We start from the raw sequence: 112,327 nt of genomic DNA, 5'->3' as shown, positions 1-112,327 counted from the left end.
CTCGACCTTCGCGACCGTCCACTCCCTCGCCCTGCAGCAGACCCTGTGGCAGATGGGCAAGGCCGCGATCGAGCAGTTCCCCGAGATCGCGGAGGTGCGCTTCGCGATGCCGAACAAGCACCATTTCCTCGTCGATCTCTCCCCGTTCGACCTCGACAACCCCGGCGAGGTGTTCTTCGCCGCCGACCGCCCCTACGGCCTCATCGAGGGAACCGTCATCCGAGACGGCGTCGCACCGGCGCCCGAGGCCTGGGCAGACACGCCCGGGTTCATCTAGGGTCCTGCCGGCCAGCGAGCCGGCGTTCTCCGCACACCCTCAGCTCAGCGCTCCGCCCAGCTCCCGCGTGGCAGCGCTGCTTGACGACCCCAAGAGAGGTCAGCTCATGTCTCCCGATTCCCGCAGAAGCCAAGCGCCCTCGACTCCTCCGGCAGCATCCGCATCACCGTCACCGGATGCTCGCCCGGAGGACGAACGGCTCAGCCCGGGCAAGACCGTCGGCTACGGCGTCCAGCACATCCTCGCGATGTTCGGCGGCGTCATCGCCGTTCCCCTCATCGTGGGTGGCGCCGCCGGCCTCGACGTCGGCCAGAAGGCGCTGCTCGTCGCCTGCGCGCTCTTCGTCAGCGGCGCGGCGACCGTGCTGCAGACCATCGGGGTGCCCTACTTCGGCTCGAGGCTCCCCCTCGTGCAGGGGATCTCGTTCGCGGCCGTCTCGACCATGCTCGCCATCATCGGCAGCAACGGGGAGACCGGACTCCAGACCGTGTTCGGCGCCGTCATCGTCGCGAGCGCCATCGGCCTCATCGTGGCCCCGTTCTTCGCCAGGATCGTGCGGTTCTTCCCTCCCGTCGTGACCGGATCGATCATCACCGTCATCGGCCTCTCCCTGATGCCGGTCGCGGGACGCTGGGTGACGGGCTCCGACCCGACCGCCGAGGGATTCGCATCCGCCGACAAGATCGGCCTCGCCCTGCTCACGTTCGCGGTGGTGCTCATCCTGAGCAAGATCCGCGCCCTCTCCCGGCTCGCCGTGCTGCTGGGCCTCGCCATCGGCACGGTCTTCGCGCTCATCCTCGGCCAGGCCGACTTCGACGCCGTCGGGTCCGCGTCGATCTTCGCGTTCCCGCAGCCCTTCGCCTTCGGCATGCCGATCTTCGAGACCGGCGCCATCGTCTCCATGACGATCGTGATCCTCGTCATCATGGTCGAGACGACGGCAGATGTGCTGGCCGTCGGAGAGGTCGTCGGAACGAAGGTCGACTCGCGCCGCGTCGGCGACGGGCTGCGCGCCGACATGCTGTCCTCGCTCATCGCCCCCGTGTTCAACTCGTTCCCCGCGACCGCCTTCGCGCAGAACGTCGGGCTCGTCGCCCTGACCGGCATCAAGAGCCGCTTCGCCGTCGCGGCCGGAGGCGGGCTGTTGGTCCTCCTCGGCCTCTCCCCCATGGCCGCCGCCGTCTTCAGTGTCATCCCGAGCCCCGTGCTGGGCGGCGCGGGCATCGTGCTCTTCGGCAGCGTCGCGGCCAGCGGCGTGCGCACCCTCTCGAAGGTCGACTACACCGGCAACAACAACATGATCATCGTTGCCTCGTCGCTGGCCTTCGGGCTCATCCCGGTCGTCTCGACGCAGTTCTGGCACGCGTTCCCCGACTGGTTCGTGACGATCTTCGACTCGGGCATCAGCGCGGCGGCGATCGTCTCGGTGGCCCTGAACCTCTTCTTCAACGTGTGGCTCCCCGGCACCCCGGAGCAGCCGTCGAACCTGGCGGCCGCGCCCGCACTCCGGGTGCAGACCGAGGAGCTGCGGGTGCTGAAGTCCGGTGGCTCACTCCACGAGCACTCCTACGAGCACAACCCGACGCCCGTCGAGCAGGGCACCCGCGCCCGTCCGTCGGGGCCGGACGAAAGCTGAGGATCCGGTCGGCGGGTGCGACCGCCCGGAATGACTCCGACCCCGCCTCGGTTGCACCCCAGTGTCCAGTTCGACACAGCGGAAGGCGACAACATGAAGGTGTTCCTGACCGGAGCGACCGGCTACATCGGCTCGGCAGTCCTGCGCGCGCTCCTCGCGAACGGCCACGCCGTGACCGCCGCGGTGCGCAGCGAGGAGAAGGCGGCGCGCGTTCGAGAGACCGGCGCAAAGGCGGTTGTCGTCGACCTCACCGACCGGGCGGCGCTCGCCCCGCTGCTCCGCCAGGCGGAGGGCGTCATCCACACCGCATCGGCGCAAGACGTCGACCCCAGCTTCGTGCCCAACGTGCTCAACGAGCTGGTGCACTCCCCGACGCAGTTCGTGCACACGAGCGGCATCTGGCTGTTCGGCGACAACTCGTCCATCACGGAGGAGTCCGAAGCCGACGCACCCGAGATCGTGTCGTGGCGCGTCCCCATCGACCGCCAGGTCATCAACAGCAACGTCAACACCGCGATCATCGCACCCGCGGTGGTCTACGGCGGGCAGGGCGGCGTCACCCAGCTCCTCGCTGGTGACGGGTCCGCCCCCGTGTCCCTCGTCGGCGACGGCAGGCAGCGGTGGACACTCGTCCACGTCGACGACCTCGCCGAGCTGTACGTCCGGGTCCTCGAGAAGGGTGCCGCCGTCGGCTACGTGATCGCGGCCAGCGGAGAGAACCCCACGGTTCGCGAGATCGCCTCGTCGGGGCACGGCACGGTCGAGCTCGTCGAGGAGACACCGGATGCGAGCCGCGAGCGGCTCGGCGCCCCCTTCGCCGACGCGCTCCTGCAGGACCAGGCCGCGACCGGGCAGTACGCGCGGGACGCCTACGGGTGGACGCCGACGTCCGGTGACTGGCTGAAGGCCGAGCACAGCTGAACGACGACCGCCGTGCGGGCGGCATCCGCTCGGCTCCGTAGGCTGGTGCCATGAGCACGTTCGGCGCTCCGGAGGTCGACCGGAGGAGCCTGCCCCTCTACGAGGCAGGCTCCATCGACGTGCCGTATGTCATCGACGGCATGAACGAGGCGATCGAGCGGAACACGTTCTGGGAGGAGCACTCCCACCCCACGCACGAGCTCATCTGGAACACGCGCGGCGCGTCCTCGCTGACCGTCGGCCCACGCACGTGGACGATCACGCCGGCCGTCGGCCTCTGGATCCCCGCCGGGGTCAGGCACACGGCGTGGACGCCGGCCGGCACCTGGTACCGGACGGCGATGTTCAGCGTGCAGACGACGGCCCCCATCGCCGACGAACCCGTCGCTGTCGACGTCACCGACCTGCTGCGCCTGCTGCTCGACCGTCTCGCGGAGCCCGGACTCGACGACGCGTCCCGGGCGACGACCGAGGCGATGGTGCTCGACGTGCTCGCCCCCTCCCCGCATGAACTGCTGCTGCGCATCCCCGACTCGCCCCTGCTCGCTCCCATCGTCGACGCGGTCAGGGCGGATGTCCGCGACGCTGGCACACTCGAGGAGTGGTCGGTCGAGCTGGGTGTGAGCGCCCGCACGATCACACGGCAGTTCCAGTCGGAGACCGGCCTGGGCTTCAGCCGCTGGGTCGCAACGGCTCGCATCCAGCGCGCCATCGTGCTCCTCACTGACGGAGAGAGCATCGACGACGTTGCGGTCGCCACGGGGTTCCGGTCGGCGAGCGCCTTCGGCACCGCGTTCCGGCGGGTCACGGGGATGAGTCCGGGGCGGTTCCGGGCTCAGTAGCCCTGGCGGGCTGAAGCAGCCGCCGATCGCGACCACACGCACCACACGGTGTCCGTTTCGCAAAGAAATGTGTCGGTTCGCCTCGATTGCAAACGCGACGCGCGTCGCTTAGCTTTGGTAAGGCACTCCTAACAGGGCAAGCTCTCGGCCCTGCACGGCTGCCGCTGACTTCGACACCGCACCCCGCCTCTCCGCCGCCAGACGGCGTTCATCGGCGTGCGCAAAAGGCTCAGCTCCCCCCTCGAAAGGACACCATGCCCCGCGCTTCCAAGCTCGTCGCCCTCGCCGCGACAGCGCTGCTCACGGCAGGCCTCGCCGCCTGCTCGACCACCCCCTCCGCCGGCACGAACGCGGAGCCGGGCGCAGCGAACGGCGACTTCACGCCGATCACCATCGAGCACGCCCTCGGCACGACGGAGATCACCGAGAAGCCCGAGCGCATCGCCACGGTCAACTGGGCCAACCAGGAAGTGCCCCTCGCCCTCGGTGTCGTGCCCGTCGGCATGGCCAGGGCCGACTTCGGCGACGACAACGGCGACGGCATCCTCCCCTGGGTGAGCGAGAAGCTCGAAGAGCTCGGTGGCGAGACCCCGGTGCTCTTCGACGAGACCGACGGCGTCGACTTCGAGGCCGTCGCGGACACGAACCCCGACGTCATCCTCGCCGCCTACTCGGGCCTGACGCAGGAGGACTACGACACCCTCTCCGAGATCGCACCGGTCGTCGCCTACCCGGAGACGGCCTGGGCGACCTCGTGGCGCGACATGATCCGCCTCAACAGCCAGGGCATGGGCCTCGAGGCCGAAGGCGACGCACTCATCACCGAGCTCGAGGGTGAGATCGAGGCGACGGCGGCCAAGTACCCGGCCATTCAGGGCAAGAAGACCATGTTCCTCACCCACGTCGACGAGACCGACCTCAGCCAGGTCAGCTTTTACACGACGCACGACACCCGCAGTGCCTTCTTCGAGGACCTCGGCATGACGTTCCCGCAGAGCCTCGTCGACGCGTCGGCATCGACCGACCAGTTCTCGCAGACCATCAGCGCCGAGCAGAGCGACACGCTCGCCGACGTCGAGATCATCGTCACCTACGGTGGCGAGGAGCTCGTCCAGACCCTCCAGGGCGACCCCGTGCTCTCGCAGATCCCCGCCGTCGCCAACGGCTCGATCGTCAACCTGCCAGGCACGGAGCCACTCGGCACGGCCGCGAACCCCACGCCGCTGTCCATCTCGTGGATCCTCGACGACTACGTCGCGCTCCTCTCGCAGGCAGCAGAACAGGTCAAGTGACCCAGACCGCTCCTCCCGTAGCCGCCGGGGGTGTCGCCATCGTGCGACGCCCCCGGCGGCTGCGGGCGTTGTGGTTCCTCCTCGCGATCTCCTCGCTCGGCGCGCTCATCGTCGTGTCCGTCATGATCGGATCGCGCGACGTGAGCTGGGCGGATGCGGTGGCAGCCCTCGGCGGATCGACGAACGGCTTCGACGAGGCGGCCGTCGCGAAGCGCATCCCCCGCACCTTCCTCGCCGTCGCCGTCGGGGCCGCCCTCGGCGTCTCGGGCGCCGTCATGCAGGGCGTCACCAGGAACCCGCTCGCAGACCCGGGCATCCTCGGCGTCAACATGGGCGCATCCCTCGCCGTCGTGACGGGAATCGCCTACTTCGGCCTGGCTTCCGCGTCGAGCTTCATCTGGGTCGCCATCTCCGGCGCGGCCCTCGCGGCCGTCTTCGTGTACGTCGTCGGCTCGCTCGGGCGGGGCGGCGCGACGCCCCTCAAGCTCGCCCTCGCCGGTGCGGCGACGTCGGCCGCGCTCGCATCGTTCGTGACCGCCATCATCCTGCCCCGGGGCGACATCAGCCAGAGCGCCAGGTCGTGGCAGATCGGCGGCGTCGGCGGAGGCACCTGGGACAGCATCTCGCAGGTCCTGCCGTTCCTCATCGTCGGCTTCCTCGTCAGCCTCGCCTCCGCGAAGGGCCTCAACTCGCTTGCCCTCGGCGACGATCTCGCCGCTGGGCTCGGCGAACGCGTCGCGCTGACGCGCGGCGCGGCGGCCCTCGGCGCCGTCGTGCTCTGCGGCGCCGCCACCGCCGTCACGGGCCCCATCGCGTTCGTCGGCCTCGTCGTGCCTCACGCCTGCCGCCTCATGTTCGGCGTCGACCACCGCTGGGTGCTGCCCTTCTCCGCCGTCGTCGGCGCCTCCCTGCTGACGGGGGCGGATGTGCTCGGCCGCATCCTCACCCGCCCGTCCGAGATCGACGTGGGCATCATCACGGCCATCATCGGAGCCCCCATCTTCATCTGGATCGTCCGCCGCTCGAAAGTGCGCGCCCTATGACCGCGACCCGCCCTAGGGGCTCTGCCGCGCCAGCCTCCTCGCCGACCTCGCTCGCCCCGGCCTCCCCGAACTCCGTCATCGAGGCGACAGCCCGCGCCGTCGCGCGCAGCCGCGGCCGACGCAACGCGCGACGCCGACTGCTGATGCTGGTACTCGTCGCCCTCATCCTCGTCGTCTTCGTCGTCTCGCTCATGGTCGGACAGACCTTCTACGGCCTCGACCAGGTCATCGCCGTCGTCCTCGGCCAGGACGTGCAGGGCGCGACCTTCACGGTCGGGCGGCTCCGGCTCCCGCGTGCCGTACTCGCGATCCTCGCCGGCCTCGCGTTCGGCCTCGCCGGCGTCACCTTCCAGACGATGCTGCGCAACCCGCTCGCGAGCCCCGACATCATCGGCATCTCCTCCGGCGCCAGCGCGGCCGCGGCCTTCGGCATCGTCACGCTCTCGCTTGGCGCGAGCGAGGTGTCCTTCTTCGCGATCTTCGTCGGCCTCGGCGTCGCCATCCTCATCTACGTCCTGTCGTTCAAGGGCGGCGTCACGGGAACGCGCCTCATCCTGATCGGCATCGGCATCGCCGCCATGCTCGACAGCATCACCAACTACGTGCTCTCGCAGGCCGCCCAGTGGGACCTCCAGGAAGCGCTGCGCTGGCTCAATGGCAGCCTCAACGGCGCATCCTGGAACGCCATCCTCCCGGTCGCGATCTCGATCGTCGCGCTCGTCCCGATCCTCCTCGCCCAGAGCCGCAGCCTCTCGGCAACGCAGCTCGGCGACGACACCGCAGCGGCCCTCGGGGTGCGCGTCAACCGCACGAGGCTCATCGTCATCGTCACCGCCGTCGGCGTGCTCTCCTTCGCGACAGCCGCCGCAGGCCCCATCGCCTTCGTCGCGTTCCTCGCCGGACCCATCGCCGCCCGGCTCTTCGGCGGAGGCGGATCACTCCTCATCCCCGCCGGCCTCGTCGGAGCCCTCCTCGTGCTCGTCGCCGACCTCGTCGGCCAGTTCCTCCTCGGCACCCGCTACCCCGTCGGCGTCGTGACCGGCGTGCTCGGTGCGCCGTTCCTCATCTACCTGATCATCCGCACGAACCGCGCGGGAGGCTCGCTATGACCGCAGACCACACCCTCATCGTCGAGCAGCTCAGCCTGGGCTACGGCGACCGAGTCGTCATCGACGAGCTTGACCTCCTCGTGCCGCCAGGCAAGGTCACGGCGATCGTCGGTGCGAACGCGTGCGGCAAGTCCACGCTGCTGCGCTCCATGTCGCGGCTCCTCACGCCTCGCGACGGGCACGTCCTCCTCGACGGCAAGGAAGTGCACAGGACACCCGCGAAGCAGCTCGCGCGCATCCTCGGGCTCCTCCCCCAGTCCCCCATCGCCCCCGAGGGCATCACGGTCGCCGACCTCGTCGGCCGCGGTCGCCACCCGCACCAGAGCATCCTCTCCAGGTGGAGCCACGACGACGACCTCGCCGTCGCCGCCGCCCTCGAAGCGACCGAGACGACGGCTCTCGCCGACCGCCACGTCGACGAACTCTCCGGCGGGCAGCGGCAGCGAGTGTGGATCGCGATGGCCCTCGCCCAGCAGACCGACCTGCTGCTGCTCGACGAGCCGACGACCTTCCTCGACGTCAGCCACCAGATCGAGGTGCTCGACCTCCTCACCGACCTCAACCAGTCCCGCGGCACGACCATCGTCATGGTGCTCCACGACCTCAACCTCGCAGCGCGCTACGCCGACCACCTCATCGCGCTCGCCGACGGCGGACTGCACGCAGCGGGCGAGCCCGGCGACGTCCTCACGGTCGACACGGTGCGCGCCGTCTTCGGACTCGAGAGCCTTGTGGTGCAGGACCCCGTCTCCGGCCGGCCGCTCATGGTGCCCATCGGTCGCCACCACTCGGCGGATGCACCCGTCACGCATCCCGAAGGTTCATCCGCGACAATTGGGGCTCGAACACACGCGTGATCGAGCGGGACCACACCCCGCTCTCTCCGCCGAGACGAAGGACAGGGTGCCGACCGTGAGCGATGCAGGCGTCGAGATCCTCGCTCCCCTCGGGCACCCGGAAGAGGTCGAATCCGGCAGTACGCCCAATGCGCAGCTCCCGGAACGCGCGGACGAAGCAGTCCCAGCCGGCTTCCCCTCACCCGCCCAGGGCTACTACTCCGGCCCCGTCGACCTCAACCGGCACCTCATCAACGACCCCGCCGCGACCTTCATCGTCCGCGTCAGCGGCGACAGCATGATCGGGGCCGGCATCTTCGACGGCGACGAGATCATCGTCGACCGCTCCCTCGAACCGCACGACGGCAACGTCGTCATCGCCGTCGTCGACGGCGAGCTCACCGTCAAGCGCCTGCGCTTCGAGCACGGCCGCGTGCGCCTCGCGCCCGAGAACCCCGCGTACGCCGACATCGTGCTCGAAGAGCTCAGCGAGCTCACCGTGTGGGGCGTCGTCACGAGATGCCTCCACCGTGTCTGAGATGACGGACACGACGCGCGACTCGACCCAGGCCTCGCCGCTGCCGCTCCGGCAGCCCGCGATCGCCATCGTCGACGCCAACAACTTCTACGCATCCTGCGAGCGCATCTTCGACCCCAGCCTCGAAGGCAAGCCCATCGTCGTGCTCTCCAACAACGACGGATGCGTCATCGCGCGCTCCGAGGAGGCGAAAGCCGTCGGCATCCCGATGGGCGCCCCCTGGCAGGCCATCGCCCCGGAAGCCGCGATGAAGGGCGTCGTCGCCCGCTCCAGCAACTACGAGCTCTACGGCGACATCAACGCCCGTACCATCGAGCTCCTCGGCCGCTACACGCCATCGCAGGAGGTGTACTCGATCGACGAGAGCTTCATCCGGCTGCCAGGCGACCGCCGGGAGGCCCTCGCCGTCGCCCGCGAGATCAGGGTGGCGATGCGGAAGCTCATCGGCATCCCCGTCAGCATCGGGATCGCCCCGAGCAAGACGCTCGCCAAGCTCGCCAACCGCGGCTCCAAATCCGAACCATCGCTCGGCGGCGTCTGCCATCTCGGCGCCTACGGGCGCGAGCAGCTCAGCGGGATCCTCAGCACCATCGACATCGGCGACGTCTGGGGCGTCGGGCGCAAGATGGCCGCGAAATACGTGGGCCTCGGCATCCGCACCGCCCTCGACCTCCGCGAGTCCTCGCCCACCGCCATCCGCCGCCGCTACGGCGTCGTCCAGGAGCGCGTCGTCCAGGAGCTGCGCGGCATCGACTGCCTCCCCATCGACGAGGTCCCGTCGGAGCGCGAGCAGATCCAGTTCTCCCGCTCCTTCGCAGTGCCCATCTCGACGGTGCAGGAGCTCGAGGAGGTGCTCTCCGTGTACACGCAGCGCGCCTCCGCCCGGCTCCGCGCGCAAGGCTCGCTCACGCGGGCCATGAGCTGCTACGCGGCGACCTCCCCCTTCCGCGAAGGGCACGAGTCGCACGCCGTGTCCGTCGCCTTCCCGGAACCCACCGACGACCCGGTCGTGCTCTTCCGCGCAGCCGCCACCGCCCTCGGCCCGCAGCTGCGAGCCGAGCTGAAGTACGTGCGCGTCGGCGTCTCGCTCTTCGAGTTCGTCGCGCGAGACTCGTACGCGGCGCTCGACATCTTCGACGAGCGCGGCGAAGACAGGCGCGTGGGCGAGGCCCTCGACGCCGTCGCCGCGAAGTTCGGCCAGGACTCGCTTGGGCTCGGCATCGCCGGCCTCCGTAGCGGGCGGAGCTGGACCATGCGCCGCGACATGGTCTCACCCCGCGCAACCACCCACTGGGACGAGCTGGCGGTCGTCAAGGCGGAGTGAGTGTCGCAGTTCTCGGTTAACGTGAATTCTGGTTTTCATCCGCATCGGATAGAACACACGTACCAATAACTGCCGAATGAAGTGCACGTCATGTCTGTGGACAGACTCACTGAACCGCAAGCCGTACCCCAAGTGCTCCAAGAAAGTTATCCACCACCCTCTCGAATGTCGGTGGTTGTTCGTAGACTTTGGGCATGCAGCAGCGCGACAGACACGAGGGGTTGGGCTCAGGGCCGACCCCGGTTCCGGATCCGGGGTTTGACCCTTCGGACCCGGCTTCTGTCGCGGCTCGCCGCTCGGAGATCCTCGCGATGGAGGAAGCAGCCGCGGCGATGCTCGCGGCCGGCGCCGCCCTGCAGCTGCGAGCCCACGCCGCCGCGTACGACTTCGGGCACGCCCTCGATGTCGCCGAGGGGTGCGCGGAATCGGCCATGCACGTGCGATCGATCGCGAACGAGGTCGGCCTGCTCGTGAAGCTCGCCGCCGGCACCGCCCAGGGACACCTCGCGACAGCATCGGTGACGCTGCGCGAGTTCCCGGCCCTCGCCCTCGCGCTCGAGAGCAATGCTGCGACCCCCGCGCAGGTGCACAAGCTCGTCGAGACCGGCCTGAAGATCAACCACGACGACCCGGCCGAGCAGACCCACCGGCGCGGCGAGTTCGTCCAGGTCATGCTGGAGCGCGTGCGCCGGGAGCCGCTCCCGCCGGCAGCGCTGCAGAACGCGGCCGAGCGCGTCGCGGAAGAGCTCACCGGGGAGTCCATCGATCAACGCCACGAACGCGCGAAGCAACGGCGCCGCGTGAGCGTCGAGGACCTCGGCGACGGCATGAGCATCCTGCGCGTACTCACGAGCTCCTTCCTCGCGCACGCCATCCGCGACCGCGCGCGCAAGCAGAGCAAAGCCATCATCAAAGCCCGCCCCAAACCAGCCACCAACACCCCCAAGGGCAGCACGGCCGGCGAGACCGGCCAGACGGGCGAGCTGGCAGACGCGGCAGCGCTCGACGAGCGCACCCTCGACCAGGTCATGTCCGACGTCATCGCCGACCTGCTCCTCACGAGCGACCCCACCGTCTCGAGCGCCGCGAAAGGCATTCAAGCCACCGTTCAGCTCAGCATCCCCATCACGACACTCTTCCCCGACCCCACCCGGCCGGGTCGGGCCCCGGCGCTGCTCGAGGGCATGTCCCCCATGCCCATCGAAGACGCGAAACACCTCGCCGCGACCGCACCCGCCTTCATCCGCCTCCTCACCCACCCCATCACCGGAGCACTCCAAACCGTCGACTCCTACACCCCCACCGCGGCCATGCGCGCCTTCCTGAAAGCCCGCGACATCCACTGCCGCTTCATCGGCTGCCGCCAACCCGCCACCAACTGCGAACTCGACCACACCATCGACCACCAATACGGCGGCACAACCGCCACCTGGAACCTCAGCGACTTCTGCAAAAACCACCACATCATCAAGCACCACACCGCCTGGACCGTCACCCAACACGACGGCGGCACCCTCGAATGGACCACCCCAAGCGGAAAAACCTACACAGACCACCCCGAACCCCACGGCCCCACCTTCACACCCACCGACGACCTGCCCTGGCGGCGAGGCAGCAAACCGCCCCGCGAACGAGACGAGGATCCCCCGCCCGCGGCACCCAGTGCCCCTGCGGAGCCACCGTTCTGACTCGACTCCACTCGAGGGTTGAGGAAGGGGTCCGGCGGCGTGCCGTCTGGGCCGTCGGCCCGCCGGCTTCGCCTGGGAATAGGCGAGAAAGGGGCCCTGTTGCATTGCGTGTGACGACAGCAGCGCAGAACACATCTCAGGCCGCATCAACCCAGGCTCCGATCCGCATCGACATCTGGTCGGACATCGCCTGCCCCTGGTGCTACATCGGCAAGCGGAAACTGGAGAGCGGCATCGAGCAGTTCTCCGCGTCGGGTGACGCCCCGACCGTGGAGATCGAATACCACAGCTACGAGCTGTCCCCCGATACGCCCATCGACTTCCACGGCTCGACCACCGAGTACCTCGCCGAGCGCAAGGGACTCCCCGTCGTGCAGGTCGAGCAGATGCTCGACCGCGTCACCGGCATCGCGAAGGACGTCGGCCTCGACTACGACTTCGACTCCGTCCAGCACGTCAACACCGTGCGCGCGCACGAGCTCATCCACTTCGCGAAGGCCAACGGCCGCCAGCTCGACGCGAAGGAGCGCCTCCTCAAGGCCTACTTCGTCGAAGGACGCGACCTCAGCGACATCGAAGTGCTCGCCGACCTCGCCGAAGAGCTTGGCCTCGACCGCGCCGCTGCCGTGCACGCGCTCGAAGAGCGAGTCCACCACGACGATGTCCTCGCCGACCAGCAGCAGGCGCAGGCGTACGGCATCCAAGGCGTCCCGTTCTTCGTCATCGACGGCAAGTACGGCGTCTCCGGGGCCCAGGAAGCGGCGACCTTCGCGGATGTCCTGAACAAGGTCACCACCGACCGCGACAACACGACCGCGTGACCGACCACTTGACCGACGGCGTGAACGAGTCCGCCACCGCCACGACCGACGCCCCCACCACTGCTGCGGCCGCGACTGCAGACACGGAAACTTCGGGTGTGAGCCCAGGTGCCCTTGACGCAAACTCGGACGCCGCTCCGGGCTCCGTTCAGGCAGGCGGCTTCACGATGCTGGGGGACGCAGGCATCGCCTGCGAGGGCGACGCCTGCCTGATCTGAGCAGAGCAGGGCAGAGCAGAGCAGGGCTGCGTCCCGCACAGCAGCTCGGCTCTGAACTCCCCCCCCCGCCGCCGAGGCAGCAGGAAGAGCGCGAGTTGGCTCCGGCGCGCGTCTCCGCTCCTGAGCGGCGCGGGCGCTCCGGTGTGATGGACTCTCCCCATGGGATTCACGAGTTTCGTCGCCGTTGGTGACAGTTTCACCGAGGGCGTGGGCGATGAGCTGCCGGATGGCCGGGTGCGCGGCTGGGCTGACCTCGTCGCGCAGGGTCTCGCCGTCTCGTCGCCGGAGCCGGTCACCTACGCGAACCTCGCCATCCGGGGGCGACTTCTCGACGCGATCCTCGAAGAGCAGCTCCCCGCCGCCATTGCCCTCAAGCCGCAGCTCATGAGCCTCAACGGCGGCGGCAACGACATCCTCCGCCCCCGCGTCTCCATCGATGACGTCGCCCAGCGGCTCGTCGACGGCGCCAAGCAGGCACTCGACGCCGGCATCCACGTCATCCTCCTCTCGGGCGCGAACCCCTCGGACCACCTCCCCATGGGTAAGCGCATCGCCGCGCGCGGAGACGCGCTCGCCGCCGCGGTGCACGCCAAGATGCCGCCGCAACCCGGCATCACCTTCGTCGACAACTGGGCGGACCCTGAGCTGCGCCACCTCGACTACTGGTCGCGCGACCGCCTCCACATGGGTGTGAGCGGCCACCGGAGGGTCGCCGCGAACGTCCTCACCGCCCTCGACGTGCCAGCACCTGACTTCGGGCCCCAGACCCCCAGCATCCAGCGACCCCGCAACTCCGAGTACTGGCGTGAGTACGTGCTTCCCTGGATCGGCCGTCGGCTCACCGGCAAGTCGTCAGGTGACTCGCGCACGCCGAAGTACCCGACGCTCGACCCGGTCGCCACCGACTAGCAGCGCCGTCAGCGAAAGAGGCGGCCCGCAGACGCTGCCGTCGATGTCATCGCTCATGAGAAAACCTTCTCATTCAGGCTTCGTGCCGTATAGTGGTTGAGTCGACGCATGGTCACCCCGCTTCTCGCGGACATTCCAGATCCTGCCTGTCGCCATCCGCGCCACCGGATCCGTGGCCACCAGGACCCAAGTCCGAGACGCCCACCCTGCTCACGAGCACGAGTCGGCTGACCAGCAGGCGCCCACAGCGGCGCACACATGCTTGAAAGAACGCGCCCCGCCAACGCTGGCGGGTTGCGCCGCAACGAAACGAAGAATCGCATCACACTCGCAATACCATTCACCCTGCCCGCACCTCGAGTCTCTTGGCGACAAGCCGACGACGACGTGTACGCGGCAACCATCAGCGACGAGTTCGCTGGCTTCATCACGATCGCAGACACCGGACTGCACACCCTCCAGGGCCCCCAGGGCCAGAGCATCGGCGACTACGGGACGCTCGACGAAGCCCAAGAGGCTCTCTCCGAGGCCCTCTTCCCCGTCGAGCACGACCAGTCGGACGTCGCGGCGGCACGTCCCCGGCGCCGCCGGACCGGACGCCGCGCTCCCGCCAACACCCGCACAGCCGGGTAGCGGACCCAGCCAGATCGCCTGACCAGCTGCAGAGCGGGCCCATCTGCACAGTGGGTGCATCCGGACAGCGGGTGCATCTGCACAGCGGTGCGTCCGGATGGCGGACCCAGCTGCAAGCGGCCGCATCAGGATTTCAGGTGCGTCCGGCTAGCGGCCCAGCCGCAAAACCGGCGCACCCAGCTGGGCTGCCCCGTGCGGCTGCGTCATACCGAGCGCTCCAGTCCAGGGCTGCCCCGCTCAGCGTCGTGCCGGACGCGATCTCGGACACGTCTCCTCCTGCGCGACCTCGAGTCCCGCTGTGAGCGAGCGGCCCTGAGCTAGCGGGCCTGTTCGTCCGCGCCGGTCGGCACCGGGGCGGGCGGCGTCACCCCATCGGGTGCGGCCCCTGCTGACGGCGCCGAGTTCGGCACCACGGGGTCGGGACGCCAGCCGTGCGCGTGGAAGTGCGTGCTCTCACCGGAGCCGCCTTCGTCTCGCCACCGCTCCTCGCCCTCGGGAACTCCCTCGTCGATGTTGGTGACTCCCATGATCTTCGCCGCCTCACTGCGCTCGGATCTTCGCGGGCTACTGACTGCGGCCCGACTGATCCCAGGGAAGCACTCGAGGCTCCGAACGACGTGCACGCGAGACGTGGACTCGCCCCGGATCCGCGCAACCGGCCAGGTGCCACGACAGCACCGGCGGGCCCATCAGACGGGGCCGGTCAATCCGCCCGGCGAGTCAGTCAACACCGCTCGAAACCCCGCCACCCACCCGGGGACGCCACCATCTGGGCGTGCCGCCCCCTGATGGCCGCTACTCGAGCACCTCGATCTCGGTGATCTTCGCGGACCACGGGCAGTACACGTCGCTGTGGGTTGCGTCGAACATCCGCTCACGGCGACAGCAAGCCCGATTGTCGCGGCGAACGCAAGACCGACGGATGCGGGGCGTGGGAACTCGAGCATCAGGGACCTCCGTTGGTGGGCACGTGCCACTCGAGCCAGCGCTCGAGCTCGGGGAGCGCCTCGTAGGCGATAGTTCCGTGGCTCGCTCCGGGCACGGTCACGGCGTGAACTTCGATCCCGATCGATTCCTCGTGGGCGACGAACGCAGCCGTGTCGGCCGGGAGCACAAGCTCGTCGGCGCTTCCCTGCGCGACGAAGAGAGGCGCATCGATTCCCTTGCTCCCGGCCGAGTTGTCGCGCAGGAGAGTTGCCCACGGCTCCGCCGTAGTGGGGTCGCTCAGCGTGAACTCGCCGACGAGCGGCTGCCCGATGTCGTGCAGCTCGGTGAGGCTGCTCATCAGGCACAGCGAGTTCATCTGCGGAGCCCTGTCGATCGCGGCCGGGGTGAGGATGCTCGACAGCTCCGCGCCCGGCACACTCGCGTACACCTCGGCGAACGCCGGGAACGCGTACGAGCCGATCGTGACCCCGGAGATGTCGTCCAGGTGCGACCCCATGAGCCTCGTGAGGTCAGCGGCGGGTGCCGCGACGGCCACCGCGGCGATCGTGAGCTCCGGCGCATAGCTCGGCGCCTCCTGCGCCGCGAAGAGCGCAGCCTGACCGCCCTGCGAGTGCCCCCAGAGCACGACGTCGTCGCCTGCCTGCACTGGGTCGATCTGTTGAGCGGCTCGCACCGAGTCGAGCATGCTGCGCGCCGCCGTCTCCCCCACGAGGTAGGAGTCCTGCCCCGCCTGCGCTCCGTCCGCAGTGGTGACCCCCATGCCGAGGTAGTCGGTAGCGACGACCGCGTAGCCCCGGTCGAGCATGAGGCGCATCCCCTCGATGCCGATGAACGGATCGAAGGCCCGAGACGGCGCACACGATGGATCCGTGCCGGTCGTCGGATGACCCCACGCGAGTACCGTCCGCCCGTCTGCGGGGGCTTCGCCGTCCGGGACGACGACAACCCCGGACAGGAGCACCGGAGCCCCGTGGAGGTCGGTCGACGAGTACAGGATGCGCCACGCCTGCGAGCCGATCGGAGTCCCGAACAGCTGCTCGCTGCGCACCAGCGTCCCTGGCTCTGTGGGGATGTCCCCGTCCGGCTGCACGTAGAACGCAGCGAGGTCCCCCTGCTCGATGGTGTCGCCGCTCACCCGCAGCACCTCCGCACCGAGGAGAACCGCGGCGACCGCGAGCGCCCCCGTCACGACGAACGCGACGATTCGCTTCGGTGAGCCTGAAGCTGCACGGCCCAGGGTATGAGGCGGCTTCGGTGGCCCTCCAAGCGGAGGCTCCTGCGGCGGGTTCGACGGCGTCTCTGCCACTGGCTGTCCTCTCCCGAACCTTCTTCCGCGGCCCACGAGCCGGAAGCATCCGGAGACGAGCGGCAACGCAGCCAGCGAAGGTATGTCGGCTGCGAGTTCAGTGTCGACCCGGCCCCGCACCCGGTCAAGTGGTCGCCGCCGAATGCCGCAGAGGTGCGCGAGCCCGCGAGCCGTCTGCACGGGCTCCCAGAGTGCGCGAACATAGAGCAATGACCGCAACCCTCGTCGCCAAGGATCTCGCGGGTGGCCACGACCACCGCACGCTCTTCTCGTCCCTCGACCTCGTCGTCGCCCCCGGCGACGTGGTCGGCGTCGTGGGCGCGAACGGCGCGGGCAAGTCGACGCTGCTGCGACTCCTCGCCGGCATCGACGAGCCCATGGAGGGCAGCGTGTCGCTGGCCCCGGCGGACGCCTTCATCGGCTGGCTCCCCCAGGAGCACGAGCGCGTCGCGGGAGAGACCGTGGCCCAGTACGTCGGCCGCCGCACCGGCACCACCGAAGCCACCGCGGAGATGGATGCGGCGGCCGAGGCCCTCGCCGAGGAGGCGAAGCCAGGTGCCCCGGACCCCGGCGACGTGTACGCCGTCGCCCTCGAGCGCTGGCTCGCGAGCGGAGCGGCAGACCTCGAAGAGCGCCTCCCGGTCGTCCTCGCCGAGCTCGGACTCGAGCTGAGCGCCGACGCCCTCATGACCTCCCTCTCCGGCGGCCAGGCCGCGAGAGTCGGCCTCGCCGCCCTCCTGCTCTCCCGTTTCGACATCGTGCTCCTCGACGAGCCGACCAACGACCTCGACCTCGATGGGCTCGAACGGCTCGAGGCGTTCATCCAGGGCCTCCGCGGTGGCGTCGTCCTCGTGAGCCACGACCGCGAGTTCCTCGCCAGGAGCGTCACCCGCGTGCTGGAACTCGACCTCGCCCAGCACAGCAACCACGTGTACGGCGGCGGGTACGAGGCCTTCCTCGAGGAGCGGGCAACAGCGAAGCGCCACGCGCGCGAGGAGTACGAGGAGTTCGCCGACAAGAAGGCGGACCTCGTCGGGCGGGCCAGGACGCAGCGCGAATGGTCGAGCCAGGGCGTGCGCAACGCCATGCGCAAAGCACCGGACAACGACAAGATCCGGCGGAAAGCGGCCACGGAGTCGAGCGAGAAGCAGGCGCAGAAGGTGCGCCAGATGGAGAGCCGGATCGCGCGCCTCGACGAGGTCGAGGAGCCGCGCAAAGAATGGCAGCTGCAGTTCACGATCGGCACGGCTCCCCGTTCCAGCTCCGTGGTCTCGACGCTCTCCCGCGCCGAGCTGCACCTCGGGAGCTTCACGTTCGGGCCCGTCTCCGTGCAGGTCGACGCCGGTGACCGCATCGGCATCACCGGCCCGAACGGCGCAGGAAAATCGACGCTCCTGCGCCTGCTGCTCGGGCACATCCAGCCGAACTCGGGAACCGCGAGCCTCGGCTCCAGCGTCGCCCTCGGTGAGATCGACCAGGCACGGGCCGCCCTCACCGGGCCAGCACCGCTCGCGGAGCAGTTCGAAGCCCAGGTGCCCGACTGGCCAACCGCCGAGGTGCGCACCCTGCTCGCCAAATTCGGCCTCAAGGCGGACCACGTGGGACGCCGCGCCGACGAGCTCTCCCCCGGCGAACGAACCCGGGCAGGGCTCGCGCTCCTCCAAGCCCGGGGCGTCAACCTGCTGGTGCTCGACGAGCCGACCAACCACCTCGACCTCGTCGCCATCGAGCAGCTCGAGCAGGCCCTCGAGAGCTACGAGGGCACTCTCCTCCTCGTCACGCACGACCGGCGGATGCTCGAGACCGTGCAGCTGAACCGCGCCTGGCACGTCGAGGGCGGTCAGCTCACGGAACGGTGACCGTCGCGGCCGCGCCCCGGGAGCCTCCGAACGCAGGAGCCTCCCGACAGCAGAGCCTCCCGACGACAGAGCCTCCCGACGCGCACGGCTCGGACCTGGACGCCCGCCCGGCTCCCGCCGCCGCGCACGTCCTAGGCTGTGCCGCATGGCCACCGTCATCCTCGTCCGACACGGACGCACCACTGCGAACGCGAGCGGGCTGCTCGCGGGACGCACCCCCGGAGTCCTCCTCGACGAGACCGGCCGCGCGCAGGCCGCAGCGACCGGGGCTCGCCTCGCTGCGGTGCCCCTGGCGCGGCTCGTCACGAGCCCCCTCGAGCGCTGCCTCGAGACAGCTGCAGCCATTCGCGCCCAGCAGCCGACGGCACCATTCACGAATGCGCACCTGGAGCCGGCCCTCGACCTCGTCGACGACGACCTCACCGAGTGCGGCTACGGGGCCTGGCAGAACCGGAAGCTCGCCGACCTCGCCAAGGAGGAGCTGTGGGCGAGCGTGCAGACGCAGCCCTCCGCCGTCACCTTCCCCGACGGGGAGTCGATGGCGACCATGCAGTCCCGGGCAGTCGCCGCCGTTCGCCGCCACGACGCGGAGGTCGAGCGCGAGTTCGGACCCGGCGCCGTGTGGGTCGCCGTGAGCCACGGCGACATCATCAAGTCGATCCTCGCCGACGCCCTCGGCATGCACCTCGACCTGTTCCAGCGCCTCGCAGTCGGCCCCGCCTCCACCTCGATCATCAGCTACGGCAAGGCGCGCCCGAGCGTCCCCATCATCAACTCCGATGCTGGCGACCTCGACTGGCTCGTCCCGGCCCAGACTTCCCCGGATGGCGCGTCCCACTCGGGCGACGCGACCGTCGGCGGCGGCGCGGGCAGAGCGTCCTGAGCATAGGCTTGAGACCATGACGACCCTCGTGCACGAATTCGACTGGCCGGACCGATTCATCGTCGGCACGCTCGGCAAGCCCGGCGAGCGCACCTTCTACCTGCAAGCCCGCGACGGCGCCCGCGTCATCAGCGTCATCCTCGAGAAGGAGCAGTCGGCCCTGCTCGCCGAGAAGGTCGACGAGATCCTCGACCAGCTGATGCTCGAGGACGGGAACCGCTACAGCGTGCCCAGCTCGACCCCCATCGAGCTCATCGACGAGGAACCGCTCGACACGCCCGTCGACGGGCGCTTCCGCGTGGGAACCATCGGCCTCGGCTGGGAGCCGGCGACCGCGCAGGTCATCCTCGAGGTGATCCCCGTGGTCGAAGTCGAACTCGAGATCGACGCGGATGCGGACACCGAGGCCCTCGAGGCCGAGCTCGCCCGCATGGCGGGCCTCGACGAGCTCGTCGAAGCCGTCGAGCCGGAAGAGCTGCTGCGCGTCCGCATCCCCGTCGGCTCGGCCCGAGCTTTCGCGAAGCGCACCCTCGAGATCGTGGGCGCCGGCCGATCGCTCTGCCCGCGCTGCGGCCTCCCCAAGGACCCCGAAGGCCACGACTGCCCGGCCGACGACGGCCTGTGACCGACCCAGCACCGAACACAGAACCGAACGCTGACGTGGCGCACGATGACACACCCGACGACGGGACCTCGTCCGTCGAGCCGACGCCGAACGGGCCGACCCTCGAGCTCACCGCGAGGCTGATGGGCGCCTCCAACGCCTCCTTCGTCGGGAACTACACGGTGCCCGGTGAGGAACCCGTCGAAGTCGTCTACAAGCCCTCACAGGGCGAACGCCCGCTGTGGGACTTCCCGAACAACGACCTCGCCAAGCGAGAGGTCGCCGCCTACCTCGTCTCCGAGTGCCTCGGCTGGAACATCGTGCCCCGCACCTGGCTCGGCGACGGCCAATTCGGGCCAGGCATGCTGCAGCTGTGGCAGGACATCGACGAATCTCAGGATGCCGTCGACCTCGTCGACGCCTCCGAGGTGCCCGACACCGGATGGCGGACCGTGCTCACGGGCGAGGACGAGACCGGTCGCGAGGTCGTCCTCGTGCACGAGGACTCCCAGACCATGCGCCACATGGCGATCTTCGACGCCATCGTCAACAACGCCGACCGCAAGGGCGGACACGTCCTCGCCATGGCCGACGGCCACCGCTACGGCGTCGACCACGGCCTCTCCTTCCACGCCGAACCGAAACTGCGCACCGTGCTCTGGGGCTGGGTCGGCGAGGGGTTCACGGGCGAGGAGCTGGCAAGCGTCCGGAAGCTCCGGGCGGCACTCGACGACAAACGCGACTCCGGGCTCGGGGCGCGGTTGTCCGAGCTGCTGTCCGACGTCGAGCTCCACGAGCTCGCAGCGCGCGTCGACCGACTGGTTCAGGACGGTGAGTTCCCCGCCCCTGAAGGCGACATGCCCGCCGCCCCCTGGCCGCTCTTCTGATCGCACCCTGCAGCCGCTCCGACCGGCCCGGACGACCTGGCCGACCCGGGCACTCCGGATGCTCCGGATGCTCCGGATGCTCCGGATGCTCCGGATGCTCCGAGGCGACTCCAAACCGTGGCACCTAGCCTGCTGCCAGCTCGGCTCGCACGCTGACGAAACTGCAGCTGCCCTCGAGTCGACAGAGGCAGAGGAGAGACGCCATGACCAGTCCGGAAGCCGTCGCCCAACCCGAATTCACCCTGCACCGCAGCGTCGGGGCTCCCCGCGAGCGGGTCTGGCGTGCGTGGACCGACCCAGACGAGCTCACCCTCTGGCATCACCCGGCCGGGGTCTCGACGCCGCGGGACTCCATCGCCGTCGACGTGCGCGAGGGCGGCACCTACCGGTACACGATGGTGAACGACGAGGATGGTGAGGAGTATCCGACGGCGGGCACCTACCTCCTCGTCTCGGAACCCGACCGGCTCGTCTTCACGTGGGGCTCCCCCGACGACGACCCCGCGGAGTCCCCTGTCGTGACCGTCGACGTCACCGCGAGCGGCGACGAGACCGAGGTCGCGCTGCACGTGCGAGGCATCGCGGGCGAGCCGGGTGATGACAACATCTACGACGGCTGGACCCAGGCTCTCGAGAACCTCGCCAGGCACGTCGCTCGCTGACAGGTCAAGCGCTGCAGCGCGCGAGGGAGATCTTCCGCGTGCCGACCAGGCGCCCGCATGGGACGCCTGGTCGGCCCTGCGAGACGCGCAACGGCTGGCAGCCCATGATCTCTGCCAGCCCATGATCTGCCAGCCCGTCATCCGCCAGCCGTGGTGCATCAGCCTCGGTGCATCAGCCGACGTGCATCAGCCGCACGGGTTCAGCCGTCGCGCGTTCAGCCGTCGCGCGTCAGCCTCGGGGCTTCAGGACGACCTTGATGCACCCATCCGTCTTCTTCTGGAACACCTCGTACATGCGGGGCGCATCCTCGAGCGGCATACGGTGCGTGACGAGGTCCTCGGTGCCGAGCGGATCGCTGCGGTCCTCGACGAGCGGAAGCAGCTCGGGGATCCACCGCTGCACGTTGCACTGGCCCATGCGCAGCGTCAGCTGCTTGTCGAACATCGTCATGAGCGGCATCGGGTCGGCCGTTCCCGCGTACACGCCGCTGAGCGAGACCGTCCCGCCGCGGCGCACCGCGTCGATGGCCAGCATGACGGCGGAGAGACGGTCGACGCCGACCGTCTCGATGACCTTCTTGGCGAGCGCATCCGGGAGCAGCCCGGCGCCCTTCTGCGCGATCTCTGCGATCCCGCTGCCGTCACCGGCACCGTGCGCCTCGAGCCCGACCGCATCCACCACCGAGTCTGGGCCTCGCCCCTCGGTCGCGGCGCGGAGGGCCTCAGCGGTCTGCGAGTCGTAGTCGAAGACCTCGACCCCGTAGCGCTCCGCGAGCGCGCGACGCTCGGGCACCGGGTCGACCCCCAGCACTCGGTAGCCGAGGTGCTTCCCGATGCGTGCCGCGAACTGGCCAACCGGTCCGAGCCCGAGGACCGCGAGGGTTCCGCCCGCCGGGACGTTCGCGTACTGGACGCCCTGCCAGGCCGTGGGGAGGATGTCGCTGAGGAACAAGTACCGCTCGTCGGACAGCTCGTGGCCGACCTTGATGGCGTTGTTGTCGGCGAGGCGCACGCGCAGGTACTCCGCCTGCCCGCCTGGCACCGATCCGTACAGCTCCGTGTAGCCGTACAGCTCGGCACCGGTGCCCTGATCGGTGTTCTGCGTCACCTCGCACTGGGTGGAGAGGCCGGAATGACAGGCGACGCAGTCGCCGCAGGCGATCACGAACGGCACGACCACGCGGTCGCCGACGCTGAGCTTCGTCACGCCGTCGCCGACTTCCTCGACGATGCCCATCGTCTCGTGGCCGAGGATGTCGCCCTTCGCGAGGAACGGTCCGAAGACGCTGTACAGGTGGAGGTCGGAGCCGCAGATCGCGGCCGAGGTGACGCGGATGATCGCATCCCCCGTCTCTTGGATCAGGGGCTTCGGGACCGTCTCGACGGTGACCTTGCCGGTCGACTGCCAGGTGAGTGCGCGCATGAGGATTCCTCTCTTCGCGGGAGAACGGGCGCCTGCCTCGAGCGGGCCCCCGGAGATCCCTGGGGTTCGCCCCGAGGCTACGGACCGGCGCCCCTGCGCCGCGCGGGGTTGACTTCCCAGCCGCATCTGCGGCTCGCCGGGAGCTCGCCGAGGCGGTAGCGTCGTGCACGTGAGTCGATCAGGAGCACCCTGGAGCGTCGTGCACGCGGAGCGCGAGGCGCTCATCGCGGACCTCGAGCGGCTCGACGACACCGCATGGGTGACTCCCTCCCTCTGCACGGGGTGGACGGTGCACGACGTGCTCGCGCACCTGGTGAACGACGCGAAGACCACGCCGTTCAGCTTCGTCGCGCAGCTCGCGTCGGCGCGCTTCGACTTCGACGCCCTCAACCAGCGCGGAATGGAAGCCGAGCGGCAGGAGCATCCGCGCGACACGCTCGAGCGCTTCCGAGCCGCCGCCGGACGCACCTCGAGCGCACCGACGCCCGCGGCAACGCGCTACGTGGAAGCGTTCGTGCACGGCGAGGACATCCGCAGGCCCCTCGGCATCACCCACACGTACCCGCGCGCCGCGGTGCTCGAGGCGATCGCCCACCAGCGCAAGACGCCCGTCGCCATGGGCGGCGGCCGGGAGCTCGCCGCCGACCGCACCCTCGTCGCGATCGACGCGGGTGCCTCACCAGACCGATCTCTGACGCTCGGCCACGGGCCGGCCGTCCGGGGAACAGCCATCGACCTGCTCATGTGGCTGAGCGGTCGCGATGTCGCACCGGAGGCGATCTCATGAACCAGCGGGAACCATCCACCGACAGCACAGCGTCCAGTTCCGAACGCCACGACAGGTCCGAGCGCCACGACTCCGCGGGTCACCTCACGATCACCCACCTCGCGAGCTCACTCGTGCTCGGTGAAGCCCTCGTCGACCTCCTGCCGGGAGACGCCGGCTCCCCGGAGGGGCGCGCCCTGCCGGGCGGCTCCCCCATGAACGTCGCCGTGGGACTCGCGCGTCTCGGCCATCCCTCCCAGCTCGCCGCGCGCCTCGCCGACGACCAGCTCGGGCGCCTCGTGCTCACGCACCTCAAGGAGTCCGGCGTCGCGCTCGTCGAAGGAGCACTCGACGGCGAGCGCACCTCGACGGCGAAGGCCACCCTCGACGCGCAGGGCAGCGCCAGCTACGAGTTCGACCTCGACTTCTCGCTGCCGACGCCGCACCTCGATGGCGTCGACGTGCTCCACACCGGGTCGATCGGCGCGGTCGTCGACCCCGGCGGCGCCGTCGTCCGTGCGTCCTTCGCCGAGGCCAGGGCGCGCGGCGGCATCCTCACGAGCTACGACCCCAACGTGCGCGCGGCGATCATGGGCGACCGCGATTCGGTGCGCGAGCGCGTCGAAGCCCTCGCCTCGCTCAGCCACGTCGTGAAGCTGAGCGACGAAGACGCCGAGTGGCTCTACCCGGGCGTCTCCCCCTCCGAGGTGCTGCGGCGCTTCACGACGCTCGGAGCGCGCCTCGCCGTCATGACCCGCGGCAGCGAGGGCGCACTCGCACGCACGTCACGGCGTGAGCTCACCGCAGAGGCTCCGCCGGTCCGCGTCGTCGACACCGTCGGCGCCGGCGACGCCTTCATGTCCGGACTCCTGCACGCCGTCTCCGCCGCGAGCACCCGCCACGCGCTCGTCGAAGGCCTCGATGAAGATGCGTGGGCGGATGCGGCCCTCGCGACCGCCGCACGCAGCGCGGCCGTCACCGTGGCGCGTGCGGGCGCCAACCCACCCTGGCCGCGGGAGCTCGCCGGCGAGGAGCCAGCGCCCCGACTCGACTAGGGCGCCCCGGGGTCTGAGCCTCGGGGGGGGTGGAGTCTGGTGCTCGGGCCCTGGCGCTCGGCGACAAGCGCGGGGTAACAGGCGCGCGGCAGCGGGCGCAGGCGCAGAGACACCGACCGACGGGCACCGAGCACTCCGTTGTCGTCACGACAGGACAAAACCGAGTTCGGGCCTAGACTTTTCTGATGCTCGAGCTGCTCCCCCAACTCCCCACGTTCGCCTGGGTGCTGCTCGCCGTCGCCGCGTTCGCCGTCGGCGTCTCGAAGACCGCACTGCCGGGGGTCACGACGCTCTCCGTCGCGACCTTCGCCGCGGTCCTCCCCGCCAAGCAGTCGACCGGGGCGCTGCTCGTGCTCCTCATCGTCGGCGACATGTTCGCCCTGTGGACGTACCGACGCCACGCCGACTGGCCGACCCTCGTCAAGCTGATCCCGGCCGTCGCCGTCGGCCTCCTCGCCGGCGCCGCGTTCCTCGCCTTCGCCGACGACAGCTGGGTTCGCCGTGTCATCGGCATCATCCTGCTCATCCTCGTCACGATCACCGTGTGGCGCCGCTACCGCACCCCGGAGACGCCGAGCGATCGGGCGGCGAAGGTCGCTCGCGCTGGCTACGGCTCGCTCGGCGGGTTCACGACCATGGTCGCCAACGCCGGCGGCCCGGTCATGGCGATGTACTTCCTCGCCGCGAAGTTCCCCGTGAAGGCCTTCCTGGGGACGGCCGCCTGGTTCTTCGCGATCGTCAACATCGCCAAGCTGCCGTTCTCGGTCGGCCTCGGGCTCATCACTCCGGGCACCCTCGTGCTCGACCTGCTCCTCGTGCCGCTCCTCATCGGCGGGGCCTTCCTCGGGCGCTGGCTCGCACCCCGCCTGAGCCAGAAGGTCTTCGACCGCATCGTGCTCGTACTCACGGTCGCCGGCGCCGTCTACCTGCTCGTCTGAGGTCCGAGAACGCTCCTCGGCTGAGCCCTGCGCTCGGTTGAGATCGCCACTCGCCTGGGGCGGGTGCTCGCCGGGGATCGCTGCCTGCCCGAGATCGCTCCTCGCCTCCGGCCGCCAGCCCGCACCTGCTAGGGCGAGCGCCGGAAGAGCGCCTTCAGGCGTGACACGTGGCGGTCGGTGAACTCGTTCGAGAGCTTCATGGTCTCGGCGGTCAGGTTGCCGCCCGACATGATCGACCGGAGCGTCGCCTCGGCGCGTTCCTGCTGGGTGAGCGCTGGCGGCTCAGTCTCGTCGGCGAGTTCGGATGGGACCTGGTCAGCATCAGCCATGACGGCAAGGCTACACAGCAGCCCGACGCCACCGCCGTGAGCGCGAGCGCTGGCTGACCTGACCGGCGGCCAGCAGCCAGCAGAGCAGTTAGGCAGCCCCTGCGGCCTCGCCATCGCAGGCTCCGCCGAACTCCCGCAGCCAGCGGATGCCCACCTCGCGCGTGCGACTGACGCCCTTGTACTCGGCCATGTCCTCCGGGAGCTCCTCGAGCACATCCGCCGTCCGCACCGCCCACTCCGGCACCGTCGCGAGCGCCGCGAACGGCAGCAGGTAGCTGCGGATCAGGAACATGATGGCGTTCGACTCTGGCAGGCGGATGAGGTGCTGCACCTCGGTTCGAAGGTGGAGTCGCGTGCCGACGTCCGCGAGCGGCCCGTCGACGAGCGAGGTCCTGTCCGGCCCCCACTCGGGGTACGTCTCCGTCGACGTGTCCAGCTTCCCATCCACGGTCAGGGTCCAGTTCGTGCGCCGGTAGCTCTGACCAGGCTCGAGCCGCAGGAGAAACGCCTGGGCCCGAGGGATGACCCCCTCGTCGTGCACGCGAGGCACCGGCCCGTGGATCTCGAGGAACGACATGCCCACGTCGAAGCCGAACGACCAGTCCGCGGCGAACGTCACGAGCCCGGCGTCGGCCCAGAGCTCGTCGTCGCGCTGGTCGAGGAGCACGACGTCCTCCTGCATCTGCTGGCCGATGAACCCGAGGGGCCCCTCCGGCATCGAGGAGGACTCACCGACCGCGAAGCAGCGGTCGATGCCGAGGAGTCCGTTGTGCCAGTGCCAGCCCCCGCCCTCACGCGTGAGGCTCATGTGCTCGGGGTAGGCCTCGGAGAGCCGCTCCATGAGCACGAACATCGCATCCCACGCGGCGGGCACCATGTGCGGCAGGCACTGCAGCCGCGAGGGGTCGGCGCTGAGAATGCGGGCCCGCTCAGCGAGCTCACCGCGGTAGGCATGGTCGATGTCGACCGGATGCTCGCCCCAGGAGCCGACCGGCGTCGCGCGGGGCACCGAGGCGGGCTCCACGTTCGTGCTGTACCGGTAGGTCTCCTTGGGGAACGGGAAGGGGAATCCGGCGACGGCGACCGAATGGTCGACCTCGCGGGCGGCGAATGCGGTCACAGTTCAAGCTCCAGGATCTCGCCTCTCGGGCGGGAGACGCACGGCATGAGGCAGTCGCCGCGGCCCTTCTCCTCTTCGGTGAGGAAGCTGTCGCGGTGCTCGATGCCGGCCATCTCCGCGCCGCGCGCCGGTCGGACGCCGACGCGACACTCCCCGCAGACGCCCTGCCTGCAGAGGTTCGGCACCGGAACGTTCTCGGCGAGCAGGGCGTCGAGGAGCGTCGTGCCCGACTCGACGCGGATCGTCCGACCGAGGCCCAGGAGCCGCGCGTCGAACGCCTCGCCTGGCTCGAGCTCTGGAGCCGTGAAGGCCTCAGCGTGGATGCGCGCAGCGGGCCACCCGGCGGCGAGCGCCGCCCTGCGGACGGCGTCGATCATGGCCACCGGCCCGCACACGTAGAGGTGGGCGCCAAGGGGCTGGTCGAGGAGCGCCTGGTCGAGGTGCTCGCTCAACGCGGTCCTGCTGCCGCACACGGTGAGACGCCCGCCGCTGAGGCGCTCGAGCTCCTCACGGTGCGCACCCCCGCCGTCGCCGAACGCGTAGACCACTTCGAACGAGCGACCCCACTCGGCCGCCGCCCTCGCGTGGGACAGGATCGGCGTGACGCCGATGCCGCCGGCGACGAGCAGGTGATGGCGGGCGGACAGCACGGGCGGGAACGCACTCGAGGGCACGCTGACCGTGACGGGGTCGCCGATCCTGCGGTCGTGCATCCACCGCGACCCGCCCCGCCCGCGGTCGTCGAGGCGCACAGAGACGGAGTAGTGGCCGGGGCGGCGACCGGGGCCGGTCAGCGAGTAGGAGTTGCGCGACCCGTCGCCGAGCTGCACCGCGATGCTGCTCCCCGGGGCGAACGACGGCAGCACGCGGCCCGCCGGGTCCCGCAGCTCGATAGCGCGGACGCCGATGCAGAGCTCGCTGACACCGGCGACGACCAGGTCGAGGACGGCGCCGCTCACGCGAGCGCCAGTTCTGAGCGCTCACGAGTGACGGGGCGCCGACCCGCCGAGGGGTGCTCGGCGGGGTCCCGATCGGCAGGCTCCTGATCGGCACTGCCCTGCTCTGCACCGGCGAAGTACCCCAGGTAGGCGCCCTGGCGACGCGAATAGTGGTAGTACACGGTGAGCGCGATGCCGCATCCCCCGCAGGCCACCAGCTCGGCCAGCTCAGCCGGCGCGGCCTGCTGCGCCGAATCCGCCGGACTGCTCGTCTGCGCCGCCGTCGTGCGCGTCTTCGCGTGGCAGTGGCCGCAGTAGACCGTGACCTGCGCGTCGGTCTGCCCGGGAGTCGCCAGCACGAACTCGATCTCCTCGTCGAGGACACCGGCCTCGTGCAGGATCGCCCGCAGCGCGCCGAGAGCGGCCTCGTCGCCGCCGACGCGGAATCGCCACCCGGTCCGGGCTCGCGCGAGCGCGGCGTCGATCCGTGCTCGGGATGCGGGCGAGGCCACGTCCCCGAGCTCGACGACGATACCGGCGCCGGTATCGGCGACATCCGCCGTGTCGACGAGGAACGTGATGCAGCGGGCGCGAGCATCCTCACCCAGGTCGGGATGCGTGTCCCGGCTGCTCCCCGCGGCCAGCAGCCGCCGCCAGCGGGACGAGCTCGTCGCGGCCGGGCTCACACCCGGGGCGACTTCGGCCTCGACCGCCTCAGCGCCTGCCACCGGTTCCACGGCTGTCGCCTCCATCATGGTCAGGGCGCGACGGAGCGGTGGCCGACGTAGAACGCGAGCGCCGAATCCTCGGTGCTGAAGAGGATGCGCGATCCCTTCGGGAAGAAGATCGCGTCCCGCGGGCCCGCGAACGAGACCTGCCCCGTGTCGACGTTCTCGAGGCGGAACGTGCCGGAGAGCACGACCTTCATCTCGTCGTAGTCGTAGAAGTAGTCGAGCGGCGCATCGGTGTGGTTCAACGCGAAGTAGCCCGCCGACATGGCGGAGCCGTCGGGGTTCGAGTAGACGTCCGCGATGTAGCCGTCGGTGCCCGGATACTGCTCGAGCGGCATCCGGGGCAGCTCGGACCAGAAGTCCGGGGTCACCCGGAACGGCGGTACGGCGGTGGTCACGGCGTCGACGCTCAGGAATTCAGTGCTCATGAACCAAGTATCGAGTGAACACAGTTTCCCACGTGTAAACAGTGGTGGTCGATCGTGTGGCGGTCGAGTCCTCAGGTGCCCGACTCGTCGAGGGCATCGAGATCCGTGAGCGCCTCCCGGGCGCGCTGCAGACGTGCCTCCTCCGGCTCCTCCCACCAGCGCGGGCCGCGCTCCCCGAGCCCGTGCTTGGCAAGGCCGACCCTCGTCCGGGCTTCCGCCACCGCGGCATCGTCACCTCGGCACTTCGCAGCACCGACCCCGGAACGGCCGCGCCCGAGATGCGACTTCAGGCGCTCCACCATGTCCACAGGCAGCGCCGGGTCGGTGCGCCGCCAGCGTCGACCCTTGACGACCAGCCACCGCTCGTCGTCCTGCGCAGCGTCCCCGGCCTGCCCAGCGTTGCCCTCCTGCGCAGCCTCGGTACCCTTGGCACCGGCATCATGCTGCTCAGCGGCACGGCCTCCGCGGCCCTCGTCTCCGTCGTCGCCCATGGGCGCCGAGCCTACGCGGCGTGCGAGCTCCCGTGCCCGGGGATGGCGTCGATGAGCTTGCGGGTGTACGGCTCCTGCGGCTTCATGAGGATGTCCCCGGTCTTCCCGAGCTCGACGAGCACCCCGTTCTTCATGACCGCGACCCGGTCGGAGATCTGCGCGACGACCGCGAGGTCGTGCGTGATGAACAGGTAGGTGAGGTCGTTCTCCTGCTGGAGCTCGGTGAGCAGGTCGAGGATCTGCGCCTGCACCGAGACGTCGAGCGCCGAGACGGCCTCGTCGAGGACGATGAACTCCGGCTCGAGGGCGAGCGCCCGCGCGATCGCCACGCGCTGGCGCTGACCGCCGGAGAGCTCGTCGGGCCCGCGGTTGAGGAAGAGCTGCGGCAGCGCGACCTGGTCGAGGAGCTCTCGCACCCGCTTCGCGCGCGACTTCGAGTCGCCGAGCTTGAACGAGACGAGCGGTTCCGCGATGAGCTGCTCGATCGAGAAGCGCGGGTTCAGCGATGCGTACGGGCTCTGATAGACCATCTGGAACCTGCGACGCAGCGCCCGCAGGCGCTCCCCCTCGAGGTCGGTGATGTCCTGGTCGTCGAAGACGATTCGGCCGGAGGTGGGCTTCTCGAGGCGCAGCACGAGCCGCGCGGTCGTGCTCTTGCCCGACCCGGACTCCCCGACCACCGCGAGCGTCTCGCCGCGGTGCAGGTCGAAGCTCATGTTGTCGACGGCCGTCAGGGTCCTCTTGCCGCCGCGCCCACCGGGCAGGGCGAACTCCTTCGTGAGGTTCTCGACCCGCAGGAGCGGCGAGCTGATGTCGGGAGCGCCGGCACGCGCATCCGCGGCCTGCCCGCTCTTCGCCCCCGCGGCCGCTCCCGTCACGGCGCCTGCGGCCCTGCCCGTCGCCTTGTCCGTCACGAGCACGGTGCGCGCCTCGTGGCTGTGGAGGCTGGGCGCCGCACGCAGGAGCTTCTTCGTGTAGTCGTGCTGCGGTCGGAGCATGACGTCGTCGGCGGTGCCCGTCTCGACGATCTCCCCCTTGCGCATGACGATGATGCGGTCGGCGCGGTCGGCGGCGACCCCGAGGTCGTGCGTGATCATGAGCACCGCGGTGCCCAGCTCCTGCACAAGAGAGTCGATGTGGTCGAGGATCTGCTTCTGCACCGTCACGTCGAGCGCGCTCGTCGGCTCATCGGCGATGACCATCTCGGGCTGACCAGCGAGCGCCGTCGCGATGAGCGCGCGCTGCTTCATGCCGCCGGAGAACTCGTGCGGGTACTGCTGCGCGCGGGCGGCGGGCTCGGTGAGCCCGGCCATGTCGAGCAGGCGCACCGCCTCGGCGTGGGCGTCCTTCCGGCTCGCGAGCCCGTGGATGAGCAGCGGCTCCGCGACCTGCGCGCCGACCTTCGTCGTCGGGTTGAGCGACAAGGCCGGGTCCTGCGGGACGAGCCCGATGCGGCGACCGCGGATGCCTCGCCACTGCGCGTCGCTGAACCCCTGGATGGGCTCACCGTCGAACTTGATCTCACCCGAGGTCACCGTCGCGTTGGGCGCGAGCAGGTTGATGAGCGCGTGCGCGACGGTGCTCTTGCCGGAGCCCGACTCCCCCACGACCGCGAGGACCTCCCCCGCGTAGAGCTCGAAGGAAACACCCCGCACCGCGTCGACGACTCGGCCGCCGATGCCGTAGGAGATGCAGAGGTCGCGCACGGAGAGGAGCATGGGCCTCCCGGCCTTGTCGTCGTTCGCCACCAGATCGGGCTGGGGAGCCTCGGCTCGCCCCGCCGCCTCGGCCAGTTCTTCGGCCTGGAGCTGCTGCTGCGTCATTCGCTGGTCCATTCTCACACCTCGTCGTGTTGGATTGGTTGCTCTGGGTGCTCGTGCGTCGCCCGCTAGGCGCGGACGAGCGCCGGCCGCTTCGGGTGGAATGCCCACTCGGGCATGAAGGTCTTCATCGCGAACGCGTCGTCGCGCGCCGAGTTCTCGAGACCCAGGTAGAGCTCGTGCGCGCGGCGGACGGCGTCGTCGTCGAGCGTGACCCCGAGGCCGGGGGCCGTCGGCACGCGGATGACGCCGTCCTCGATCTTCGGGGCGGCCGTCGTGAGCTCCTCCCCGTCCTGCCAGATCCAATGCGTGTCGATGGCCGTCGGCGTTCCCGGCGCGGCGGCCGCGACGTGCGTGAACATGGCGAGGCTCACGTCGAAGTGGTTGTTGGAGTGGGAGCCCCAGGTGAGGCCGAGCTCGTCGCAGAGCTGCGCGACGCGCACGGAGCCGCTCATGGTCCAGAAATGCGGGTCGGCGAGCGGGATGTCGACGGCCTGCGAGCGGATGGCGTGGCCGAGCTCGCGCCAGTCGGTCGCGATCATGTTCGTGGCCGTCCGCATGCCCGTCGCACGGCGGAACTCGGCCATGACCTCACGGCCCGAGTAGCCGCTCTCGGCGCCGACCGGGTCCTCGGCGTAGGCGAGGACTCGCTTGAGGTCCGGGCCGAGGCGCAGGGCTTCCGCGAGCGGCCAGGAGCCGTTCGGGTCGAGCGTGATGCGGGCATCCGGGAACGCGGCGGCGAGGTCGGTGACGACCCCAGCCTCGACGGATGGCTCCAGCACGCCGCCCTTCAGCTTGAAGTCGCGGAACCCGTAGCGCTCCTGCGCCGCCGTCGCGAGCCGGACGACCCCGTCGCTGTCGAGCGCCGTCTCGCGCCGCACCCGACCCCACGCGTCGCTGTCGTCGTCGCCGCGCAGGTAATCGAGGCCAGTGGCGTCGGGGTCGCCGACGAAGAAGAGGTAGCCGAGCACGTCGACCGTCTCGCGCTGCCTGCCCTCGCCCAGGAGGGACGAGATGGGGAGGCCGAGCTGCTGGCCGAGGAGGTCGAGCAGCGCGCACTCCCAGGCGGTGACGACGTGCACGGTGGTGCGGAGGTCGAACGTCTGCGCGCCGCGTCCCGCGCTGTCCTGCCAGGCGAATTCCTCGTTGATGCTGCGGAGGATCGCCCGGTAGTCGGCGACCGGCCTGCCGACGATGAGCTCCGCGGAGGCCACGAGCGTGGAGCGGATGCTCTCACCGCCCGGCACCTCGCCGATGCCGACGCGCCCGTCGCTGTCCGTGAGCTTCACGAGGTTGCGTGTGAAGAGGGGCGCGTGGGCTCCGCTGAGATTCAGCAGCATGCTGTCGTGGCCCGCCACGGGAATCACGTCCCACTTCTCGACCGTCACCTGGTTCATAGCTCCGCCTCCATCGCCGCGCTGACTGGTCACGCGTGGCGTTGGCCACGGTGCCGTATTGCCACTCTAAAGAGCAGCATCCATTCGATCGAGGGCGAATTCGGCATGATCGGATGCGCCTTCGGCATTGATCGCAAAAGCCCGACCCTGGCCCCGGCGGCTCACGCGTGGCGCTGCATGAGCTCGACGACCGCCTTCACGAGGGGGTTCTCGGAATCCTCGCGCCACGCGATATCGAGATGCACGCGGTTGTAGGGCTCGGAGCGGTCGCCGTCGGCGACCGGCCGGCAGATGACCCCATCCGGGGCGAGCTGCGTCGCCGACTCCGGGATGAGGGCCACGCCGATGCCGGCGTTCACGAGGGCGAGCAGCGCGGGAACCTGGCCCGCGTACTGCACGATGCGCGGGTGACTCGAGGAGGCGACGAACATGCTGAGCAGCAGGTCGTGGAAGTAGCGCGCACCGCCCGGCGAGTACATGAGCAGCGCCTCGTCGTTGAGGTCGCTCAGGAAGATCGGTCCACTGAACTCCGCGAGCCTCGAGCCCTTCGGGAGGGCGAGGACCAGACGCTCCGTCAGCACCGTCGTCGACTGCACGCCAGGCCGGTCGCGCATGGGACGCAGCAGGCCGATGTCGACCGTCCCGCGCTCGAGCTCATCCATCTGGTCGACGGTCACCGACTCCTGCAGGATGAGCTGGAGGCCCGGCAGCTCCTCGGCCGCCGCCCGAAGCAGCTTGGGGAGCACGCTGTGCGCGGCGACCGCCGTGTAGCCCACCGTGAGCGTACCCGTCGCGCCCTCGCCGACCGCGCGGACGTCGGCGGCCGCCTTCGCTGAGAGGTCGATGAGCTTGCGAGCACTCGGCAGCAGCGTGCGCCCCGCCTCCGTGAGCGCGACCCGGCGGCTCGTGCGCACGAACAGCTGCGTGTCGAGCTCGCGCTCGAGCTGCTGGATCTGACGACTGATGGGCGGCTGCGTCATCCGGAGCCGCTCGGCGGCCGCCCCGAAGTGCAGCTCCTCGGCGACGGCGACGAAGCACTCAAGCTGGACCAGGGTAAACATCAATTCACTCCCAACATTGATTCATCCACACTTTAGTTTGTTTGCGCATCCATAAGACCATAGCGTCGCAGATAGCCGGGCAAACAACTCGGAACAGCCGCACCGTGCAACGACGCACCGCGGAGACACGCAACTAAGGAGATCGACGTGCTCGACAGAATCCTCTTCTTCCCGGTCACCCCCTTCACGGCTGACGATGCCGTCGATGTCGCAGCCCTCGCGCAGCACCTCGAGCAGGGCCTCGCCCACGAGCCCGGCGGCATCTTCATCGCCTGCGGCACCGGCGAATTCCACGCCCTGAGCCTCGACGAGTACACGACCGTCGTCGACACCGCCGTGAAGACCACCAAGAAGGCGACCCCCGTCTTCGCGGGAGCCGGCGGCACGGTCGCCGACGCCAAGGCGCAGGTGCGCAGTGCGGAAGCCGTCGGCGCCGACGGCATCCTCCTCCTCCCGCCCTACCTCGTCGCAGGCCCGAGCGAGGGGCTCGTCGCCTACGTCGAGGAGGTCGCCGGAGCCACGACGCTCCCCGTCATCGTCTACCACCGCAGCACGGCCCGCTTCGACGAGCACAGCGCCGTCACCGTCTCGCGCATCTCGAACGTCATCGGCCTCAAGGACGGCGTCGGCGACATCGACCTCATGTCGCGCATCGTGCGCTCCGTCACCGACGACGCCCAGTCGCGCGGCGAGGACTTCCTCTTCTTCAACGGCCTCCCCACGGCCGAGATCGCGCAGGAGGCCTACAAGGCCATCGGCGTGCCCCTGTACTCCTCCGCGTCCTTCGCGTTCGCCCCCGACATCGCCCTCGCGTTCTACGACGCGGTCGAGTCGGGCGACAAGGAACGCCTCGCCGAGCTCAACCGCAGCTTCTACCACCCGCTCGTCCGCCTCCGGAACTCGGTTCCCGGGTACGCCGTCTCGCTCGTCAAGGAAGCCACCAAGCTGTCGGGCATCGACGCCGGCCACGTGCGCGCCCCCCTCATCGACGCCAAGCCGGAGCACGTCACCGAGCTGAAGCGACTCATCGACGACACGAGGGCACTCCTCGCGAAGCGCGCCGACTCCCCCACGGAGCAGGACCGCGTCGCAGCCACCGTCGCCTGACGCTGAGCTGAGGGCACCCGATTGTGCCCGTCAGGCACAATCGGGTGCGCCCATCTGACCACCGACCGCGACGTTCAACGACGAACCGAGGGAGACGACATGACCGCGTCGAGCACGACCACGCAGACCGCAGCCGCTTCAGCAGCAGAGACCGGGCGTCCACAGCCCTTCGACCGGAACCCGGGAAACGAGATCGCGAGCGTCACGATCACGCCGGTCGCCTTCAAGGACCCGCCGCTGCTCAACACGGTCGGCGTCCACGAGCCGTACGCGCTGCGCGCGATCGTGCAGGTCCGGACACGAGCCGGGCTCATGGGGCTCGGCGAGACCTACGGGGATGCACCCCACCTGCACCGCCTCTCCCTCGCCGCGGATGCCGTCGTGGGCGTGAACGTGTTCGACACCAACCGGCTGCGCTTCCAGGTGGCGGCGGCCCTCGTCGCCGACACCTCGCAGGGCGGGCACGGCATGAGCGGCATGGTCACCGGGTCGAGCACCGCCGACCGCGTCCTCTCCCCCTTCGACGTCGCCGCCCTCGACCTCCAGGGCAAGATCCTCGGAGTGCCCGTCAGTTCGCTCCTCGGGGGCGCTCTCCGGCCGGAGGTCGCCTTCAGCGGCTACTTGTTTTACAAGTGGGCCGGCCATCCCCCTGCTCCGAGTGGGTCCTACAAGTGGGCCGGCCATCCCGGCGCTGGCGACGACGAGTTCGGCGAAGCCCTCACCCCCGAGGGCATCGTCGAGCAGGCACGCCAGCTGGTGGACGGCTACGGTTTCACGGCCCTCAAGCTCAAGGGCGGCGTCTTCGAACCCGACCAGGAGATCGCCGCGATCCTCGCCCTTGCCGATGCCTTTCCCGATCTCGGGCTCCGACTCGACCCGAACGCCGCTTGGAGCGTCGACACATCGCTGCGTGTCGCCAAGGCCCTCGAGTCATCGCTCGAGTACCTCGAGGACCCGACCCCCGGCCTCGCCGGCATGGCCGAGGTGCGCCGCGGCACGACGCTGCCGCTCGCCACCAACATGTGCGTCGTGAGCTTCGCCGACGTGAAGCCCGCCGTCGAGCAGGGCTCGATCGACATCGTGCTCTCCGACCATCACTTCTGGGGTGGGCTCACCCGCTCGCGCACCCTCGGCGGGCTCGCCGAGTCGCTCGACTGGGGCCTGTCCATGCACTCCAACTCGCACCTGGGCATCAGCCTCGCCGCCATGGTGCACCTTGCCTCCGCGACCCCGTCGCTCAGCTACGCGTGCGACACCCACTGGCCGTGGAAGCAGGCAGACGAGGATGTCGTCACGCACGACCTCTCGTTCGTGAACGGCGCCGTCCGGGTGCCCACCGGTCCCGGCCTCGGCGTCGAGCTCGACGAGGACGGCCTCGCGAAGCTGCACGAGCAGTTCCTGGCGAGCGGCATCACGCAGCGCGACGACACCGGCTACATGCAGCGCTTCCAGCCCGACTACACCGTCGCCAGCCCACGCTGGTAGCCGCGAGCCCCGCCGCCCCTTCGAGAGAGCCGGAAAACGCCATGCGCATCCTCGTGACCGACCCGATCATCGCCCGCTTCGCGGAGCTCCTCGCCCGCACCGAGCGGGAGCACGAATGGAGCTTCGCGGCCGAGCTCGGCCCCGCGGAGCTGGAGGACTCGCTCCGCGGGGCCGACATCGTCATCGCCTCCGTGCTCACCGCCCAGCAGGCGTCGTCGCTTCGACCAGACGCGCTCCTCCACGTCACCGGCGCGGGGGCCGACCGAGTGAGCGTCGACGCCCTGCCACCGGGGGTGACGATCTGCAACACCGGCCATCACGGCGCGGCCATCGCCGAGCACGTCGTCATGACGGCGCTCATGCTGCGCAGGCGAGCCCTGCAGGCGGATGCGCAGATGCGCGCGGGCGAGTGGCGCACCATCGGCAACGATGCGAGCATCCCCTTCCACCCGATGCTGCGCGGCACCACCCTCGGGCTCCTCGGAGTCGGCGAGATCGGCACCGAGGTGGGTCGCCTCGCGCAGGCCCTCGGCATGCGCCTCATCGCGCTCCGGCAGCGGCCGGATGCTCCCCGTCCCGACGGGCTCGACCTCGCAGAGGTCTTCGGGCCAGACCGACTGCTCGACTTCGTCGCGGCGTCCGACGTGCTCGTCGTCTCCATCCCCCTCTCGGAGCGCACGCGCGGCACGATCGGCGCCGCCGAGCTCGCCGCCGCCAAGCCCGAGCTGGTGGTCATCAACGTCGCGCGCGGCGGGGTCGTCGACGAAGACGCCCTCTTCGACGCGCTCGCCGAGGGACGCATCGCCGGCGCCGGCATCGACGTGTGGTGGGGAGCCCCGGATGCGGACGGCCACGCTCCCGCGTCGGTCGAGCGCTTCTCGCCCCTCGCCAACACCGTGCTCACGCCTCACCACTCGGGCCACGCCCGCCAGGTCTTCGAGCTGCGGGCCGCCGACATCGCCCGCAACATCGACCTGCGCGCGGCCGGCCTGCCCCTGGAGCGCGTCATCCGCTAGCCCCATTCCCTGACCCCTGCCACTGCCCCTCCCCTGCCGCAGGCTCACGGGGAGATGCTGTCGCGGATGCTGCGGTGCGTGCGCGTCCGCCCGGTCGCCCAGACCTGTGGATTCAGCATCCACGCGCAGCGCAACGCGTGCGCAACCCCCAGGTCTGCACAGCACGCCCCGCGTCCCCACAAACCTGGAACTTCAGCACCCACGCGCAGCCCAACACGTCCGCAACCCCCAGGTCTGCATAGCGCGCCCGGCCCAACGCGTGCGCAACCCCACGGTCTGCGCAGCACGCCCCCGCGCCCCGGCAGACCTGGGACGTCAGCACCCACGCCCGGCCCAGCAGGTGCGCAACCCCAGAGTCTGCACAGCATGCCCGGCACCACTCCAGACCTGGGGGGTTCGACGTCAACGGCTGCCCGGCGGGATGCGCGAACCCTAGGTCTGCGCCGCAAGGGAGCGGACACAGAAGCAGACACCGGCACAGGCGCCGGCGCGAGCGCTCAGGCGAGCAACTGCACGAGCTGCGTCGCCACGAGGAGCACGCAGCCGAGGAGGGACGCGCCGAGCGCGAGCCGCTTCGTGCGCGTCTTGTCGAGATGCGGGGTGATGAACCTGCTCGCGACGAAGCCGAGCAGCACGACGGGGATCATCCACACGACGACGAGCCACGTCTGCGGGGCGACCGCGCCGAAGGCGAGCAGCAGGCCGAACGAGATGATCGACCCGACGAGCAGGAACGCCGACAGCGTGCCGCGCAGACGAGCCGAGTCCGAGCCCTGCCAGATGATCGCCATGGGAGCCCCGCCGATGGAGGTGGTGGTGCCCATGACGCCGGATGCGGCACCCGCCACGATCTGCGACCACCTGGTGACCTTCGGGGCCCACCCGCGCAGCGAGAACACGACGCCGGTGACGACGGTCGCGACCACGACCCACGAGAGCACGGCGGGTGCCATGACCGTGACGAGCAGCGCCCCCGCGACACTGCCGGGAACGCGGCCGACGAGGGCCCAGCCCGCGCCCCGCAGGTCGAGCGAGTCCTTCTCGGCGACCGTCACGATCGAGGTGAGGAGGATCGACATGATGATGACGGTCGCCGGCAGGAGGGCCGGGTCGATGAGCGCGATGAACGGGGCCGCGAGCATCCCCATGCCGAAGCCGATGCCGGCCTGCAGGCAGGAGGCGGCGAGGAAGATGACGACGAGCGCAACCCACTCGGCCGGAGTCATCGTGCGACTCCGGCCGAGTGGGTGACTGCGGCGCTAACCGCAGGCTCAGACTGCAGATCCTGGATGAGGTTCACACCTCGCCGGCGGGCTCGCGCGTGGGGAGCGCCGGGCGGAGCTTCACCTTGGTGGCCTTCTGCATGAGGCGCCACTTCTGGTTCGGGTCGGTCGCGATGCGCAGCCAGGAGGCCAGCACGTTCGCGGCGACGGCCGTGATGACGATCGCGAGGCCGGGAAGCACCGAGAGCCACCACGCCTGCTGCAGGTACTGGCGTCCCTGCGCCACCATGAGGCCCCAGCTGACGTCTGGCGACTGCACGCCGATGCCGAGGAAGCTCAGCGACGACTCCGCGAGCATGACGTAGCAGAACTCGAGCGTCGCGAGCGTGACGAGGGTCGGCACGACGTTCGGCACGATGTGGCGGAAGATGATGCTCCGCGGCTTGGTCCCGAAGTTGGTCGCCGCATCCACGAACATGCGCGAACGCAGCTCAGCGGCCTCGGCCCGCGCGGTACGCAGGTAGATCGGGATGCGGGTCAGCGCGAGCACCGCCACGATGTTCGCGAGGCTCGGGTTGAAGACGTACAGGATGACGACGGCGAGCAGCAGCGACGGGAAGCTCATGATGATGTCGGCGATGCGCATCGACACCGACTCGCGCCAGCCCCGGAAGTAGCCGGCCCAGACACCCCAGATGGAGCCGATGATGAGTGCCACGAGCACGGCGGGCACCGCGACGCCGAGCGTCGTCCCCGTCGCGATGACGAGGCGCGCCAGCATGCTGCGGCCGAGCGAGTCGCTGCCGAGGATGAACGCCCAGCCGTTGTCGAGGCTGAACGGGGCCAGGTTGATCGCCGTGAGGTCCTGCTTCGACGCGAGCTCGCCCACCATGAGCGGGCCGAAGACCGCCACGACGGCCACGACGGCGAGGACGGCGGCCGCGACCGTCGCGACCTTGTCCTTGAGCAGCAGCGTGAACATGGAGGGCCGCTCGGCGACGTTCCGCTCGCGCTTCTCCTTCTGCAGGAGCACGTTCGTCGTCGCGGGGGGCTGCTGCGGGGCGGCTCCCGTGCTCGGGCCGCCCGAGATCGGTGGGTTCTGGGGGTCAGACATGCGCCTTGCCCTTCTCTGCGTTGCTGCCGGAGGTGCGAGCGGCAGCTCCGGCCGCGTCCCGCTTGTCGTCCTTGTTCGTCGGGCGGATGCGCGACTGCTTCGCGGCAGGCCTGACCCGCGGGTCGAGGAGCGCGTAGCCGAGGTCGATGAGGATGTTGAGGATGAAGATCGACAGGGCAGTGATCAGCACGGCGGCCTGCAGCACGGCGAAGTCGCGTTGCAGGATCGAGTCGATCATGAGCTTCCCGATGCCGGGCCAGCCGAAGATCGTCTCGACGACGACCGCGCCGTTGATGAGGCCGACCGTGAGGTCACCCGCCACCGTCAGAGCTGGGGCCGCCGCGTTGCGCAGCGCGTGCTTGAACACGACCCGGAGCTGGCCTGCGCCCTTGCTGCGGGCCACCTTGATGAACGGCTGCCCGAGCACGCTCACCATGGAGCCGCGGACGATCTGCGTGAGCACACCGACGGGCCTCAGCATGAGCGTCGCTATGGGGAGGATCCAGGAGAGCCCGCCGCTGTCGACACCCGAGGTGGGCAGCCAGCCGAGCGTGATCGCGAAGATCCAGATGCCCATGATGGCCAGCCAGAAGTCCGGAACGCTGGCTGCGGCCATCGAGAAGAAGCTCGCGATGCGGTCGGCGACGCCGTTGGGCTTGAGCGCCGCCCAGCTGCCGATGATGACGGCGAGGACCACGGTGAGGAGCATCGTGACGCCGGCTAGCTGCAGCGTGGCCGGGAAGGCCCGCAGCACCATGGCTGCTGCGGGCTCTCCCGTTCGGAGGGACTCGCCGAAGTCGAAGCGCAGCACCCCGGAGAAGTAGTTGACGATCTGCATCCACAGCGGCTGGTCGAGCCCGTTGCGGACCGCGAAGTCCTCTTTCATCTGCTCCGTCGCGTTGAGCGGCAGGTACAGGCTCGCCGGGTTTCCGGTGAGGCGAGCCAGGATGAACACGCCGAGGACGACGGCCACGAGCGGCAGCAGGCTGGAGACGATTCTGGTTCTGAGATAGGTCCACATGAGCGGCTGCTTTCTCCGGGGTGGCGGGCGGCCGTCAGGCCGCTGGCTTCACCTCGGCGATGCGCAGCTCGTCGCCGCTCGCCGAGTTCGGCTCGTAGGTGATGCCAGACGCGATGCCGAGCAGGCCCGTCTGGTGCGCGATGTGCGCGAACTGCACGATCTCCTCGTTCTGGTCGGCGAAGATCTGCTCGTACGCCGTCTGTCGCTCGTCGCCGGAGGTCTTCGCCGCAGCGTCGAGCTTCTGGTCGAACTCGGGGGTGCCGAACGTCGACTGGGCTCCCGTGGAGCTCATGTACTGGTCGACCGTGAACTGGGCGTCACCGGCCTGGTTGCCGTGCTGCACGAGCAGCGCGATGGGGCCCTCGTTCGTGACGAACGGGCGCAGCTGGTACTGCAGGTGCTGCGTCGTGTCGACCATGCGGAGCTCGACGTTCAGGCCCGCCTGGGTGAGCTGCTCCTGCAGGACCTGCGAGAGCTCGTTGACCTTCGGGAACTGCGCCGTCCGCGTCACGAGGGTGATCTTCGTGTCCACGGGCACGCCGTCGGCCTTGGCCTCGGCAACGAGCGCCTTCGCCTTGTCGAGGTCGAACGCCCACGGCTCGAGCGAGTCGTTGTGTCCGACGACGCCCTCGGGGATCAGCTGCGAGGCGACGACGTCGCCGTTCGGGTAGAGGGAGGAGATGATGCCCTCCTTGTCGACGGCGAAGTTGATCGCCTGACGGACGCGGATGTCATCCAGCGGCGCGATGTCGCCCGAGAAGCGGAGCGCGATCGTCTCGTTGTTCGGGTAGCTGACGCCGTTCTCGCCGATGCCGTCATCCGGGCTGAGGCCCATCGCGATGTCGGCCTCGCCGCCCGTGATCATGGCGGCACGGACCGTGCCCTCGCCGCGCCACTGGTAGTCGACCTGCGGGTAGGCGGGGGCGTCGCCCCAGTAGCCGTCGTAGGCGTTCAGCGTGAGCTTCGTTCCCACGTCCCACTGCCCGATCTGGTAGGGGCCGGTGCCGATGGGCTCGCGCACCTTGTCGGTGGTGCTCGTCGTGGTCGGGACGATCTCGATGAAGGACAGCTTCAGAGGGAGGATGGGGTCGGCCTCGGGCGTCGTGACGGTGAGCGTCGTCGCGTCGACCGCGTTCACCTCGAGGTCGGTCTCGCCGAAGACGTAGCCCTCGACGTTGCAGCCGAGGTCGCTGTTCACGGCACGGTCGATCGAGAAGGCCGCAGCCTCGGCGTCGAAGGGGGTGCCGTCCTGGAACGTGACGTCGTCACGCAGCGTGAAGGTCCACTCGGTGTCGCTCGTCTGCTCCCATTCGGTCGCGAGCAGCGGGTCGAGGTCGCCCGTCGTGGGGTTGCGCTCGATGAGCGGCTCCGTGATGTTCGAGCGCACGACGACGCCCGTCGAGGTGAGGTTCGCCTCGCAGGGCTCGAGCGTCGGCGGCTCCTGCTGGAGGACGACCCGGAGCGCACCGGCCGCTCCGCCGCCGGTGCCGCCCGCGGCGCCGTCCGAGTTGGCGACGGCGCAGCTCGTGAGCAGCAGCGCGGCGGCCCCGACGGCGACGGCCTTGGTGACGGATGCGATGGGACGGCGTGCGCGTGACGGGCGGTGAGCTGGGGATCGCCCGATGGTCGGGGACGGTTCGTGTGAAGAAGACATCGTTGTTCCTCCGGTGTTGTGAACTCGAGAGCCTTGCCCTGAGTCAGTGGTTCTCCTCGTTGAGACGCCTTCAGCTTGTGTCCGCCGATTCGGCGGCGTCAACAGAGCTGAGCGAGGGAGCCGCGGGGGACGGCGGGAGGCGCGGGGCCGGACTCAACACTAGCGACCCGCGTTCCCTTGCGATTACTGGCAACACACGCATCAATGCTCCGAGGGAATCAATCTATGCAAAGTGCATCTTGGACCAGCATCGGTCGTGCGTCCTACGATCCAGACATGGAAACCCCTCTCGCGTCGACCCCAGCCACCGCTCCCAACGGCTCGCCGGACACCACGCCCGTGTCCCCCTCGCCCGGCACTGCGGCCACCGTGCTGCGCGTCGGACCGCTCATGCCGCAGCTGGAGAAGGAGCTCATCGCCGAGTTCGACGCTCCACGCATCTCGGCCGTCGCCGACGAGCTGACACCGGAGCGCGAGCAGGAGCTCACGCAGGTGCGCGTCGTCGTCACCGGCGGACGCTTCGGCGTGTCCGCAGCGCTCATGGACCGCCTCCCCGCCCTCGAGGCGATCGTGAACTTCGGGGTCGGCTACGACACGACCGACACCGTCGCAGCCCGCGAGCGCGGCATCGCGCTCAGCAACACCCCCGACGTCCTGAACGACTGCGTCGCCGACACCGCCCTCTCGCTCCTGCTCGACGTGTACCGGGGCATCAGCGCCTCCGACCGCTACGTGCGAGCCGGCTCCTGGGCCTCGTGCAACTTCCCGCTCACGACCAGATTCACGGGAACCAGAGTCGGCATCGTCGGCCTCGGGCGGATCGGCTCCGCCATCGCGCAGCGTCTGCAGGGCTTCGACTGCCGCATCAGCTACCACAACCGCCGCGAGATCCCGGGCTCCCCGTTCCCGTACGTCGACTCGCTCGTCGAGCTCGCACGCCGCAGCGACGCCTTGGTCGTGGCCGCGGCGGGAGGGCCGGACTCGCAGAAGCTCATCTCCGCAGAGGTCCTCGAGGCGCTCGGCCCGGACGGGGTGCTCGTGAACATCTCCCGTGGCTCCGTCGTCGACGAGGACGCGCTCGTGGCCGCCCTGACAGCCGGCACGATCCGCGGAGCCGGCCTCGACGTGTTCGCGGACGAGCCGAACGTGCCAGAGGAGCTCCTCGACCTCGACAACGTCGTCCTGCTCCCCCACCTCGGCAGCGGGACCGTCGAGACCCGAGCGGACATGCGGCGGCTCGTCCTCGACAACCTCTCGTCCTGGCTCGAGAACGGCACCCTGCTCACCCCCGTGAAGCTCTGAGCACCCCAGTGAAGCTCTGAGCAGGCCAGCGCAGCGCTGAGCGCGCCGGTTGACTGCTCAGCGCACCTGACCACACGAGGAAGACCTCACCCCCCGGTTCGGGTGAGGTCTTCCTCGTTTCACAAGGCGTTCAACAGTGTCAGAGTCGGTGTCGTTTCAGCACGACTGGCGGTGGCTCAGTACTGGGCGGGCAGCTGGATGCGCCCCTCGACCAGGCGAGGAACGCCCCACTCGTTGGCGTCGCGCAGCGCCTCAGGCAGGAGGGCGTCCGGCACGTCCTGGTAGGCGACGGGGCGCAGGAACCGTTCGATGGCGAGCGCCCCGACCGACGTCGAGCGCGCATCCGAGGTCGCCGGGTACGGCCCGCCGTGCACCATCGAGTAGCCGACCTCGACGCCGGTGGGCCAGCCGTTGAAGAGGATGCGCCCGACCTTGCGCTCGAGCACGGGCAGGAGGGCTCGGGCCTCGTCGGCGTCGGCGTCGGCCGCGAGGACCGTCGCCGTCAGCTGCCCCTCGAGCTGCTCCGCGAACTCGCGCAGCTGCTCGGTGCCGTCGTAGCGAAGGACAAGCCCGGCGGCGCCGAAGATCTCGCCCTCGAGCGCTTCGCCGAAGGCCTCGACGGCATCGCTGAACACGATCGGCGCCGGCGCGTTCGCCGCCGTGTCGGCCTGACCACGCGCGACGACCGTCGCGCCGGAGGCCTCGCGTTCGGCGACCCCTTCGCGGTAGGCGTCGCCGATGCCGGACGTGAGCATGGTCTGGCCGTTCGCCGCGGCGATGCGAGTGCCCACCTCGGCGAGGAAGGCGTCTCCCGACTCACCGCTCGGCACGAGGACGACCCCGGGGTTGGTGCAGAACTGGCCGGAGCCCAGCGTGAGCGAGCCGACGTAGTCGGCTGCGACCTTCGCGGGGTCGGCGGCGAGCGCCGCCGACAGGACGAACACGGGGTTGACGCTGCTCATCTCGGCGTAGACCGGAATCGGCTCCGCCCGCTGCTGGGCGATGCTCACGAGGGCGAGCCCGCCGGAACGTGAGCCGGTGAAGCCCACCGCCTTGATGCGCGGGTCGGCCACGAGGCCCTGCCCGATGACCCGCCCGGAGCCGTACAGCTGCGAGAAGACGCCGCTCGGCAGGCCGGAGGCCTCGACGGCGCGCGCGATCGCGTGGCCGACGAGCGCCGCCGTGCCCAGGTGGCCGCTGTGCGCCTTCACCACGACGGGACTGCCCGACGCGAGCGCGGAGGCCGTGTCGCCGCCCGCCGTCGAGAACGCGAGCGGGAAGTTGCTCGCGCCGAAGACGGCGACGGGGCCGAGCGGGATCTTCCGCTGGCGGATGTCGGCGCGCGGGAGGGGCGCCCTGTCCGGCAGCGCCTCGTCGACGCGGGCCCCATGCCAGCTGCCCTCTGCCACGACCTTGGCGAAGAGGCGCAGCTGCCCGGTCGTGCGCCCGACCTCGCCGGTCAGCCGCGCGACCGGGAGCCCGGTCTCCTCGTGGGCGCGGGCGATGATCTCGTCCTTGTCGGCCTCGATCTCCGCCGCGATCCGCTCCAGGAAGGCCGCCCGATCAGCCGGTGACGTCGAGCGGTACTCGTCGAACGCCTCGTGCGCCGCCTGAACGGCGGCCTCGAGCTCCTCGCTCGTGTTGCTGCGGAAGGTCGGCGCGAGCACCGCCCCGTCCGCGGCGCGACGAGCAACGAGCTCGTCGCCGCCCCCGAGTTCGCTGCTTCCGGCGATGAGCGAATGTGGTGCCAGCGTCATTGCGTGCCTTTCTTCGTGCGTTGGAGCGAGCCTCGCGCGTTGGAGCGAGGCCCGTGCGTTGGAGTGAGCCTCATGCGGTGGAGTGAGCCTCGCGCTGTGGTGAGTCCTCCTTCGAGGCTATGGCCGACCACCGACAGTGGCGCTTCAGAATCTGCATGACCCGATGCCGATTCGACATGCACGCAGCACGTGCCTCCCTCCTGGCGCGGGGCGGGTTCGGTCGTGAACCGCTCAGCGGCCGCCCTCGTCCTCGTCCTCGTTCCCGACTTCCCCCGCCGAGCCGGCCTCGTACTCCCCCAGGTCGCCCGCGTCCCGGTCCCACGCGTCGAGCACGGGACCCACGATGCGCCAGAGCTCCTCGGCGACATCCCCACGCACGGAGAGCAGCGTGCTGCCGCCGAGCATGCCCGCTATCACCCTCGCGTAGGGGTCAGCGCTGTTGTCGTCGGCGGGGGCGTCGAGCGGGATGCGCGTCGGCTCCGCTCCCGGATCCGCGGGCGTCAGGACGATCTCCTGCCTCGCAGCCCCGATGGCCTTCCCGGAGCGCAGGAGGAACGGGATGCCCCGCCACCTCGGCGTCTCGACCCGCAGCGTGATCTCCGCGAGCGTCTCGGTGCCGCGCTCGGGTTCCACGTCCTCTTCGTCGACGTACGCCGGGAGCTGCTTGCCGCCGACCTCACCCGCCGTGTAGCGCGCCCGGCGTGCAGAGACCGGCTCGTCGTCCCACACGCTCACGTTGCGGAGCACGTCGATCATGGCGTCGTCGAGCGTGCCGGCCGGCTCGCCGTCGTGCGCCGCATCGCGCGCGCTCTCCTGGTCGCCCGGCCGTTCCATGGCCGTGAGCGCGAGCATGAGCATGAGGTGGCTCTGCAGCATGTCGCGCAGCGCTCCGGTCTGGTCGTAGAAGGCGCCGCGTCCCTCGATGCCGAGCTCCTCCTCGAAGACGATCTCGACCCGCCCGAGGGTGCCGCCCTCGCTCGCCTCGACGAGTGGGACGCCGCTCGCGTCGACGACCTCGCGTGAGCGCATCAGCTCGACGGCGGCCGGCGTGCCCAGGAAGTGGTCGATGCGCCACAGTCGCTCGTCGGGCACGACCTTGGCGAGGGCCTCGTTGAGTTCCCGCGCATCGGCCTCGCTTTCACCGAAGGGCTTCTCGATCGCGATCCGCAGCTCTCCCGGCAGCTCGAGCTCGGCAAGCGCCGCAGCGACCTTCTTGCCCATGGCGGGCGGCAGGGCGATGTAGAGCAGCGGCGCGGTCGGGCACGCATCGAGCAGCTCCCGCAGCTCCTCGGGCGACGATGCGTCGGTCGCCACGAACTCGGACCTCGCCACGAGCCCATCGATGGTCGCGGCGGACACGCTGGCGGCCTCGAGGCTGCGGCGGACGACGCCCCGCCACTCGTCGCGGGACTGCGGCGTGCGGGCCGCCCCGATGAGGTGCACCTCGACCTCAGGGCTCGCGTCGACGACCTTCGCGATGCCGGGCAGCAGCAGGCGCTCCGTCAGGTCGCCGCCCGCGCCGAGGATGGCGATCGTGCGTCTGACCGGGCCGCCGATGGCGATCTCCGGAATCTCGGGCGTCTCGGTGCTCGTGTCCATGCGGCCTCGCAATGCTGGTCTCGGGATGCAGGTCTCGGGATGCCGGTCCCTGTGGGGCTCGTTCCGGCGCGAGACTACGCGCTCGTGCCCGGGAATCCTCCGGAGTCGCCCGACCTCGACGGCTGCTCCGGTTTCGGCAACGGCTCCGGTTTCGGCAACGGCTCCGGCCCTGTCTCCGGGACCGACACCGACATCGGCAGCGGCACCGACCCCGGGGCGAGCACCGGCACGATGCCGTACTCGAACTCGCCGAGGTAGCGGAACACGTCCCCGAGCAGCGGCGCCCGCAGGCGCACGTCGACGCACTGGCGCCCGTCGCCGTCCGGATGCGCGCGCTCGTCGAGCGTCATGGTCACGATGCGCGGCAGCGGGATGCGCAGGTGCCGGATGGGTGACGCGGCGTCCGCCCCGGGCACTCCGCGCACCCCGTGAACCCGGCGCACCCCGCGCACCCCGCTCGTCGGCAGGTGCGGCACGCGGAGCCGGAGCGCGAGCCTCGTCGATCGCATCCGCAGACCGCCCTCTTCGACGGACAGCTCGAGGTCGACCTCGAGCCCGCGACGCCTGCCGAGCCGGTCGACGAGGCGCGGCCGCGCTCCCGGGCTGCGGATGACGCTCATGGTGTCCTCCATCACGCGGGTCACGTGGGAGAACTCGAACTCCCGTCGCGCGGAGAGCGCCTCGGGCCCATCCGGCCGGTTGACGACGGTGAACGGCACGTCGCGGCCGCGCTCGGGGAAGAGGACGTGACGCCACGCGAGCCAGGCAAGCACCGGGCGCAGCAGCCGGTAGCGGGAACCGGCCCAGGCGTAGACGCCTCGCCCGCGGCCCTCATGCCCGGCCGGGATCGGCCCGAAGTAGCGCTGAAGCTGGGCGTCAAGGCGCGCGAAGTCGTCACCGAGCACCGCCTCGGAGACGGACAGCGGCCCCACAGACCGCGACCCCACAGACCGCGGCTCGTCGCCAAGCCCGACGCCAAGCCCGTCGCCGGCCCCGACGCCGGGCTCGGGCTCGGGCTCGGGCTCGGGCTCGGGCTCGGGCTCGGGCTCGGGCTCGGGCTCGACCCTGGGTACGCCAGCGCAGTCCATCTCGCACTTCATCCCACGCTCCACCGCGCCCTCTCCCCCGGCCATCAGGCCCTCACGTCGGAGGCCAGCGCGAGGAGCTCGCGCAGCGGGGCCCGCACGACGGGGATCCGCGTGAGCGGCAGCGTCATCCGCAGCAGGTTGAGCGCGCGGTCCAGGATGCGGCTCGTGCGCTCGCGCCCGGGCGAGGAGTCGTAGACCCAGAGCAGCGCGAGCAGCAGGTGGCTCAGCACAAGCGCCTGCGGCAGGCCAGCCCTGAACTCGTCGGGAAGCGGCGACTTCGCCCCCTCGACGGCGCTCTCGAAGAGCCCCCGGATCACCGCGAGCGCCGGCGCGGATTCCTCGGAGAGCGGGTTGATGGGCGAGCGCGGCGACACCGAGGCCGCGAGGAACTCCGGGGCGTGCGGGTGGTAGGGCTCGAGCTGCTCGAGTCCGGTGCGGTAGACGACGGCGAGGCGATCGACGAGGTCGCGCACCCCGTCGAGCTGTGGTTCGGCTGCGGCAGCGTGCCCGAGCTGGACGTCGAGGTACAGCTCCTGCACGAGGTGGTTCTTGGTGGCGAAGTGGTAGTTGGTGGTGCCGACCGACACCCCGGCCTCGTCGGCGATGCGCCGCACCGTCGTGGCGTCGTACCCGCGCTCGCGGAAGGACCGGAGTGCGATGTCGCGAATGAGGGCGCGGGTCCGCTCGCGCTTCGTGGGTGCCGCTCCCGGTTCGATCATCTCGCCGCTCTTAGAACTGAACATGTTCAGAAAGTACTACACTCGGCCACATGGAACCGAAGAACCACGCCGAGCAGTCCCCCGCCACCAGCCGACGCCGCGTCGTCATCGCCGGGGCAAGCGGGTTCGTGGGCCGAGCCCTCGCCGCCGATTTCGAGCGCGACGGCTGGGAGATCACGCGCATCGGCAGACACGAGTCGGTGCGCTGGGGCGACCCCGCGGCGATCCAGCGGGCCATCGACGGCGCCGAGGTGCTCATCAACCTCGCCGGCAAGTCCGTGAACTGCCGCTACACCGATGCCAACAGGAACGAGATCCTGCGCTCGCGGGTCGAGACGACGAGCGCACTGCGGTCCGCCGTCGAGACCGCGACCGCCCCTCCGCGCGTCTGGTTCAACGCGTCGACGGCCACCATCTACCGTCATGCCACCGACCGGCCGAACACGGAGTCGACCGGCGAGCTGGGGCAGGGCTTCTCCGTCGACGTCGCCCGCAGCTGGGAGCACGCGTTCTTCGAGGGCGAGCTGCCCGGCACTCGTCGGGTCGCGCTCCGCATGGCGATCGTGCTCGGCGACGGCCCCGCCGCGAGCAAGCTCTTCACGCTTGCCCGCATCGGCCTCGGCGGGCCCAACATCGACGGCTGGGCGCCGAACCACCGTCGCTACCGGGGCATCGGCAGCGCGCCGAGCGGTGACGGACGCGCCCCGCAGTACCGCACGAGAGGCCGCCAGAAGTTCAGCTGGGTGCACGTCGACGATGTCGTCGGGGCCGTCCGCTTCCTCCTCGACCGAGCGGAGCTCGACGGCGTCGTGAACGTGTCCAGCCCGAACCCGAGCGACAACCGCACCCTCATGGCCGGCATCCGCCGCGCCGTGCGGGCCCCCTTCGGCATGCCGTCCTGGCGGTGGATGCTCGAGCCCGCGATGGCCGTGCTGCGCACCGAGCCCGAGCTCATCCTGAAGAGCCGGTGGGTGCTGCCGGAGCGCCTCACGGAGGCCGGTTACCACTTTGTGCACCCCGAACTCAACCCCACGCTGCGGCAGGTCGCCCGGGAGCTAGGCTGAGCCGCACCCCCCACCCCCACCCACCTCGGCAGGTTCGGAGAACGCTCCCCTCGATGACGCACGCCACCGCACGCCTCGCGCACCTCGCAGAGTTCTTCGCACCCGAGAACGGCCCCGTTTCCGAGGACGACCGCCCCGTGGGGCTCGCCATCGGCAACTGCCAGGCAGAATCGCTCCGTCTCGCGCTCGGCGACGACGTCCGCTTCGTGCGCACTCCGCCGGTGCACGAGCTCGAGGCCACCGACCTCCCGTACCTCGAGGCCTGGCTCGGCCGCGCGAGCTTCCTCGTCTCCCAGCCCGTGCGCGACGACTACCGCGGGCTGCCCGTCGGCACGCGGCAGCTCGCAGCACAGCTGCCGAGCGACGCGCGCGTGGCCCTGTTCCCCGTCATCCGGTTCGCTGGCCTCTACCCCTTCCAGGCGATCATCCGCCCACCGTCCGACACCTCGCTGGTGCCACCCCTCGTGCCGTACCACGACCTCCGCATCCTGGCCGAGGCGGCGGGGGTGGATGCGCTCCCCGTGTCCGCCTCGCGGAACGCGGTCGCGGCCGTCGCCGCCGAGTCGATCGCCCAGCTGCGCACCCGCGAGGAGCACCACGGCACCGTGACGGTCTCCGAGCTCTTCCGGCACCCCACGTTCGCGCAGGCGCGCACGATCAACCACCCCGGCAACCCCATCTGGCTCGAGACCGCGAGCCGCGTGCGCGATCGCCTCGGCCTCCCGGAGGTGGCCATCACCCTCGACCGCGAGATCCTGAACTCCATCCACGCACCCCGCGAGCAGTCCGTCATCGACGCGTGGGGGCTCGAGGACGTCGCGACCGAGTCGTGGACCGTCGAAGGCAAGGCCATCCCGGCCGACCGCATTCGCGACGCCCACCTCGCCTGGTACCGGGAGCACCCGGACGCCGTCGCGGCGGGGCTCGCCAGGCACGGGGCGACGATGGAAGCGCTGAGGGCCGCGTGAGCACCACGCCCCTGCTCCTGCACCGCGACGACGAGACCCACGGCGTCGACCAATACGCGCGCGCCGTCGCGACAGCCGTCGCGAAGCTCGACTCCGCCGTCACGTACCGCAGTGCGCACGGGCTCGACTCCTCGCAGCTCGCGCACGTCCACTTCACCGACCGCCTCTGGGGCAGCACCCCCGAACGCGCCGCCGAGCGGTTCGAGCGCCTCGCCGCGCGCGGACCCGTGAGCGTCACCCTCCACGACGTCCCACAGCCCTCCGACGGCGAACGCGGCTTCCCCCGTCGCACCGACTGCTACCGCAGGGTCGTGGCGGCCGCGGCCGGCACCGTCTGCAACAGCGCCCACGAGCAGCGACTCCTCGAGCTCGCCCTCGGCCGCCGCGTGGAGGTGCACGTCGTGCCGCTCCCGGCGCAGCCACCGCAGCCCCGCCCCGCCGACTGGCAGCCGAGCGACGAGATCGCCGTGCTCGGCTTCTACTACCCGGGCAAGGGGCACCTCGAGGTCGTCGAGGCCGTCGCCACCATCCCGGCCTCCGATCGTCCGCGCGTCGTGGCCCTCGGATGCGCGTCCGCCGGGCACGAGCAGGAGCTCGTCGACCTCGGCAGGTACGCGGCCGAGCTGGGCGTCGAGTTCACGAGCACCGGGTTCCTCTCCCCCGAGGATCGCCTCGCGCGCAGCCGGGCCGTCGCCGTGCCGATCATCGCGCACCAGCACGTGTCGGCCTCCGGCTCCCTCACCGACTGGCTGTCCGCAGGCCGCAGGCCGCTCACGGTCGACTCCGACTACTTCCGCGAGATGGACACCATCCGCCCGAAGACCATGCTGCTCGTCCGGGATGGCCAGCTCGCCGAGGCGCTGCGAGGTGCGCTCCGCGAGCCCGAGTCGACGTGGCTCGACGAGACCACGTCGACCTCCCCGAGCATCGAGGAGATCGCCCGCGCCTACCTCAGCTGGTGGGCGGCGCTGTGAGCGCAAGCGCATCCGAGCTGCCCCCGTTTGGCCGCTCGGTGCCCGGCAACCGCTGGGACCTCGCCCTCGCTGACGCTGGCTCCAGCAATGACGGTGGCGGTGGCGCTGGCGCTGGCGCTGGCGCTGATGCACGTGCCGGGAACCCCGAACCGCGAAGCGTCTCGGTCATCGTCGTGCACTTCGAGCAGCAGTCGGAGCTCGACCGCACCCTCGCCGCCCTCGCGCGGCAGACGCATCCGGCCGAGCTGCTCGAGGTCATCGTCGTCGATGACGGGTCGCGAGCGGCGCCACGTGTGCCACCGGGGGTGCGCCTCCTCGTCCAAGAAGACCTCGGCTTCCGGGCCGGTGCCGCGAGGAACCTCGGCGCGCGCGCCGCGACGGGCGACGTGCTGTGCTTCCTCGACGCCGACACCGCACCGGAGCCCGAGTACGTGTCGCGGATGGCGGCGCTCCCGTCCCTCCTCCCGGAGGCTGTCGTCGCGGGGCACCGCAAGCACGCGGACTTCGCCGGCATCGACACAGACGCTGCGATCGAGGCCGCCGGGCCCGAGCACGAACTCGAGGAACCCGCCTGGCTCGCCGACGCCTACCGTGATTCGCGCAGGCTGCTCGATGCCGACGACCGCTCCTACCGGTTCGTCATCGGCGCCGTCTTCTCCTGCACCCGCTGGTTCTTCGACCAGACGGGTGGCTTCGACGAGGACTTCCTCGGCTACGGCGGCGAAGACTGGGAGTGGGCCCACCGAGCCTGGCTCGCCGGGGCGGTGCTCGCCTACGAGCCGGCCGCCGTGGCGTGGCACGACGGCCCGGACTGGGCGGGAAGGACCGCCGCCGACGCAGATAGCCAGGTGCACAAGAACGACGAGACCCTGCTGCTCTCACGGAAGATCGGCGTCGACGGCTCTCGACCCCGCGCACTCCGCACGGCGGCCCCCGACGTCATCGCCGTACTGGCCGCTGCGCCGAGCGCGGGCGCCGCCTTCGTCTGCGTGGACAGCCTCCTCGAGCATCTCCCCCACGCGAGCGTCGTCGTCCCGGACGAGCACCACCGGGTCTTCGGTTCGGACACGAGGGTGGTCCCAGCCTCGCGCGCCCTCCCTCGCGGGCGAGTCCGCATCGAGATCGACGCCGCCGTGCGCTTCGATCGACCCGAGGCAGGTACCCTGCAGCGCGCCGTGTCCGAGGTCGGCATCTCCGACCTCGGGGCGGTCCGCCTCGGCGAGCACGTCGTCGTGAGGTCGGAGCGCGCGCTCCGTCGCACCGAGCGCTGGGGTGCGGCCGCCGCGTGGCGCACCGAGCAGCGGCCCGACGCCACGGTCCGGGCCCTGCCCGGCGACGTCAGCGTCGCCGCCCATCTCGGCGGATGGCTCTCCCTCGACTGAACGCCCCGCACGTGGATGCCGCACCGGTGAATGCCGCGCACATGAATGCCGCACACGAGAATGCCGCACACGAGCGACATGGGCGCGGAATTCTCGAAACTAGGGAAAAATAGCAAGGTCGTCCTAACCTGAGGCGTCTCGCGGCTCAATTCCCGCACATCCGAAGCACGTCGACCGCACCAAGCAGGAGGCCACCGCGTGGCAGCAGCGCAGACGACCGGGCCGAGGCGCCTCATCGTGCAGACCGCGATGAGTGTCAAGCGCTGGCTCGCCCCGGCGACGGCCCTCTTCGTGTCGCACCAGCTCTGCGAGGTGGCGGTGCCGGTCGTGGTGGGCCTCGTCATCGACCGAGGCATCGTCGACCGGGACGTACCCCAGCTCGCGGTGTGGGTCGCGGTGCTCGTCGCCGTCTTCGTGCTGCTGGCCTGGTCGTACCGGACCGGCGTCTACTTCCTCGTGAACGGCATCCAGCGAGCACACCACGAGCTGCGGATGCGGGTGAGCGAGCGGAGCCTCGACCCCCGAGGGTTCGGCGACCGGCAACGCCCCACGGGCGAGCTGCTCGGCGTCGGCGGTTCCGACGTGCAGCGGGTCGCGTTCGGGGGTCTCCTCTTCGTGCACCCCGTCGCCGAGCTCGCCGCCGTCATCGCCGCCGGCGTGGTGCTCATCAGCATCGCCTGGCCGCTCGGGGTCGCCGTGATCGTCGGCGGCCCCCTCTTCCTCCTGCTGCTCGATCGCTTCGGCAGGCACCTGCGCGCGCGGGCCGAAGACCAGCAGCGGCTCACCGCCGACTCCGCGTCGCTCGCCGCCAACGCCATCGCAGGGTTCCGCACCCTCACAGCGCTCGGGGCAACGGGCCGCGCCGCCCGTAGCTACGCGGAGGCGAGCCAGCGGGCGCGCGTCGCGGCGATCGCCACGAGGCGAGCCGAGGCGTGGTTCGTGGGCGTCTCGAGCACCGCGACGGGGATCTTCGTCGTCGCGATCGGCCTCATCGCCGCGGCCCTCGCCGCCCAGGGCAGCATCACGGTCGGGCAGCTCATCACCGTCGTCGGCGTCGTCCAGGTCGTCATGGGCCCCATGGAAGCGCTCGCCGTCAACGTGGGCGCCGTGTGGGCGCGAGCCGGCGCCTCCGCGAAGCGCGTGCTCTCCCTGCTCCAGGCCCCCTATGCGCGGGAGCCGCGCGAAGGCGACGGACCAGCCGTCGACCCGAGTGCGGAGACCTCAGGCGGCGCGTCGGCCCGCGAACGCCCGACCGCAGCGCGCCCGGTCCCTGTGGGCCTGACCCCGGCACTCGCGGTCTCCGGCCTCACCGGCGCGCACCTCCGCGAGGTGAGCTTCACGGTCGAGCGGGGCGAGATCATCGGCGTCGTCGCCGACGCCCACGACGCCGCCGAGCTCGTCGGACTGCTCGGCGGGCGCATCCACCCGCCCCTCGGCACCATCACGGTCGACGGGCTCCCGCTCGCGGAAGTCGACGCCGAACGCCTCCACGAGCTCGTGACCGCGGCGCCCCACGCCGCCCACACCGTTCCGGGCACCGTCGCGGCGAACGTCGTCGGCGTGACCGGGGTCGCCGGCGCGCGACGATCGCCCGACGACGCGCTCGCGGCCGCCGCCTTCGAGGACGTGCTCGAGCAGCTGCCGAACGGCATCCGCACCCCACTCGGCGGTGCGGGGCGCACCCTCTCCGGCGGCCAGCGCCAGCGGCTCGCCCTCGCCAGGGCCCTCGCCGCCCCGGCCCCCGTCCTCGTGCTGCACGAGCCGACCGGATCCATCGACGCCGTCACCGAGCAGCACATCGGCGAGCGGATGCGCACGGCCACGGCCCAGCGCGCGACCGTCGTGGTCTGCTCCAACCCGCAGCTCCTCGTCAGGGCCGACCGCGTGCTCGTCCTCCGCGACGGCAGCATCGCGGCAGAGGGAACCCACGACGAGCTGATGTCGACGGACCCCCGCTACGCGGAGGCGGTCGCATGACGGGCGTGCACTCGTCGGCCAAGCCCACGACGCTGCCGATCGCGAGCGGCAAGCGCGCAGCCAGGCTCGCCTGGCATCTGCTCACCCTTCGCCCGTGGATGCTCGTGCTCTCGATCGCCCTGCTCGGGGCCGCCGCGGGCGCAGCGCTGCTCGTGCCCACGGGGCTGGGGCGTCTCGTCGACGCCGTCACGGGCGTCGACCACAGCCTCCTCGACGTCGCGCTCCTGCTCATCGCCGGGATCGCGGGCAGCGCGGCCCTCGGCGCCCTCGGCTCGATGGCGCTCGCCGCGGCCCTGGAGACGGCGCTCGCCCGCCTCCGCGAGGACTTCGTCTCCGCCGCGCTCTCCCTGCCGCCCGTCCTCGTCGACGAGATCGCCGACGGCGAGCTCGTCTCCCGGGCCACCGACGACGTCGACACCGTCGGCGAGGTGACCACGGGCGCCGTGCCTGCCGTCGTCTCGGCGGGCCTCGCGGTCATCGCGACGGGCATCGGCCTCGCCGTCCTCAACCCCCTGTTCCTGCTCGCCATGCTCACCGTCGTGCCCGTGCACGCCTTCGCCTTGTGGCGCTACCTGCGGAAGGCGCCACGCCTCTACGCCGCCGAGCGGGTCGCCGTCGCGGCGCGCTCCCGCGAGATGGTCTCCGCCATCCAGGCCCTCCCCACCGTGCACGCCTTCGGGTGGGGCAAGGCCATCACCGAGCGCATCCGCACGCGCTCCTGGAACGTGCTGCGCTGGTCGCTGCGCACCCGCATCGTGCAGAGCCGCTTCGGGTTCCGCATGAACATGGCCGAGGCCGTCGGCCTGGCATCGGTCCTCCTCGTCGGCGCCTGGCTCGCCTTCAGCGGTTCGGCGACGATCGGCGAGGTCACGACCGCGGCGCTCCTCTTCCAAGCCCTCTTCGGGCCCTTCATCGCGCTGCTCATGCTCGTCGACGACCTGCAGTCGGCGGGCGCCTCGCTCGCCCGCGTCGCTGGCGTCATCCAGCTCGCTCCGGCACGGGCCGGGCTCTCCGCGCCCGCCTCCGCGGCAGGGGCCGCGATCGCCGCCGCCGTCGCCGGGGAGCCAGCCACCCCCGACGCGGAGCTGCGCGGTGTCGTCGCCGCATACCCGGGCCGCCCGGCGGTCCTCTGGATCGACGAGCTGCGCATCCCGGCAGGCCAGCGCGTCGCGATCGTCGGCTCGTCCGGCGCAGGCAAGAGCACCCTCGCGCGCGTGCTGATGGGGCTCCTCGACGTGCGCGAAGGGCGCGTCGACGTCGCCGGTCTCGACCCGGCGCTCATGGAGGAGAACGAGCGGGCGCGACGGGTCGTGATGGTGAGCCAGGACGTGCACGTCTTCTCGGGAACCCTCCGCCACAACCTCCTCATGGCGCGCGAGAACGCAAGTGACGCGGAGCTGCACGAAGCCCTCGAATCGGTCGCGGGGCCACGATGGCGGCACACGTTCGCCGACGGCCTCGAGACGCTCATCGGCGAGGGCAACGCCGAGCTCACGGCCACGGATGCGCACCGTCTCGCCCTCGCTCGTGCGCTCGTGACCCGCGCCCCCATCGTCATCCTCGACGAGGCGACGGCCGACGCCGACACGACCGACGCACGCGCCCTCGAGGACGCGGCACGGCGAGCCCTCGCGGGGCGGACGGTCGTCACCGTCGCCCACCACCTGACGCAGGCGAGCAGCGCCGAACGGGTGCTCGTCATGGAGCACGGCCGCATCGTGGAGGACGGAACGCACGACGAGCTGCTCGATTCCGAGGGCCCCTACCGTGAGCTGTGGGCCGCCTGGTCGTCGCACCGATCCCGCGCGCCCCGCGAGCAGCGGCAGCGGCAGCGGGCCGAGCCCAGCGGCACGACCGACACCGAGAGGCACCGCGACTGACGCACTACAGGGGCCCGAGCACGGCAGAGGGATCGGCGTCGAACGCCAGCGTCTCGAGCACCTCGAGCAACTGCCGCTCTTCGTAGCGGAAGTGCGACTCCATGATCGCCGCGATGCCCTCGAGGTGGCGGTCGAGCACACGGGGCGACGCACCCGCGTCCACGGACGACTGCAGCCCCGAGAGGAGGTGCGCGATCATCGAATGGTCCTGCTGCAGGTACCGCAGCGTGTCACGCAGCTCGGGATGCGCCGCCGCGATCGCCGGGAACAGCTCGCGGTCCTCGCCACGATGGTGCCCATCGAGCGCCGAGCAGAAACCGTGGCAGTACAGCAGCAGGTCCCGCGCCGCCGGCTCTGCCGGATCACCGTTCTCGACCGCTTCCCTGGTGACTCGCAGGGCGGCGCGCAGACGCGCGTGCACGTCCCTCAGCTCGCTGCTCCAGGCAATGAGCCTGGCTTTCTCGTTCGCACTCATCAGGTTCGCCCTCAGTCACACGAGGGCGAAGGGGGTGACGACATCATCGCCGTTCTCCTTCGATTCGGCGCCTCCATGCCTGACACAAACTGCCAGCGGCACGCGACGCTGCGAACAGGATAGCGAAGACGAAGACGACCCGCGCCTGCCCGAGGCTCCTACCCCACGTCTGCCCGATCCCCTCTGCTCAGCCCCATGGGCCCGGCCCGCTACGCTCGAGGGCATGAGCGCCGCCGACCGCAAGACCCTCCGCGAAAGATGGACCTCCGCGGAGCTCTCGTCGCTGCGCACCCAGCTCTCGCGCCTCTCGAGCGTCGTGCCGGGCCCGCATCGGCTCACCCCCAGCTGGCACGACGCATCCGCCGGCACCACGGATCTCCGCGAGCTGCAGGCCGGCAGCCTCGGCATCGCCGTCGCGCACCTCGAGCTCTCGAACGTCGACGCCAGCGGACTCGTCGGCGGACTCAGCATCAGCAACAGCACCCTCACGCGCTGCCACTTCGACGGCGCCAAGCTGACGGCGCACACCCGTCTCGAGGGGTCACTGCGAGCCTGTACCTTCACGGGCGCGAGCATCCCGCAGGCCTCCATCGGGCCGGAGGTCTCCGACTGCACGTTCCGCGACGCGAAGCTGCGACGCCTCCGCGCAGTCCCCGGCACGGTCTTCTCGAACTGCGCCTTCGATGGCGCCGAGCTCTCCGGCGCCGAGTTCACGAACACGCGGTTCATCGACTGCAGCTTCACCGGAGCCAAGTTCAACGCAGCCACGACGTTTCGCGGATGCACGTTCGTCGGCGAGGCACCGAAGTTCGGCAAAGCGACCGAGAGCGGCACGACGATCGAGCCGCTCGCAGGCTGACCCCAGCGACCACGCCGGACAGGCACGCCCGGCCAGGGCTCGGAAGCTCTGAGTCATAGCAAAGTCATACAGACGGGTTCGGGCTGAAGAGCCGTTCACCCTCCCGACTTTCCACCAGGCAGGCCCCCGCGGGCCTGGCAAAAGCGTCGGTGAAGCTCGCCTCGCGGACGGTCCGGAACACCCGGGGCGCACCCGGACAGCTCGGCGTCGCCCCCGACCAGCGCTTCTCAGGTTCCCGCTTGCCTCGCTTCCTAGCGTCGACCGCATGTCAACCTCAGCGAATGCCGCTCTGCTCATCCTCCGTATCGCGCTCGGCGCGACCATGCTGCTCCACGGAGTCCAGAAGCTCACGACCACGGGAATCGCCGGCGTCCAGGAGATGCTCGCGGGCCTCGGCGTCCCGCTCGCGGACGTGGCCGGAATCGCCCTCCCCTTCGTGGAGATCGGTGCGGGGGCGCTGCTCATCGCGGGCCTCTTCACTCGCGTCGCCGCAGCCCTGCTCGCGATCGTCTCGCTCGGCGCCATGTTCACGGTGCACTTCACGGCCGGCTTCTTCGCGCAGGACGGCGGCTACGAGTTCGTGCTCGTCCTGGCGCTCCTCGGCATCGCTCTTGTCCTCACGGGAGGCGGACGGTGGGCCGTTGACGCCCTCCTGCGTCGACCGCGCAGCGCTCGCACCGCCAGCGCTGAGCGCCACGCAGTCACCCAGACGGCGTAATAGCTAACCTAGCTAGCAAAAATCTGGCGGGTCGATAGCTCCCGAAGCCGAAGACACGATACGGTCCAATCCACCGGCTTCCCCTGCTCCGAATCCTTCGTACACGGGCGAGACAGCCCGGCGCGCGAAAGGCGGCTGCAGTGCTGGAATCCTCGACTCCCCTCCTCGTGGGCCCCGACGTCATCGGAGCCCCCGGCGGGTACCGCAACGTCACCGATCTGCTCGCCCGACGTGCCGAGATCGCCCCGGACCACGCGGCGTTCGAGGTGCCGAGCGACCCCACCGATCCGAGTGCTCCGTGGCGCAACGTATCGACGAGCGAGTTCACGGAGACCGTGCGAGCCGTCGCCAAGGGGCTGCTCGCCATCGGCGTGCGCCCCGGCGACGCGATCGCCATCATGGCGCCCACCCGCTACGAGTGGGCCGTCGCGGACCTCGCGGTGTGGTTCGCCGGCGGCGTCGTCGTGCCGATCTACGAGACCTCGGCACCCACCCAGGTCTCGGCGATCATCCACGACGCCAAGGTGGTGCTCGCGGTCGGCGGCAGCGCCCACCACGTGGGACTGCTCACGACGCCACTCGATGCGCGCGGATCCGACGCGCTCGGCGTCTGGTCGATGGATGCGGCCGACGGCCCCGGCGAGCATCGCGACCTCGAGCGCCTCGCCGCCCTCGGGCTCGGCGTCGCCGACGAGGCCCTCGAGGAGCGCCGCCTGCTCGCGACCCCCGACTCCCCCGCGACGATCGTCTACACCTCCGGCACCACGGGAGAGCCCAAGGGGGCCGTGCTCACACACGAGAACTTCCTCGGCCAGGTCCTCAACATCGCAGCCGCCTACGGCGAGGTCGTGCATCCCGCGGGCAACACCATCATCTTCCTGCCCCTCGCCCACGTGCTCGCCCGCGGACTGCAGCTCATCTGCCTCGCGAGCGGCATGCGCATCGCCCACCTCGCCGACCCGGCCGCCGTCGTCGGCACCCTCGGGCAGCTGAAGCCGACGTTCCTCGTCGTCGTGCCCCGCGTCCTGCAGAAGATCCAGGCCGCAGCCGGTGCCAAGGCCGCCGCGAGCGGGCTCAGCAAGGTCTGGGCGTCGGCGCAGAGCACCGCCGTCCAGTGGGGTGAGTTCCGCGAGACGAGAGCTCCGGCCGCACGCGCCCCGCTTGGCCTGCGCATCCGGCACCGCCTCTTCGACTCGGTCTTCTACCGCCGACTGCGGCAGGTCATGGGCGGCCGCGTCACCCACATCCTCTCCGGAGGCGCCACCCTCGACGCCGAGCTCTCCCTCTTCTTCGGCGGCATCGGCGTGCCCGTCATCGAGGGCTACGGCCTCACCGAGACGACGGCGCCCCTGACCGGCAACCTCCCGAGCGACATCCGCTCGGGAACGGTGGGTCGGCCGCTGCCCGGCTCCACGGTCCGCATCAGCGACGACGGGGAGATCCTGGCCCGCGGTATCGGCGTCTTCAGCGGCTACCGCAACCCCGAGCACAACCAGGACGCGTTCGTCGACGGCTTCTTCCGCACCGGCGACCTCGGCCGCCTCGACGAGCAGGGCCGGGTTGTCCTCGAGGGCCGTCTGAAGGACGTCATCGTCACCTCCAACGGCAAGACCATCGTCCCCATGCGGTGGGAGTCCTCCGTCGAGTCTGACTCCCTCGTCTCGCACGCCGTCATGATCGGCGAGGGCCGCAACTACCTCTCGGCGCTCGTCATCCTCGACCCAGTGGCCCTCGCCGAGTTCTCCGCCGAGGTCGCAGCGAGCGCCCACCCGAGGCCAGAGCAGCACGAGCTCCTGACGGTCGTGGATGCGAAGGCGCGCGAGCACGTCCAGCGCGCCGTCGACCGCGCCAACGAGCTCGTCGCCCGCAGCGAGCAGGTGCGACGCTTCACGCTCATCGCGACGGACCTCGACGATCCGACCTTCGTGACGCCGACGCTCAAGCTCAAGCGCGCAGCGGTGCTGCAGCGCAGCACGGACGTCGTCGACGCCCTCTACTCTTCCTGATCACCACTCTTCCTGATCACCCCATTCCCCCTGGCGCACAGCGCCTCGAGAGGCAGCAGCATGACGAGCGACATCACCCCAGGCGGCACGAGCACCGCGGGAAGCAAGAACCGGGCGACGATCATCACGATCGCCATCGCCGTGCTGATCGGCGCGCTCGTCGCGCTCGCCGGCAGCCAGGGCGGGGCGGAGCTGGCCGGGTTCCCGCTCTACGCGTGGGCCGTCGCGGCCGCGTTCCTCATCCAGGTACTCGTCTACCTGCCCTCGGCGGCGGCGAAGACCGAGCGGTTCTTCGACCTCACGGGAAGCGCGACGTTCATCGTCGTCACCATCGGCCTGCTCATCGCGGCACCGGCACCGGATGCTCGCTCCTGGATCCTCGGAGCCATGGTGATCCTGTGGGCATTGCGGCTCGGCTCGTTCCTCTTCGCGCGCATCCACCGCTCGGGCTCCGACGATCGCTTCGACGACATCAAGGGCGACAAGCTGCGGTTCCTGCGGGTCTGGATCATGCAGGGCCTCTGGGTGAGCCTCACGGCCGCCGCGGCGTGGATTGCGATCGCCGGGGGCACCGCGGAGCGCGAGCCCATCGGCTGGCTCGGCATCGTCGGCATCGTCATCTGGGTGGCCGGGTTCGTCATCGAGGTCGTCGCCGACCTGCAGAAGAACGCGTTCAAGGCCGACCCGGCGAACAAGGGTCGGTTCATCCGCACGGGCCTCTGGTCGCGTTCGCGCCACCCCAACTACTTCGGCGAGATCCTGCTCTGGGTCGGCGTCGCCATCGTCGCCATCCCCGTTCTGGTCGGCTGGCAGTGGATCGCGCTCATCTCGCCGGTCTTCGTCGTGCTGCTGCTCTCGAAGGTCAGCGGAGTGCCGCTGCTCGAGGCCAAAGCCGACAAGAAGTGGGGCGGCGACGCCGACTACGAGGAGTACAAGGCGAAGACGCCCGTGCTCCTGCTGAAGCTCACGCGCCCCTGACCTCGGCCGGGGCGCGTGAGCCCCGAGCTACTGGAAGGCGGGTACGACGTGCTCGATGAACAGCTCGAGCGAGCGCTTCTTCTGCTCGTGGGAGAGGGAGTTGTCGCTCCAGAAGCTGAACTCGTCGACCCCGAGCGACTCGTACTCGCGCAGGCGGGCGATGACCTCGTCCGGCGTGCCGATCATGGCGGTCTTGTGCAGTGACTCGGGCGTGAACTCGGGCCGCTCCGAGAACTTCGCCTCCGGGCTCGGCTCGAGGAACCCGTCGACGGGGTCGGTCGTGTTGCCGAACCAGGCGTCGAAGGTGCGGTAGAACTTGTTGACCCCCTCGGCGGCCGGTCGCCAGCCGTCTGGGTCGCTCTCCTCGTGCACGTAGGTGTGGCGCAGCACCATGATCTCGGGGCGTGCGACCTCGGGATGGTTCGACACCGCCGTCTCGAACTTGGTCACGAGGTCGGCGACCTCCTCGTCGCCCTTCATGAGCGGCGTCACCATGACGTTGCAGCCGTTGGCGACCGCGAAGTCGTGCGTGTCGGGGTCGCGGGCCGCGACCCACATCGGCGGAGTCGGCTGCTGCACGGGCTTCGGGACGCTCGTGGAGACGGGGAACTGCCAGACCTCGCCGTCGTGGGCGTAGTCGCCCTGCCAGAGCTCGCGCACGGCGGGGATCAGCTCGCGCAGGTGCTTGCCGCCCTCCTTGCCTGGCATGCCGCCCGCGAGGCGGTCGAACTCGAACTGGTACGCGCCGCGCGCCAGTCCGACCTCGGCGCGCCCGCCGCTGATGACGTCGAGCAGGGCCGTCTCTCCGGCCACCCGGAGCGGGTTCCAGAAGGGGGCGATGATCGTGCCTGCGCCGAGGCGGATCTTCGTGGTGACCGCGGCGAGGTACGCGAGCTGCGGCATGGGGCTCGGGGAGATCGTGTACTCCATCGAGTGGTGCTCGCCGATCCACACCGTGCTGAAGCCGGCCTTCTCGGCCAGGAGCGTGAGCTCGACGAGCTCGGCGAAGAGCTGCTCGGTGCTGACGGAGTCGTCCCAGCGCTCCATGTGGATGAACAGAGAGAAACGCATTGTCGTGTCCTTTCGAGAGTGGAGGTGCTGCTGCCGTCAGCGGCGGGCGGCGCGTTCCGCGATGGTGGTGTTCCCGCGAGACCAGTGCTCGTGCTCGATCTCGCGGATGACGACCGTGATGTTCTCGGGTGCGGCGCCCACGGTCTCCTCGGCGACGCGGTGCACGCCGTCGATGAGGGCCCTGAGCTGCTCCGGGGTGCGCCCCTTGGCGATGGAGATGTCGATGAGTGGCATGCGGCCCTACCCCCGCATCACGAACGGGTCGGCGACGGGCGATTCGTCGGTGTTGATCCACACGCTCTTGAGGCGGGTGTACTCGTGCATGGACTCGATGCCGTGCTCGATGCCGACGCCGGAGTTCTTGAAGCCCTGCCTCGGCGACATGGGCGACATGGCGCGGTAGGTGTTGACCCAGATGGTGCCGGCGTCGAGGCGACGCGAGAGGCGATGGGCGCGGGCGAGGTTCTGCGTCCACACGCCGGCCGCGAGGCCGAACTCGGTGTCGTTGGCCAGCCCGACGACCTCGTCCTCCGTGTCGAAGGGCATGATGGCGGCGACGGGCCCGAAGATCTCCTCGCGGACGACGCGCATGCTGTTGGTGACGTCGGTCAGCACGGTGGGCTCGAAGTAGTAGCCGGGGAGCTGCACGTCGGGGCGGCCGCCTCCGGCATAGAGGGTCGCGCCCTCGTCGACGCCGATGCCGACATACGATCTGACCTTCTCGAGCTGGTCGCTGAAGGCGAGCGGGCCGAGCTCGGTCGCATCGTCGAGGGGGTCGCCGATGACGATGGACTTCGCGCGAGCGGAGACGCGCTCGAGCAGCTCGTCGTAGACGGAGCGATGCGCGAAGACGCGGCTCCCGGCGATGCAGGTCTGGCCCGCCGCGGCGTAGATCCCCGCGATGACCCCCATCGCCGCGTTCTCGATGTTCGCGTCGTCGAACACGATGTTCGGGCTCTTCCCGCCCAATTCGAGCGTGCATCCGATGAACCGCGCCGCCGCGCTCGCCGCGATGGCCGAGCCCGTGCGCGTCGACCCCGTGAAGGAGATCTTCGCGATGAGGGGACTCTCGACGAGCGCCGCGCCTGCCTCTGCGCCGAGGCCCGTGACGACGTTGACGACGCCGTCGGGGAACCCGGCCTCGCTCGCGAGCTGGGCGAAGCGGAGCACCGTGCGCGAGGTGTACTCGCTCGGCTTGATGACGACGGTGTTGCCGGCTGCCAGCGCAGGCGCGAGCTTCGAGGTCGTGAGCGTCAGCGGGGAGTTCCACGGCGTGATCGCGCCGACCACGCCAAGCGGCTCGTGCTGCGTGTAGTTGAGGATCTGCAGGTTGCTGGTGGGGATCTGCGAGCCCTGGATCTTGTCGGCGAGCCCGCCGTAGTAGTAGAGGTACTCGGGCAGCGACGCGAGCTGGCCGCGCATCTCGCGCAGGAGCTTGCCGTTGTCGAGGCTCTCCAGGCGGGCGAGCTCGTCGGCGTTCTCGGCCACCAGGTCGCCGAGGCGGCGCAACAGCTTGCCCCGCTGCGTCGCCGTGAGGCCACTCCAGCTCGGCGCCTCGAACGCCCGGCTGGCCGCGGAGACCGCCAGCTCGACGTCGGCGGCGTCGCCCCTCGCCGCCTCGTACAGCACCTCGAGGGTCGCGGGGTTGATGCTCTCGAAGTAGGCGCCGCCGGCGGGATCGCGCCAGCCCCCGTCGATGAAATGTCCGTAGCGGTCAGTCATGGTGTGCTCCTTCGTGGTGCCTGGAGTTGGCGAGTTCCGTGTCTTCGATGTGCTTCGCGAGCTCCGCGGCGAAGGCCTCGGGCGCTTCGACGGGAAGCATGTGCCGCACGCCGGCGACGATGCGCGACCGGGCATCCGGGATGGCGGCGGCGAGCCTGCGGCTCATGTCGGGCGTCGAGCCGGGGTCGAGCTCGCCCGTGATGGCGAGGGTCGGGACGGAGATGGAGGCCAGATCAGCTTCGATCTGCCGGTCACCCGTCGCGAAGATCTCGTAGGCGTGCCCGAACGACTCGACGTCGTTGGCTTCGAGCACCCGCCTCGTCGCGTCGACCGTCTCGGGAGCCACGTCGCTTCCCGAGTACCAGCGTTCGAGCGAGCGCTCGACGGTCGCGCCGAAGTCGGTCCGCGCCGAGGCGAGCCGGGCGAGCACGGCGTCGCGCTCCTGTGGGGTCCGCTGGCAGACGGAGCTGACGCAGACGAGCGACCGGACTCGGTCGTTCGAGTGGCTCGCGATTCGCTGGGCGACGAGCGCCCCGAGCGAGAAGCCCACGAGGTGGACCGGCCCGCTCGGAAGCCGCTCGGCGACATCGGCCGCGAACTCGGCGAGCGACATCGCCCCGCGCAGCCGCGGCTGGGCTCCATGACCCGGCAGGTCGAGGGCGATCGTCGGCCGGTCGAGCAGCTCCTCGACGCGGCCCCACATGGTCCGATCGAGCCCCACCCCGTGCAGCAGCACGATGGGCGTGCGTGTCGGCGTCGAGCTCACGTCGGCGCCCCGCTACAGCTCGGTCGAGAGCGCCGCGAGTCGCTGCTGCGGGCGCCCCTGGGCAGCCCCGGCCAGGGCGACGAGGATCTCGTCCGGGTGCGGCGCATCCGCGATCCGCACCTCGAACGACTGATGGTGCGAGCGGATCGTCGCGTCGGTGAAGTGCTTGAGCGGGATGTCGAACGCGACGCCGGCCGGCCCGCGCTTCTCGACTGCGGGCAGCAGGGTGCTCGCGTTCGCCGCCTTCCGGAAGTGGTCGCCGAACTTGAGCGTGTGAATGAGCGCCGAGCCGTGCTCGACCTCGCCGTTCAGCCCGATGATCGCGGCCTTGCCGTATGCCTCGAGCGGTGCTCCGAGCGCCTCCATGACGCGGGGGGCGAGCAGCGCTCCGAGCTCGGATGCGACGGCGTCGATGCCGGCGCTCAGGTCCTCGACGAAGCCCTGGCCAGCCCACGGGTTCTCGATGATGGCGGCGACGACCGCGGTCCTCGCCGCGGGCGAGACCGTGCGGCCGCCCTCGATGAGCGTCTCGTCGACGATGGTGATGACTCTGCGAACCTTCATGCTGCGATTCCTTTCAGGATGTCGGAGGTGACCTTCACGTCGGTCGTGCGGTCTCCGATCCGGGGGTGAGGGCGGGGGCCGGACGACGCGACCGCGATGACCGCGATCTCGTCGCGGTGCGGCGCATCCGCGAGGTGCACGTCGAGCGACTGGTAGTGGCTGCGCGTTGCCGCGGCGGTCTTGTGCCAGAGCGGCACTCGCAGGTCGCCCCCGGCCTCGGCTCTCGTGTCCGAGAAGCAGATGATCGAGGTGCCCTCGAGGAACTCGCGGAGCAGGTTGCCGAAGTACGGGGTGTGGATGAGCGCGCCGGCGTGCTCGATCTCGCCGTCGACGCCGACGACGGCGGCCTTCCCGAACGCTTCGACGTTCGCGGCCCCGCCGAGCGCCTCCAGGAGGCGGTCGCTGAGGAGCTTGGCGACGATGGGCGCGATCTCGGACGTGGCCTCCGTGAGGTCGGCGATGGGTCCGGCCCCGACCCACGGGTTGCGGACGACGGCGACGGCGCTCGCCTGCCGGATCGCGGTCGGGGCGTCGACGCCGCCGTCCGAGATGATGTCCTCGTAGGCAGTCGAGATCTTGCGCACGCCGAGGGCGACGGCGCGCTCGCGCAGCGTCTCGCCGCGACGCTCGGTCGCTGTGGCGGTGGTGGTCATGGTGGCTCCTGGTCTCCTCGAACGTCTGGTGTGCCCGGATGGGCGTCGGCGACTCAGGCGGTGATCGACTCGCTGTCGGCCGGGTTGCCGTGATCGGCCGGCGCGAGGGCTGCGCGGCTCGACGCCTCGACGTGCGTTCGCATGGCGAACTCGGCGCCGATCGCATCCTTCTCCACGATCGAGCGCACAACCGCGCGGTGCTCGTGGTTGGAGGCGAGCAGACGGCCGGGGCGCTCGATCGTGCGCAGCACGATGCGGTGGTAGGCGAGCTGGTTCATGAGGCGCTCGTAGTGCTCCGCGAGTTTGGCGTTGTCGGCGCCGAGCACGATGGTCCAGTGGAACTCGTGCACGAGGCGGGCGTACTCCGCCGTGTCGCCGGCCTTGGCGGCGGCGTCGCTCTCGTCGAGGTTGCGCGAGAGGGCGGCGACCTCCGAGGTGGGGCCGCGGCGGGCGAGCAGGTTCGCGGCGAGCCCTTCCAGCGATTCCTTGAGCTGGAACAGCTCGACGATCTCCCGCCGGGTGGGTGTTCGCACGAACGTCCCGACGCGGGGACGGATCTCGACGAGGCCCTCGTTCTCCAGCTGCTTGAGCGCCTCGCGGATAGGCGTGCGGCTCACGCCGAACTCCTGCGCGAGCACGAGCTCCGGCATCGGGTCGCCGGGTGGGTACGTGCCGCTCGTCACGAGACGGCGAAGTCGCTCGAGGAGAGGGAGGTCTGCGTACGCCTCATCGCTGAGACCCAACGGCGTGATCTGTTGCATACAAGAACGCTAGCTGGCATGCCACAGAATTGTCAACGACTCCGATTTTTCTCAGGAAACACAACGTTTACAACCAAGCGTTGACGCATGCATGAACCCAGGGTTACGCTCCGTTGCATGCAAGCAAACATCAAAGATGCTGTCGCAGCTGCATGGTCCGACGTCTGGGATCGGGGTGACTTCGGTGCGTTCGAAGCCCTCGTGACCACGGATTATCGGCGCGAGAGCACAAGATCGGGTCGGGTGTCCGCACTCGACGAGTTCAAGCAGGAGGTCACCGAGGTGCGCGCCGCGTTCCCGGACCTCGTCACGCGCATCGACCAGGTCCTGGTCGAGGACGACGCGCTCGCCGTCTTCTGGACCTCCGACGGCACGTTCAGCCAGCCGCTCGGCACTGTCCCCCCGACAGGCAAGCGCGTCGTCACGAACGGATCCAACTACGGCACCCTGCGGGACGGACGCGTCTCTTCCGAGCGCGTGACCTGGGACTCCGGCGAGCTGCTCACCCACCTCGGCCTCCCCTCCCTGCACTCGGCGTTCGAGGATGCCGACGCCGACTACGCCGACGAGTCCGCGGCTCCCCCGCGCGAGATGCTCAAGGCGTTCAACAAGCAGTTCATCTCCGGCGTCACCGTCGTCACGACGAAGGACGAGGAGGGCCGCCCCCGCGGCCTCGCCGTCAGCGCCTACTCCTCGGTGTCCCTCGACCCGCCCCTCGTGCTCGTGTGCGTGCAGAAGTCGTCGTCCACGTACCCCTCGCTCTTCCGGTCGACGAACCTCGGCATCAACATCCTCTCGAGCGAGCAGCAGCACGTGCTCGCGACCTTCGCCTCCAAGTCCCCGGACAAGTTCGCCGACATCACCTGGCACGAAGGACCAGAGGGCAGCCCGCTCATCGACGGCTCCTCCGCCTCCATCGAGGTCGAGATCAAAGAGCGCTTCCAGGCGCTCACGCACACCATCTTCATCGGCCGCGTGCACCACGCAACCACCACCGACGACGCGCCCATTCTGTACAAGGCCGGCAAGTTCTTCGATGGACGAGGGCTCTCAGAGCTCTGACCAGGTCATCACAACCGCGATGACCGTTCCGCCCTCCCGGGCCTGCCTCCTCCGAAGTGGAGCAACACCATGACTCTTCACCATCCTCCGAAGCCCGAGCTGCATGATGACGACGCACTCGATGGTCACGGGCTCGAGCCGACGTCCGGCCCGAGTCGAGCTCAGGCGGCCGCCGACGCACTCCGGCACCGTCCCGGCGTCGTCTTCTGGGTATCGATCGGCCTGATCCTGGCGTTCGTCTCGTGGGCGGCGATCTCGCCGGACACGCTCAACGGATCCATGACGGCCGCGATCAACTGGGCCTCGGCGACCGTGGGCTGGTCGTACCTCCTCGTGACGATCGGCTGCATCGGCCTGCTCGTGTACCTCGCCTGCAGCCGGTTCGGGCGCATCCGCCTCGGTGCTGACAGCGACCGGCCCGAGTTCAGCACGTGGGCCTGGCTCGCCATGATCCTCTCGGCCGTCATGGGCGTCGGCCTCATCAGCTACGGCGTCGCCGAGCCGATCTCCCACTTCGTCACGCCCCCGCACGGACTCGCCGAGTCCGGCACCGTCGAGGCCGCCGTCGTCGCCATGCAGTTCTCCTACTTCGACTGGGGCCCCCACGCCTGGGCCGTCTTCGGCGTCTTCGGCGTCGCGATCGCCTACTCCACGCACCGCAAGGGCAACACGGGGCTCGTCTCCCCCATGCTGCGCCCCATCTTCGGCGACCGCGTCGACGGGTGGCTCGGCAACGTCATCGACATCTTCGCGATCATCGCGACCCTGTTCGGCACCACGACGTCCCTCGGGCTGGGCGCCTCGCAGATCACGGAGGGCCTCAACCGCGTCATGGGGCTGCCGACGGAGACCTTCATCCAGATCCTCGTGATCGCCGTCATCACGGTCATCTTCACGCTCTCCGCGCTGTCTGGCGTGAACCGCGGCATCAAGTACATCTCGCAGATCACGATGCTCGCCTCGGTGGCCCTCGGCATCTTCGTCTTCTTCGTGGGGCCGACGAACTTCATCACGAACCTCTTCGTGCGCTCGACCGGCGCCTACGTGAGCAACTTCTTCGAGATGAGCCTCACGACCCCGCTCACGGCCGACGACGGTCAGTGGATGCAGTGGTGGACGTACTTCATGATGGCCTGGTGGCTCAGCTGGGGCGCGTTCGTCGGCGTCTTCCTCGCGAAGATCTCGCGCGGCCGCACCATCCGCCAGTTCGTCCTCGGCGTCATGGTCGTGCCGAGCCTCGTGTTCTTCGGCTGGTTCACGATCTTCGGCGGCTCGGCCATCAAGTTCGACCTCGACGGCGACGGCAGCATCGGCACCGCGGCCACGGCCGACGTGAACTCGGCGTTCTTCGAGATGCTCTCGAACCTGCCGCTCGTGGAGATCACGTCGATCGTCGCGATCGTCCTCGTCGTGCTGTTCTTCATCTCGGGCGCCGACGCGAACACGTTCGTGCTGAGCATGCTCTCCTCCAGGGGCGCACTCGAACCGGCCAAGCCGGTCCTCGCGATCTGGGGCCTCCTCACCGGCCTGTGCGCATCCCTGCTGCTGCTCACCGGTGGACTCGCGGCGCTCCAGCAGGCGGCGATGCTCTCGGCGCTGCCGTTCACGATCATCGTCGCACTGCTGGGCATCTCCCTCATCCTGCAGCTGCGTGAGGACCCGCACTTCGACTACACGAGGGACGTGCGCCGCGAGGACCTCCGGACGGGCGTGCTGCGCCTGCCGGAGCACGGCCCGAAGCGCAAGCCGAATCCCGAGTCGCCGCGCCCCTGACCCCCGCGCCCCGAGACACCTGAGCCGGGAGCTGAGTTGTGGTCGTCAACATACCGTTGAAGCGACCACAACTCAGCTCCCGGTTCGGGCTATCGCGGCGTGGGCGGAGGAGAGGGGCGAGTGGACTCGTGATGTCTGCTCCAGCCCTGGAGAGCTATTCGACGAGCTTGCCCTCCACGGAGACCTCGCCGATGAGCTCGGCGATCTCGGCGGGGACGGGTGGGATCTCCTCCCGAGTGATGCCGCCGCCCGGCGACCACACGAGGTTGACCTGCATGGCGGGGTCGAGCTCGGGGAAGTCGCTGCGGTTGTGGCAGCCGCGCGTCTCACGACGCTCCAGGGCGGCCTCCAGGGTCGCCCTCGCGGCGAGCGCCGAGGACTTGAGGTCGAAGGCGTGCGCGAGGTCCTGGAACCCGGCGATATCGGGGTGGATGCCGACGTCCTCCATCCGAGCCTCGATGACGTCGAGCGCCGCGATGCCGGCCTTGAGCCCCTCCTCGTCACGCACGACGCCCGCATACTCGGTCATCGTGTCGCGGATGGCGCGCTGCAGGGCGCGCACGTTCTCACGACCGTCCGCGCTGAGCAGCTCGTCGATCTCACCGCGCGCCTGCGCGACGGCTGCCGGAGACCGGAGCTGCGCATCCAGCCCCTCGGAGTGGGCGACGGCCGCCCGGCCGACGATGCGGCCGAAGACGAGCAGCTCGATGAGCGAGTTGCCGCCGAGGCGGTTCGCGCCGTGAAGGCCGCTCGACGCCTCGCCGATCGCGTAGAGCCCGTCGACGTCGGTGCCGTGGTCGTCGGGGCGAACCCACACGCCACCCATCGAGTAGTGGGCGGTTGGCGCGATCTCGATCGGGCTCACGGTGATGTCGAGCATCTGCAGGTCGAGCATCTGCTGGTAGATGCGCGGCAGGCGGTTCATGATCGTCTCGCGGGGCAGGTGCGAGACGTCGAGCCAGACGCCGCCGTTCGCGGTGCCGCGGCCCTCCTTGATCTCGGTGTACGCGGCGAGCGCGACCCGGTCACGTGTCGAGAGCTCCATGCGCTCGGGGTCGTAGCGCTCCATGAAGCGCTCCCCCAGGCCGTTCGTGAGGATGCCGCCTTCGCCGCGGGCGGCTTCCGAGACGAGCGTGCCCGCCGCGTTCTCGGGCTCGATGATGCCGGAGGGGTGGAACTGCACGAGCTCGGGGTCGCGCAGGCGCCCGCCGGCTTCGACGGCGAGGCGGAACGAGTCGCCCGTGTTCTCGTCGCGTCGCGAGGAGGTGCGGCGCCAGATGCGGTTGTGCCCGCCGGCGGCGAGGATCACCGAGTCGGCGTGGATGAGGTACCTCGTGCCGTCGTTGATGTCGAACCCGTAGGCACCGAAGACGACGTTGTCGCGCACGAGGATGCGGGTGATGTAGACGGTGTCGAGGATGGGGATGTTCAGCTGCTCCGTGCGGGCGACGAGGGAGCGCTGGATCTCGAGGCCCGTGTAGTCGCCGGCGAAGGCGGTGCGGCGGAACTTGTGGGCGCCGAAGAAGCGCTGCGAGATGCGGCCGTCGCCTTCGCGCTGGAAGCCCATGCCGTAGCGCTCGAGGTCGCGGATACCCTGCTCGGCGCCCCGGGTCACGATCTCGACGGTGTGCGGGTTGGCGAGCCAGTAGCTCTCCTTGATGGTGTCGGCGGCGTGCTGCTGCCAGCTGTCGTCCGCGTCCATCGTGCCGAGGGCCGCGTTGATGCCGCCGGCGGCGAGCGAGGTGTGGGCGTCGTGCTTGGGGCGCTTGCCGACGGCGAGCACGTCGACACCCTGCTCGGCGACTTCGATGGCGGCGCGCAGGCCGGAACCTCCGGTTCCGATGACGAGCACGGTGGTGGAGATCTGGCGTTCGATGGACTTGGTCGCGGTCATGTCAGCAACGTTAGAGAGCACCCGATGATTACTCCAATGCATAGTCCTGTTCGTCCTGATGCGCGTAGGCTATCAGCATGAACCTGGACCAGTTGCGGAGTTTCGTGGAGGTCGCCTCGCAGGGGCACTTCACACGGGCGGCGGAGGTGCTGCACCTCGCGCAGCCCTCGCTGAGCCGCCAGATCTCGACCCTCGAGCAGGACCTCGGCGCGCCGCTCTTCAACCGCACGCCAGGGCGAGTCGCGCTCACCGATGCCGGCGAGTCCCTGCTCCCGCTCGCGCGGCGAATGCTCGCCGACGCCGACTCGGTGCGGCGCGAGATGGCGGAGCTCACCGACCTCAAGCGGGGCACGGTGCGGCTCGGCGCCACGCCGTCGCTGTGCGTGAGCCTCGTCGCTGACGCGCTGCAGTCGTTCCACGCCTCGCATCCCGGCATCGAGCTGCACGTCTCGGAGAGCGGCTCCCAGGGCCTCATCGAGCAGCTCGCGGAAGGCGCGCTCGATCTCGCGCTCATCACGACTCCCGAATCCAGGCAGACCCCGCGCGCCACCCTCACCAGGCTGCCGCTGCTCAACGAGGAACTCGTCGTGGTGTCCCCCGTCGACGGGGCCGCGGCGATCCGCTCCCCCACCATCTCCCTCGAGGAGCTTGCCGCCGCCCCACAGGTGGTCTTCTCGCGGGGCTACGACCTCCGTGCCACAGCAGAGGCCGCGTTCCTCAAGGCCGATCTGCGACCGAACGTGGTGGTCGAGGGGCCGGAGATGGATGCGGTGCTGCGCTTCGTGGAGCTCGGACTCGGCGTCGCGGTCGTGCCGGCCATGGTCATCCGCGGGCGGGCGGGCTTCCGCTCCGCCAGGCTCACCAGCTCCATCCTGCAGCGCACCGTGAGCCTCGCGCACCGGAGCGACGTGCCCCTCTCGCGCGCCGCACGCGCCATGGCGGCGACGATCGAATCGATCGCCGCCGCCATGGTCGGCCAGACGCCGGGAACCAGCAGCGTGGAACCGTGAGGCTGCTGCTGGGAACGGCGCTAGCTGTTCACGAGCTCCTTCTGCTCCTGCTTCGCACGCTTGCGCGCCACGAGGCGACCGCGCACGGTGAAGGCGAGCACCAGCGCCAGGAGGGTGTAGAGCGCGATCGCGATCGGCCCCTGCACCAGCACCGAGAAGTCGCCGTTGGCGCTCATCGCCGCGTCCCGCAGGCTCGTCTCGGCCAGCGGGCCGAGGACCATGCCGATGATGAGCGGTGCGATCGGGAAGTCGAGGGCACGCATGAGGAAGCCGAGCAGGCCGACCCCAAGCAGCATCAGCAGGTCGAACGTCGAACCCGACGTGGCGTAGATGCCGAGCGCGCAGAAGATCGTGATGCCCGCGTACAGGTAGGGACGCGGGATCAGGAGCAGCTTCGCCCACAGCATCGCGAACGGCAGGTTCAGGACGAGCAGCACCACCATGGCGATGAAGAAGCTCGCGAGCAGCGCCCAGACCAGCTCGGGGGCGCGGTCGAAGAGCAGCGGGCCCGGCTGCAGGCCGTACTGACGGAACGCGGCGAGCATGATCGCCGCGGTCGCCGAGATGGGGAGACCGAGCGCCAGGAGCGCGCCCATCGCCATACCGGTCGTCGCATTGCCAGCGGCCTCCGGGGCTGCGAGGCCCCTGATCGCGCCCTTGCCGAACTGCGGGTCCTTGCGGCGCGCATCCAGTCGCTTCTCCAGGCCGAAGGCGAGGAACGTGGGGATCTCGGAGCCGCCGGCCGGCACCACACCGAACGGGAGACCGATGACCGTGCCACGCAGCCAGGCCGGGGTGGCCTCCTTGAACTCCTTGCGGCTCAGCCACGGGCGCCCCTTCGGACGGATCATGCCCTTGTCGTTGACGTGCCGCTCGAGGCAGGCGACGTAGATGACCTCACCGAGCGCGAGGACCGCGACCGTCACGGTCACCAGCGAGATGCCATCGAACAGCTGTGGGGAGTCCATCGTGAAGCGCGGGGCGCCGGAGACGCCATCGATGCCGATGACCGCGATGCCGAGGCCGATGAACAGCGCCGTGAGCCCCTTGACGACGTTGTCGGTGACCACCGTGGAGGTCGCCGCGAACGCGAACACCGCAAGGGCGAAGAACTCCGCAGGCCCGAAGCTGCTGGAGAAGTCGGCAAGCGCGGGGGCCAGGAAGACCACCACGATCGAGGCGATGAAGCCACCGATGAACGCGCCGATGGCAGCCGTCGCGAGCGCCTGGGCGGCCCGACCGTTCAGCGCCATCTTGTGGCCCTCGAACGTGGAGGCGATGGCCGACGCCTGGCCTGGCGTGTTCATCAGGATGCCCATGGTCGAGTCGCCGAAGAGGCCGCCGAAGTAGACGCCGGCGAACATGATGAACGCGGCCGTCGGCTCGAGCGAGAACGTGACGGGCAGCAGGAGGGCGACCGCCATCGAGGAGCCGAGGCCCGGCAGCACGCCGACGGCGGTCCCGAGGAGGCAGCCGACGAAGACCCACATGAGGTTCTGCCAGGTGAGGGCACCGGCGAACCCATCCATGAGGAGTTGGAGCGTTTCCATGTCAGATACCTCCGAGGATGCCGGACGGGAGCGACATGCCGAGTGCCATGTCGAAGGCGATGTAGGCGAGCGAGCTCAGCGTGAAGCCCACGACGAGGCTCGCCACCGGCTTCGTCGAGCCGAAGCCGCGGGCCACGCACCAGAAGAGGAGGGCTGCTGCGATGACCCAGCCGAGCAGGTCGAGCGTCAGCGAGAACACCAGGAACGAGCCGACGACCCAGGCGAACGATTTCACGTCGACGCGCACCTTGCGGGGAGCGCCGGCTGCGCCCGCCGCAGCAAGCGCCTCGTCGTCGGCCAGCGCACGGGCGAGAAGCTCCTCCTCGGTCATCGTCGACGAGGCCGCGGTCGCGCGCAGCTCACGGACGGCACCGACGGCGAGCAGAGCCGCGAAGAGGTACAGGCCGGCGGCGATGAGGCCGGGGAAGAACTGCGGCCCGGGGAAGTCGGCCCCCTCTGGCACCTTCATCGTGAAGATGCCGTAGAGGAGGTAGGTGGCGAAGGCTGCGATGACCAGCGGCATCGTCAGCCCCTTGAGGAGGGTGGCCGTCTTGCTTGGGCCTGCGGCGAAGGTCAGGTCTCCGCCGATGACCGCCGACGCGGCAGTCGGGTTCGCGTGGTGCGTCATTGTCCCATCTCCTCGTAGAGCGCCGTGATGCGCAGTTCCTCTTCAGCGAGGAACGTGTCGAGCTCGTCGCCCGTGATGAGGCGCTCGTTCCAGTGGTACCTCTCGATGGCTTCCTGCCACTCGGGTGTCTCCGTCGTCTGCACCACGAGTTCGGCGAGGGCGTCCGTCTGCTCCTCGGTCAAGCCTGAGGGAGCGTGGATCGAGCGCCAGTTCGTGAGCGAGATGTCGTAACCCTGCTCGGCGGCTGTCGGAATGTCGACGCCTTCGATGGGCTCCTCCGCCACCACCGCGAGGGCCCGCAACCTGCCGGCTTCGATCTGGTCGATGTTGTCTGCGTAGCCTCCCGCCGCGGCCTTCGCCGTGCCGTTGAGGAGCGCCTGGATGGCCTCGCCACCGCCGTCAGACGAGATGTAGGTGGTGTCGACGGGCTCGATGCCTGCGCTCAGCGCGAGGTCGGTCACCACGAGCTGGTCGAACGAGCCACCGCCGGTCCACGGGATGGACTTCGGGTCGGCCTTCCATGCCGTGGCGAGATCCTCGAGGGTCTCGTACGGGGAGTCGGCTGGGACGACGATGACGTCGTACTCCTCGACCATCACCGCGAGCGGCGTGACGTCTTCGAGCTTCGCCGCGGAGTCGTATTGGATGGTGGCGGCCAGCAGGCCAGTTCCACCGACGAGGAGGTTGTTGGGTTCGCCATCGAGCACGGAGACGTTGCCGAGCGCGATCGTTCCGCCGGCCCCTGGCATGTTGACCACCTGCACGTTGTTGACGAGCCCCTCGGCTTTCTGCGCCTGCTGCAGTTCGCGGGCGACCGTGTCCCAGCCGCCACCGGCAGCTGCCGGGGCGATGATCGTCATGGACGCGTTGATGTCCTGACCCGCCGCGGCGGACGTGATCGACCCGAAGCTCGCGACAGCGATCGATGCGGCGGCTACGACTCCACCGATGACGCGGCCGACCACACGCCTGCCGCCGGGCTTGGCCTGCCGGCCCGGTTCGTCCGGCGCCGCCGGGTCTTTCGTTGCTCGGATCATCATTGCTCCATTCGCGCGGACATCGTTGTCTCCGCAATATCGACCTAGGATTGCACCGCGCTCGCACGTGAGGAGCTCCACGAGGAGTTGTGCTCATAAGTGCTCGCGAGCCCGGTGCGAAGAGGCGCCGCTCGGGTCTGCGCAGGCCGAAGGCTCGAGCCAGAAGCCGCAAGCCAGGGGCGCGGGAAGTGAGGATGACGATGCCGTTCAAGCTCAGCCAGCGAGCCGTGCGCCTGGGGATGCTCGTGGTGCCGAGTCTCATCACGCTCGGTTCCGTCTCGATCACGGCCGCGATCGCCTTCTCGGCGCAGGAGAGGGAGCTTCGCGAGACCACCGCCGAGCGCGTGCATGAAGTCGCGTCGAGCCTCGCACAGCTGGACGAGGTACGTGGAGCGCTCGAAGCCGTCACGAGTGCGGGCAGCACCTCAGCGCTCGCCGACGCGGACGACCTCGCCGGGGCCACCGATGCCCTGCAGCCGCTTGCCAGCCTCGTGGAGAACGCGACGGGCGTCTACTACGTCGTCATCACCGACGACGAGGGCGTGCGCATCACGCATCCGGACCCCGCCGAGCGTGGGGTGCAGGTCTCGACGGCCAACGCCTCCGTCCTCGCCGGGGAGGCGTTCCACGGCACGGAGGAAGGTGCATCCGGCCCCTCGCTGCGCGCGAAGGTCCCCGTGGTCGGGCAAGACGACACCGTCCTCGGAATGGTCGCCGTCGGCGTGCTCGAGTCGAGCATCTCCGCGGACAGCGCCGAGGCCCTCGGGGAGCTCCTCCCCTGGACGATCGGCGCACTCGTCCTCGGCACGCTCGCCAGCTCGGCCCTCGCGTTCGCGGTCGAGCGCCGGTTCCGCAGACTCGACGCGCTCGCCGCCGAGCACGCGCAGATGCGGCGCACGACCACCGCCCTGCGCGAGCAGTCTCACGAGTTCAGCACCCGCATGCACGTGGTCCACGGCCTCGTCTCGAGAGGCGACACCCAGGACGCGCTCGAGTACATCGACGAGGTCGTGCCGGTTCGGACGGCAGGGGTCGACGCCTCCGACAGCACCGATTCGAGTCTCCACCTCCCCCTCCTCGACGCGACGACGCAGGCGGTGCGGGCCGAACTGCACGAGCTGGGAGCACAGGCGAGCTTCGACCTCGAGCTCAACGAGGACATCGACGACGGCGTCGTGACCGTCATCGCGAACCTCTGCCGGAACGCGGGTGAGGCAGGCGCATCCCAGGTCCTCTGCACGCTTCGCGAGAGCGGCAGCCGCATCATCGGGCTCGTCGACGACGACGGTCCCGGCCTGGACGCCGAAGCGAGCGGCCGTATCTTCGCCCCTGGGTTCTCTTCCAAGGCCGATCCGAGCGGACTCGGGCGGGGCATCGGCCTCGAGCTCGTCCGTCGGACGGTCACGTCGCGCCGCGGCACCATCGAAGTCGGGGCGTCACGACTCGGCGGGTCGCGCTTCGCCTTCGAGATCGAGCGGCTGCGGTGACCGGGACCATCGACGCCGGCCTTGCACCCAGGAGAGGAGCGGCATGAGCAGCAGAGCCAAGGAGAGCCCGCGGGCTGCCTCGAGCCCGATCCGAGTGCTCGTGGTCGACGACGATCGTGGGGCCAGGGCCCTGCATAGCGGGTTCATCACCGACATCCCCGGGTTCTCGCTCGCCGGTACCGCCAGCACCGGCGAATCCGCGCTCGCGCAGAGCATGAGCGGGGTCGACCTCATGCTCCTGGACATGCGGCTGCCCGACATCAGCGGAGTCGAAGTCCTGCACCGGCTCAGAACACTCGGCGCGAAGGTGCCGGACGTGCTGGTGATCAGCTCGTCCCGCGACCAGACGACGGTGCGGCAGGCCCTCGCGGCCCACGTCGTCGGCTACCTCATCAAGCCGTTCACGCAGGCCGCCCTGCAGGAGCGCCTCGACCTCTACAGCGCCGAGCGTCGAGCGAGTTCGGAGAGCGATCGAGAGCGACCCCTCGGCCAGGGTGAGATCGACCGGCTGCTGGCCACAGGCAGCATTCGTCAGCCCGCCGTGCCGCGCGGCCACTCGAGCGTGGCGCGAAACGGTGCCGCGCAGTCGGCGCAGCTCCCGAAAGGGCTGGCACAGGTCACGCTCGAGCGGGTCGTCGCCTCGCTCGACCCGGTGATCCCCGCCACGGTGCTCGAGGTCGCCGAGGCCTGCGACATCTCCCGTGCGACCGCGAGGCGCTACCTCGACCACCTCGTCGAGACGGGGGTGATCGACCTGGCGCACCGGTACGGCAAGCGCGGGCGGCCGCAGGTGCTCTACCGGTTGTCTCCCTCCCCCGAGCGCTGATCTCCCGGTCATGGTCAGCGCGGTGCGCGCTGGGTGATCCCTACGCGCAGCGCTTCTTCTGGATGTCCGAGACCAGGTCGCTCGTCGTTCCAACGACGCTGTAGTTGGCCCCGGGGTACTTCGAGGTCACGGCCCACGCAGTCTGAGGAACGCACGTCTGCGTGGCGAGCACCAGCGGATACCCGGTGCGCGCGGAGACGAGCAGGGCCACGGCGATGTCCGCGGAGCTCCCGGGGTTCGCGAGCGCGAAGCCCTTCGGACGGATGCTCCCGGCGTCGAAGTCGCCCAGGAGCGCCCCGTTGATGGCGAACGCGTCCGAGGAGTTGACCCGGGTCGTGTTCGAGACCTTGGCCTTCACCTCGTTGAAGACGGTCGCCGAGAGCGACGCCACCGGACCGATGACGCGGGCCGAGGTGACCTTGCCGGTTGCGAAGTAGGCCTTGAAGCTGGCGCTGGTCTGCGTCGGCCCGGTCAGGAGCACCGGCGCCTTGGCGAGGGTGGCCCTCCCGGAGGCGTTGGCGATCTCCGTCGCCTTGCCGCTGTTGGCGATGTACACGTTGGGATCGTTGGGGAAGAACCGCTTCGCCACCACCAGCGCGGTCTCCGACTTGTCGGCGGCGGTCACGACCTCGAGCCTCGGCGTGAGCTTCCCGAGCGCGGTCTTCTGCGCCTCCGAGATCGTGCCGATGACGAAGATCGCCGAGGGTTTCAGCCTCGTCACCTCGGCGGAGATGCTGGACGGGAGCGCGTCTGGCTTCGTGAGCAGCAGGTTGCCGTTGATCTTGGCGGCGACGGGGGCCGCGAGGAGTGCATCCACACCGCCCTCGCCGTTTGCGATGACCAGCTTGTTGCCGACCGTGTTGACCTTGCCGGAGGCCGTGACCGCGTTGGCGTAGGTATCGGTGGAGCCCAGGCGGTCGACGACACCCGGTGCCGCCGTCGGGCTCGGCGTTGCCGGTGTCGTCGGCGTCGCGGTCGGTGTCGGCGTGGCGGTCGGCGCCCCGAACTGCGGGAGCTTCGTGCTCGAGGTGATCTCGCCCCACTTCGTGAGGGTCCATGGGATCTTGTTGATGAGGTCGACGCTGCCGTGCGCGTTGTGGACGATGCCTCCGGGAAGGTACGGGTTGGGCTTGCCCTGCGCGGTGTACGTGACGGGATGCTGCAGGTTGAGCGCCATGGTCCAGAAGTTCTGGTCGGTGATGATGCCGCCGTACTCCTGCAGGTTCTTGACGACGACCTTCTCGAAGCTGGAGAGACCGAGCGCGGCGATCTTCGCGTTCGTGGCCGCGTCGTTGGGGATCCAGAACCGCTGCCCCATCTTCGGGGCGTGCGCCTCGCTCAGCTTCCCGTCGGTCTGGTAGGCGGGCCACATGGCCGTGCCCGACCGCGTGGAGGGGAAGGTCCAGCTCGTGACGTGGTTGATGGAGCCAGCCGCGATCTCCTCGGCGCCTGCCATGAGGAACTCGTTCATGACGCCGCCGACGGAGCTCGTGCCCCGCTCCGCCTTGAGCCATTCGTTCTGGTCGAACCAGTTCGTCGACTTCGGGGAATTGAGGGTGGTGAGGTAGCCGCCGCCCATCATCCAGGACCCGTCGCTCTGCTTCTCGGCGACGTAGTACCCGCGCACGATGCCGGTGGCGATATCGACGACGGTCATCGACTGGTCGCCGCCCGGAATCGGACCGCCGGGCAGGGCGTGCGCCGGGATGACGACCTTGCCGTAGTTCTTCGCGGTGGTCGCGAACGGAGTGATCTGGAACCCGTACGTGCCTCCGGTCGCCGAAGCGGTCGCCTTGCCCTCCATGACGGGGTGGATGTCCGGGTAGAGCGCGTAGCTCTGCATCTTCACCTTCACCCAGTTGGCGTCGGCTTTCGAGCTGTCGACCGTGTAGATGGGGATCGTGAAGTTCTCGCGGTTCGTGGAGGTCTTGAGTCGGCCCTTCCAGTAGTCGCTGAGGTACCGGTCGGGCAGCGTGTCGACCATCGCGGCCGTCTGGTCGGACAGCGACGAGACGGGCGCGCCCTGCGGTGTCGTCGTCGCGGAGCTGCCTTTGGCGACGTAGTTCGCTGGCGACATGACGTCTTGGCCCACGGTCCCGAAGTTCGCGGCCTGGGCTGGGCCGGTTCCGAGGAACGTCAGCAGTGAGGCCGCGAGCAGCGCGGCGAGAGAGAGGGAGAGCGCTTTCTTCATGAGTCACATCCGTGTTCATTGATCGAGCGGTGGCCCCCTTTCCTGATCGTAGGGTGAAATACGGGGTGAAATCACTCGTGCATGTGAAATCGCGTGAATTGGCACGGATTCGCGGAGCGACTACCGTCGCTGGCATGCGCAGCCTTCCGGGACACCTCACCCTCGGCGGATGTTCCCTCCGCTACTCCGACAGCCTCGACGCGGCCGACGCCGACGCCGACGCGGTTGTCCTGCTGCACGGGGCGGGCGCCGACCACACGATGTTCCGACGCCAGGCGGATGCGCTTCGTCGGGCGGGCCTGCGCGTCGTGCTCGTCGACCTTCGCGGGCACGGGGCGTCGCGTCCGAACTCGACGGACCTCTCCCCCGAGCTGTTGGCGAGCGACGTCGAGCGGCTCATCGCGCACCTCGGCCTCGGCAGGGTCTCGCTGCTCGGGCATTCGCTCGGCGGGAATCTCGCGCAGGAGCTGGTTCGGCGCTCCCCGGAGCGGTTCCGGAGCCTCGTTGTGCTGGATTCCACCTGGAACGCCGGCCCGCTCAGCTTCCAGGAGCGCGCCGGTCTCCGCGCCGCGGCGCCCATCCTCCAGCTGATCCCGGCGAGGAGCCTGCCGAAGCTCATGGCGGATGCCTCAGCCGTGACGGCGACGGCACGTGCCGAGCTGACGCGGATGTTCGGCGCGATGTCGAAGCGGGAGTTCCTGGCGGTGTGGCGGGCGACGACACAGTTCGTGCGTCCGACTCCCGGCTACCGCACGCCGGTGCCGACGCTGCTGGTTCGAGGCGCGAGGGACACCACGGGCAACATCTCGCGAGCCATGCCCGCCTGGGCGACAGCGGACGGACTCACGGAGCTCGTGGTCGACGGCGCCGGCCATGTCGTGACCCTGGATGCGCCAGACGAGGTCTCGGCGGCGCTCGTGGAGTTCCTCGGCAGCTGAGCAGGACGGGAGCTGAGCGAGACGGCAGCTCAGCGAGACGCTGGGTGAGGCGGCGCTCGCCCGCTTCGCGGCGGCGGACGGTGCAACGCAATCGGCCGCGGCGACCTCGCTGTCCTTGAGGACAAGCGGGTCACCGCGGCCGAGACGCGCGGCGCGCGCGATGCGGGTGGAGCGGAGGCTAGGCCGTGATGGCGCGTCCGCCCGGTCCGCGGTACTGCGCAGAGCCGTAGCCCACGATGAAGTACCCGATGATCGACAGCAGCCAGAGCAGGAAGAAGCTGAACACTCCGCCCTTGCCGAACGCCTTGCCGATGCGCATCGCGACGAAGATCGAGAACACGACGTTCACGATCGGGATGAGGTAGAGCAGCACCGTCGCGCCGTGGTACCCGGCGATCTTGACGAGGATGTAGACGTTGTAGATCGGGATGATGGCGCCCCAGCCCGGGTAGCCGGCCTTACGGAAGACAGGCCAGAGGGCGATGATGAGGAGGACCCAGCCGACGAAGCCGCTGGCGGTGCCGCCGGGCGAGAGCGCTTCCCACTGCCAGGAGTCCATCTGGGTGGAGTTTTCGAGCGTGAACATAGTGACGTCCTTGAGGTCCGTGAAGCTGGTGAGATCCCCTGGGCTTCGGGGAGCGGAGCAACGCTACCGCGAGCTGTCAACTTCCTGGGAGCCTTTCGTCGCTGGACGGCACGAATTGCACGCTTCGAGGCCCGAGGTGCAGGCTCGGCCAGTCGTCGACGTCCCGCAGGAGCTGCCGATCGTGGCTCGAGAGCACAACCGCGGCCTGCGTTCCCACGAGCGCATCGGTCAGCTCATCGACCAGGGCCATCGACAGGTGGTTCGTGGGCTCGTCGAGGAGCAGCACGTGCGGCTTCGCGGCGAGGACCAGCGCGAGGTCGAGTCTGCGCCGCTGCCCCATCGACAGCTCGCCGACCCGCTTGCCCGCCTCTCTCGCGCGCAGCAGGCCGAGCTGCGAGAGCCCCACCGTCTCGCTCGGCGCGACGGTGCCGGCGGCTTCGAGCTCGCCCAGCCGCAGCTCGTAGACCTCCGCCGCGCGCTGCTCGAGCGGGAGCGACGATTCCTGCGGGAGCACGCCGACTCGGGTGCCGGGCTGCACGCGCACGGAACCCGCATCCGGGGTGAGGGAGCCCGCCAGCACGCGCAGGAGCGTCGACTTCCCTGCACCGTTCGGGCCGGTGACGGCCAGCCTGCCCCGATGGGAGAGCGCGAGGGACACGGGACCGTGGAGGCGCCCCGTGACGGCCACCCCGTCGACGCTCAGCAGCTCAGCTCCTGCCCGGGTGCGGAGCTCCGGGAACCGGAAGAGCCGCGGTGGTTCCGGCACCGTCACGGCGTGCGCTTCGAGGGCCTCCTGGCGACGGTGCACACTCTGCGCGAGGCCAGCTGCGCGGGTGGCTCGGCCGTGCTTGTTCGCGCCCTTGCCCGGTCGCCACCCCGTGACGAGACGGTTCTGCGCCGCGCTCAGGCTCTCCTGAAGACGGGCCTGCTCCTGCTGCTGCCGTTCGTAGTCCTGCTCCCACCGCTCGCGCTCGGCGGCGCGCGCCTCGCGGTACCCAGCGAAGCCGTTGCCGGAGACGCGGGGCCGTTCATCCGGCGTCGGGTCGAGGTCGACGATCGTCTCGGCGACGTCGGCGAGCAGCGCCCGGTCGTGGCTCACGACGACAACCGCTCCCGTGCGCAAGCGGAGCTGCTCGGTGAGGAAATCGAGCCCCGCGCGATCGAGGTGGTTGGTCGGCTCGTCGAGCAGCAGGATGTCGTCGTCTGCCCCGAGGAGACAGGCGAGGCGGACCCGGTAGCGCTGTCCCACGGAGAGCTCGCGGAGGAGGCGGTCTGGGTCGGTCTCGGCGTCGAGGGCCTCGAGCGCGATGAGCACTCGCCGCTCCGCGCCCCACGCGTCGAGCACCTCCGCGGCCTCGAGGGCCGCGGCGTAGCGCTCTTCGGCTCTCGGACCGCCCTCCGCGAGTGCCGCTCCTGCGGCGTCGAGCTCGGCGAGGGTGGCGAGCGCCGTCGCGATGGAGTCTGCGATGGCCTGGCCGACGGTCCGAGCGTCGTCGGCGTGCATCTCCTGCTCGGCGAGACCGAGGGTGCCGATGCGCTGCACGGTGCCGCTGTCTGGCGGGAGGATGCCCGCGAGCACGTGCAGGAGCGACGACTTTCCGCGGCCGTTCTCGCCGACGATCGCGATGCGCGACGTGGCGGTGACCACGAGGTCGACGGAGGTGAGCACGGGCGTCGCGCCGCGCAGTAGCGAGACGTCGGTGAGGGTGAGCTGCGCGCGATGGCGCGCTGGAACTGAGGTGGGGGTGGTGTGCACGATCATTCCTTCAGAGCGGCGCGCCGCGAACCGCCGAGGGCTCCCCGAGGACTCTCAGAGGGCTCGGCAAGGCGTCAGCGGCTGGGCGCGCGAAAACGGCGACCCGGAGTCGGGTCAGAGCAGGTGGCCACCGTGATGCTCGGGCGGTCTCGGTCTCAGAGACAGGCGTGTTTCAGAGACAGGCGTCTTTCAGAGACACGCGTCGACGAGACCGGCGTCAGCGAGCGCGGGAGGCCAGCTCAGCCGTTAGCAGAAGAGAAGAAGGAACACGCGTTCACGGTACCAGCGGGGCGTGACGTCGTCGAGCTCGGATGCGCGTCACGGCCAGGTCTACGCAGAGCATGACGCCGCCGCCGAGCGCGTACACGAGCAGGTCCCTCACCTCGAACCCGGAGCCGAGGACCAGCCGGGCCGGTGCGAACGCCTCGTTCGCGCGGGCTGGCAGCTCGGTCAGCTGCAGCAGCTCGACCGCGAACGACCAGGCGACCGCGAGCGCGAACGCGGTCCACGCTCTGGCGCGGGGCGCGAGCAGGACGACCCCGAGGTAGACGGCGACCGTGTACAGGCCGGCACCGACGATGTCCCCGAACTCCCCATCCGGAAGCGCGTAGTGCACTGCGAGGCCCAGCGCGACGGTCGCGGCGAGCAGAACCGCTGCCGCGACTCGGCGGCGCAGGGCGTCCACGCGCGAGGTCCGCTCCTGCTGGGCTCCAGCCGCGCCGCTCACGCCGGGCCGCCGCTCGTCTCGGTCAGGCGCTCGACGGCCCCGATCGCGGTGACCGCGCGGAGGCCGGAGACGACGGCGCCGTTGAGGGTCTGCTCGAGGCCCGTGTGCTCGCCCGCGAAGGCGACCCGGCCAGCTGGCACGTCGAACGCATCGAGGTCGGCCGGAGTCCAGTCGAGCGAGGCCGCCGAGTAGGAGCCGCGCGTCCACGGGTCGTCGCTCCAGTCGGTGAGGAGCACGTCGCCGTCGATGACGAGCTCGGGCCGCAGCGCCTGCAGCGCGCCGACCCAGCGCCCCGGTCCCGCTTCCGTGCGCAGGGCGTCGAGGGTGGCCCTGCTCCCCGCGAAGCAGGACAGGGCGGGGATGCGGTGCTCGCCGTCGGCAGACAGGGAGCGCCAGGACCACCAGCTCAGGTCCGCGCTCTGCAGGGCGATGTCGTCGTCGACGGCGGCGAGGGGCACGCCGAGCTTCGCGGCGGTGCCCATGATGCGGTGCGAGAGGGCGGCATCCTGCACCGGGGTGAGGGCGAAGCCGAGTCGCAGGCTGCGCAGGATTGGGAGCGGCACGGCGATCACGGCAGCGTCGGCGTGCTGCGTGCTTCCGTCAGCGAGGGTCACCTCGACCCCGCTGTCCGACTGGTCGATCTCCTCGACCGGGTGCTCGAGCCGCACCGCGGCCCCGAGCCGGCGGGCCAGCTCGATGGCGAGCGACTGGTTGCCGCCCACGAAGCGCCCGCCGTCGTCGATGAACGGCTGGTCCGCATCCGGGTCGTAGAGGAACGCGGAGGCGGCGCTCACGAGGTTCGGGTCGTTCGCGAGGGAGGTGACCATGCGGCGGTAGACCCGGTGCTGCTGGTAGTCGGGGCCGAGCGCCTCGCGGTGGGCGTCTTCGACCGAGACGCGCGTGAGTCCGTCGGCGAGCATCCCGCGGAGGGTCTCGGTGATCTGCTCGGTCGTCGCCTCAAGCTCGGCGAACGATACGTGCCGGCCGTCGACGGTGCGCCTCGCGTAGCGCACGTTGTGGCTCAGGATGGGCACCCCGAGCTCGGCGGAGAGCCGACGGATGGCGAACTCGGTCGGGAACACGTACTCGCCGCCGCGCTCGGTGATCGCGCCGTTGCCGAGCCGCTGCGACCACGTTCGGCCCCCGACTCGGGCCCTGGCCTCCAGCACGCTGACCTCGTGGCCGCGCTTCCGCAGCTCCCAGGCGGCGGTGAGGCCCGCGAGGCCCGCTCCGATGACGATGATGCGCATGGGTCTCCGCCGCCTTCCGTGGTGAGCGGCCAGACGAGCCGCGCATCTGATTCTCGCGCAGAAGCGGCCCGTCGCGGGCGGCTCAGTGCTGGAGCTGCGCGAGTCTCCCATCGACCAGCTGCACCGTGTCGTGCATCCGGGGCAGGTGGGTGAGGTCGTGCGTGACGAGCAGGGTCGCCGTGTCCAGCTCCTCGGTGAGGCGCAGGATGAGCTCGATGATCGCGGCCCCGCGCTCCTGGTCGAGCGCGCTTGTCGGCTCGTCGACGAGGAGCGCACTCGGGTCGTTCATGAGGGCCCTCGCGATGTTGACACGCTGCCGCTGGCCGCCGGAGAGCTGGTGCGGGCGCTTCGCGCCGTGCTCCGCGAGACCGACCGCGGCGAGCAGCTCGTCGGCGTGCGCCGCTGCGGCGGGCCTGCGGCGGCGGCTCCCGGGTGCACCGAGCTCGTTCATGACGAGCAGCTGCTCGCGCGCCGTGAGCGACGGGAGGAGGTTCGCCTGCTGGAAGACGATGCCGATGCTGGACCGACGCAGGGCCGCCGACTCCGTGCGGCTCATGCCGCTCGCATCGACGCCGCCGATCATCACGCTGCCGGAATCCGGGCGGATGAGGGTGGCCGCGACGGCGAGCAGGCTCGACTTGCCCGAGCCGCTCGGCCCCGTGATGCCGGTCACGGTCCCCCGGTCGGCGGTGAGGCTGACGCCGTCGAGCGCGGTCAGGCGCCCTCCCCCGTCGGGGAAGGTGAGGGTGATGTTGTCCAGTGCGATCATCGGTTGCTCCCGAGTGCGGTGAGGGGGTCGGCTGTGGTCACGGAGCGCAGCGCGAACGCGGCCCCGGCGAGCCCGAGGGCGATCATGATGGCTCCCGGGAGGAGGGTGGTGAGCGGACTGAGCAGGAACGGCAGGGCCTGGCCCGCGAGGGCGCCGAGGATGGCGACGAGCCCCACCCCCACGCCGATTCCGGCGACGAGCACCAGGAGGGCCTGGCCGAGGGCATCCCGTGCGAGCGATCGTGTGCTCGCCCCGAGCGCCTTGAGCACGGCGATGTCGCCCTGCCGCTGCATGGTCCACACCGTGAAGAACGCGCCGATCACGAGCCCGGAGATGCCGAAGAGCATCGCGACCATGAGCAGCAGCGAGCCGACCTCGGAGCGGAACGCGGCGAGCGCGCCGAGGGCGCCGAGCAGGGACTCGGAGACGGTGCGGGTCTCCGCATCCGCTGCGGCCCAGTCCGCATCCCCCGAGACGGCGAGCACGGTGGCGTAGGCGCCGGGAGCCCCCGTCTGCCTCGCGAGCGCCTGCCAGTCGGCGAGGGTGATCTGCACGACCGGCGTGTGGCTGTACCAGGCCTCCGGTCCGATCGAGGCGACCTCGAAGGCAGCGCCGCCGATGGTGACCTCGTCGCCGACCGTGGCGTCGAGGTCCTCTGCCGCGGATTCGGAGAGCGTGATCTCGCCTGCCGCCGCTGGCGAGGTATCCGCGAACCCGGCCGGGACCCCGAAGACGGCGACGGCTGCCCCCTTCTCGGCGGTCTCGGCCCGCAGCTGGCTGATGCCGAGCGGGTCGACGCTGCTCACGCCGGGGAACGAGGCGAGCGTGTCCGCCTGCTCACGAGACGGCGACGAGGTGGAGAAGCTCGGTGCGTCGTCACCCGCTGGGACGGTGAAGACGAGGCGGTCGGCGGGCAGCGCCAGGACTCCCGAGATGTTCTGGGTGGCGAGGCCGCCCGTGAGCCCACTGAGGAACCCGACGAGCACGGTGATGAGCGCGACGACGGCGCCGATCAGCACGAATCGGCCTCTCGCGAAGCGGAGGTCGCGGAGCGCGACGAACATGGTGGTCCTTTCCTGCCGCCAGTTCCGGCGGCTCAGGCAAGCCTCCCGCCGAGCACCCCCGCCCGGCATCGCCCGTCGGCACACTCCTCGCGGACCGCACGGTGGAGTCGTCGCTCCACCTTTCGAAGGATGACCGCGACACGAGCCGTGTCTAGGCTGAGCCGCATGCCGACCACTGCGCTCACTCCCGTCTTCGTGGGTCTGCGCACGGGGCTCCACGCCCTCTTCTTCGGACTCCTGGCGCTGGTCGCCGTGCGCGCGGTGCTCACCCCCGAGCAGAGCACGGCGCTCGTGCTGGCCGCGACGCTGCTCTTCGGCGCGACGTACGCGCTCGGGGCGATCGCCGCATCCAGGCGCACGCGGCTGGTGGCCGCACTGCCCAGGCAGCGGCTGCTCTGGGTACTCGCCCTGACGCTCGAGTGGATGCTGCTGCTCTGGCTCTCCCGCGAGGCGGCGTACCTCGTCTTCCCGCTCTTCTTCGTGTACCTGCACCTGCTCGGCCGACGGGCTGGGATGCTCGCGGTCGGCGCGACGACGGCCATCGCCGTCATCGGCCTCGGGCTTCACGAGGGCTGGTCGGTCGCCGGTGTCATCGGCCCCTGCATCGGCGCGGGCGTCGCGGTGCTCATCGGGATCGGCTACGAGGCGCTCGCGAAGGAGGCGAGGGAGCGGGAGCAGCTCATGCGGGAGCTGTTGGCGACGCAGGAGCACCTCGTCGCGACGGAGCGGGAGGCTGGCACCCTCACGGAGCGCTCCCGCCTCGCCCGCGAGATCCACGACACGGTCGCGCAGGGCCTCGCGAGCATCCAGATGCTGCTGCACGCCGCCGAGCGCGCCGACCCCGACGGCGCCGGGGTCGGGCACATCCGGCTGGCGAGGGAGACGGCCGCCGACAACCTGGCCGAGACGCGACGCTTCATCCGCGAGCTGTCGCCGCCGGACCTCGACGGCATGGACCTCGAGCAGGCGCTGCGGCGGCTCGCGGACGCGACGTCGGCCGCGCACGGCATCCGCGTCGAGGTGCACAGCAGCGCCGACTCCCTGCCCATGCCCGTGCAGACCGCCCTGCTGCGCATCGCGCAGGGCGCCATCGCCAACGTCGTGCAGCACGCTGGCGCGAGCCGCGCGACCATCACGCTCGACGAGTCGGCGGCCGGGCTCGTCTTCGCCGTCGCCGACGACGGCCGGGGCTTCGACGCCAGCACCCACGAGCAGGCTGGCGGCGCGAACTCTGACTCGTTCGGGCTCGTCGCCACCCGTGAGCGAGTGCAGCAGCTCGGCGGCTCCCTCGACGTCACCTCCAGCGTCGGCCAGGGCACCACCCTGACCGTCACACTCCCAACGCTCCCCAGGGAAGGCACCGCATGATCCGCGTCGTGATCGCCGACGACCACCCCGTCGTGCGAGCGGGCCTCCGCGCCCTCCTCGGCCTCGAGCCCGACATCGAGGTCGCGGCGGAGGCGTCCACCGCCGAGGAGGCCGTGCAGGCGGCGGCCACCGAGCGGCCCGACCTCGTGCTCATGGACCTCCAGTTCGGTGCGCGCGAGAACGAGTCCGGCGCATCTGCGACCCGCCGCATCCGCAGCCTGCCCGACCCGCCGCACGTGCTCGTCGTGACGAACTACGACTCGGAGGGCGACATCCTCGGGGCCGTCGAAGCTGGCGCCAGCGGCTACCTGCTGAAGGATGCGCCGCCCCACGAGCTGCTCGCGGCGGTCCGGGCCGCGGCGAGCGGTGCGAGCGCGCTCGCGCCGCCCATCGCCTCCCGCCTCATGGACCGGCTCCGCACGCCCCAGCAGAGCCTCTCGCCGCGGGAGATCGAAGTGCTCGAGCTCGTCGCATCCGGACTCTCGAACACGGACGTCGCCGCGGCGCTCTTCGTCACGGAGACGACCGTGAAGTCGCACCTCGCGCACGTCTTCACGAAGCTCGGCGCAACGTCCCGCACCGCGGCGGTCTCCGAGGCGAGGGCACGCGGCATCCTCCGGTAGCCTGCTCGTTCCCCCGTCGAAGCCGCGCCTCCCGGCAGCAGGCCGAGACCCGTTCCAGGGAAGGCGTTTGCATGGCAGTTCTCACACCGCGGCGACGGCGTTCGGCTCACCCCGCGCAGTGCCCGTCTCCCGCGGGGTCTCCGTCGGGGCCTCCCGCCGGCGATCGAGCCGCGTGATGATCACAGGCGCGCTGCAGAAGCTCGGCTGGTGGGCGCTCGACTACGTCTACGCGGTCGAGCGGCAGGTCCGTGCCGCTTTCAGCCGCGCCGAGGCCGGCTCCTACCTCAGCGGCGACGGGGCCCCCGTCGTCATCATCCCCGGCGTCTACGAGCCCTGGCGGTTCATGCTGCCGCTCATCGAGGCCATCCACGAGAACGGCCACCCCGTGCACGTGCTCGAGCCGCTCGGCTTCAACCACCGGCCGGTCCCGGATGCCGCCGAGCACGTCGCCGCGTACCTGCGGGCCCACGACCTCACGGACGTGCTCCTCGTGACGCACAGCAAGGGCGGGCTCGTCGGCAAGTTCGCTATGTCGTTCGGCGACAGCGCCGAGCGGATCGCGGGGATGCTCGCCATCGCGACGCCGTTCGCGGGCTCCCGCTACGCCCGCGCGATGGCGGTCTCGAGCCTGCGCATCTTCTCCCCCAGCGACGCGACGATCCTCGCGCTGGCTCGCGAGAGCGACGCGAACGCCCGCATCGTCTCCGTGTTCGGCCGCTTCGACCCGCATATCCCCGACGGCAGCGTGCTCGAGCTCGCACGCAACATCGAACTGCCGACGGGCGGCCACTTCCGCATCCTCACCCACCCCGGCATCCTGCGGGGCTTCGCGGTACTGAAGGAGCTGACCGGGGCCTGAGCCGGCGAAGCTGAGGCGCACCGGCCTGGCGGCGACCGGTCACGGCCCGGGATTCGTGACACAGGACTCGCGACCCGGGACTGACTGCCTGGGATCACGCCCCAGAGTTCGTGCCGCGGGTTTCAGCTCAGTGGTGCTCGCCGCGCAGCAGCTGCACGGGGTCGATGCCCTGCCGGCGCAGGCGGCGGTTGGTGAAGGCGCACGCGATCGCGATGACGGCCGTCATGGCGAGCGTCGCGAGCAGCTGCTCCCGTGAGCCCTCGTTGAGCATCGTCAGGACGACGATCACGACGAGGATGACGCCGGCGAGGATGCTCAGCCACGGGAACCCGGGCATGCGGGCCGTGAGGGTCTCGCCGCGCGCATCCGCCCGCCGCCGCAGCACGAACTGCGACGCCGTGACCGTCGCCCACAGCACGATGAGCGTCGAACCGACGATGTTGAGGAGCGTCGGGAGCACCGCGTCTGGGGCGAGGAAGTTGAAGATCACCGTGAGGAAGCCGACGCCCACCGAGACGAGCACCGCGATGGTCGGGGTGCCGTTCTTCGCGAGGCGCTGCATGCCGCGGGGCGCGAAGCGGCGCTCGGAGAGCGAGTAGACCATGCGGGAGGCGCCGTAGAGGTTGGCGTTGAGCGCCGAGAGGAGGGCGATGACGATGATGGCCGACATGATGAGGTCGACGCCCGGGATGTTCGTGAGGGCGAGCACCGCGGCGAAGGGCCCCGCGACGACGGCTGGGTCCGTCCAGGAGAGTGCGGCGACGATGACGAACACGGAGCCGATGTAGAAGAGCAGGATGCGCCACAGCACGCTGCGCACGGCGCGGCGGATGCTCGTGGCCGGGTCGCGCGTCTCGGCGGCGGCGATCGCGGTGAGCTCGGTGCCGCCGAAGCTGAACATGACGATGAGCAGGGCCGCGGAGATGCCGAGGATGCCGGTTGGCGCGAATCCCTCGCCATCGACGAGGTTCGAGAGGCCCGGGGACGGGACGTCGGGGATGAGCCCGAAGAGGAGGGCGGCGCCCAGCACGAGGAAGCCGATGATGGCGGCGACCTTGAGCACCGCGAACCAGAACTCGAACGAGCCGTAGCGGCGCACGCCGAGGAGGTTGATGAGCGTGAACGCGACCATGAAGGCGAGCGCCCACACACCCTGCGGGATACCGGGCGTCCAGGCTGCGACGATCGCGGCCGCGCCGGTCGCCTCGGCGGCGATGACGATGACCAGCTGCATCCAGTAGAACCAGCCGAGCGTCGCGCCGGCTGTGGCGCCGAAGGCCTTTGCCGCGTACACGGAGAAGGCGCCGCTCTGCGGGTCGGCGGCGGCCATCTCGGCGAGCATGAACAGCACGAGGATGACGAGCAGGCCCGCGACCGCGTAGGAGACGAGCACGGCGGGGCCCGCGACGGCGATCGCCTGCCCCGAGCCGACGAAGAGGCCGGCGCCGATGGCGCCGCCGAGGCCCATCATCGCGAGCTGGCGCGGCGAGAGGGAACGCTGCAGGTGGTGGGCGGAGCTCGCCTGCCCGGCCACCGCTTGCGGTTCTCGCGCAGCCTCGTGCTGGTTGGTGTTCTCGGATGCGCTGGCGGAAGTCACAAGCCGGAAGTCTCTCACGAATGGCGGCCCCGGCACGGCGCCCCTGGCTTCCCCCACGCTGGCGGGTATCGTCCGCGTATCGAAACCCGCATACGCCGCCGCAACACGCCCCTCGAGAGGCTGTAGCCATGAGCTACAGCCGAGCAGACCAGACCCTGGAACTCCCGACCACCGGGGCGTTCGCCACCGCCCAGCGGGCGCCGCGGACTCGTCGACGCTCGCGGGCGCCGCGCTTCCTCGTGGCCGTGCTCTTCCTCGCGTATCTGGTGCTGCTGACGTGGCTCATCGTGTGGAAGCTCGAGGTGCCGTTCGTCGGGTGGGGCGAGACAAGGCACCTGAAGCTCATCCCGTTCATCGCGAGCGAGGGATACGCCGCGAGCAAGCCGCTAGAAGTGCTCGCGAACGTCGCCGTCTTCGTGCCGTTCGGCCTCTGCACCGGGTACCTGTGGCGCGTCCTGCCCGGCCCGAAGACGTTCTTCGCGGCCGGCTTCACGAGCCTCGCGATGGAGACGACGCAGTTCGCGCTCGCCGTCGGCAGCTTCGACACGAGCGACATCGTCGCGAACACCGTGGGTGCGCTGCTCGGCGCGGCCGTCGTCGCCCCGAGCGTGCGTCGCGCGGCGTTCAGCTAGCGCGGGCGCCCGGCTGGGAGCCGAGCTCAGCACGGGTCGCCGCGCGCGTGGCCGGCGGCAGCTGGACGGTCACGCGCAGCCCGCCCCCGTCCCGGGCCGCGAGGCGCATCGTCCCACCGTGGGCCTTGACGACGCTCTTCACGATCGCGAGGCCGAGCCCCACCCCGGCGTGGTCGCTGCGGGCGCGCTGCTCGCCGCGCTGGAACGGCTCCGTGAGGGTCGCCAGCAGCTCGGGGCCGACGGTGCTTCCCGTGTTCTCGACGACGAGGGTCGCCGCATCCGGTGCCGACGCCGTCGTCAGGCGCACCGTGCCGCCCTCGGGGAGGTTGTGGACGATCGCGTTGTGCAGCAGGTTCGTCGTGAGGAGGGAGATGAGGGCGGGCGAGCCGATCGTGTCCGCGGCCTCCCCCTCCGTCTCGATGGCGACGCCGCGCTTCTCGGCGAGCGGCAGCAGCGTCTCGGCCGCCTCCTCGGCGACGAGCGACAGGTCGACGCGCTCGGTCGCGAAGGTGCCGTGCTCGGTGCGGCTCAGCACGAGCAGCGCTTCGGTCAGCTCGATCGCGCGCGCGTTGACCGAGTGGAGGCGCCCGAGCACCTCGTCGTGGTCGTGCCCCGGGTCTCGGCGGGCGACGTCGAGGAGCGTCTGCGAGATCGCGAGGGGCGTGCGCAGCTCGTGCGAGGCGTTCGCCGCGAAGCGCTGCTGCTGCGCGACGTGCGCCTCGAGCTGCGCGAGCATGGCGTCGAAGCTGTCCGCCAGCTCGGTGAACTCGTCGCTCCGTCCGTCGAGGCGGATGCGGTGCGACAGCGACCCGGCCGCCGCGGCCCGTGTGGCGTTCGTGATGCGGGTGAGCGGGGCGAGCATCCGCCCCGCCAGGAACCAGCCGCCGACCAGCGCGAAGACGAGCAGGAACAGCAGCGCCCAGGCCGCGGCCGGCACGAACGCGCGGACGAGGTCGGTGCGGCCGGGGAAGAAGGTCCACTCGCTGGCCATCGCCTCGGCCGGAACGTAGCGGAGGAGGAAGGCGTAGACGACGGCGAGCAGCAGGGCGCCCGCGATCATGAGGAAGGCCGCGTAGCTCAGCGCGAGCTTCAGGCGGACGCTGAGGCCGCGCTGCCTCGTCACCGGAGTTCGTTCTCGTCGAGCACCGATGCGGCCTCGGCGTCGATGCGGTAGCCGACGCCCGGCACGGTCACGATGAGCCACGGCTCGCCGAGACGCTTACGGAGCGCGGAGACCGTGATGCGCACGGCGTTCGTGAAGGGGTCGGCGTTCTCGTCCCACGCCTTCTCGAGCAGCTCCTCCGCGCTGATCACTCCCCCGCCGGCGCTCATGAGCACTTCGAGTACCGCGAACTGCTTGCGGGTGAGGGCGACGTAGCGCCCGTCGCGGTACACCTCGCGGCGGAACGGGTCGAGCTTGAGGCCGGCGATCTCGTGGATGGGCGGGCGGCTGTGCGCGCGGCGGCGGTTGAGGGCGCGCAGCCGGAGCACGAGCTCCTGCAGCTCGAACGGCTTCGTGAGGTAGTCGTCGGCGCCGAGCTCGAAGCCCGACGCCTTGTCGTCGAGGCGGTCGGCGGCCGTGAGCATGAGGATGAGCACCCCGCTCTTGGACGCGACGATGCGTCTTGCGACCTCGTCGCCGGACGGGCCGGGTATGTCGCGGTCGAGCACGGCGACGTCGTAGTCGTTGACGCTCAGCAGCTCCAGCGCCGCGTGCCCGTCGCCGGCGATGTCGGCGGCGATCGCCTCGAGCCGCAGCCCGTCACGGATCGCCTCCGCCATGTAGGGCTCGTCCTCTACCAACAGCACACGCATGTGCCGATGATACGAGCCGCGGCATATCGCCCGCGTATGGGAAACCCGCAACGCCAGGGCAACGTGCGCTCGCCTGAACTTGTCCCATGACGCTCACCAGCTCGCCCCGCCACCAGCGCACCGTCGCCGACCCACCCGCGAAGAAGCGGAGCGTGCGCCTCCTCGTTGGCGGCGCATCCCTCGTCGCGCTCGCCGGCCTCGGCGTCGCGCTCTTCTCGGCGCAGCTCGGGCAGACAGCCGCGTCGCACCGTGAGGCTCCGGCGCCGGATGCGGTGCTCGCCGCCCCCTCCACGGCCGGGTCGGGCGGACCGGGCGGCGGGACGGCGGTCGAAACCAGCTCGGGGAATGCCGGCGCGGAGAACCCAGACGGCCGGCTCCAGTTCGGCACGACGGCGTTCGAGACCGAGTACGCCGGCATCGCCAAGCTCTCCCCCGTGCTCCTCGACGCGCTCCAGGAGGCGACGAGCGACGCCGAGCTGGATGGCGTGTACGTCATGGTCAACAGCGGGTGGCGGTCGGCGGAGCTGCAGCGGCAGCTGCTGCAAGATGCGGTCGCCGAGTACGGGTCGTTGGAGGAGGCGTCGCGCTGGGTCGCCTCCCCGGAGACCTCCCTGCACGTCTCAGGCGACGCCGTCGACGTGGAAGGCGGGGGCGCATCCGACTGGCTCACCACCAACGGGTCGCGGTACGGCCTCTGCCAGACCTACCTCAACGAGCCGTGGCACTTCGAGTTCCAAGCCTCAGCCACCGCAAACGGCTGCGCCGAGCAGTACCCAGACCCGACGTACGACCCGAGGCTGCGGAGCTAGGGTCAGTTCCGTCGAGCCGGCTCTCCCGCCTGTTCTTCCTCGTCGAGCAGGTGCCCCGCGTGGACGGCGTCGCGCGGGTCGGCGAGGCCGAGCGGCTTCACAGCGCGCAGCGCCCAGGTGAGACCGAGGTAGAGGGCGAAGCTCACCGCGAAGGCCGGGATGTTCGCCCCGATGGGGCTCGGAGCGACGTACGCGAGCACGTACGAGAGTGCGGCACCGAAGATCCACACGAACACCGCCACCCAGTTGATGCCACCCAGGTACCAGTAGCGGCTCTCGGGCCGCTCCTGCAGGATCTGCCGCGAGTAGCTGCGGCGCTTCAGCAGGTAGTAGTCGGCGATCATAATCGCGAACACGGGTACGAAGAACGCGCTGATGATGAAGAGGAAGTCGGTGAACTGGTTCAGCAGGCCGAGGAACGTGGATCCGATGATCGAGATGATGCCGAGCACGATCGCCGTCGGCAGGAAGCGCAGGTGCCACTTCGACTGCGCGTTGATGACCGAGGTGACCATGCCGAAGACGACCATCGTGTTGGTCGCCATCACCGACAGGAAGATCGCGATGCCGAGCGGCCAGCCGAACTCGGCGACGATCACGGTCGGGTCGAAGGCGATCGCCTCGCCTCCGCGAAGGAGCACGACGCTGAACGCGACGAGGCCGAGGAACATGGCGATCGTGGTCGAGAGCGTGTAGCCCACGCCAGAGCCGAGGACTCCGGCGACGCTGTTCTTCGCGTGCCGATTCATGTCTGCGGAGAGCACGGTCCACGAGATGGCCGTCGCGATGACCAGGTCGAGCGTGATGAACGGGGTGCCGCCGAGCTCCGCTTCCACGGGCAGCGCCGCGAATTCGCCGGGGCTGAACGCGCCGAACGCTGCCGCGAACACGAAGCCCATGACCACGAGGATCACGAGTGCCAGCCACGGCTCGACGCGAGAGATGCCCGTGTGGCCGAAGATCGCGAGCACGACGACGATGCCCTGGCAGATGGCGGAGAACAGCATCGGGTTCGAGAAGCCCGTCGCCTCGAACACGAGGAAGTCGACGGTGACGCCGGCGAGCATCGCCTGCACCCAGCTCCACCCCATCAGCACGATGAGATTGGAGGCCGCCGGCACGAGGCTGCCGCGGATGCCGAACGCGCCACGTGTGAGCGCCATCGTCGGGAGGCCCGTGCGGGTGCCCATGTTGCCGATGAGCACGAGCACGATGACGCCGATCAGGGTGCCGAGCACGATCATGCCGGTCGCGGTGCCGAACGAGACGCCAGGCACGAAGAGGGTGCCCGTGAGGAGCGTCGTGACGACGAGGTTCGCGGCGAGCCAGATGAGGGCGATGCGGATGAGCGACTGCGTGCCTCGGACGGGTCCCGCGGAGTCGTCCTGGCCGTCGAGGTTCAGGGCCATGGTCTTCGGGCCGGTCATGAGGATGCCTCCACGTCAGTTGTCGGCGCGGACAGGTGCTCGTGGATCGCGATGAGCGAGCCTCCGTCTCCGACCGTGAAGACGATGCTCTCCCGCTCGAGGTACGAGTCGGGGCCGTCGGCGGAGTCGACGCTCGTCGCGACCGTGTGGCTGAAGACCGCGCCGCCCGGGAAGACCTGCACGAGGCGGTCGGTGGATGCGCACGAGACGACCCGCCAGCCCGCTGCGACCCAGCCCGCCCAGAGCGCCTCGTACTCGGCGCGCGAGTCGAGGCGCGCAGGCTCGGGGTGGAAGATGAACGACGCGTCCGGCGCGAACCCGGCGAAGTACGCCTCGGTGTCCGTCGCGCGGAAGGCGTCGATGATGGCGTCGGCGGCAGCGAGCACCGCATCCTGCGTGGGTGTGGTCGACATTCAAGTGCTCCTTTGGACTTGGTGGGCTCTGCTGACAAGCATCAACCGGCGATCGGTGCTTCCGGCCGTCACAGTGCAGTTGCCGCACTCACCAAGCAAACACCCACCCGCCGAGCCTCGTACAGGGAGGAACCGAACTCATTTCGGTTGACAAAGGGCATTATGTCCGAGTCGTCCAGCGCTCAGCGCGCCGCATCGGTCATGGTCAGTCGTGGGACGGGCGCCTGCGCTGCGCCTTCGTCGCCGACCGCTGGCCTTTCGACTCGAGCCTGCGGCGCTGCGAGCCCTTCGTCGGCTTGGTCGCCCGACGCTTCGGTCCGGGCGGGGCGAGGCCCTCGCGCACGAGGTTCGCGAGCTTCTCTAGCGCCGCCTCGCGGTTGCGCAGCTGGGAGCGCCGCTCGGAGGATGCAACCGTGACCACCCCGGACACGAGGCGCTTGCCGAGTCGCGACAGGAGTATCCGCCGCTGCTCGTCGCTGAGCACGAGCGAGGCTTCGACGTTCCAGAAGAGCTCGACGCGGCTGTCGGAGGTGTTGACGTGCTGCCCGCCCGGCCCGGAGGATCGCGAGAAGCGCCAGCCGAGCTCCGCGGCTGGAATCGTGAGCGAGCGTGACACCTCCAAATCCATGCGCCAAGCCTCCCACGCGCCGGGACGTTCGGAACGGCGGCTCGTGGATCGCGAATGCCTAGGGTGGCCCCATGGCGCACACGCATCCGAAGATCGTCGACCTCACGCATCCGCTCACCTCGGGCATGCAGATCTACCCCGGCGACCCTGAGGTGCAGATTGCGCCCGCCACCTCGCTCGCCGACGACGGGGTCGTGGTGCACGCCGTGCAGCTCGGGACGCACACCGGCACGCACCTGGATGCACCCTCGCACTCGATCGCCGACGGAGCAACGGTCGATCGCCTCGACATCGGGCGGCTCGTGGGACCGCTGCTGGTCGTCGATGTGACCCCGTTCGCGCATCCGGGACGCAGGATCGAACTCGCTCAGGTCGCCGCCCAGCTCGAGCGGCTCACGCTCGGCGCGATCGTCGTGTTCCGGACCGACTGGTCAGCGCGGTTCGGGCAGCCCGACTATCTCGACCATCCCTTCTTGGATGCGGCGATCGCCGAGCGTCTCCTCGCCGCGGGTGTGACGGTCATCGGCGTCGATACCCTCAGCCCGGACCGCACCGACGCGACCGCAGCATCCGCCGACCTCCCCTTCCACGACCTGTTCCTGGGCGCGGGCGGCGTCATCATCGAGAACCTCACGAACCTGTCCACCGTCGACCCGGCACGCGACCCGTGGATCTCCGCGCTGCCGCTGCCGTTCGCGGGCCTCGACGGGTCGCCGGTGCGTGCGGTCGCGATGCACCGCGCCTGACCGTCGGACGCGCCGCGATCGCCGAGCGGATTTCCGCCGTGAAGGTGGCGCGAAACGAAAGCCATGCCGAGCGCTCCTTCTCCCCCGACGTCCCGAGCATCCGGTCGCCGTCGCGCAGGACGACGCGTCCGTCGAGGCCGACTCACAACAGGGTTGGATTACCTACATCGAAGGTCCTTCGCCCCTGGCGGACAACCGCAATCGCTGGCGAACCGCGATCTAGGCTGAGCCTCCTGCTTACGGGAAGGAACCGCTATGAGCATGGAAGGCGCTGCCTGGAGTTCGCTCTACAAGATCTCATCCGCGAGGGATGGCAAGCACGGCTTCTCGCGTGAGTCGGTGCGGCGGATCCTGACGTTCGCGGTGCCCTACCGGACCAAGCTGGTGCTGTTCATCGCCCTGTCGATCGTTGGCGCGTTCCTCGCGGTCGCGACGCCGGTGCTCGCCGGCCAGGTGGTCGACGTCATCGTCGCCCGGGGCGCGGTCAGCACGATCGTCTGGATCGCCGTCGTCATCGCGCTCGTGGCCATCGCCGACGCGGCCGTGTCGCTCATGACGCGCTGGTACTCGGCGAGGATCGGCGAGGGCGTGATCCTCGATCTCCGCACCGCCGTCTTCAACCACGTGCAGAAGATGCCCATCGCGTTCTTCACCCGCACGCGGACGGGCGCCCTCGTGAGCCGCCTGAACAACGACGTGATCGGCGCTCAGCAGGCCTTCAGCGGCACGCTGTCTGGCGTGGTCACGAACCTCGTGGCGCTCATCCTGACCCTGATCGTCATGCTCAGCACGTCCTGGCTCGTCACCGTGCTCGCCGTGATCATGCTCCCCATCTTCCTGATCCCCGCGCGCCGCATGGGCAGCCGCCTCGCCGCGCTGCGCCGCGAGGCCGCCGACCACAACTCGGCCATGAGCACGCAGATGACCGAGCGCTTCTCGGCACCCGGCGCCACTCTCGTCAAGCTGTTCGGCCGGCCCGATGAGGAGGCCGAGGAATTCCGCGTGCGCGCCGCGCGTGTCCGCGACATCGGCGTTCGCACGGCGATGCTGCAGTTCGTCTTCTTCACCGCGCTGATGCTGGTCTCCGCGCTCGCCCTCGCGCTCGTGTACGGGCTCGGCGGCGTCCTCGCGCTCGGCGGACAGCTGGAGACCGGCGACGTGGTCACCCTTGCGCTACTCCTCACGCGCCTCTACGCGCCGCTCACGAGCCTCGCGAACGCACGGGTCGAGATCATGAGCGCGGTGGTCAGCTTCGAGCGCGTCTTCGAGGTGCTTGATCTCGAGCCGCTCATCCAGGAGAAGCCCGACGCGACCGTCGTCCCCGACGGCCCGGTGTCGGTCGAGTTCGACGACGTCCGCTTCGCCTACCCGTCCGCGGACAAGGTGTCGCTCGCCTCCCTTGAGGAGGTCGCCACGCTGGATACCCGCGGCGGCGAGGAGGTGCTGCACGGGGTTTCCTTCCGCATCGAGCCGGGGCAGACCGTCGCCCTCGTCGGCTCGTCCGGTGCCGGCAAGTCGACGATCGCGCAGCTCCTCTCGCGCCTCTACGACGTCGACAGTGGTGCCGTGCGTCTCGCGGGGACGGACGTCCGCGACGTCACCTTCGCCTCAATGCGGCACACCCTGGGCATGGTCACGCAGGACGGGCATCTCTTCCACGAGACGATCCTCTCCAACCTGCGCCTCGCGAGGCCCGAGGCGACCGACGACGAGGTGTGGGATGCGGTGCGCCGGGCGCGGCTCGAGCCGCTCATCCGGTCGCTGCCCGACCAGCTGGACACCATGGTGGGCGAGCGCGGCTACCGGCTGTCCGGCGGTGAGCGTCAGCGGATGACCATCGCGCGGCTCCTGCTCGCTCAGCCGCGGGTTGTCATCCTCGACGAGGCGACGGCAGCGCTCGACTCGACGTCGGAGGCCGCCGTGCAGGCGGCCCTCAGCGAGGCGCTCGAGGGACGCACGGCGATGGTGATCGCCCACCGCCTGTCCACCATCCGCAGCGCCGACCAGATCCTCGTGATCGAGGACGGCTCCATCGTCGAGCGCGGCACGCACGAAGAGCTGATCGCCGCGGCCGGGCGGTACGAGGAACTGCACCGCACGCAGTTCGCCGTGCAGACGAACGTGGCGGCGGATGAGGATGCCAACGTTTGAGTTCACCCCGGGGAGGTGTCTTCGCCGCCCCTGCCCACAGCACGGACCCGTAGGCTGAGTTGATGCCTGAAATCACTTCCTCGAATCCTGCGCCCGTTCCTGTAGACCTCCCGCTCGAGCAGCGGCTCGCGGCTGCCGTCGAGCGATACGGCCAGTCCGAGTTCGTTGAGCGGGTCCTCAACCTCATGAAGGGGTACGACGAAGGCGACGACCTTCTCCTCTACGTCGGCGGCGATCACGCGCAAGGGATCCTCGATGGCGCGCCCGTGCTCTACTGGCCCGAGCTCTGGGGCACGCGAGCGCTGCTGTACGTCTGGGATGAGTCGGCCGCGCCTGCGGTGATCGGCACGCTCGGCAACCCGGCTTGGCGCGTCCGCGAAATGGGGGCACGGGTCGTCGCAGCGCGCGAGCTCCCAGCAGCATCCGAACTGGCCGGACTGCTCGACGACAGTGTCGCTCGAGTGCGATCGGCAGCCGCGAGGTCTTTGGCAGCCGTGGGCACGCTCGAAGACGTCGATCGCCTGCGCCCGCTGCTCAAGGATCCCGAGATCGAGGTGCGGCGAAGCGCGCAGCAGGGACTCGAAGCACTGCGCGCGAGGTTCCCGAAGAACTAGGGGGCGTTGCGCTTGGGGTCGATTCACCGACTCTAGGGCGCGAGGTGAAGTCGGAAATGACGCTCAGAGAAGACCGTACGGGCGGGCATGCTGACGAGGGTCCGGTGGATTGTGGCGGTAGGCGCTGATGCGCGGGAAAGCCGGCGGGGGTCGCGGTGGTGCGAGACATCGACTTGCCCGGGATGCCGGGTCTGCATCGAGCGACGCCTCGTGATCACGGCCGTTCTCACCGGAGCACTCCAGTCCGGCGCGTCCTCGAAAAACGGCGCCTAAGCTCTGCGAGCTCACCATCGACCGGGGCAAGGATTAGCTACCCACAGGACCCACAGAAAGACGAGAGAGCCCGAACCTGCAACTACAGGTTCGGGCTCTTTCGATGTCTTGCGACATCTCACAGTCGGGCTGACGAGCTTTGAACTTGCACCCCCTTGACCCCAGCTAGACGGTTCGGTTCAAATCCTTGAATTTCCGGGGTTCTCCGCCCCTCAAACGACCCCTGTTTCACGTCATGAATTGCATGGTTTGCATGCATCAGGTCCCGGCCAGGTCCCGACTCTTGGTAGCCATCCGCAGATCCTTCTGGGTTTACGTGGGGTTTGCGAAGGAAGCGTTCGGACGATGCTCGACGATCGGGTACTCCGTTCAGGTGAGATCGAGTAGCTGCGTCCCCGCCTGCGTCAGTATGAGTTCATTGCCGTGGCGTTCAAGTGCCCAAGCAGCAAGGATCGGTTGAGACTCGGAGATCGCGATAATCAGCGCCAGGAACCGGTCGAATCCGAGGTCACGATCGGCCATGTGTTTCGCGTAGGTGTGGAGATCGAGGTCACTTGGTGTCGGCGGCACGTCGACGTGTGTGTGCCATTCGCCAATCCAGTGCGAGCGATCGGCGCGATACAGGCGCTCGGCTTCGTGCTGGGTGAAGGTGAGGTCGCGGCGGAAGGAACGCGGGCCATGTTCTGCCCTCGGACCAGGCCCGGCGGCGTGCAAAACCTTGCTCCCATCCGATGGGCCGAACAGCGCTCCGCCCGTCTCCAGTCGTGGATCGCTTGAACGGATTGTCGAGACTATGGACTCGAGCGCCGTGGCGTAGATCGGGAGTTTCATGTCGCGTTGCATGCCGGACAATCGTCGTAGGGACGACCGGCTCGGTACCACTTCTGACCGAGCACTCTGGTGGTGTCAAACGGCTCGGTGTATCCGGGAGTTGGGCGGAGGGCGATCACCAGGTTGTCGTCGACGAGGGTTTGATCGAGTTCGCCTTGGGCACGTAGGAGAGTGGCGACGGTGATCTTGGCTGTGAGCTGCCCCATGAGGTGGAGGTCGCCGCCGACGGCAGTCATGGGGTTGTGTCGAGTGCCGGTGCCGTATCCGCGATCAAGGGTGGGCTCAAGGTCGATGCGTTCCTCCTCACGCAGACGGCGGCGTTGACACTCGAGGCATCCGACTTCGCGCAGTGGCCTGATCCGCAGGATCTCGCCGTAACCTCCGTCGCCGAGAACGCAGGCGAACACGATCGGCTTGCGGGCACGCCGCGCGAGATAGTTCGCTACCCGCCTGGCTTCCACTCCGTCGACGGTACAAACGACAATGTCAGCTTTGTCGAGCAATGGCCTAACCAGGTTCGCGTGGGTGACGAGGTCGATTCGCCATGGTGTGACGTGACACTCTGGCCACGCCTCCCCAAGCGTCCGTGTGAGAGCGTCGACCTTCGTCATGCCAACGTACTTGGCGGTCAGAACGTGGCGTGGGACGTTATGGAAGAGCAGCCGATCCGGATCGACGACGTCGATACTCCCCGCGCCATAGCTGGCTAGTGACTCGGCGGTCGCACCGCCAATGCTGCCGGCACCGAACAGGAGGACCCGCTTGCTGGAGAGAGCACGCGCTGGCCAGAGAGCGTTAAGAGCATCGACCAGCTCTTTCCCATCCCGCATGTCAAAGTGGATGGGACGCACAGCGGAGTCGGTGACGCTCCACGCCGACCACGCAGGTAGGGTCTCGTCGTCCGAGATTGCGGGAGGCTCAGCGCAATACGTCACCGCGATAGACCACTTCCCCACGGCTGGGCGCTCCGCCTTCGGGACGAGCTTCTGGAACTCGTCAAAGGACAGCTCCCTCGACTGGCGGACGAGGAAGTACTCCACAAAAGCGAGCTCGCTCGGTGCCGCATACCAATGGCCAACCGGCTGAAAGTCGGCGGTCATCAAGAAGTGACCTGGATCCGTGGCAACGGGAACTAGAGCGGAGTCCCCGTTGGAGAGGGCAACGACGAGAGCCGCACGATCGGGGCCGGAAATCCGGCAGGTCAAGTGTCCCCAGCCATCGCCCCCCTCGATAACTTCCTTCGCCGCTCGTGGAAGTAGGACAATCCAGTCCGCACCGCTCATGAGGTCAGCGTCTCGATCTGCTCGGCGATGAGCTCGTCGTGGGAAGTGTCTATGACGATGCCACTCATTGACATCCGCGTGATCGCGCCGGCTTCGAAAAGCGCGAACTCGATCGCCCACCCCGATGCCTTCAACAGCAGCTCACTGGTCTTGGACCATGGGTACCACTGGTCTGCATCGCGCAGCAGGCAAAGGCGCCCGCTGGGCAGAACGTGGAACTGCGTGAAGCCCCGAATCGTGGGAACCGGTTGCGGGAGGAGCGGGAGGATATGAGGGGGTGCGGCGGGGAACGCATGGTTGTACTCAACGCGGACAACAAACGGATCCAACAGGTCGCTGATGTTCGCTGGAGCGGACCGTGCGAACGGCCACAACGGCAACGGTCCTTCAAACCACCCCGCTTCCTCCTCCGTCCAGGTAAGCAGCGGGGCGACCGCCCGCACGTCGGCGATCTCTTGCTCGAGTCGCGCCGGATCGTCCTCCCACCAGGTGCGCGAGTCGACGCTCATCCTTGAGGCGAATCCCGAATCGGCCTGGGCCCCGAGTCGGGCGTCCCAGCCGGCGCAAGCACGAGTGGGAACGCATCTCCAAAGACATCCTGCCAGTATTGAGTCGCACCGGGCTGATCGTTGTTCGCTACCGCTCGCAGAGCGGCGGTGGCGGCGAGTGCTGAATCTTCCAGCGCGCGACGCAGCCCGGCGATATCGAGGTCCGGCTGGATCACGCCGGAGAGCCCAGCCGGATCCTCAATCTGGAGACTGTGGCTGGACGCCTCGACGAAGAATGTCTTCAGGGCCTCGGGCCGGTTCCCCTCATGAAGGCAATCGAGGGCGAGCACCTCCATGACGAGAGATTTCACCCGACCTGTATCCGCCGTGTGCTGCCGCGCCCAGTACTTCAACATGCGCACTAGCGGCCGGAACTGTGCCCACTCTTGCTGGCGCTCCGCGACCTGATTGATCAGGTACTCGGGATCGGCGAGCGTCCAACGGCGCTCACTCTTGAACGGGATGAAAATCCCGTCCGTGCGGCGAAGGGCGGGCATGACGTCCACAGTAAATGCATCGTCCGAGTCAGGCGGGTCGATGAAGCACTTCGCCGCCCGGTTCCGCTCAGCCGTGTTTACTTGCCGCACCAGCTGCGCGTAGATTCCGTTCTCGACCGAGAGCAACTCGTGCACAAGATCGCGGCACCGCTTGATCGCCTCTTCCGCTGAGTCTCCGCCGCTTCCCCACTCGGGGTGCTGATCGGCGTCGAACTCTACGACCAGATCGACATCGTGCACTGGCTGCAGCTGTGTGCTCCGTGCGAGCGACCCCGACCCCCACACGACCTTCACGTCCGGCGCGGTGGCGAGCGCAGCCTTGAACGTGTCGCGCCTTTGCCGCGCGAGCCGCACGACCTCAAGCTCGGCATCCAACTCTCGTTGGAGCGAGTTGAACGAATCCAGAACTGTCATGAAGGCCTCCTAGCCGCACTCGCGCAGATGCCACGGATCACGTCCGGCCTGCTTGTAGTTCAGGGTAGCCACGACCACCGACATTCCGGCCACGCCAGCGAACGACACCCCGTGTCGGATGTGCACGTCATACTCATCACAGGTGACCATCGTCAAGATAAAGGTGACCATCGTCAAGATAAGGAGTCCTGAATGAGTTCTGCTGTCGACGTCTTCGGTCCATTGTTCCTTTCGTACCGGCAGAAAGACGGGTCGGAGATTGTTGCGGAACTGGCCTGGCTGCTACGTGCCGCGGGCATCCCTGTATGGCGAGACAAAGACGACCTCCCTCCTGGCGACACCGCGAACAGGCTCAGCGAGGCGATCGATGACGGGCTGTCCGGGGCCACCTTCGTAATCACCAAGGACATCGTCAACAGCCCAATCGTGCGCAGCATCGAGGCACCGAAGCTCATCGACCTGCACCGCGACGACACACGATTCCAACTACTGATCGCCAACGACATCGCCAAGGACACCGGTTCCCTTGACTACACGGCCCCCGACAGACTGCTCGGACGTGTCAAAGACGACCTCAAGGGAGTAGATCAGTCGGCAACAAGTACCGAGGGCCTGCTCGCGATAACTCGGAAAGCGTTGATGCACCGGATGGTGCAACACCGCGCGACGGTCGAGGAGAACGGAGTTTTCGAGCTAACGATCCAGACCCGGAACATCGGGCAGGTCTACGACCGCACCGGCGCCCAGCTCGACATTCGCGTTCGCCGCTCCAACCACGAGAGACTCCCCGACCCGGCCGGGCTCGAGGACCTACGTCGCACGCTGGGACTGCTGCAGGACGCGATAACGAGCACCGGTGCGGGCAAGATCCGAGTCGGTGGCGGCGCGCACCTGTCCGTCGCCTTCGCGCTCGGCATCGCGCTGCCATCATCTCGGATCGGGAAACTTGAGGTAATCGACCAGCGATCTGACGTTTGGGCAAGCGGACCGGAAGCCGCTGTCCCTGCGCTGCCCAGGCTCCACTTCGACGTGACCGAACACTCGACAGCACCCTCCTCGGGAAACCGGCCCCGGGTCGCGGTCTACGTCGACCTAATGCCCACGCAGAGCGACGCCGCCTTCGAGCGATACCTCGAGGAACACGGCGACACGCTGACCGCGCACGGAGTCATTCGCTCCCCGCAACGAGGCCTACTCGATCCCGCGCACGCTGGTGAGCTCGCCTCCGAAATTGCGGGCCTCATCCGCCAGCTTTCTGGTGCGCATTCCAACGCGCGGATCGATCTACTGCTAGCTGTGCCTTTCGGGCTCGCTGTCCTCATCGGACGTCTCAGCAACACCCTCCGGATACGTCTCTTCGAGTGGGACCACAGCGATGAACCCGATGACGACGCTGGCGACGCACGACCACATTACGTAGCCTGCCTCGAGGTCCGAGCGGGGAGCACAGCAGGCCCGATCACGTCAGTCTTGCTTCAAAGCTGTACAGGCTGAGAGACCTCCTGACAGTGCCGACGGTCGGACAGGATTTCATCTTTCAATTGCCGGGGTCTCACTCTCCAAGCAGCATCCATATGAAATCGGCCTCACTTTCGTTCCGTTCTTCAAACAGGGATGGAACACGATGAGTAAGAAGCACTCACCTGAGATGCGTGAACGCGCGCTGCGGATGCTCCATGAGGCCAAGCCGGATCATCTCAACCTCATGACCGCGGTCCGTCATGCCGCAGGCCTTCTCGGGAGGAGCGCGGAGACGTTGCGGGTGTGGCATCGCTGCCGCGAGGTCGATGCTGGCCTGCGGCCCGGGGTGCCTAGCGACGTCGCCGAGGAGAATGCGCGGCTGCGTCGCGAGGTCGCAGAGTTGCGGCGCGCCAACGAGATCCTCAAGGCGGCGAGTGTGTTTTCGCCAAGGAACTCGACCGCCCGACGACGAGACGATCCGCTTCATCGACGAGCATCGGGATCAGTTCGGGGTCCGAGGCCACCTGCCGAGTGCTGCGCGCGGCAGTTCGTGGGTTCATCACCTCTCGCGGATATCATGCCGCGAAACGACGTGTGCCATCGGCCAGGCGTCTCCGAGACGAGTTGCTCGTCCCGGAGGTCGTCAGGCTGCATGCGGAGAACTACGGCGTCTACGGGCGACGGAAGATGCACACACTCCTGCGCCGGCAGGGGTGGGAGATCGTCCGCGACCAGACCGAACGCTTCATGCGCCTCGCCGGGGTCCGCGGCGTGAAGTAGTCGAAGCGGGTGTTCAGCACGCGCTCCGACAAGACCGCGACGCTGCCTGCCGATCTCGTGAACAGGCGCTTCACAGCGCCCGCACCGCGGCGGCTCTGGGGGTGTGACGTGACCTACGTGGCGACGTGGTCCGGGTTCGCTTACGTCGCGTTCGTCACTGACGTCTATTTCCGGCGCATCGTGGGGTGGAACGTCGCTGCGACGCTGCAGTCGGAGATCCTGCCGATGCAGGCCCTCGACATGGCCGCCTGGACGGGCTCATTCAACACGCCGACCATGGGTCAAACTACACCGCGATGGCCTACTCCGACCGGATCGTCGAACTCGGCGCGGTCCCCTCCACCGGAACCGTCGGTGACTCGTTCGATAAGGCGATGGCCAAGGCAGTGAACCCCCTCTACAAGACCGAACTGATCCGCCAGCAGGGACCCTGGCGGACCGTCGAACAGGTTGAGCTCGCGACGCTCGAGTGTGTGTGGTGGTGGAACAGACAGCGACTCCACGGAGAGCTCAACCTGCGCACCCCGTGGAGGTCGAGGACGCGTACTACGCTGACCAAGAATCACGCCACCCGCCACCTGCCGGACAAGGCTCCCGTTAGGAACGAAAGTCAGGCCGATTCAGTACGGGTACGGCACCGCCGGAGGCGCGATCGACCAGGCCGTCAAGCATGCGATGACCGACCTGTTCAAGGGCTTGAAGGGCTTCACTTACAAGCCCAACCGGTCATGCAGTCTGGACATTGAGACGCCTGATCCGCTGATCGAACCGGACGACATGGTGATGGTCGAGCCACCATGCCACCCCAATGAACCGCTAAAGGTGCCATAGGAATCCATCGAATCTACGGCCTCATCTGCGGGTCAGCGTTCGCCGTGTAGAGCAGCGATGCCGTTGGTCGATGACACATAGTGTGCGGGCGGAGCAGCGCTCGGCCTAACCGATGTGAGTAGGCAGAGGCTCCGACAGCCAAATAGCGAAGCCGTGCATCGTCCGAGCAATGCTAGCTCGCCTGTCCTTTGATGCGGACTGCCCACCACCCATCGTTCAGTGTTAGCTGGTTTTCGACCAAAATGAACACACCGCTAGACCGAACAGGAGGAGGTGTGTAATGGACGATCAACTGGCCCAGAGAATCGCGGATCGGTTCGACGAGCTCGGGCTTCGGTTCGCCGAACCGGTCGATCTGACGGAGATCCCTCATCTGGACACGATCCCGGTGACGCTCACCCATGAGCATGGAGAGGCCTCGTATCTCGTCGGATACGCTGACGCGCTCACCTTTTCTGCGTCGGACTGGGTGAAGCCGCACTATGCCGGGAACGAGCATCTACTGTTGCTCGGCCCGCGGGTGACGGAACGCAGCACGAAAATGTTCCGGCAACTTCACATCAACTACCTCGACGCGGCCGGCAACGCCTTCATCGCGTTCGGCGGCGTGCACATAGACGTGCGTGGCCGGCGCGCGCAGGTTCCGGCCGGCGCGGGGTCGCCTCATCTGACCCGTGGCGGGGTCAACCTTTTCAGTGTGAAACGGTCGCAGGCGATTTTCGCGGTGCTTTCCTGGCCTGAGCTCCTTGGACGTCCGATCCGCGAGATCTCTCGCGCGGCGGGGGTGTCGCTCGGTCAGGCGCAGGATACTGGAGCTCCTCACCCAGTACGGGTTCTTGGATAATCGCCGACGGTTCCAGGGATCGCAACGCGATCGGCTCATCGATCAATGGGCGACCACTTTCCCCGCCGGACTGGGATCGGAGGCGAAGACCGGGCGGTTCTCCGGCGACTGGCGTGGTTTCGATCCGGGTGAGATGGCCGTGTACGTGAGCGGGGAGGCGGGAGTTCCGGCTCTGCTGCGACCAGAGACGGTGGTGCTGTACTCCGAGGAGTTTCCGACGGAGTTGATCCGTGCGCACCGGTGGCGCCGGAACGAAGCGCAACCGAACATATTCTTCCGGCACCGGTTCTGGCAGCCACTAGATGCTCCTGTGACGCCTGGAATCCATGAGGCGCCCTGGCTGCTGGTCAATGCCGACCTGCTCGCCGCGAACGACAGTCGTCAGCGTGAGGCCGCAGAGCACGTTCGGGAGCAGCATCGATGATCAATCTCTCTCGTGTGGATGAGCGCGTCTATGACACAATCACACCGGCCATCGAGGAGTTGACAGCTCAGGTCGGCGTGGACCCGGACAGTATTCTCTTGGTGGGCGCCGCTTGCCGCGATGTCCTGCATGCGGCTTTCGGGTATACCTTCCCGCCCGCGCGACCACCGACATCGACGTGGGGAGCGCCGTGAGTGACTGGACGGTTTCGGAGCGGATTGAGGAATGCTTCCCACGGATCGGAAGCAGCGGCATCCGTTGCCGGATCGCTGGGATCTCGGTGGATGTCATGCCGTTCGGTCAGGTCGAAGACCCCGAGGGCGTCAGCCAGCCCGCTCCCCGCGGAGAGGATCTCGTGGTGTTCGGGTTCCGCGATGTTCATGAACGTGCCTTGCGCCTAACGCTGCCGAGCGGTCAAGGCATCCGATTGTCCCAGCCGGCCGGCTACGTGGCGTTGAAGATGCGGTCCTGGATCGATCGCGCCGAGTACTACGGGAGCGACAAGGACGCTAGGGACCTCTCATTGGCCGCGTCCTGGTACCAGAATACGCCGGAGATCGGCGACAGACTCTACGACACAGCCGAGGGGTTTGAGATGCTCAGCGAGTTCGACATGGACACCGACCTGGCCGGCGTTCGACTACTCAGCCTAGATGCGGCGGGCCAACTCTCACCGGCGAACCGAAACGATCTCGCTCGGCGATGGGCAGCAATCGGCCTCGATGCCCTCGCGCGGGATTTTCTTCTTCCCGCAGGCGGCCCGCCGTCACCAAACGCTGACAGACGTCGGGCGGTCGTCACCCAATTCACTCTGTGACCGAGGGATCATCTGCGCAGGATGATGACCTCGACTACGGGGCTGAACATCATCCTGAGGGATCCTAGAGAACGAGCGATATACGCTGAGAACCACACACGGCGGAGTCCGTGTCAAGGCCTCGAGGAGAAGTCATGGGACTGGACTATAAGAGCTTGGACTCAGCAACGCGCGAGGCGATGGCAGCGGAGGTCGAGCGCGACGCCGCGGCCCGTTCCCTCTACATCAGTCCCCGCCTCACAGAACAAGGCGCCAACGAATGGCCGGAACTCCTTCTTTCAGCGGTGAAGACGGGGACGGATGACTCGCTTGCTCGAGAGCTGTCGACTAGGCGTCTGCTTAAGACGCACGAGGAGAGTCATCGAAACGGCAAGCCATTTACCAAGGCCGTTCCGGCGACCGCAGCATCGACCCTGGCCGAAGGTGAGTTCAACCGTTTCTATCTGCGGGGAATCGCAAGTCGCGGGCTTGCAGAGAATCGTGACATCGAGATCTATCGAGGGAGGGTGTCCTCTCGCCCACGCCCCGAATCTGAGGCGCTGATGGGAGAACGTCTAGCAGCGGGTGAGCTTCTCGATGACCTCAGAGCGCACATTGGTGTTGATGGTGCGCTGGGTCTTCCCCCAGGTCCGAACTCTGGTCTCACAGGAGAACTGATCTAGTCACGGGATGATGAGACGCCAGTTCTCTCTGCAATTGACTGGCGAATGGCATGGCTGGTCGGTACCAGCGCTCCGCCGGCGCTTTTGCCCGGACCCCACCGCCAGCACGCAAAGTGACTCTCTGCCAGCTTCGAGTGAATAAACACTCATCACCGTCATATCCCACCCATCGGAGTACACCTCACACAAGACGTTGCGAATCGCTACGGCCGGTTCCGTGCTCGTGCCCGACGGTCCGATCCCGTTTCGCAGGAGCGGCGAAGCTACTCGGCCACGTTCGATAGCGAAGGCACGGCCAGGGCGTTCCTGGAACAGCTTGAGTCACGAACGCACATCGCAAGCGACCCGCTGATCTCACTCGGCGACTGCATCCGTCAGATCGGGGACCGGTATCTTCGAGGACTCGATCCGTCGTCGACGGCGAGCGGATATCGCGGCAGCATCAGAGTCCGCATGCTTCCTGCTCTGGGGCATTTGGCTGTGCGATCGATCAGCACTGCCGTTAACTGATAGATGAACGACCAGTGGGAGTGCGACTGCTCGCCATAGCCCTGATACTGGACCATGAACAAGCAGGGCCTCGTGATCACCGCCGCCCTCGCTGGCGCGAGCCAGTCAGCGACCTCCCGCAAATACGGCGTCAGCCAGCCCTGGATCTCGAGACTCATCGCCCACTACCGAGCCGAGGGCGAGTTCGCGTTCGAGCCCCGAAGTCGACGCCCCGCACCTCACCCACCGCGACCGACCCTGCAACGATCGAGCAGATCCTGCACCTCCGACACCACCTTCAAGATGC

The 112,327-nt window shown here is 69.5% G+C and carries 109 protein-coding genes and 1 pseudogene (1 of these 110 cut by a window edge); 60 read left to right on the top strand and 50 right to left on the bottom strand.

Annotated features, from left to right (window positions below):
* From pucL to C5B99_RS06645, 15 genes are all read left to right on the top strand, one after another.
* Positions 1-277, top strand: the end of a protein-coding gene (gene pucL / locus C5B99_RS06715) for a factor-independent urate hydroxylase (RefSeq protein WP_104241017.1). It extends 641 nt beyond the left edge of the window; 277 of the gene's 918 nt are visible here — the last part of the coding sequence; the start codon falls outside the window, past its left edge; its stop codon occupies positions 275-277.
* A gap of 106 nt (positions 278-383) precedes the next feature.
* A complete protein-coding gene (locus C5B99_RS06710) occupies positions 384-1,913 on the top strand; it encodes a nucleobase:cation symporter-2 family protein (protein ID WP_104241016.1) in 1,530 nt (509 codons plus the stop codon).
* A gap of 93 nt (positions 1,914-2,006) precedes the next feature.
* Complete coding sequence (locus C5B99_RS06705) at positions 2,007-2,834, top strand: NAD-dependent epimerase/dehydratase family protein (RefSeq protein ID WP_104241015.1); 828 nt, start codon at positions 2,007-2,009, stop codon at positions 2,832-2,834.
* A gap of 50 nt (positions 2,835-2,884) precedes the next feature.
* The gene (locus C5B99_RS06700) at positions 2,885-3,676 is read left to right on the top strand and encodes an AraC family transcriptional regulator (RefSeq protein ID WP_104241014.1); all 792 of its coding nucleotides are present in this window, start codon (positions 2,885-2,887) and stop codon (positions 3,674-3,676) included.
* A gap of 254 nt (positions 3,677-3,930) precedes the next feature.
* Positions 3,931-4,968, top strand: coding sequence for an iron-siderophore ABC transporter substrate-binding protein (locus tag C5B99_RS06695; protein ID WP_104241013.1), 1,038 nt, complete (start codon positions 3,931-3,933; stop codon positions 4,966-4,968).
* Complete coding sequence (locus C5B99_RS06690; protein ID WP_219819486.1) at positions 4,965-6,011, top strand: iron ABC transporter permease; 1,047 nt, start codon at positions 4,965-4,967, stop codon at positions 6,009-6,011. The genes C5B99_RS06695 and C5B99_RS06690 overlap by 4 nt, the downstream gene beginning before the upstream one ends.
* Positions 6,008-7,120, top strand: a complete 1,113-nt coding sequence (locus C5B99_RS06685; RefSeq protein WP_104241012.1) for an iron chelate uptake ABC transporter family permease subunit — start codon at positions 6,008-6,010, stop codon at positions 7,118-7,120. Before C5B99_RS06690 ends, C5B99_RS06685 begins: the two co-directional genes overlap by 4 nt.
* Positions 7,117-7,977, top strand: coding sequence for an ABC transporter ATP-binding protein (locus C5B99_RS06680; RefSeq protein WP_104241011.1), 861 nt, complete (start codon positions 7,117-7,119; stop codon positions 7,975-7,977). The genes C5B99_RS06685 and C5B99_RS06680 overlap by 4 nt, the downstream gene beginning before the upstream one ends.
* Positions 7,978-8,032: 55 nt before the next feature.
* A complete protein-coding gene (locus tag C5B99_RS06675) occupies positions 8,033-8,494 on the top strand; it encodes a LexA family transcriptional regulator (RefSeq protein ID WP_258063096.1) in 462 nt (153 codons plus the stop codon).
* Position 8,495: 1 nt separating this feature from the next.
* Entirely contained in the window at positions 8,496-9,818 is a 1,323-nt protein-coding gene (locus C5B99_RS06670) for a Y-family DNA polymerase (RefSeq protein ID WP_104241009.1), read from the top strand.
* A gap of 194 nt (positions 9,819-10,012) precedes the next feature.
* Complete coding sequence (locus tag C5B99_RS19615; RefSeq protein ID WP_104241008.1) at positions 10,013-11,506, top strand: HNH endonuclease signature motif containing protein; 1,494 nt, start codon at positions 10,013-10,015, stop codon at positions 11,504-11,506.
* Between the two features lie 110 nt (positions 11,507-11,616).
* A complete protein-coding gene (locus C5B99_RS06660) occupies positions 11,617-12,327 on the top strand; it encodes a DsbA family oxidoreductase (RefSeq protein WP_258063095.1) in 711 nt (236 codons plus the stop codon).
* The gene (locus C5B99_RS06655) at positions 12,324-12,545 is read left to right on the top strand and encodes a hypothetical protein (RefSeq protein ID WP_104241006.1); all 222 of its coding nucleotides are present in this window, start codon (positions 12,324-12,326) and stop codon (positions 12,543-12,545) included. The genes C5B99_RS06660 and C5B99_RS06655 overlap by 4 nt, the downstream gene beginning before the upstream one ends.
* Before the next feature lie 159 nt (positions 12,546-12,704).
* On the top strand, positions 12,705-13,454 hold the full coding sequence (locus C5B99_RS06650; protein WP_104241005.1) for an SGNH/GDSL hydrolase family protein: 750 nt from the start codon (positions 12,705-12,707) through the stop codon (positions 13,452-13,454).
* Between the two features lie 387 nt (positions 13,455-13,841).
* Positions 13,842-14,087 carry a hypothetical protein gene (locus C5B99_RS06645; protein WP_104241004.1) on the top strand — a complete coding sequence of 82 codons (246 nt, stop codon included), beginning with the start codon at positions 13,842-13,844 and terminating at the stop codon, positions 14,085-14,087.
* A gap of 317 nt (positions 14,088-14,404) precedes the next feature.
* Here the strand turns inward: C5B99_RS06645 and C5B99_RS06640 are convergent, their stop codons facing one another.
* Both C5B99_RS06640 and C5B99_RS06635 read right to left on the bottom strand, forming a co-directional pair.
* Positions 14,405-14,614, bottom strand: a complete 210-nt coding sequence (locus tag C5B99_RS06640; RefSeq protein ID WP_104241003.1) for a hypothetical protein — start codon at positions 14,612-14,614, stop codon at positions 14,405-14,407.
* Between the two features lie 419 nt (positions 14,615-15,033).
* Positions 15,034-16,341: a lipase family protein gene (locus tag C5B99_RS06635; RefSeq protein ID WP_258063094.1), complete on the bottom strand. Its 1,308-nt coding sequence runs from the start codon at positions 16,339-16,341 to the stop codon at positions 15,034-15,036.
* 209 nt (positions 16,342-16,550) lie between these two features.
* Here C5B99_RS06635 and C5B99_RS06630 point away from each other — a divergent pair, with 209 nt between their 5' ends.
* The 5 genes from C5B99_RS06630 to C5B99_RS06605 all read left to right on the top strand — a co-directional run bounded on the left by C5B99_RS06630 (position 16,551) and on the right by C5B99_RS06605 (position 21,236).
* The gene (locus C5B99_RS06630) at positions 16,551-18,200 is read left to right on the top strand and encodes an ABC-F family ATP-binding cassette domain-containing protein (protein WP_104241002.1); all 1,650 of its coding nucleotides are present in this window, start codon (positions 16,551-16,553) and stop codon (positions 18,198-18,200) included.
* 145 nt (positions 18,201-18,345) lie between these two features.
* Complete coding sequence (locus C5B99_RS06625; protein ID WP_104241001.1) at positions 18,346-19,083, top strand: MSMEG_4193 family putative phosphomutase; 738 nt, start codon at positions 18,346-18,348, stop codon at positions 19,081-19,083.
* Between the two features lie 16 nt (positions 19,084-19,099).
* Positions 19,100-19,708, top strand: coding sequence for a DUF3090 domain-containing protein (locus C5B99_RS06620; RefSeq protein WP_104241000.1), 609 nt, complete (start codon positions 19,100-19,102; stop codon positions 19,706-19,708).
* 122 nt (positions 19,709-19,830) lie between these two features.
* Positions 19,831-20,574 (top strand): SCO1664 family protein, encoded by a 744-nt coding sequence (locus C5B99_RS06615; RefSeq protein ID WP_104241973.1) that lies wholly within the window; start codon positions 19,831-19,833, stop codon positions 20,572-20,574.
* 203 nt (positions 20,575-20,777) lie between these two features.
* The gene (locus tag C5B99_RS06605) at positions 20,778-21,236 is read left to right on the top strand and encodes an SRPBCC domain-containing protein (protein ID WP_104240998.1); all 459 of its coding nucleotides are present in this window, start codon (positions 20,778-20,780) and stop codon (positions 21,234-21,236) included.
* 229 nt (positions 21,237-21,465) lie between these two features.
* Here C5B99_RS06605 and C5B99_RS06600 read toward each other — a convergent pair whose 3' ends face one another.
* On the bottom strand, positions 21,466-22,659 hold the full coding sequence (locus C5B99_RS06600) for a zinc-dependent alcohol dehydrogenase (RefSeq protein ID WP_104240997.1): 1,194 nt from the start codon (positions 22,657-22,659) through the stop codon (positions 21,466-21,468).
* Positions 22,660-22,828: 169 nt separating this feature from the next.
* Between C5B99_RS06600 and C5B99_RS06595 the strand changes: the two genes are divergently transcribed.
* From C5B99_RS06595 to C5B99_RS06585, 3 genes are all read left to right on the top strand, one after another.
* Entirely contained in the window at positions 22,829-23,446 is a 618-nt protein-coding gene (locus tag C5B99_RS06595) for a maleylpyruvate isomerase family mycothiol-dependent enzyme (protein ID WP_104241971.1), read from the top strand.
* Entirely contained in the window at positions 23,443-24,480 is a 1,038-nt protein-coding gene (locus C5B99_RS06590; protein WP_104240996.1) for a carbohydrate kinase, read from the top strand. Before C5B99_RS06595 ends, C5B99_RS06590 begins: the two co-directional genes overlap by 4 nt.
* Positions 24,481-24,665: 185 nt before the next feature.
* Complete coding sequence (locus C5B99_RS06585) at positions 24,666-25,418, top strand: sulfite exporter TauE/SafE family protein (protein ID WP_104240995.1); 753 nt, start codon at positions 24,666-24,668, stop codon at positions 25,416-25,418.
* Between the two features lie 128 nt (positions 25,419-25,546).
* Here the strand turns inward: C5B99_RS06585 and C5B99_RS06580 are convergent, their stop codons facing one another.
* The 9 genes from C5B99_RS06580 to C5B99_RS06540 all read right to left on the bottom strand — a co-directional run bounded on the left by C5B99_RS06580 (position 25,547) and on the right by C5B99_RS06540 (position 33,733).
* Entirely contained in the window at positions 25,547-25,747 is a 201-nt protein-coding gene (locus tag C5B99_RS06580; protein WP_104240994.1) for a hypothetical protein, read from the bottom strand.
* Positions 25,748-25,835: 88 nt separating this feature from the next.
* Positions 25,836-26,867, bottom strand: a complete 1,032-nt coding sequence (locus C5B99_RS06575; RefSeq protein WP_104240993.1) for a DUF3445 domain-containing protein — start codon at positions 26,865-26,867, stop codon at positions 25,836-25,838.
* Complete coding sequence (locus tag C5B99_RS06570; protein ID WP_104240992.1) at positions 26,864-27,826, bottom strand: PDR/VanB family oxidoreductase; 963 nt, start codon at positions 27,824-27,826, stop codon at positions 26,864-26,866. Before C5B99_RS06570 ends, C5B99_RS06575 begins: the two co-directional genes overlap by 4 nt.
* Positions 27,823-28,542: a hypothetical protein gene (locus C5B99_RS06565; protein ID WP_104240991.1), complete on the bottom strand. Its 720-nt coding sequence runs from the start codon at positions 28,540-28,542 to the stop codon at positions 27,823-27,825. The genes C5B99_RS06570 and C5B99_RS06565 overlap by 4 nt, the downstream gene beginning before the upstream one ends.
* A gap of 20 nt (positions 28,543-28,562) precedes the next feature.
* On the bottom strand, positions 28,563-28,964 hold the full coding sequence (locus C5B99_RS06560) for an ethanolamine utilization protein (RefSeq protein ID WP_104240990.1): 402 nt from the start codon (positions 28,962-28,964) through the stop codon (positions 28,563-28,565).
* A gap of 71 nt (positions 28,965-29,035) precedes the next feature.
* The gene (locus C5B99_RS06555; protein ID WP_104241969.1) at positions 29,036-29,320 is read right to left on the bottom strand and encodes a biopolymer transporter Tol; all 285 of its coding nucleotides are present in this window, start codon (positions 29,318-29,320) and stop codon (positions 29,036-29,038) included.
* A gap of 146 nt (positions 29,321-29,466) precedes the next feature.
* Complete coding sequence (locus tag C5B99_RS06550; protein ID WP_258063092.1) at positions 29,467-31,278, bottom strand: ABC transporter ATP-binding protein; 1,812 nt, start codon at positions 31,276-31,278, stop codon at positions 29,467-29,469.
* 65 nt (positions 31,279-31,343) lie between these two features.
* Entirely contained in the window at positions 31,344-32,672 is a 1,329-nt protein-coding gene (locus tag C5B99_RS06545) for an enolase C-terminal domain-like protein (protein WP_104240989.1), read from the bottom strand.
* A gap of 161 nt (positions 32,673-32,833) precedes the next feature.
* Positions 32,834-33,733 (bottom strand): LysR family transcriptional regulator, encoded by a 900-nt coding sequence (locus C5B99_RS06540; protein ID WP_104240988.1) that lies wholly within the window; start codon positions 33,731-33,733, stop codon positions 32,834-32,836.
* A gap of 147 nt (positions 33,734-33,880) precedes the next feature.
* On the opposite strand from C5B99_RS06540, the gene C5B99_RS06535 reads away from it, so the two are divergent.
* From C5B99_RS06535 to C5B99_RS06525, 3 genes are all read left to right on the top strand, one after another.
* Positions 33,881-34,840, top strand: a complete 960-nt coding sequence (locus C5B99_RS06535; protein WP_104240987.1) for a 5-dehydro-4-deoxyglucarate dehydratase — start codon at positions 33,881-33,883, stop codon at positions 34,838-34,840.
* Between the two features lie 99 nt (positions 34,841-34,939).
* The gene (locus C5B99_RS06530; protein WP_104240986.1) at positions 34,940-36,325 is read left to right on the top strand and encodes an enolase C-terminal domain-like protein; all 1,386 of its coding nucleotides are present in this window, start codon (positions 34,940-34,942) and stop codon (positions 36,323-36,325) included.
* 41 nt (positions 36,326-36,366) lie between these two features.
* Positions 36,367-37,341 (top strand): 2-hydroxyacid dehydrogenase, encoded by a 975-nt coding sequence (locus C5B99_RS06525; RefSeq protein ID WP_104240985.1) that lies wholly within the window; start codon positions 36,367-36,369, stop codon positions 37,339-37,341.
* A 497-nt stretch (positions 37,342-37,838) separates the two neighbouring features.
* Here C5B99_RS06525 and C5B99_RS06520 read toward each other — a convergent pair whose 3' ends face one another.
* From C5B99_RS06520 to C5B99_RS06505, 4 genes are all read right to left on the bottom strand, one after another.
* Positions 37,839-38,567: a sulfite exporter TauE/SafE family protein gene (locus C5B99_RS06520; protein ID WP_104240984.1), complete on the bottom strand. Its 729-nt coding sequence runs from the start codon at positions 38,565-38,567 to the stop codon at positions 37,839-37,841.
* A 70-nt stretch (positions 38,568-38,637) separates the two neighbouring features.
* Positions 38,638-39,678: an ABC transporter permease gene (locus C5B99_RS06515; RefSeq protein WP_104240983.1), complete on the bottom strand. Its 1,041-nt coding sequence runs from the start codon at positions 39,676-39,678 to the stop codon at positions 38,638-38,640.
* A complete protein-coding gene (locus tag C5B99_RS06510) occupies positions 39,671-40,699 on the bottom strand; it encodes an ABC transporter permease (RefSeq protein WP_104240982.1) in 1,029 nt (342 codons plus the stop codon). The genes C5B99_RS06515 and C5B99_RS06510 overlap by 8 nt, the downstream gene beginning before the upstream one ends.
* 34 nt (positions 40,700-40,733) lie before the next feature.
* Positions 40,734-42,353: an ABC transporter substrate-binding protein gene (locus C5B99_RS06505; protein WP_104240981.1), complete on the bottom strand. Its 1,620-nt coding sequence runs from the start codon at positions 42,351-42,353 to the stop codon at positions 40,734-40,736.
* Positions 42,354-42,629: 276 nt separating this feature from the next.
* Here C5B99_RS06505 and C5B99_RS06500 point away from each other — a divergent pair, with 276 nt between their 5' ends.
* Entirely contained in the window at positions 42,630-43,655 is a 1,026-nt protein-coding gene (locus C5B99_RS06500) for a 2-hydroxyacid dehydrogenase (protein ID WP_104240980.1), read from the top strand.
* A gap of 176 nt (positions 43,656-43,831) precedes the next feature.
* Here C5B99_RS06500 and C5B99_RS06495 read toward each other — a convergent pair whose 3' ends face one another.
* The 4 genes from C5B99_RS06495 to C5B99_RS06480 all read right to left on the bottom strand — a co-directional run bounded on the left by C5B99_RS06495 (position 43,832) and on the right by C5B99_RS06480 (position 48,842).
* Positions 43,832-45,412, bottom strand: coding sequence for an aldehyde dehydrogenase (NADP(+)) (locus C5B99_RS06495; RefSeq protein ID WP_104240979.1), 1,581 nt, complete (start codon positions 45,410-45,412; stop codon positions 43,832-43,834).
* 231 nt (positions 45,413-45,643) lie between these two features.
* Entirely contained in the window at positions 45,644-47,011 is a 1,368-nt protein-coding gene (locus tag C5B99_RS06490; protein WP_104240978.1) for a glucose-6-phosphate dehydrogenase, read from the bottom strand.
* 74 nt (positions 47,012-47,085) lie between these two features.
* Entirely contained in the window at positions 47,086-48,111 is a 1,026-nt protein-coding gene (locus C5B99_RS06485; RefSeq protein WP_181064955.1) for a DUF4166 domain-containing protein, read from the bottom strand.
* 32 nt (positions 48,112-48,143) lie between these two features.
* A complete protein-coding gene (locus C5B99_RS06480) occupies positions 48,144-48,842 on the bottom strand; it encodes a TetR/AcrR family transcriptional regulator (protein WP_104240976.1) in 699 nt (232 codons plus the stop codon).
* 26 nt (positions 48,843-48,868) lie between these two features.
* Here C5B99_RS06480 and C5B99_RS06475 point away from each other — a divergent pair, with 26 nt between their 5' ends.
* From C5B99_RS06475 to C5B99_RS06455, 6 genes are all read left to right on the top strand, one after another.
* The gene (locus tag C5B99_RS06475) at positions 48,869-49,882 is read left to right on the top strand and encodes an epimerase (protein WP_104240975.1); all 1,014 of its coding nucleotides are present in this window, start codon (positions 48,869-48,871) and stop codon (positions 49,880-49,882) included.
* Positions 49,883-49,935: 53 nt separating this feature from the next.
* Positions 49,936-50,850 (top strand): WcbI family polysaccharide biosynthesis putative acetyltransferase, encoded by a 915-nt coding sequence (locus C5B99_RS06470; RefSeq protein WP_104240974.1) that lies wholly within the window; start codon positions 49,936-49,938, stop codon positions 50,848-50,850.
* The gene (locus tag C5B99_RS19610) at positions 50,847-51,824 is read left to right on the top strand and encodes a hypothetical protein (RefSeq protein ID WP_181059598.1); all 978 of its coding nucleotides are present in this window, start codon (positions 50,847-50,849) and stop codon (positions 51,822-51,824) included. The genes C5B99_RS06470 and C5B99_RS19610 overlap by 4 nt, the downstream gene beginning before the upstream one ends.
* Positions 51,821-53,206: a glycosyltransferase gene (locus C5B99_RS06465; RefSeq protein ID WP_258063091.1), complete on the top strand. Its 1,386-nt coding sequence runs from the start codon at positions 51,821-51,823 to the stop codon at positions 53,204-53,206. Before C5B99_RS19610 ends, C5B99_RS06465 begins: the two co-directional genes overlap by 4 nt.
* A 198-nt stretch (positions 53,207-53,404) precedes the next feature.
* The gene (locus tag C5B99_RS06460; RefSeq protein WP_104240972.1) at positions 53,405-55,183 is read left to right on the top strand and encodes an ABC transporter ATP-binding protein; all 1,779 of its coding nucleotides are present in this window, start codon (positions 53,405-53,407) and stop codon (positions 55,181-55,183) included.
* A complete protein-coding gene (locus C5B99_RS06455; protein WP_104240971.1) occupies positions 55,180-57,063 on the top strand; it encodes an ABC transporter ATP-binding protein in 1,884 nt (627 codons plus the stop codon). Before C5B99_RS06460 ends, C5B99_RS06455 begins: the two co-directional genes overlap by 4 nt.
* A gap of 4 nt (positions 57,064-57,067) precedes the next feature.
* Here C5B99_RS06455 and C5B99_RS06450 read toward each other — a convergent pair whose 3' ends face one another.
* Positions 57,068-57,538, bottom strand: coding sequence for a hemerythrin domain-containing protein (locus C5B99_RS06450; protein ID WP_104240970.1), 471 nt, complete (start codon positions 57,536-57,538; stop codon positions 57,068-57,070).
* 223 nt (positions 57,539-57,761) lie between these two features.
* Here C5B99_RS06450 and C5B99_RS06445 point away from each other — a divergent pair, with 223 nt between their 5' ends.
* From C5B99_RS06445 to C5B99_RS06430, 4 genes are all read left to right on the top strand, one after another.
* On the top strand, positions 57,762-58,397 hold the full coding sequence (locus C5B99_RS06445; protein ID WP_181064954.1) for a pentapeptide repeat-containing protein: 636 nt from the start codon (positions 57,762-57,764) through the stop codon (positions 58,395-58,397).
* A 265-nt stretch (positions 58,398-58,662) separates the two neighbouring features.
* Complete coding sequence (locus C5B99_RS06440) at positions 58,663-59,115, top strand: DoxX family protein (protein ID WP_104240968.1); 453 nt, start codon at positions 58,663-58,665, stop codon at positions 59,113-59,115.
* 140 nt (positions 59,116-59,255) lie between these two features.
* A complete protein-coding gene (locus tag C5B99_RS06435) occupies positions 59,256-61,121 on the top strand; it encodes a long-chain fatty acid--CoA ligase (RefSeq protein WP_104240967.1) in 1,866 nt (621 codons plus the stop codon).
* A gap of 60 nt (positions 61,122-61,181) precedes the next feature.
* Positions 61,182-62,099 (top strand): DUF1295 domain-containing protein, encoded by a 918-nt coding sequence (locus C5B99_RS06430; RefSeq protein ID WP_104240966.1) that lies wholly within the window; start codon positions 61,182-61,184, stop codon positions 62,097-62,099.
* Between the two features lie 27 nt (positions 62,100-62,126).
* Here the strand turns inward: C5B99_RS06430 and C5B99_RS06425 are convergent, their stop codons facing one another.
* Genes C5B99_RS06425 through C5B99_RS06395 form a run of 7 tightly spaced genes read right to left on the bottom strand, consistent with a single transcriptional unit; the run spans position 62,127 to position 67,636 of the window.
* Positions 62,127-63,170 (bottom strand): LLM class flavin-dependent oxidoreductase, encoded by a 1,044-nt coding sequence (locus C5B99_RS06425; protein WP_104240965.1) that lies wholly within the window; start codon positions 63,168-63,170, stop codon positions 62,127-62,129.
* 36 nt (positions 63,171-63,206) lie between these two features.
* A complete protein-coding gene (locus C5B99_RS06420) occupies positions 63,207-63,404 on the bottom strand; it encodes a 2-hydroxymuconate tautomerase (protein WP_104240964.1) in 198 nt (65 codons plus the stop codon).
* A 6-nt stretch (positions 63,405-63,410) separates the two neighbouring features.
* Entirely contained in the window at positions 63,411-64,892 is a 1,482-nt protein-coding gene (locus C5B99_RS06415; RefSeq protein WP_104240963.1) for an aldehyde dehydrogenase, read from the bottom strand.
* Positions 64,885-65,658 (bottom strand): alpha/beta fold hydrolase, encoded by a 774-nt coding sequence (locus C5B99_RS06410; protein WP_258063090.1) that lies wholly within the window; start codon positions 65,656-65,658, stop codon positions 64,885-64,887. Before C5B99_RS06410 ends, C5B99_RS06415 begins: the two co-directional genes overlap by 8 nt.
* A 12-nt stretch (positions 65,659-65,670) precedes the next feature.
* The gene (locus C5B99_RS06405) at positions 65,671-66,222 is read right to left on the bottom strand and encodes an amino acid synthesis family protein (RefSeq protein WP_104240962.1); all 552 of its coding nucleotides are present in this window, start codon (positions 66,220-66,222) and stop codon (positions 65,671-65,673) included.
* Complete coding sequence (locus C5B99_RS06400) at positions 66,219-66,875, bottom strand: amino acid synthesis family protein (RefSeq protein WP_104240961.1); 657 nt, start codon at positions 66,873-66,875, stop codon at positions 66,219-66,221. The genes C5B99_RS06405 and C5B99_RS06400 overlap by 4 nt, the downstream gene beginning before the upstream one ends.
* Positions 66,876-66,928: 53 nt before the next feature.
* On the bottom strand, positions 66,929-67,636 hold the full coding sequence (locus C5B99_RS06395) for a GntR family transcriptional regulator (protein ID WP_104240960.1): 708 nt from the start codon (positions 67,634-67,636) through the stop codon (positions 66,929-66,931).
* Positions 67,637-67,753: 117 nt separating this feature from the next.
* Here C5B99_RS06395 and C5B99_RS06390 point away from each other — a divergent pair, with 117 nt between their 5' ends.
* Together C5B99_RS06390 and C5B99_RS06385 are read left to right on the top strand one after the other, a co-directional pair.
* Positions 67,754-68,698 carry a flavin reductase gene (locus tag C5B99_RS06390; protein WP_104240959.1) on the top strand — a complete coding sequence of 315 codons (945 nt, stop codon included), beginning with the start codon at positions 67,754-67,756 and terminating at the stop codon, positions 68,696-68,698.
* Between the two features lie 69 nt (positions 68,699-68,767).
* Positions 68,768-70,471, top strand: coding sequence for a BCCT family transporter (locus tag C5B99_RS06385; protein WP_104240958.1), 1,704 nt, complete (start codon positions 68,768-68,770; stop codon positions 70,469-70,471).
* 154 nt (positions 70,472-70,625) lie between these two features.
* Here C5B99_RS06385 and C5B99_RS06380 read toward each other — a convergent pair whose 3' ends face one another.
* Positions 70,626-72,365: an L-aspartate oxidase gene (locus C5B99_RS06380; protein WP_104240957.1), complete on the bottom strand. Its 1,740-nt coding sequence runs from the start codon at positions 72,363-72,365 to the stop codon at positions 70,626-70,628.
* Positions 72,366-72,442: 77 nt separating this feature from the next.
* On the opposite strand from C5B99_RS06380, the gene C5B99_RS06375 reads away from it, so the two are divergent.
* Complete coding sequence (locus C5B99_RS06375; RefSeq protein ID WP_104240956.1) at positions 72,443-73,375, top strand: LysR family transcriptional regulator; 933 nt, start codon at positions 72,443-72,445, stop codon at positions 73,373-73,375.
* A 20-nt stretch (positions 73,376-73,395) separates the two neighbouring features.
* Here the strand turns inward: C5B99_RS06375 and C5B99_RS06370 are convergent, their stop codons facing one another.
* From C5B99_RS06370 to C5B99_RS06360, 3 genes are read right to left on the bottom strand one after another with little or no spacing between them, the layout of a single operon-like run.
* Positions 73,396-74,925 carry a tripartite tricarboxylate transporter permease gene (locus C5B99_RS06370; RefSeq protein WP_104240955.1) on the bottom strand — a complete coding sequence of 510 codons (1,530 nt, stop codon included), beginning with the start codon at positions 74,923-74,925 and terminating at the stop codon, positions 73,396-73,398.
* 1 nt (position 74,926) lies between these two features.
* Positions 74,927-75,553, bottom strand: a complete 627-nt coding sequence (locus C5B99_RS06365) for a tripartite tricarboxylate transporter TctB family protein (protein ID WP_104240954.1) — start codon at positions 75,551-75,553, stop codon at positions 74,927-74,929.
* The gene (locus C5B99_RS06360; RefSeq protein ID WP_104240953.1) at positions 75,550-76,593 is read right to left on the bottom strand and encodes a tripartite tricarboxylate transporter substrate binding protein; all 1,044 of its coding nucleotides are present in this window, start codon (positions 76,591-76,593) and stop codon (positions 75,550-75,552) included. The genes C5B99_RS06365 and C5B99_RS06360 overlap by 4 nt, the downstream gene beginning before the upstream one ends.
* A gap of 197 nt (positions 76,594-76,790) precedes the next feature.
* Here C5B99_RS06360 and C5B99_RS06355 point away from each other — a divergent pair, with 197 nt between their 5' ends.
* Positions 76,791-78,077 carry an ATP-binding protein gene (locus tag C5B99_RS06355; RefSeq protein WP_104241962.1) on the top strand — a complete coding sequence of 429 codons (1,287 nt, stop codon included), beginning with the start codon at positions 76,791-76,793 and terminating at the stop codon, positions 78,075-78,077.
* A gap of 43 nt (positions 78,078-78,120) precedes the next feature.
* Entirely contained in the window at positions 78,121-78,903 is a 783-nt protein-coding gene (locus tag C5B99_RS06350) for a response regulator (protein WP_104240952.1), read from the top strand.
* Between the two features lie 40 nt (positions 78,904-78,943).
* On the opposite strand, the gene C5B99_RS06345 is transcribed toward C5B99_RS06350, so the two are convergent.
* Positions 78,944-81,094: a cell wall-binding repeat-containing protein gene (locus tag C5B99_RS06345; RefSeq protein ID WP_104240951.1), complete on the bottom strand. Its 2,151-nt coding sequence runs from the start codon at positions 81,092-81,094 to the stop codon at positions 78,944-78,946.
* Between the two features lie 134 nt (positions 81,095-81,228).
* Between C5B99_RS06345 and C5B99_RS06340 the strand changes: the two genes are divergently transcribed.
* Positions 81,229-82,032: an alpha/beta fold hydrolase gene (locus C5B99_RS06340; RefSeq protein ID WP_104240950.1), complete on the top strand. Its 804-nt coding sequence runs from the start codon at positions 81,229-81,231 to the stop codon at positions 82,030-82,032.
* A gap of 178 nt (positions 82,033-82,210) precedes the next feature.
* Here the strand turns inward: C5B99_RS06340 and C5B99_RS06335 are convergent, their stop codons facing one another.
* The 6 genes from C5B99_RS06335 to C5B99_RS06310 all read right to left on the bottom strand — a co-directional run bounded on the left by C5B99_RS06335 (position 82,211) and on the right by C5B99_RS06310 (position 88,184).
* Positions 82,211-82,618, bottom strand: coding sequence for a DUF5684 domain-containing protein (locus C5B99_RS06335; RefSeq protein ID WP_104240949.1), 408 nt, complete (start codon positions 82,616-82,618; stop codon positions 82,211-82,213).
* Between the two features lie 76 nt (positions 82,619-82,694).
* Positions 82,695-84,380, bottom strand: a complete 1,686-nt coding sequence (locus C5B99_RS06330; protein ID WP_104240948.1) for an ABC-F family ATP-binding cassette domain-containing protein — start codon at positions 84,378-84,380, stop codon at positions 82,695-82,697.
* 268 nt (positions 84,381-84,648) lie between these two features.
* On the bottom strand, positions 84,649-85,101 hold the full coding sequence (locus tag C5B99_RS06325) for a DUF2809 domain-containing protein (RefSeq protein ID WP_104240947.1): 453 nt from the start codon (positions 85,099-85,101) through the stop codon (positions 84,649-84,651).
* A complete protein-coding gene (locus C5B99_RS06320) occupies positions 85,098-86,351 on the bottom strand; it encodes an NAD(P)/FAD-dependent oxidoreductase (RefSeq protein ID WP_104240946.1) in 1,254 nt (417 codons plus the stop codon). The genes C5B99_RS06325 and C5B99_RS06320 overlap by 4 nt, the downstream gene beginning before the upstream one ends.
* Before the next feature lie 82 nt (positions 86,352-86,433).
* Complete coding sequence (locus C5B99_RS06315; RefSeq protein WP_104240945.1) at positions 86,434-87,120, bottom strand: ABC transporter ATP-binding protein; 687 nt, start codon at positions 87,118-87,120, stop codon at positions 86,434-86,436.
* Positions 87,117-88,184, bottom strand: a complete 1,068-nt coding sequence (locus C5B99_RS06310) for an ABC transporter permease (protein WP_104240944.1) — start codon at positions 88,182-88,184, stop codon at positions 87,117-87,119. The genes C5B99_RS06315 and C5B99_RS06310 overlap by 4 nt, the downstream gene beginning before the upstream one ends.
* A gap of 165 nt (positions 88,185-88,349) precedes the next feature.
* On the opposite strand from C5B99_RS06310, the gene C5B99_RS06305 reads away from it, so the two are divergent.
* From C5B99_RS06305 to C5B99_RS06295, 3 genes are all read left to right on the top strand, one after another.
* On the top strand, positions 88,350-89,552 hold the full coding sequence (locus tag C5B99_RS06305) for a sensor histidine kinase (RefSeq protein WP_104240943.1): 1,203 nt from the start codon (positions 88,350-88,352) through the stop codon (positions 89,550-89,552).
* Positions 89,549-90,175: a response regulator transcription factor gene (locus C5B99_RS06300; RefSeq protein WP_104240942.1), complete on the top strand. Its 627-nt coding sequence runs from the start codon at positions 89,549-89,551 to the stop codon at positions 90,173-90,175. Before C5B99_RS06305 ends, C5B99_RS06300 begins: the two co-directional genes overlap by 4 nt.
* 175 nt (positions 90,176-90,350) lie before the next feature.
* Entirely contained in the window at positions 90,351-91,034 is a 684-nt protein-coding gene (locus C5B99_RS06295; RefSeq protein ID WP_104240941.1) for a triacylglycerol lipase, read from the top strand.
* A gap of 127 nt (positions 91,035-91,161) precedes the next feature.
* Here the strand turns inward: C5B99_RS06295 and C5B99_RS06290 are convergent, their stop codons facing one another.
* Positions 91,162-92,631, bottom strand: a complete 1,470-nt coding sequence (locus C5B99_RS06290) for an amino acid permease (protein ID WP_258063089.1) — start codon at positions 92,629-92,631, stop codon at positions 91,162-91,164.
* Positions 92,632-92,759: 128 nt separating this feature from the next.
* Between C5B99_RS06290 and C5B99_RS06285 the strand changes: the two genes are divergently transcribed.
* A complete protein-coding gene (locus C5B99_RS06285) occupies positions 92,760-93,263 on the top strand; it encodes a VanZ family protein (protein WP_181064953.1) in 504 nt (167 codons plus the stop codon).
* Here C5B99_RS06285 and C5B99_RS06280 read toward each other — a convergent pair.
* Both C5B99_RS06280 and C5B99_RS06275 read right to left on the bottom strand, forming a co-directional pair.
* Positions 93,256-94,386 carry a HAMP domain-containing sensor histidine kinase gene (locus C5B99_RS06280; RefSeq protein ID WP_104240939.1) on the bottom strand — a complete coding sequence of 377 codons (1,131 nt, stop codon included), beginning with the start codon at positions 94,384-94,386 and terminating at the stop codon, positions 93,256-93,258. The two genes, C5B99_RS06285 and C5B99_RS06280, sit on opposite strands and share 8 nt — an antisense overlap.
* Complete coding sequence (locus tag C5B99_RS06275) at positions 94,383-95,078, bottom strand: response regulator transcription factor (RefSeq protein ID WP_104240938.1); 696 nt, start codon at positions 95,076-95,078, stop codon at positions 94,383-94,385. The genes C5B99_RS06280 and C5B99_RS06275 overlap by 4 nt, the downstream gene beginning before the upstream one ends.
* 86 nt (positions 95,079-95,164) lie before the next feature.
* Here C5B99_RS06275 and C5B99_RS06270 point away from each other — a divergent pair, with 86 nt between their 5' ends.
* Complete coding sequence (locus C5B99_RS06270; protein WP_104240937.1) at positions 95,165-95,887, top strand: M15 family metallopeptidase; 723 nt, start codon at positions 95,165-95,167, stop codon at positions 95,885-95,887.
* A gap of 2 nt (positions 95,888-95,889) precedes the next feature.
* Here C5B99_RS06270 and C5B99_RS06265 read toward each other — a convergent pair whose 3' ends face one another.
* From C5B99_RS06265 to arfB, 3 genes are all read right to left on the bottom strand, one after another.
* Positions 95,890-97,314, bottom strand: coding sequence for a cytosine permease (locus tag C5B99_RS06265; protein WP_104240936.1), 1,425 nt, complete (start codon positions 97,312-97,314; stop codon positions 95,890-95,892).
* A complete protein-coding gene (locus C5B99_RS06260) occupies positions 97,311-97,727 on the bottom strand; it encodes a nuclear transport factor 2 family protein (RefSeq protein WP_104240935.1) in 417 nt (138 codons plus the stop codon). Before C5B99_RS06260 ends, C5B99_RS06265 begins: the two co-directional genes overlap by 4 nt.
* 205 nt (positions 97,728-97,932) lie before the next feature.
* Positions 97,933-98,355 (bottom strand): alternative ribosome rescue aminoacyl-tRNA hydrolase ArfB, encoded by a 423-nt coding sequence (arfB, locus tag C5B99_RS06255; protein WP_104240934.1) that lies wholly within the window; start codon positions 98,353-98,355, stop codon positions 97,933-97,935.
* Positions 98,356-98,426: 71 nt separating this feature from the next.
* Between arfB and C5B99_RS06250 the strand changes: the two genes are divergently transcribed.
* The 3 genes from C5B99_RS06250 (at position 98,427) to C5B99_RS06240 (ending at position 101,866) form a co-directional block, all read left to right on the top strand.
* A complete protein-coding gene (locus C5B99_RS06250; protein ID WP_104240933.1) occupies positions 98,427-99,101 on the top strand; it encodes a cyclase family protein in 675 nt (224 codons plus the stop codon).
* A 255-nt stretch (positions 99,102-99,356) separates the two neighbouring features.
* Positions 99,357-101,252 (top strand): ABC transporter ATP-binding protein, encoded by a 1,896-nt coding sequence (locus C5B99_RS06245; RefSeq protein WP_104240932.1) that lies wholly within the window; start codon positions 99,357-99,359, stop codon positions 101,250-101,252.
* A gap of 62 nt (positions 101,253-101,314) precedes the next feature.
* Positions 101,315-101,866, top strand: a complete 552-nt coding sequence (locus tag C5B99_RS06240; protein ID WP_104240931.1) for a HEAT repeat domain-containing protein — start codon at positions 101,315-101,317, stop codon at positions 101,864-101,866.
* A 642-nt stretch (positions 101,867-102,508) separates the two neighbouring features.
* Here C5B99_RS06240 and C5B99_RS06235 read toward each other — a convergent pair.
* From C5B99_RS06235 to C5B99_RS19215, 5 genes are read right to left on the bottom strand one after another with little or no spacing between them, the layout of a single operon-like run.
* Positions 102,509-102,970, bottom strand: coding sequence for a Mov34/MPN/PAD-1 family protein (locus C5B99_RS06235; protein WP_219819625.1), 462 nt, complete (start codon positions 102,968-102,970; stop codon positions 102,509-102,511).
* Positions 102,967-104,253: a ThiF family adenylyltransferase gene (locus C5B99_RS06230; protein WP_104240929.1), complete on the bottom strand. Its 1,287-nt coding sequence runs from the start codon at positions 104,251-104,253 to the stop codon at positions 102,967-102,969. The genes C5B99_RS06235 and C5B99_RS06230 overlap by 4 nt, the downstream gene beginning before the upstream one ends.
* Positions 104,250-104,762, bottom strand: coding sequence for a hypothetical protein (locus C5B99_RS06225; RefSeq protein ID WP_104240928.1), 513 nt, complete (start codon positions 104,760-104,762; stop codon positions 104,250-104,252). Before C5B99_RS06225 ends, C5B99_RS06230 begins: the two co-directional genes overlap by 4 nt.
* A complete protein-coding gene (locus C5B99_RS06220; protein WP_104240927.1) occupies positions 104,759-105,712 on the bottom strand; it encodes a hypothetical protein in 954 nt (317 codons plus the stop codon). Before C5B99_RS06220 ends, C5B99_RS06225 begins: the two co-directional genes overlap by 4 nt.
* A 9-nt stretch (positions 105,713-105,721) precedes the next feature.
* Entirely contained in the window at positions 105,722-105,889 is a 168-nt protein-coding gene (locus C5B99_RS19215; RefSeq protein ID WP_181064952.1) for a hypothetical protein, read from the bottom strand.
* Positions 105,890-105,904: 15 nt separating this feature from the next.
* On the opposite strand from C5B99_RS19215, the gene C5B99_RS06215 reads away from it, so the two are divergent.
* The 9 genes and pseudogenes from C5B99_RS06215 to C5B99_RS06185 all read left to right on the top strand — a co-directional run.
* Complete coding sequence (locus tag C5B99_RS06215) at positions 105,905-107,206, top strand: SAVED domain-containing protein (protein ID WP_104240926.1); 1,302 nt, start codon at positions 105,905-105,907, stop codon at positions 107,204-107,206.
* Positions 107,207-107,336: 130 nt separating this feature from the next.
* Positions 107,337-108,513 (top strand): annotated as a pseudogene (locus C5B99_RS06210) (IS3 family transposase); the annotation flags it as partial.
* Positions 108,514-108,628: 115 nt separating this feature from the next.
* Positions 108,629-108,784: a hypothetical protein gene (locus C5B99_RS19210; protein WP_181064993.1), complete on the top strand. Its 156-nt coding sequence runs from the start codon at positions 108,629-108,631 to the stop codon at positions 108,782-108,784.
* 280 nt (positions 108,785-109,064) lie between these two features.
* Positions 109,065-109,628: a hypothetical protein gene (locus C5B99_RS06205; protein ID WP_104240925.1), complete on the top strand. Its 564-nt coding sequence runs from the start codon at positions 109,065-109,067 to the stop codon at positions 109,626-109,628.
* Positions 109,621-110,052, top strand: coding sequence for a type IV toxin-antitoxin system AbiEi family antitoxin (locus C5B99_RS06200; RefSeq protein ID WP_181064951.1), 432 nt, complete (start codon positions 109,621-109,623; stop codon positions 110,050-110,052). Before C5B99_RS06205 ends, C5B99_RS06200 begins: the two co-directional genes overlap by 8 nt.
* On the top strand, positions 110,049-110,246 hold the full coding sequence (locus C5B99_RS06195; protein WP_104240923.1) for a hypothetical protein: 198 nt from the start codon (positions 110,049-110,051) through the stop codon (positions 110,244-110,246). The genes C5B99_RS06200 and C5B99_RS06195 overlap by 4 nt, the downstream gene beginning before the upstream one ends.
* Positions 110,243-110,869 (top strand): hypothetical protein, encoded by a 627-nt coding sequence (locus tag C5B99_RS06190; RefSeq protein ID WP_146081953.1) that lies wholly within the window; start codon positions 110,243-110,245, stop codon positions 110,867-110,869. Before C5B99_RS06195 ends, C5B99_RS06190 begins: the two co-directional genes overlap by 4 nt.
* 134 nt (positions 110,870-111,003) lie before the next feature.
* Entirely contained in the window at positions 111,004-111,531 is a 528-nt protein-coding gene (locus tag C5B99_RS18975) for a hypothetical protein (protein ID WP_146081952.1), read from the top strand.
* Between the two features lie 564 nt (positions 111,532-112,095).
* The coding region (locus C5B99_RS06185) for a helix-turn-helix domain-containing protein (RefSeq protein ID WP_146081951.1) at positions 112,096-112,327 on the top strand (232 nt) is incomplete at its 3' end.

The organism is Pseudoclavibacter sp. Z016, from assembly GCF_002931215.1.
Classification (GTDB): Bacteria; Actinomycetota; Actinomycetes; order Actinomycetales; family Microbacteriaceae; genus Pseudoclavibacter.
This window is presented reverse-complemented; position numbering and strand designations above follow the sequence as displayed.

Coding starts and splice junctions, on each gene's coding strand:
- C5B99_RS06710 (WP_104241016.1), top strand. CDS start 384: ATGTCTCCCGATTCCCGCAGAAGCCAAGCGCCCTCGACTCCTCCGGCA.
- C5B99_RS06705 (WP_104241015.1), top strand. CDS start 2,007: ATGAAGGTGTTCCTGACCGGAGCGACCGGCTACATCGGCTCGGCAGTC.
- C5B99_RS06700 (WP_104241014.1), top strand. CDS start 2,885: ATGAGCACGTTCGGCGCTCCGGAGGTCGACCGGAGGAGCCTGCCCCTC.
- C5B99_RS06695 (WP_104241013.1), top strand. CDS start 3,931: ATGCCCCGCGCTTCCAAGCTCGTCGCCCTCGCCGCGACAGCGCTGCTC.
- C5B99_RS06685 (WP_104241012.1), top strand. CDS start 6,008: ATGACCGCGACCCGCCCTAGGGGCTCTGCCGCGCCAGCCTCCTCGCCG.
- C5B99_RS06680 (WP_104241011.1), top strand. CDS start 7,117: ATGACCGCAGACCACACCCTCATCGTCGAGCAGCTCAGCCTGGGCTAC.
- C5B99_RS06670 (WP_104241009.1), top strand. CDS start 8,496: ATGACGGACACGACGCGCGACTCGACCCAGGCCTCGCCGCTGCCGCTC.
- C5B99_RS19615 (WP_104241008.1), top strand. CDS start 10,013: ATGCAGCAGCGCGACAGACACGAGGGGTTGGGCTCAGGGCCGACCCCG.
- C5B99_RS06650 (WP_104241005.1), top strand. CDS start 12,705: ATGGGATTCACGAGTTTCGTCGCCGTTGGTGACAGTTTCACCGAGGGC.
- C5B99_RS06640 (WP_104241003.1), bottom strand. CDS start 14,614: ATGGGAGTCACCAACATCGACGAGGGAGTTCCCGAGGGCGAGGAGCGG.
- C5B99_RS06630 (WP_104241002.1), top strand. CDS start 16,551: ATGACCGCAACCCTCGTCGCCAAGGATCTCGCGGGTGGCCACGACCAC.
- C5B99_RS06625 (WP_104241001.1), top strand. CDS start 18,346: ATGGCCACCGTCATCCTCGTCCGACACGGACGCACCACTGCGAACGCG.
- C5B99_RS06620 (WP_104241000.1), top strand. CDS start 19,100: ATGACGACCCTCGTGCACGAATTCGACTGGCCGGACCGATTCATCGTC.
- C5B99_RS06615 (WP_104241973.1), top strand. CDS start 19,831: ATGGGCGCCTCCAACGCCTCCTTCGTCGGGAACTACACGGTGCCCGGT.
- C5B99_RS06605 (WP_104240998.1), top strand. CDS start 20,778: ATGACCAGTCCGGAAGCCGTCGCCCAACCCGAATTCACCCTGCACCGC.
- C5B99_RS06600 (WP_104240997.1), bottom strand. CDS start 22,659: ATGCGCGCACTCACCTGGCAGTCGACCGGCAAGGTCACCGTCGAGACG.
- C5B99_RS06590 (WP_104240996.1), top strand. CDS start 23,443: ATGAACCAGCGGGAACCATCCACCGACAGCACAGCGTCCAGTTCCGAA.
- C5B99_RS06585 (WP_104240995.1), top strand. CDS start 24,666: ATGCTCGAGCTGCTCCCCCAACTCCCCACGTTCGCCTGGGTGCTGCTC.
- C5B99_RS06580 (WP_104240994.1), bottom strand. CDS start 25,747: ATGGCTGATGCTGACCAGGTCCCATCCGAACTCGCCGACGAGACTGAG.
- C5B99_RS06560 (WP_104240990.1), bottom strand. CDS start 28,964: ATGAGCACTGAATTCCTGAGCGTCGACGCCGTGACCACCGCCGTACCG.
- C5B99_RS06550 (WP_258063092.1), bottom strand. CDS start 31,278: ATGACGCAGCAGCAGCTCCAGGCCGAAGAACTGGCCGAGGCGGCGGGG.
- C5B99_RS06545 (WP_104240989.1), bottom strand. CDS start 32,672: ATGAACCAGGTGACGGTCGAGAAGTGGGACGTGATTCCCGTGGCGGGC.
- C5B99_RS06540 (WP_104240988.1), bottom strand. CDS start 33,733: ATGTTTACCCTGGTCCAGCTTGAGTGCTTCGTCGCCGTCGCCGAGGAG.
- C5B99_RS06530 (WP_104240986.1), top strand. CDS start 34,940: ATGACCGCGTCGAGCACGACCACGCAGACCGCAGCCGCTTCAGCAGCA.
- C5B99_RS06525 (WP_104240985.1), top strand. CDS start 36,367: ATGCGCATCCTCGTGACCGACCCGATCATCGCCCGCTTCGCGGAGCTC.
- C5B99_RS06520 (WP_104240984.1), bottom strand. CDS start 38,567: ATGACTCCGGCCGAGTGGGTTGCGCTCGTCGTCATCTTCCTCGCCGCC.
- C5B99_RS06515 (WP_104240983.1), bottom strand. CDS start 39,678: ATGTCTGACCCCCAGAACCCACCGATCTCGGGCGGCCCGAGCACGGGA.
- C5B99_RS06510 (WP_104240982.1), bottom strand. CDS start 40,699: ATGTGGACCTATCTCAGAACCAGAATCGTCTCCAGCCTGCTGCCGCTC.
- C5B99_RS06505 (WP_104240981.1), bottom strand. CDS start 42,353: ATGTCTTCTTCACACGAACCGTCCCCGACCATCGGGCGATCCCCAGCT.
- C5B99_RS06500 (WP_104240980.1), top strand. CDS start 42,630: ATGGAAACCCCTCTCGCGTCGACCCCAGCCACCGCTCCCAACGGCTCG.
- C5B99_RS06495 (WP_104240979.1), bottom strand. CDS start 45,412: ATGACGCTGGCACCACATTCGCTCATCGCCGGAAGCAGCGAACTCGGG.
- C5B99_RS06490 (WP_104240978.1), bottom strand. CDS start 47,011: ATGGACACGAGCACCGAGACGCCCGAGATTCCGGAGATCGCCATCGGC.
- C5B99_RS06485 (WP_181064955.1), bottom strand. CDS start 48,111: ATGAAGTGCGAGATGGACTGCGCTGGCGTACCCAGGGTCGAGCCCGAG.
- C5B99_RS06480 (WP_104240976.1), bottom strand. CDS start 48,842: ATGTTCAGTTCTAAGAGCGGCGAGATGATCGAACCGGGAGCGGCACCC.
- C5B99_RS06475 (WP_104240975.1), top strand. CDS start 48,869: ATGGAACCGAAGAACCACGCCGAGCAGTCCCCCGCCACCAGCCGACGC.
- C5B99_RS06470 (WP_104240974.1), top strand. CDS start 49,936: ATGACGCACGCCACCGCACGCCTCGCGCACCTCGCAGAGTTCTTCGCA.
- C5B99_RS06455 (WP_104240971.1), top strand. CDS start 55,180: ATGACGGGCGTGCACTCGTCGGCCAAGCCCACGACGCTGCCGATCGCG.
- C5B99_RS06450 (WP_104240970.1), bottom strand. CDS start 57,538: ATGAGTGCGAACGAGAAAGCCAGGCTCATTGCCTGGAGCAGCGAGCTG.
- C5B99_RS06445 (WP_181064954.1), top strand. CDS start 57,762: ATGAGCGCCGCCGACCGCAAGACCCTCCGCGAAAGATGGACCTCCGCG.
- C5B99_RS06440 (WP_104240968.1), top strand. CDS start 58,663: ATGTCAACCTCAGCGAATGCCGCTCTGCTCATCCTCCGTATCGCGCTC.
- C5B99_RS06430 (WP_104240966.1), top strand. CDS start 61,182: ATGACGAGCGACATCACCCCAGGCGGCACGAGCACCGCGGGAAGCAAG.
- C5B99_RS06425 (WP_104240965.1), bottom strand. CDS start 63,170: ATGCGTTTCTCTCTGTTCATCCACATGGAGCGCTGGGACGACTCCGTC.
- C5B99_RS06420 (WP_104240964.1), bottom strand. CDS start 63,404: ATGCCACTCATCGACATCTCCATCGCCAAGGGGCGCACCCCGGAGCAG.
- C5B99_RS06415 (WP_104240963.1), bottom strand. CDS start 64,892: ATGACTGACCGCTACGGACATTTCATCGACGGGGGCTGGCGCGATCCC.
- C5B99_RS06405 (WP_104240962.1), bottom strand. CDS start 66,222: ATGAAGGTTCGCAGAGTCATCACCATCGTCGACGAGACGCTCATCGAG.
- C5B99_RS06400 (WP_104240961.1), bottom strand. CDS start 66,875: ATGACCACCACCGCCACAGCGACCGAGCGTCGCGGCGAGACGCTGCGC.
- C5B99_RS06395 (WP_104240960.1), bottom strand. CDS start 67,636: ATGCAACAGATCACGCCGTTGGGTCTCAGCGATGAGGCGTACGCAGAC.
- C5B99_RS06390 (WP_104240959.1), top strand. CDS start 67,754: ATGCAAGCAAACATCAAAGATGCTGTCGCAGCTGCATGGTCCGACGTC.
- C5B99_RS06385 (WP_104240958.1), top strand. CDS start 68,768: ATGACTCTTCACCATCCTCCGAAGCCCGAGCTGCATGATGACGACGCA.
- C5B99_RS06380 (WP_104240957.1), bottom strand. CDS start 72,365: ATGACCGCGACCAAGTCCATCGAACGCCAGATCTCCACCACCGTGCTC.
- C5B99_RS06375 (WP_104240956.1), top strand. CDS start 72,443: ATGAACCTGGACCAGTTGCGGAGTTTCGTGGAGGTCGCCTCGCAGGGG.
- C5B99_RS06370 (WP_104240955.1), bottom strand. CDS start 74,925: ATGGAAACGCTCCAACTCCTCATGGATGGGTTCGCCGGTGCCCTCACC.
- C5B99_RS06365 (WP_104240954.1), bottom strand. CDS start 75,553: ATGACGCACCACGCGAACCCGACTGCCGCGTCGGCGGTCATCGGCGGA.
- C5B99_RS06360 (WP_104240953.1), bottom strand. CDS start 76,593: ATGATGATCCGAGCAACGAAAGACCCGGCGGCGCCGGACGAACCGGGC.
- C5B99_RS06355 (WP_104241962.1), top strand. CDS start 76,791: ATGCCGTTCAAGCTCAGCCAGCGAGCCGTGCGCCTGGGGATGCTCGTG.
- C5B99_RS06350 (WP_104240952.1), top strand. CDS start 78,121: ATGAGCAGCAGAGCCAAGGAGAGCCCGCGGGCTGCCTCGAGCCCGATC.
- C5B99_RS06345 (WP_104240951.1), bottom strand. CDS start 81,094: ATGAAGAAAGCGCTCTCCCTCTCTCTCGCCGCGCTGCTCGCGGCCTCA.
- C5B99_RS06340 (WP_104240950.1), top strand. CDS start 81,229: ATGCGCAGCCTTCCGGGACACCTCACCCTCGGCGGATGTTCCCTCCGC.
- C5B99_RS06335 (WP_104240949.1), bottom strand. CDS start 82,618: ATGTTCACGCTCGAAAACTCCACCCAGATGGACTCCTGGCAGTGGGAA.
- C5B99_RS06330 (WP_104240948.1), bottom strand. CDS start 84,380: ATGATCGTGCACACCACCCCCACCTCAGTTCCAGCGCGCCATCGCGCG.
- C5B99_RS06320 (WP_104240946.1), bottom strand. CDS start 86,351: ATGCGCATCATCGTCATCGGAGCGGGCCTCGCGGGCCTCACCGCCGCC.
- C5B99_RS06315 (WP_104240945.1), bottom strand. CDS start 87,120: ATGATCGCACTGGACAACATCACCCTCACCTTCCCCGACGGGGGAGGG.
- C5B99_RS06310 (WP_104240944.1), bottom strand. CDS start 88,184: ATGTTCGTCGCGCTCCGCGACCTCCGCTTCGCGAGAGGCCGATTCGTG.
- C5B99_RS06305 (WP_104240943.1), top strand. CDS start 88,350: ATGCCGACCACTGCGCTCACTCCCGTCTTCGTGGGTCTGCGCACGGGG.
- C5B99_RS06300 (WP_104240942.1), top strand. CDS start 89,549: ATGATCCGCGTCGTGATCGCCGACGACCACCCCGTCGTGCGAGCGGGC.
- C5B99_RS06295 (WP_104240941.1), top strand. CDS start 90,351: ATGATCACAGGCGCGCTGCAGAAGCTCGGCTGGTGGGCGCTCGACTAC.
- C5B99_RS06285 (WP_181064953.1), top strand. CDS start 92,760: ATGAGCTACAGCCGAGCAGACCAGACCCTGGAACTCCCGACCACCGGG.
- C5B99_RS06275 (WP_104240938.1), bottom strand. CDS start 95,078: ATGCGTGTGCTGTTGGTAGAGGACGAGCCCTACATGGCGGAGGCGATC.
- C5B99_RS06270 (WP_104240937.1), top strand. CDS start 95,165: ATGACGCTCACCAGCTCGCCCCGCCACCAGCGCACCGTCGCCGACCCA.
- C5B99_RS06265 (WP_104240936.1), bottom strand. CDS start 97,314: ATGACCGGCCCGAAGACCATGGCCCTGAACCTCGACGGCCAGGACGAC.
- C5B99_RS06260 (WP_104240935.1), bottom strand. CDS start 97,727: ATGTCGACCACACCCACGCAGGATGCGGTGCTCGCTGCCGCCGACGCC.
- arfB (WP_104240934.1), bottom strand. CDS start 98,355: ATGGATTTGGAGGTGTCACGCTCGCTCACGATTCCAGCCGCGGAGCTC.
- C5B99_RS06250 (WP_104240933.1), top strand. CDS start 98,427: ATGGCGCACACGCATCCGAAGATCGTCGACCTCACGCATCCGCTCACC.
- C5B99_RS06245 (WP_104240932.1), top strand. CDS start 99,357: ATGAGCATGGAAGGCGCTGCCTGGAGTTCGCTCTACAAGATCTCATCC.
- C5B99_RS06240 (WP_104240931.1), top strand. CDS start 101,315: ATGCCTGAAATCACTTCCTCGAATCCTGCGCCCGTTCCTGTAGACCTC.
- C5B99_RS06235 (WP_219819625.1), bottom strand. CDS start 102,970: ATGAAACTCCCGATCTACGCCACGGCGCTCGAGTCCATAGTCTCGACA.
- C5B99_RS06230 (WP_104240929.1), bottom strand. CDS start 104,253: ATGAGCGGTGCGGACTGGATTGTCCTACTTCCACGAGCGGCGAAGGAA.
- C5B99_RS06225 (WP_104240928.1), bottom strand. CDS start 104,762: ATGAGCGTCGACTCGCGCACCTGGTGGGAGGACGATCCGGCGCGACTC.
- C5B99_RS06220 (WP_104240927.1), bottom strand. CDS start 105,712: ATGACAGTTCTGGATTCGTTCAACTCGCTCCAACGAGAGTTGGATGCC.
- C5B99_RS06215 (WP_104240926.1), top strand. CDS start 105,905: ATGAGTTCTGCTGTCGACGTCTTCGGTCCATTGTTCCTTTCGTACCGG.
- C5B99_RS19210 (WP_181064993.1), top strand. CDS start 108,629: ATGACCGACCTGTTCAAGGGCTTGAAGGGCTTCACTTACAAGCCCAAC.
- C5B99_RS06205 (WP_104240925.1), top strand. CDS start 109,065: ATGGACGATCAACTGGCCCAGAGAATCGCGGATCGGTTCGACGAGCTC.
- C5B99_RS06195 (WP_104240923.1), top strand. CDS start 110,049: ATGATCAATCTCTCTCGTGTGGATGAGCGCGTCTATGACACAATCACA.
- C5B99_RS18975 (WP_146081952.1), top strand. CDS start 111,004: ATGGGACTGGACTATAAGAGCTTGGACTCAGCAACGCGCGAGGCGATG.